The 115343-nt window shown below is 70.9% G+C and carries 93 protein-coding genes, 1 tRNA gene and 1 pseudogene (2 of these 95 only partly in view); 36 read left to right on the top strand and 59 right to left on the bottom strand.

Annotated features, from left to right (window positions below):
• Window positions 1–1456, bottom strand: the 5' portion of a protein-coding gene (gene betT, locus G011_RS0106790; RefSeq protein ID WP_019607820.1) for a choline BCCT transporter BetT. The gene continues 707 nt to the left of window position 1, outside the view; the window shows 1456 of its 2163 coding nt (coding positions 1–1456); its start codon is at window positions 1454–1456; the stop codon falls past the left edge of the window.
• Window positions 1457–2227: 771 nt separating this feature from the next.
• On the opposite strand from betT, the gene G011_RS0106785 reads away from it, so the two are divergent.
• The gene (locus tag G011_RS0106785) at window positions 2228–2779 is read left to right on the top strand and encodes a lytic polysaccharide monooxygenase auxiliary activity family 9 protein (RefSeq protein ID WP_019607819.1); all 552 of its coding nucleotides are present in this window, start codon (window positions 2228–2230) and stop codon (window positions 2777–2779) included.
• 178 nt (window positions 2780–2957) lie between these two features.
• Here G011_RS0106785 and G011_RS0106780 read toward each other — a convergent pair whose 3' ends face one another.
• From G011_RS0106780 to G011_RS0106770, 3 genes are all read right to left on the bottom strand, one after another.
• Window positions 2958–3872, bottom strand: coding sequence for a MerR family transcriptional regulator (locus G011_RS0106780; protein WP_019607818.1), 915 nt, complete (start codon window positions 3870–3872; stop codon window positions 2958–2960).
• Between the two features lie 209 nt (window positions 3873–4081).
• Complete coding sequence (locus G011_RS0106775; RefSeq protein WP_019607817.1) at window positions 4082–4624, bottom strand: dihydrofolate reductase family protein; 543 nt, start codon at window positions 4622–4624, stop codon at window positions 4082–4084.
• Between the two features lie 232 nt (window positions 4625–4856).
• Complete coding sequence (locus G011_RS0106770) at window positions 4857–5528, bottom strand: TetR/AcrR family transcriptional regulator C-terminal domain-containing protein (RefSeq protein ID WP_019607816.1); 672 nt, start codon at window positions 5526–5528, stop codon at window positions 4857–4859.
• Between the two features lie 51 nt (window positions 5529–5579).
• Between G011_RS0106770 and G011_RS0106765 the strand changes: the two genes are divergently transcribed.
• Window positions 5580–6473, top strand: coding sequence for a CPBP family intramembrane glutamic endopeptidase (locus G011_RS0106765; protein WP_019607815.1), 894 nt, complete (start codon window positions 5580–5582; stop codon window positions 6471–6473).
• A gap of 130 nt (window positions 6474–6603) precedes the next feature.
• Here G011_RS0106765 and G011_RS0106760 read toward each other — a convergent pair whose 3' ends face one another.
• Window positions 6604–7236: an FMN-dependent NADH-azoreductase gene (locus G011_RS0106760; protein ID WP_019607814.1), complete on the bottom strand. Its 633-nt coding sequence runs from the start codon at window positions 7234–7236 to the stop codon at window positions 6604–6606.
• 141 nt (window positions 7237–7377) lie between these two features.
• On the opposite strand from G011_RS0106760, the gene G011_RS0106755 reads away from it, so the two are divergent.
• Window positions 7378–7992, top strand: coding sequence for a TetR/AcrR family transcriptional regulator (locus G011_RS0106755; RefSeq protein ID WP_019607813.1), 615 nt, complete (start codon window positions 7378–7380; stop codon window positions 7990–7992).
• A 107-nt stretch (window positions 7993–8099) separates the two neighbouring features.
• Window positions 8100–8354, top strand: a complete 255-nt coding sequence (locus G011_RS0106750; RefSeq protein ID WP_036552297.1) for a hypothetical protein — start codon at window positions 8100–8102, stop codon at window positions 8352–8354.
• Window positions 8355–8420: 66 nt separating this feature from the next.
• Here the strand turns inward: G011_RS0106750 and G011_RS0106745 are convergent, their stop codons facing one another.
• Window positions 8421–9524: an alkene reductase gene (locus tag G011_RS0106745; protein ID WP_019607811.1), complete on the bottom strand. Its 1104-nt coding sequence runs from the start codon at window positions 9522–9524 to the stop codon at window positions 8421–8423.
• A 61-nt stretch (window positions 9525–9585) separates the two neighbouring features.
• Between G011_RS0106745 and G011_RS0106740 the strand changes: the two genes are divergently transcribed.
• On the top strand, window positions 9586–9978 hold the full coding sequence (locus tag G011_RS0106740; RefSeq protein WP_019607810.1) for a MerR family transcriptional regulator: 393 nt from the start codon (window positions 9586–9588) through the stop codon (window positions 9976–9978).
• A 106-nt stretch (window positions 9979–10084) separates the two neighbouring features.
• Here G011_RS0106740 and G011_RS0106735 read toward each other — a convergent pair whose 3' ends face one another.
• On the bottom strand, window positions 10085–10972 hold the full coding sequence (locus G011_RS0106735) for a LysR family transcriptional regulator (protein WP_019607809.1): 888 nt from the start codon (window positions 10970–10972) through the stop codon (window positions 10085–10087).
• A 97-nt stretch (window positions 10973–11069) separates the two neighbouring features.
• On the opposite strand from G011_RS0106735, the gene G011_RS0106730 reads away from it, so the two are divergent.
• Window positions 11070–11534 carry a PACE efflux transporter gene (locus tag G011_RS0106730; protein ID WP_013155288.1) on the top strand — a complete coding sequence of 155 codons (465 nt, stop codon included), beginning with the start codon at window positions 11070–11072 and terminating at the stop codon, window positions 11532–11534.
• 215 nt (window positions 11535–11749) lie between these two features.
• Here the strand turns inward: G011_RS0106730 and G011_RS0106725 are convergent, their stop codons facing one another.
• Entirely contained in the window at window positions 11750–12346 is a 597-nt protein-coding gene (locus G011_RS0106725) for a TetR/AcrR family transcriptional regulator (RefSeq protein WP_231391398.1), read from the bottom strand.
• Window positions 12347–12591: 245 nt separating this feature from the next.
• Here G011_RS0106725 and G011_RS0106720 point away from each other — a divergent pair, with 245 nt between their 5' ends.
• Window positions 12592–13185, top strand: coding sequence for a hypothetical protein (locus tag G011_RS0106720; protein ID WP_019607806.1), 594 nt, complete (start codon window positions 12592–12594; stop codon window positions 13183–13185).
• Between the two features lie 91 nt (window positions 13186–13276).
• Here the strand turns inward: G011_RS0106720 and G011_RS0106715 are convergent, their stop codons facing one another.
• The gene (locus G011_RS0106715) at window positions 13277–14449 is read right to left on the bottom strand and encodes a DUF418 domain-containing protein (protein WP_019607805.1); all 1173 of its coding nucleotides are present in this window, start codon (window positions 14447–14449) and stop codon (window positions 13277–13279) included.
• 288 nt (window positions 14450–14737) lie between these two features.
• Here G011_RS0106715 and G011_RS0106710 point away from each other — a divergent pair, with 288 nt between their 5' ends.
• Window positions 14738–15769 carry a GntR family transcriptional regulator gene (locus G011_RS0106710; protein WP_019607804.1) on the top strand — a complete coding sequence of 344 codons (1032 nt, stop codon included), beginning with the start codon at window positions 14738–14740 and terminating at the stop codon, window positions 15767–15769.
• Between the two features lie 324 nt (window positions 15770–16093).
• A complete protein-coding gene (locus G011_RS0106705; protein ID WP_019607803.1) occupies window positions 16094–16798 on the top strand; it encodes an AAA family ATPase in 705 nt (234 codons plus the stop codon).
• Between the two features lie 104 nt (window positions 16799–16902).
• Here G011_RS0106705 and G011_RS0106700 read toward each other — a convergent pair whose 3' ends face one another.
• Complete coding sequence (locus tag G011_RS0106700) at window positions 16903–19185, bottom strand: DPP IV N-terminal domain-containing protein (RefSeq protein ID WP_019607802.1); 2283 nt, start codon at window positions 19183–19185, stop codon at window positions 16903–16905.
• 521 nt (window positions 19186–19706) lie between these two features.
• On the opposite strand from G011_RS0106700, the gene G011_RS30540 reads away from it, so the two are divergent.
• From G011_RS30540 to G011_RS0106690, 3 genes are all read left to right on the top strand, one after another.
• Window positions 19707–20516: a VanZ family protein gene (locus G011_RS30540; RefSeq protein WP_019607801.1), complete on the top strand. Its 810-nt coding sequence runs from the start codon at window positions 19707–19709 to the stop codon at window positions 20514–20516.
• A 358-nt stretch (window positions 20517–20874) separates the two neighbouring features.
• The gene (locus G011_RS31655) at window positions 20875–21030 is read left to right on the top strand and encodes a hypothetical protein (protein WP_155979732.1); all 156 of its coding nucleotides are present in this window, start codon (window positions 20875–20877) and stop codon (window positions 21028–21030) included.
• Window positions 21027–21446 (top strand): hypothetical protein, encoded by a 420-nt coding sequence (locus tag G011_RS0106690; RefSeq protein ID WP_019607800.1) that lies wholly within the window; start codon window positions 21027–21029, stop codon window positions 21444–21446. Before G011_RS31655 ends, G011_RS0106690 begins: the two co-directional genes overlap by 4 nt.
• 176 nt (window positions 21447–21622) lie before the next feature.
• Here the strand turns inward: G011_RS0106690 and G011_RS32345 are convergent, their stop codons facing one another.
• The 17 genes from G011_RS32345 to G011_RS0106605 all read right to left on the bottom strand — a co-directional run bounded on the left by G011_RS32345 (window position 21623) and on the right by G011_RS0106605 (window position 35273).
• Window positions 21623–22321, bottom strand: a complete 699-nt coding sequence (locus G011_RS32345; protein ID WP_019607799.1) for a hypothetical protein — start codon at window positions 22319–22321, stop codon at window positions 21623–21625.
• A 566-nt stretch (window positions 22322–22887) separates the two neighbouring features.
• Window positions 22888–25452, bottom strand: coding sequence for an OmpA family protein (locus G011_RS0106680; RefSeq protein WP_019607798.1), 2565 nt, complete (start codon window positions 25450–25452; stop codon window positions 22888–22890).
• 34 nt (window positions 25453–25486) lie between these two features.
• On the bottom strand, window positions 25487–25912 hold the full coding sequence (locus G011_RS0106675; RefSeq protein WP_019607797.1) for a pilus assembly protein TadG-related protein: 426 nt from the start codon (window positions 25910–25912) through the stop codon (window positions 25487–25489).
• Window positions 25912–26394 carry a TadE/TadG family type IV pilus assembly protein gene (locus G011_RS29600; RefSeq protein ID WP_231391397.1) on the bottom strand — a complete coding sequence of 161 codons (483 nt, stop codon included), beginning with the start codon at window positions 26392–26394 and terminating at the stop codon, window positions 25912–25914. The genes G011_RS0106675 and G011_RS29600 overlap by 1 nt, the downstream gene beginning before the upstream one ends.
• Window positions 26391–26732: a TadE family protein gene (locus G011_RS0106665; RefSeq protein WP_255342113.1), complete on the bottom strand. Its 342-nt coding sequence runs from the start codon at window positions 26730–26732 to the stop codon at window positions 26391–26393. Before G011_RS0106665 ends, G011_RS29600 begins: the two co-directional genes overlap by 4 nt.
• A 149-nt stretch (window positions 26733–26881) precedes the next feature.
• Window positions 26882–27085 (bottom strand): hypothetical protein, encoded by a 204-nt coding sequence (locus G011_RS0106660; RefSeq protein ID WP_019607794.1) that lies wholly within the window; start codon window positions 27083–27085, stop codon window positions 26882–26884.
• Between the two features lie 178 nt (window positions 27086–27263).
• Complete coding sequence (locus tag G011_RS0106655) at window positions 27264–28205, bottom strand: type II secretion system F family protein (RefSeq protein ID WP_019607793.1); 942 nt, start codon at window positions 28203–28205, stop codon at window positions 27264–27266.
• Window positions 28202–29047, bottom strand: coding sequence for a type II secretion system F family protein (locus tag G011_RS0106650; protein WP_019607792.1), 846 nt, complete (start codon window positions 29045–29047; stop codon window positions 28202–28204). Before G011_RS0106650 ends, G011_RS0106655 begins: the two co-directional genes overlap by 4 nt.
• Entirely contained in the window at window positions 29044–30369 is a 1326-nt protein-coding gene (locus G011_RS0106645; RefSeq protein ID WP_019607791.1) for a CpaF family protein, read from the bottom strand. Before G011_RS0106645 ends, G011_RS0106650 begins: the two co-directional genes overlap by 4 nt.
• Entirely contained in the window at window positions 30366–31193 is an 828-nt protein-coding gene (locus G011_RS29595) for a hypothetical protein (protein ID WP_051104330.1), read from the bottom strand. The genes G011_RS0106645 and G011_RS29595 overlap by 4 nt, the downstream gene beginning before the upstream one ends.
• Window positions 31194–31223: 30 nt before the next feature.
• A complete protein-coding gene (locus tag G011_RS0106635; RefSeq protein WP_019607790.1) occupies window positions 31224–31841 on the bottom strand; it encodes an SAF domain-containing protein in 618 nt (205 codons plus the stop codon).
• A gap of 47 nt (window positions 31842–31888) precedes the next feature.
• The gene (locus tag G011_RS0106630) at window positions 31889–32443 is read right to left on the bottom strand and encodes a hypothetical protein (RefSeq protein ID WP_231391402.1); all 555 of its coding nucleotides are present in this window, start codon (window positions 32441–32443) and stop codon (window positions 31889–31891) included.
• 224 nt (window positions 32444–32667) lie between these two features.
• Window positions 32668–33156, bottom strand: coding sequence for a hypothetical protein (locus G011_RS0106625; protein WP_231391396.1), 489 nt, complete (start codon window positions 33154–33156; stop codon window positions 32668–32670).
• A gap of 295 nt (window positions 33157–33451) precedes the next feature.
• On the bottom strand, window positions 33452–33976 hold the full coding sequence (locus G011_RS0106620; protein WP_155979731.1) for an ATP-binding protein: 525 nt from the start codon (window positions 33974–33976) through the stop codon (window positions 33452–33454).
• Window positions 33977–33981: 5 nt separating this feature from the next.
• Window positions 33982–34521, bottom strand: coding sequence for a hypothetical protein (locus tag G011_RS31645; RefSeq protein WP_036552294.1), 540 nt, complete (start codon window positions 34519–34521; stop codon window positions 33982–33984).
• A 127-nt stretch (window positions 34522–34648) separates the two neighbouring features.
• A complete protein-coding gene (locus G011_RS0106610; protein WP_019607785.1) occupies window positions 34649–34870 on the bottom strand; it encodes a hypothetical protein in 222 nt (73 codons plus the stop codon).
• A gap of 10 nt (window positions 34871–34880) precedes the next feature.
• Window positions 34881–35273 (bottom strand): ATP-binding protein, encoded by a 393-nt coding sequence (locus G011_RS0106605; RefSeq protein WP_255342110.1) that lies wholly within the window; start codon window positions 35271–35273, stop codon window positions 34881–34883.
• Between the two features lie 471 nt (window positions 35274–35744).
• Between G011_RS0106605 and G011_RS0106600 the strand changes: the two genes are divergently transcribed.
• The 3 genes from G011_RS0106600 (at window position 35745) to gltX (ending at window position 38478) form a co-directional block, all read left to right on the top strand.
• Window positions 35745–36599, top strand: a complete 855-nt coding sequence (locus G011_RS0106600; RefSeq protein WP_019607783.1) for a helix-turn-helix transcriptional regulator — start codon at window positions 35745–35747, stop codon at window positions 36597–36599.
• Complete coding sequence (locus G011_RS29585; protein WP_231391394.1) at window positions 36596–36985, top strand: DUF397 domain-containing protein; 390 nt, start codon at window positions 36596–36598, stop codon at window positions 36983–36985. Before G011_RS0106600 ends, G011_RS29585 begins: the two co-directional genes overlap by 4 nt.
• Window positions 36986–37062: 77 nt before the next feature.
• Window positions 37063–38478 (top strand): glutamate--tRNA ligase, encoded by a 1416-nt coding sequence (gene gltX, locus G011_RS0106590; protein ID WP_081642932.1) that lies wholly within the window; start codon window positions 37063–37065, stop codon window positions 38476–38478.
• A 1271-nt stretch (window positions 38479–39749) separates the two neighbouring features.
• Here gltX and G011_RS0106580 read toward each other — a convergent pair.
• On the bottom strand, window positions 39750–40649 hold the full coding sequence (locus tag G011_RS0106580; RefSeq protein ID WP_019607780.1) for a sulfatase-like hydrolase/transferase: 900 nt from the start codon (window positions 40647–40649) through the stop codon (window positions 39750–39752).
• A gap of 4 nt (window positions 40650–40653) precedes the next feature.
• Window positions 40654–41901, bottom strand: coding sequence for a methionine adenosyltransferase (locus G011_RS0106575; protein ID WP_019607779.1), 1248 nt, complete (start codon window positions 41899–41901; stop codon window positions 40654–40656).
• A 163-nt stretch (window positions 41902–42064) separates the two neighbouring features.
• On the opposite strand from G011_RS0106575, the gene G011_RS0106570 reads away from it, so the two are divergent.
• Together G011_RS0106570 and G011_RS0106565 are read left to right on the top strand one after the other, a co-directional pair.
• Entirely contained in the window at window positions 42065–43294 is a 1230-nt protein-coding gene (locus G011_RS0106570) for a helix-turn-helix domain-containing protein (protein ID WP_026338084.1), read from the top strand.
• A gap of 24 nt (window positions 43295–43318) precedes the next feature.
• Window positions 43319–43789 (top strand): NUDIX hydrolase, encoded by a 471-nt coding sequence (locus tag G011_RS0106565; RefSeq protein WP_026338083.1) that lies wholly within the window; start codon window positions 43319–43321, stop codon window positions 43787–43789.
• A gap of 85 nt (window positions 43790–43874) precedes the next feature.
• On the opposite strand, the gene G011_RS30995 is transcribed toward G011_RS0106565, so the two are convergent.
• Both G011_RS30995 and G011_RS32340 read right to left on the bottom strand, forming a co-directional pair.
• Complete coding sequence (locus G011_RS30995) at window positions 43875–43970, bottom strand: DUF397 domain-containing protein (RefSeq protein ID WP_019607776.1); 96 nt, start codon at window positions 43968–43970, stop codon at window positions 43875–43877.
• Window positions 43963–44202, bottom strand: coding sequence for a Scr1 family TA system antitoxin-like transcriptional regulator (locus G011_RS32340; protein ID WP_019607775.1), 240 nt, complete (start codon window positions 44200–44202; stop codon window positions 43963–43965). Before G011_RS32340 ends, G011_RS30995 begins: the two co-directional genes overlap by 8 nt.
• A 335-nt stretch (window positions 44203–44537) precedes the next feature.
• On the opposite strand from G011_RS32340, the pseudogene G011_RS32335 reads away from it, so the two are divergent.
• Window positions 44538–45994 (top strand): annotated as a pseudogene (locus tag G011_RS32335) (DNA phosphorothioation-associated putative methyltransferase).
• 57 nt (window positions 45995–46051) lie between these two features.
• Here G011_RS32335 and G011_RS29575 read toward each other — a convergent pair.
• From G011_RS29575 to dndB, 6 genes are all read right to left on the bottom strand, one after another.
• Window positions 46052–48232, bottom strand: a complete 2181-nt coding sequence (locus G011_RS29575) for a DNA sulfur modification protein DndB (protein ID WP_231391392.1) — start codon at window positions 48230–48232, stop codon at window positions 46052–46054.
• Window positions 48233–48315: 83 nt separating this feature from the next.
• Window positions 48316–49029, bottom strand: coding sequence for a hypothetical protein (locus tag G011_RS31640; protein WP_155979730.1), 714 nt, complete (start codon window positions 49027–49029; stop codon window positions 48316–48318).
• Window positions 49030–49324: 295 nt separating this feature from the next.
• On the bottom strand, window positions 49325–49702 hold the full coding sequence (gene dndE, locus G011_RS30525; RefSeq protein WP_051104329.1) for a DNA sulfur modification protein DndE: 378 nt from the start codon (window positions 49700–49702) through the stop codon (window positions 49325–49327).
• Window positions 49692–51683 carry a DNA sulfur modification protein DndD gene (gene dndD / locus G011_RS29570; RefSeq protein WP_036552292.1) on the bottom strand — a complete coding sequence of 664 codons (1992 nt, stop codon included), beginning with the start codon at window positions 51681–51683 and terminating at the stop codon, window positions 49692–49694. Before dndD ends, dndE begins: the two co-directional genes overlap by 11 nt.
• A complete protein-coding gene (gene dndC, locus G011_RS0106540) occupies window positions 51670–53151 on the bottom strand; it encodes a DNA phosphorothioation system sulfurtransferase DndC (RefSeq protein ID WP_019607772.1) in 1482 nt (493 codons plus the stop codon). Before dndC ends, dndD begins: the two co-directional genes overlap by 14 nt.
• The gene (gene dndB / locus G011_RS0106535; RefSeq protein ID WP_026338082.1) at window positions 53148–54290 is read right to left on the bottom strand and encodes a DNA sulfur modification protein DndB; all 1143 of its coding nucleotides are present in this window, start codon (window positions 54288–54290) and stop codon (window positions 53148–53150) included. The genes dndC and dndB overlap by 4 nt, the downstream gene beginning before the upstream one ends.
• Window positions 54291–54374: 84 nt before the next feature.
• Between dndB and dndA the strand changes: the two genes are divergently transcribed.
• Window positions 54375–55508 carry a cysteine desulfurase DndA gene (dndA, locus tag G011_RS0106530; RefSeq protein WP_019607770.1) on the top strand — a complete coding sequence of 378 codons (1134 nt, stop codon included), beginning with the start codon at window positions 54375–54377 and terminating at the stop codon, window positions 55506–55508.
• A 260-nt stretch (window positions 55509–55768) separates the two neighbouring features.
• On the opposite strand, the gene G011_RS0106525 is transcribed toward dndA, so the two are convergent.
• From G011_RS0106525 to G011_RS0106490, 8 genes are all read right to left on the bottom strand, one after another.
• Window positions 55769–56845, bottom strand: coding sequence for a bifunctional lytic transglycosylase/C40 family peptidase (locus G011_RS0106525; protein ID WP_036552323.1), 1077 nt, complete (start codon window positions 56843–56845; stop codon window positions 55769–55771).
• Window positions 56846–56861: 16 nt separating this feature from the next.
• Entirely contained in the window at window positions 56862–57647 is a 786-nt protein-coding gene (locus G011_RS0106520) for a replication-relaxation family protein (protein ID WP_019607768.1), read from the bottom strand.
• Window positions 57647–59932 carry a type IV secretory system conjugative DNA transfer family protein gene (locus G011_RS0106515; protein WP_019607767.1) on the bottom strand — a complete coding sequence of 762 codons (2286 nt, stop codon included), beginning with the start codon at window positions 59930–59932 and terminating at the stop codon, window positions 57647–57649. The genes G011_RS0106520 and G011_RS0106515 overlap by 1 nt, the downstream gene beginning before the upstream one ends.
• The gene (locus G011_RS0106510) at window positions 59929–61680 is read right to left on the bottom strand and encodes a VirB4 family type IV secretion system protein (protein ID WP_019607766.1); all 1752 of its coding nucleotides are present in this window, start codon (window positions 61678–61680) and stop codon (window positions 59929–59931) included. Before G011_RS0106510 ends, G011_RS0106515 begins: the two co-directional genes overlap by 4 nt.
• Window positions 61677–62582, bottom strand: coding sequence for a PrgI family protein (locus G011_RS0106505; protein ID WP_019607765.1), 906 nt, complete (start codon window positions 62580–62582; stop codon window positions 61677–61679). The genes G011_RS0106510 and G011_RS0106505 overlap by 4 nt, the downstream gene beginning before the upstream one ends.
• Window positions 62583–62610: 28 nt before the next feature.
• Complete coding sequence (locus tag G011_RS0106500) at window positions 62611–64260, bottom strand: hypothetical protein (RefSeq protein ID WP_026338081.1); 1650 nt, start codon at window positions 64258–64260, stop codon at window positions 62611–62613.
• On the bottom strand, window positions 64260–64616 hold the full coding sequence (locus G011_RS0106495; protein ID WP_231391391.1) for a pilin: 357 nt from the start codon (window positions 64614–64616) through the stop codon (window positions 64260–64262). The genes G011_RS0106500 and G011_RS0106495 overlap by 1 nt, the downstream gene beginning before the upstream one ends.
• Before the next feature lie 153 nt (window positions 64617–64769).
• Window positions 64770–65492, bottom strand: coding sequence for a hypothetical protein (locus tag G011_RS0106490; RefSeq protein ID WP_019607763.1), 723 nt, complete (start codon window positions 65490–65492; stop codon window positions 64770–64772).
• Between the two features lie 1579 nt (window positions 65493–67071).
• On the opposite strand from G011_RS0106490, the gene G011_RS0106485 reads away from it, so the two are divergent.
• From G011_RS0106485 to G011_RS0106475, 3 genes are read left to right on the top strand one after another with little or no spacing between them, the layout of a single operon-like run.
• A complete protein-coding gene (locus G011_RS0106485; protein ID WP_019607762.1) occupies window positions 67072–67815 on the top strand; it encodes an ATP-binding cassette domain-containing protein in 744 nt (247 codons plus the stop codon).
• Window positions 67812–69101, top strand: coding sequence for a hypothetical protein (locus tag G011_RS0106480; protein WP_019607761.1), 1290 nt, complete (start codon window positions 67812–67814; stop codon window positions 69099–69101). Before G011_RS0106485 ends, G011_RS0106480 begins: the two co-directional genes overlap by 4 nt.
• On the top strand, window positions 69098–69685 hold the full coding sequence (locus tag G011_RS0106475) for a hypothetical protein (protein ID WP_019607760.1): 588 nt from the start codon (window positions 69098–69100) through the stop codon (window positions 69683–69685). Before G011_RS0106480 ends, G011_RS0106475 begins: the two co-directional genes overlap by 4 nt.
• Before the next feature lie 783 nt (window positions 69686–70468).
• On the opposite strand, the gene G011_RS0106470 is transcribed toward G011_RS0106475, so the two are convergent.
• Window positions 70469–70541, bottom strand: a tRNA-Thr gene (locus tag G011_RS0106470).
• A 266-nt stretch (window positions 70542–70807) separates the two neighbouring features.
• Between G011_RS0106470 and fdhA the strand changes: the two genes are divergently transcribed.
• A complete protein-coding gene (gene fdhA, locus G011_RS0106465; protein WP_019607759.1) occupies window positions 70808–72028 on the top strand; it encodes a formaldehyde dehydrogenase, glutathione-independent in 1221 nt (406 codons plus the stop codon).
• 76 nt (window positions 72029–72104) lie between these two features.
• On the opposite strand, the gene G011_RS0106460 is transcribed toward fdhA, so the two are convergent.
• Window positions 72105–73469, bottom strand: coding sequence for an MFS transporter (locus G011_RS0106460; protein ID WP_019607758.1), 1365 nt, complete (start codon window positions 73467–73469; stop codon window positions 72105–72107).
• 138 nt (window positions 73470–73607) lie between these two features.
• On the opposite strand from G011_RS0106460, the gene G011_RS0106455 reads away from it, so the two are divergent.
• From G011_RS0106455 to G011_RS0106445, 3 genes are all read left to right on the top strand, one after another.
• Window positions 73608–74171, top strand: a complete 564-nt coding sequence (locus G011_RS0106455; protein WP_013155300.1) for a TetR/AcrR family transcriptional regulator — start codon at window positions 73608–73610, stop codon at window positions 74169–74171.
• A 140-nt stretch (window positions 74172–74311) separates the two neighbouring features.
• A complete protein-coding gene (locus tag G011_RS0106450) occupies window positions 74312–74920 on the top strand; it encodes a DUF3887 domain-containing protein (RefSeq protein WP_049800322.1) in 609 nt (202 codons plus the stop codon).
• A 53-nt stretch (window positions 74921–74973) separates the two neighbouring features.
• The gene (locus G011_RS0106445) at window positions 74974–75888 is read left to right on the top strand and encodes a CPBP family intramembrane glutamic endopeptidase (protein WP_019607756.1); all 915 of its coding nucleotides are present in this window, start codon (window positions 74974–74976) and stop codon (window positions 75886–75888) included.
• A gap of 82 nt (window positions 75889–75970) precedes the next feature.
• Here the strand turns inward: G011_RS0106445 and G011_RS0106440 are convergent, their stop codons facing one another.
• Window positions 75971–85759: a non-ribosomal peptide synthetase gene (locus G011_RS0106440; RefSeq protein ID WP_019607755.1), complete on the bottom strand. Its 9789-nt coding sequence runs from the start codon at window positions 85757–85759 to the stop codon at window positions 75971–75973.
• A 1155-nt stretch (window positions 85760–86914) separates the two neighbouring features.
• On the opposite strand from G011_RS0106440, the gene G011_RS0106435 reads away from it, so the two are divergent.
• The 3 genes from G011_RS0106435 to G011_RS0106425 are packed head-to-tail and all read left to right on the top strand — an operon-like array spanning window position 86915 to window position 96328.
• Window positions 86915–88294, top strand: a complete 1380-nt coding sequence (locus G011_RS0106435; protein ID WP_019607754.1) for a serine hydrolase — start codon at window positions 86915–86917, stop codon at window positions 88292–88294.
• A 37-nt stretch (window positions 88295–88331) separates the two neighbouring features.
• Complete coding sequence (locus tag G011_RS0106430) at window positions 88332–96065, top strand: non-ribosomal peptide synthetase (RefSeq protein ID WP_019607753.1); 7734 nt, start codon at window positions 88332–88334, stop codon at window positions 96063–96065.
• Window positions 96066–96118: 53 nt separating this feature from the next.
• Window positions 96119–96328: an MbtH family protein gene (locus G011_RS0106425; RefSeq protein WP_013155306.1), complete on the top strand. Its 210-nt coding sequence runs from the start codon at window positions 96119–96121 to the stop codon at window positions 96326–96328.
• A 39-nt stretch (window positions 96329–96367) separates the two neighbouring features.
• Here G011_RS0106425 and G011_RS0106420 read toward each other — a convergent pair whose 3' ends face one another.
• The 4 genes from G011_RS0106420 to cysS all read right to left on the bottom strand — a co-directional run bounded on the left by G011_RS0106420 (window position 96368) and on the right by cysS (window position 100366).
• Complete coding sequence (locus tag G011_RS0106420; RefSeq protein ID WP_019607752.1) at window positions 96368–97390, bottom strand: DNA topoisomerase IB; 1023 nt, start codon at window positions 97388–97390, stop codon at window positions 96368–96370.
• Window positions 97391–97442: 52 nt separating this feature from the next.
• Complete coding sequence (locus tag G011_RS0106415) at window positions 97443–97733, bottom strand: hypothetical protein (RefSeq protein ID WP_036552318.1); 291 nt, start codon at window positions 97731–97733, stop codon at window positions 97443–97445.
• A gap of 133 nt (window positions 97734–97866) precedes the next feature.
• Window positions 97867–98829 (bottom strand): 23S rRNA (guanosine(2251)-2'-O)-methyltransferase RlmB, encoded by a 963-nt coding sequence (gene rlmB, locus G011_RS0106410; RefSeq protein ID WP_019607750.1) that lies wholly within the window; start codon window positions 98827–98829, stop codon window positions 97867–97869.
• Window positions 98830–98962: 133 nt separating this feature from the next.
• A complete protein-coding gene (gene cysS, locus G011_RS0106405; protein WP_019607749.1) occupies window positions 98963–100366 on the bottom strand; it encodes a cysteine--tRNA ligase in 1404 nt (467 codons plus the stop codon).
• Window positions 100367–100658: 292 nt separating this feature from the next.
• Here cysS and G011_RS0106400 point away from each other — a divergent pair, with 292 nt between their 5' ends.
• A complete protein-coding gene (locus G011_RS0106400) occupies window positions 100659–102914 on the top strand; it encodes a DUF2637 domain-containing protein (protein ID WP_020722858.1) in 2256 nt (751 codons plus the stop codon).
• Between the two features lie 277 nt (window positions 102915–103191).
• On the opposite strand, the gene G011_RS0106395 is transcribed toward G011_RS0106400, so the two are convergent.
• Window positions 103192–103995, bottom strand: a complete 804-nt coding sequence (locus G011_RS0106395) for an SDR family oxidoreductase (RefSeq protein ID WP_026338080.1) — start codon at window positions 103993–103995, stop codon at window positions 103192–103194.
• An 86-nt stretch (window positions 103996–104081) separates the two neighbouring features.
• On the opposite strand from G011_RS0106395, the gene G011_RS0106390 reads away from it, so the two are divergent.
• Window positions 104082–104855 (top strand): helix-turn-helix transcriptional regulator, encoded by a 774-nt coding sequence (locus G011_RS0106390; protein WP_013155313.1) that lies wholly within the window; start codon window positions 104082–104084, stop codon window positions 104853–104855.
• Between the two features lie 16 nt (window positions 104856–104871).
• On the opposite strand, the gene ispF is transcribed toward G011_RS0106390, so the two are convergent.
• The 3 genes from ispF to phoU all read right to left on the bottom strand — a co-directional run bounded on the left by ispF (window position 104872) and on the right by phoU (window position 107111).
• Complete coding sequence (gene ispF / locus G011_RS0106385) at window positions 104872–105342, bottom strand: 2-C-methyl-D-erythritol 2,4-cyclodiphosphate synthase (RefSeq protein ID WP_013155314.1); 471 nt, start codon at window positions 105340–105342, stop codon at window positions 104872–104874.
• A gap of 33 nt (window positions 105343–105375) precedes the next feature.
• Window positions 105376–105858, bottom strand: coding sequence for a CarD family transcriptional regulator (locus G011_RS0106380; RefSeq protein ID WP_013155315.1), 483 nt, complete (start codon window positions 105856–105858; stop codon window positions 105376–105378).
• Window positions 105859–106448: 590 nt separating this feature from the next.
• The gene (gene phoU / locus G011_RS0106375; protein ID WP_013155316.1) at window positions 106449–107111 is read right to left on the bottom strand and encodes a phosphate signaling complex protein PhoU; all 663 of its coding nucleotides are present in this window, start codon (window positions 107109–107111) and stop codon (window positions 106449–106451) included.
• A 124-nt stretch (window positions 107112–107235) separates the two neighbouring features.
• Here phoU and G011_RS0106370 point away from each other — a divergent pair, with 124 nt between their 5' ends.
• Window positions 107236–108435, top strand: coding sequence for a cell wall metabolism sensor histidine kinase WalK (locus G011_RS0106370; RefSeq protein WP_026338078.1), 1200 nt, complete (start codon window positions 107236–107238; stop codon window positions 108433–108435).
• Window positions 108432–109127, top strand: coding sequence for a response regulator transcription factor (locus tag G011_RS0106365; RefSeq protein WP_013155318.1), 696 nt, complete (start codon window positions 108432–108434; stop codon window positions 109125–109127). Before G011_RS0106370 ends, G011_RS0106365 begins: the two co-directional genes overlap by 4 nt.
• A gap of 84 nt (window positions 109128–109211) precedes the next feature.
• Here the strand turns inward: G011_RS0106365 and dtd are convergent, their stop codons facing one another.
• Both dtd and G011_RS0106355 read right to left on the bottom strand, forming a co-directional pair.
• Window positions 109212–109637, bottom strand: a complete 426-nt coding sequence (gene dtd / locus G011_RS0106360; protein ID WP_019607743.1) for a D-aminoacyl-tRNA deacylase — start codon at window positions 109635–109637, stop codon at window positions 109212–109214.
• Window positions 109638–109666: 29 nt separating this feature from the next.
• The gene (locus G011_RS0106355) at window positions 109667–111508 is read right to left on the bottom strand and encodes a DUF2207 domain-containing protein (RefSeq protein WP_026338077.1); all 1842 of its coding nucleotides are present in this window, start codon (window positions 111506–111508) and stop codon (window positions 109667–109669) included.
• 153 nt (window positions 111509–111661) lie between these two features.
• Between G011_RS0106355 and G011_RS0106350 the strand changes: the two genes are divergently transcribed.
• Window positions 111662–112546, top strand: coding sequence for a neutral zinc metallopeptidase (locus G011_RS0106350; RefSeq protein ID WP_019607741.1), 885 nt, complete (start codon window positions 111662–111664; stop codon window positions 112544–112546).
• 75 nt (window positions 112547–112621) lie between these two features.
• Complete coding sequence (locus G011_RS0106345; protein ID WP_026338075.1) at window positions 112622–113617, top strand: neutral zinc metallopeptidase; 996 nt, start codon at window positions 112622–112624, stop codon at window positions 113615–113617.
• A gap of 215 nt (window positions 113618–113832) precedes the next feature.
• Here G011_RS0106345 and G011_RS0106340 read toward each other — a convergent pair whose 3' ends face one another.
• The gene (locus G011_RS0106340) at window positions 113833–114792 is read right to left on the bottom strand and encodes a hypothetical protein (protein WP_019607739.1); all 960 of its coding nucleotides are present in this window, start codon (window positions 114790–114792) and stop codon (window positions 113833–113835) included.
• A gap of 165 nt (window positions 114793–114957) precedes the next feature.
• Between G011_RS0106340 and G011_RS0106335 the strand changes: the two genes are divergently transcribed.
• Window positions 114958–115343: the 5' portion of a TetR/AcrR family transcriptional regulator gene (locus G011_RS0106335; protein ID WP_019607738.1), read on the top strand. The gene runs 205 nt beyond the window's last position; only the first 386 of its 591 coding nucleotides appear in the window; the start codon lies at window positions 114958–114960; its stop codon lies off the right edge, out of view.

Raw genomic sequence — 115343 nt, 5'->3', positions numbered from 1 at the left:
GGCCGGTCGCCGCCGACCAGAAGACGCGCAGCCACGGGGAGGCGTCGGTGAGCGGCGTCGGCAGGTGGGAGCTGAGGTTGCCCATCACCAGCGCGCCGGAGTCGGCGGAGGTGACGTAGAAGAGCAGTCCGACGACCGTGGCCAGCCCGGCGCTGAATAGGACGCCCGGGTACTGCGCGAGCAGCGCGTAGAAGCCCTGTTCGGGGTGGTTCATGGTGGTCTGGCCGAACGCGGCGCCGCCCTCGCGCACGACGCTCAGCGCGCTGTTGCCGAAGAAGGACAGGAAGGTCAGCGTGAACAGGAGCGGGACCACCAGCGTCGCCGCCACGAACTGCCGGATGGTGCGGCCGCGCGAGATCCGGGCGAGGAACATCCCCACGAACGGAGCCCAGGCGATCCACCAGGCCCAGAAGAACAGCGTCCAGGCGTTGAGCCAGTCGGTCGGCGGGTCGTAGGCGAAGGTGTTCAGCGTCATGGAGGGGAATCGGCTGAGGTAGTCGCCGATGTTGAGGACCAGGGCGTTGAGCAGGTAGAGGGGGTCCTCGAAGACCAGCACGTAGAGCATCAGGACGACGGCGAGCACGACGTTGATCTCGGACAGCCGCCGGATGCCCCGGTCCACGCCCGCCACCGCCGACATCGTGGCCACGAGCACGGCGACGATGATCAGGCCGAGCTGGGCCGCGACGCCCTCGGGGACGCCGAAGAGGAAGTTGAGCCCGTAGTTGAGCTGCACGACGCCGATGCCGAGCGACACGGAGATGCCGAAGATCGTGCCGATGACGGCCGCCAGGTCGACCGCGTCGCCGACCGGGCCGTGGATGCGCCTGCCGATCAGCGGGTACAGGGCCGAGCGGATGGCCAGGGGCAGGTGGTAGCGGAAGGAGAAGTAGCCCAGGGCCATGCCCATCAGCGCGTACATCGCCCACCCGGTCACGCCGTAGTGGAAGAGGGTCCATACCACGGCCTGGCGGGCCGCCTCGACGGTCTGCGCGTCGCCCTCGGGCGGCGCCAGGTAGTGGCTGACCGGCCCGGAGACGGAGAAGAACAGCAGGTCGATGCCGATGCCCGCCGCGAACAGCATGGCCGCCCACGCGAATACCCCGTAGTCCGGCTTGGAGTGCTGGGGGCCGAGCTTGACCCTGCCGTAGCGGGAGAGCGCGATGACCACCACGAACCCGAGGTAGAGGGTGGTGGCGAGGAAGTAGTACCAGCCGAACACCTCGGTGATCCACGTCACGACGGCGCCGATGGTGTTCCCGGCGTGCGTGGGCGCGACGATCGCCCAGACCGAGAGCGCGACGATCAGCGCGGACGAGCCGTAGAACACGACCGGTTTGAGGCGGCTCGGACCGCGCTCCGCCTCCTCGGGGGTCTCCGGTCCGGTTTCCGGTTCCGGCTCGACTTCCGGCTCCGGTTCGCGGTCCGGACGGTGCTGCCCTCCGTCGGTGGCCACCGTTTCACCTCTCGTTCGTGCGGTACCGGAAGCGGCTCCCCGGGGGCGGTGCCGACGGGACGCGGATCACCGGGTTACGGGATTCGGACATTCCACGGCGCCATCTTCACGGATCGCCCGTCCGTGGTCGGGCACCCCACCAACGGCGGCGTGGCGCGGCGGTGTGCGCGGGCGCAGCGGCGGGCGGACGGTTGCCCGGGGGCGTCGGCGGCGGTCGGAGCGCAGGCCGGGTGCGGCGGGCGGGCCCGGGGCCCGGGCCGAACGCGGTTCCGAAAACCGTGGGAGGACTCGGTTCCAGGAAGGGAAAAGGAAGGAGAGGGAAGGAAACAGTGTCCTCCGGGTGAGGTCTAATGCCGACTCCCCTCCGCGCCGGGATTGGTCCACCTCCGGCAGGTGCGGACCACAGGAGCGGCGGAGCCGGGTCCTTCCAGCTCCCGTCCGCACGTGTCCGGGGGTCCCTCCCGTACCGCCCGGCGAGCGGCCCCGACCGGTCCTGCGGCCGGTCCGGTCGGCCCCCGCACCCGGCCACAGCCGGGGGACCCGACTCCTCGTCACGGCCCGCTTACCGGCCTCCCCGAGCGGGAAACCCCTGTTCCAGAGGGACTCCGGGCGCCGCGTCCTCAGGGACTCGACGCCCGTGGCCCTCCCCCCGCAGTCACGAGCGCTCGCCTTCGCCCCGGGCAGGTACCGGCCCGGGTCTCCCCCGACGGATTCCCGCTACCGTCCCGGCCCTGCGCGCCGGGGCGCGATCCATGACCGAAGGACCCGCACATGCTGAACCGCAAGTCCGACACCCCCCGCCCCCGCAACCGGCACCGTTTCCGCACCGCGGCGGCGCTGGCCGCCGCCACCACCCTGTTCCTCGGCCTCATGCCCGCGGGCACGGCCAACGCCCACGGCTACATCTCCAACCCGATGAGCCGCCAGGCCCAGTGCGCCGCGGGCATCGTCCAGTGCGGCGGCATCCAGTGGGAGCCGCAGAGCGTGGAGGGCCCCAAGGGGCTCATGCAGTGCAACGGCGGCGTCGGCCGCTTCGCCGAGCTGAACGACAACAGCCGGGGCTGGCGGGTGACCGACGTCGGCCGCGTCCAGACGTTCGAGTGGACCATCACGGCCGCGCACTCCACCTCCACCTGGGAGTACTTCATCGGCAACCACCGGGTGGCCGTGTTCAACGACCACGGCGCCCGTCCGCCGTGGTCGTTCAGCCACACCGTGGACCTGTCGGGGTACAGCGGACGGCACACGCTGCTGGCCAGGTGGAACGTCGCCGACACCGGTAACGCCTTCTACGCCTGCGTGGACGTCAACATCCGCGCCTAGTCGCGCGGAGGCCGGTGGGCCCGCCCGGCCCGGCGGATCGCACGGCGTCCGCGACGCCGCCGCCGGGCCCGGGCGGGCCGCGTTCCCCCGGTCCCGGCGGGTGGTCCAGAACCGATGGTGGTCCCGTTCCGGGCCCGCTGGCGGGCTCTCCACCCCAAATCGGCGTCCGGGCCGTGTCTCAGGTGGCGGTCCAGTCCCGGACGGACAGCTCCTCGGCCAGTTCCATACAGCGCTGCCGGGCCGGGGAGAAGTCGTAGGGCATCTTGCCGAAGGCTTCGAACGCGCTCATGGAGCCCGGTTCCCGCTTGCAGGAGCCGGGACCGGCCTCGTCATCGGCGGGAGCAGGGTGCAGAGCGTCCCAGGCGTCGAAGAGGGCGTCGTCCTCCTCCCCCAGGCCCGACTCCTCGATGACGGCGTGCAGGGCGCTTTCGAAGGCGTGCCGTTCGGCGGCCACCCGAGCCACCCGTGGATCATCGACGGCGACGCTGTCGTCGAGTGCCTCCTCTGCGCCGTTGAGGCGGTCGGACTCCTCCCGCAGAGCGGGGTGCGTGGCCAGGGCGATGAAGCGGCCGGCCCGGACGGCCGCGCCGAGCGGGCCGAAGACCCGCTCGGTGACCAGCAGGTCATCCAGGTCCGCCTGGCGCAGGGAGCCCTCGGGCAGGTTCTTGAGGCGTTCGGTGACGAAGTCGGAGAGCAGGCCCATCCGGCTGCCTTCGGTGCGCATCCGCCGCACGGCGGTCCGCTGCCGCCGCAGTTCCGCCTCCTGCTCGGCGAGGTTCTCCTCCAACCGCTCCAGGATGCCCGCGATACCGTCTGCGCCGCCAGCGTCGGCGTCGGCGTCGGCGGAAGCCGTGCCGGTGGTGAAGGAGTCGCGGATGTCCTCCAGGGCGATCCCGGCGTCGGCCATCCTGCGGATCCACAGCAGGCGGATCATGTCCTCGTACCCGTAGCGGCGGCGGCCGTCGACGCCCCGCTCGGGCTCGGGGAGCAGGCCGATCTCGTGGTAGTGGCGGATCGCCCGCGGCGTGCTGCCGACGAAGGCCGCCGCGTCACCGATCTTGACCTGGCGGGGCGGCGTGAAGGACAGGTGCATGAGCAGGGTGGCTTTCCTCAGGGGACCGGGACGTGGGTCCACCAGACCACATGCCGCTACGGAAGGTGCAACCCCGCGCACCGCCCCGCGCCGGTGCCGGGAGACACGCCCCTCCTCCGTGACGAGCGCGGGGCCGTTCGGTCACCACCGTGCGGGGCGCGCACGGGAACCCGAACCCGGAACAGGGCCCAGCTGTCGGAGGGCCGCGCCTACTTCCGCACGCGGAAGCGCAGCGTCGTGACGGCGCCGGACTGGGTGTTGCCGAAGGGCTCCAGGTCGATCCTGTCGAGGCCCGGGGGCGTGAAGCGGACGCCGTCGCCGAGCAGCACCGGCAGGACGTACACCAGGATCTCGTCGACGAGCCCGCGCCGCAGGCACTGGGCGGCCACGTCCGCGCCGAGGATCTCCAGGTTCCTGTCGCCCGCGGCGCCGCGTGCCGTGGCGACGGCCTCTTCGAGTCCGCAGGTGAGGAAGGTGACGGTGGGGTCCGGCTCTTCGGGAGGCTCGTGGGTGAGGACGAACTGCGGTCCCCCGTCGTAGGCGGTGCCCTGGTCGGGCATGCGCTTGGCGACCTCGTAGGTGCCGCGGCCGACGAGCATGGCGCCCGTGGCCGCCATGACCTCCGGGACCGCGTCCGCGGTCAGGTACTCCGAGATCCAGTCCATCGCGTGGCCGGGCCCGGCGATGAAGCCGTCCAGTGACATCGCCCTGTTCACGACCACTCTGCCGGTGCCGATGCCCACGTCACTCATCCGTCTTCTCCAAGGATTCCGGCGGCCCGGAGCCGCATCATAGCCCGGGCGGCGGGAGGGGCGAGGGCGGAAATCGCACGTGTCCGCGGCGGCCCGACGCGAACGGCCGGCGTCCGGACGCTCCGGCCGCGCGGCGTCGGGGACGTGCCCGGGTACGGAGTGAACAGCACGTCGGGGGCGCCCCCGGTCCCGGGCCGCGTGACCGGCCCGGCGGCCGTCCGCGGCCACCGCGCTAGGACCCGCGCCGCGCCCTGATGCCCGCCAGGATCAGGTCCAGCGTCTGGTCGAAGTAGGTGTTCTCCACGGCCAGGGCGTCCGCCTCCGACACCGCGGCGGCGACGGCCTCCTCGTGCTCCTGTTCGCGGTCGGACTTCATCGCGCGCATGGCGACGGCGGAGGTGGCCGCGCCGAGGATCTGGTTCGACACCGCCCGGATGGCGACCGCCTGCGTCTCCCCGTCCCCTCCGTACTCCCCCAGCGCCTCGATGATGCGCCTCGACAGGGCGACGGCGTTCGGGCCGATCAGCGGCCGGGATCCCGCGAACTCGGCGGCCCAGGTGTGCGCGGTCAGGGCCGCGTAGAACCGCAGGGCGGTCTCCTTGAGCGCCTCGTCCCAGGGGGCGTCCGGGGGCGGCGGCACGGAGGCGGCCCCGGCCAGGATCTCGTCCACGGCCAGGTCCACCAGGTCCTCCCGGCGTTCCACGTACCAGTACAGGCTGGTGGCGTGCACCCCGAGTTCGGCGGCGACCTTGCGCATGGTCAGCGCGGACGCCCCCTCGCGGTCGAGCAGGTCGATGGTCGCGGCGACGATGCGTTCGCGGCTGAGGGCGGGCTGGGACCGGCGTCGGCGCTGCGGGCGGTGGAAGACGCTGTCGAACTGCTGGTCGGATCCTGAGGTTGCCATGTCCAACAGGATACTGGGAATCCTACGTTGTAGGTTTCTATCCAACAGTGTATGTTTCTCGGCATGGCTACCGACAGCTCCCTCACGAGCCCCCAGACCTCCGTCCCCTCCGAGTTCCACGCCGAGGCCCCCGACCAGTCCCGCACGACGGTCGCCGACCCCCGCGGCCTCACCGCCTTCCTCGTGATCGCCTTCGCCTTCTCCTGGACCGCCTGGTGGCTCGGCACGCGCCTGCTCGGCGGCGCCGACCCGATGCCCGCCGTGATCGTCGGAAGTTTCGGGCCGATGGTGGCCGCGGCCGTCGTCACCGCGGCCACCCAGGGCCGCAAGGGCGTGGGCGCGCTCTTCCGGCGGCACTCGCTCCGGCGCAGGGGCGGCGTCATGCCCTACCTGATCACCGTGCTGGTGGTCCTGGCCCTCGCGGGCTCCGCCGCGATCCAGGTGTACCTGGGCCAGTCGACCCTGGACGAGGCCCAACTGTGGGCGGCGCTGCCGACCCTGCCCGTCCAGTTCCTGGTCATCGCGCTGGTCGGCGGCGGCAACGAGGAGCTGGGATGGCGGGGCTTCGCGCTGCCCCGCCTCCAGGGCGTCCTCTCCCCGCTGGCCTCGAACGTGCTGCTCGGCGCGGTCTGGGCGATGTGGCACGCCCCCCTGTTCGCCATGCCCGGCACGCTCCAGTCGCAGATGTACTTCCCCGCCTACGCCCTGCTCTGCGTCGGGTTCACGGTGGTCCTCGGCCACGTCTTCAACTCCGCCCGCGGCGGCGTGGTCGCCGCGATCATCACCCACGCCGCGATCAACGTCGTCTCGGGCGTCAAGGCCGTGGCCGTGGGCGACCCGGCGAGCGCGCCCGAGGTCGCCATGGTCGCCCTGCTCGCGGTGCTCCTCGCGGTCTGCACCCGCGGCCGCCTGGGACTGCGCCGCTCCGACGGCACCCGGGGTTAGCGCCGGGGGGAGCCCCAGCACACCTCAGGAACCCGGACGAACGCCGCCCGGGGCCGCCGAGAACACGGATCACGTGGTCGGCGGCCCCGGGCGGGCTCGGTGTTGGGGCGGTCGGTGGCGACCGGGGCCCTCAGCGCGCGGCGAGGGCCCGGCCGGCCTCGCTGGCGCTGGCCAGGGCCCGGTCGTGCTCCTGCTGGGCGAGGTCCTTGAGGGACTCCATGCCCGGCGTGGTCGCGGCCAGGGTGAGTTCGCGCTTGATGAGGGTCAGGTCGGCCTGCCAGATGTCGCCGACGACGCGCTCCAGGTAGGGGGTGGAGTGGTCCCAGCCCTCGCGGGGGGTGCCGGGGCCGTAGCCGCCGCCCAGGGTGGTGGCCAGCACGGTGGGGGTGTCCTTCAGCAGCGGGGTGGTGGCGCCCGCGCTCGCGATGACCAGGTCGGCCCAGGCCTTGAAGTGCTGGGAGACGCCGAAGTTGTACAGCGGCACGGCCAGGACCACCGCGTCGGCCTCCTGGAGTTCGGCGGCCAGTTCGGCCGCCAGGGCCAGAGCCCGGACCTGTTCGGGCGTGCGGTCGGCCTCGTCCGTTCCGGCGCCGATGGTGGCCAGGGCCCAGGCGTCGGCGGGCAGAGGGTCGGTGCCCAGGTGGCGGCGGTTGACGGCGCCCTGCGGGTGGGCGGCGGCCCATTCGGCCTCGACCCGGTCGGCGATCTCGGCGCTGCAGGAGACGGTCGGCAGGATGCTGGCGTCCAGACGGAACAGGTTCATCGGGCTCTTCCCCCAAGGGTGTTCGGGTTCGCGGTATGCGGAGCACGGCCACACGGCCGGACGGTCCAGCTGTCCGGGTGACCCTCGCACAACTATAAACGGACTTTACCCCGCTTAGTGTTCCCGGGGTAGATTGTCCGTGTGACTTCGCCCCTGGTGCCCTTCGGGAAGGAGCGCGGCGAACGCGCGGACGCCGCGCGCAACCGCGAACGCCTGCTGGAGACAGCCCGCGCGATGATCGCCGAACACGGAACACGGCAGGTGACCATGGACGGCCTCGCCGAACGCGCGGGGCTGGGCAAGGGCACCGTCTTCCGCCGCTTCGGCAGTCGCGCGGGCATCTTCGTGGCCCTGCTCGAAGACGCCGAGCACCGCTTCCAGGAACAGGTGCTGTCCGGACCGCCGCCGCTGGGACCGGGCGCCGACCCCGCCGAGCGCCTGGTCGCCTACGGGTGCGCCCGCATCCCCTTCCTGCTGGAGCACCACGCGATCGCCCGGGCCGCCGTGGACCGCTCCCTGCCGGTACCGGCGGGCGCTGTCGGTATGACGCAGCCCCACATCCGCATGCTCCTGGGCCTGGCCGGTCTGCCCGCGGACCGGTTGTACGGCCTCTCCGTGCAGCTGACCGCCGCGCTGGAGGGTCCTCTCGTGCTGTACATGTCGACGGACGAGGTCGCCGTCCCTCCGGAGCCGGACGCCCCCAATCCCTTGATCGACGGCTGGCGGTTCCTCGTCGAACGCCTCCTCGGGGACTGACCGGCCACTCCTCACCTCACGGTTGGGACCCACCCGGACCGCGCGTCCGGCTGAGCCCGGGCGGACGATTCCATGCGATACCGGATACCGGTCGGACGATGGTCCCCATGAACGATGACCAGCGGCGACACACGACCCCGGCCTCCTCCGGCTCCGGCCGTACCGGCGGCTCACTGGAGGCGATCCGCGCGGCCCTGACCCACTCCGGCCCGGCCGGTGCCGCGCACTGGCTGGACACTCGGGCGAAGCCGTGGCCGCAACCGGGCGACGCCCCGGACCCGGTCGGCGCGGAGCCCGTTCGGGAGGGGGCGGCCCAGCGGTGGCCCCTGCCGAGGCGACGGCCCGGGGGCACCGACCGGTAGGCGCGGGGAACGCGGGCCGCCGCCGGGGACGGGGGCAGTCGAGAGCGGGGCCAGCCGGGCACGAGGTCAGCCGCCCAGTGCCGGGTAGTCGGTGTAGCCGGTGGCCCCACCCACGTACATCAGGTACCTGTCGCGCACCGGGTTGACCGGCGCCCCGGTGCGGATGCGCTCGACCAGGTCGGGGTTGGCCAGGAAGGGCCTGCCCAGGGCGACCAGGTCGGCCCCGGCCCGGAGCATGCGCTCGGCGGCGTCCCGTCCGCCGTCCGCGGGAATCTGGCCGCCGGGCAGCACCGGGTTGCCGATCAGGGTGCGCGACCAGCGTGAGCGGATCCGCTTCCACACGGAACTGTCGGGGTCGGCGAAGGCCACGTGCAGGTACACGGGCCCCAACGCGTCCAGGCGGGTGGTCAGTTCCGGGTAGAGGGCGGCGATGTCCTCGTCGGTCTCCGCGATGCCGTTGGCGGTGTTGCCCGGGGAGACGCGCACGCCGACGCGGTCGGAACCGACCTCCGCGACGACGGCTTGGACCACCTCCAGGACGAAGCGCATCCGGTTCTCGGGGGTGCCGCCGTAGGCGTCCCGGCGCCGGTTGGTACCGGGGGTCAGGAACTGGTGGAGGAGGTAGCCGTTGGCGGCGTGCACCTCCACGCCCAGGAACCCGGCCTCCACGGCCCGGCGGGCGGCGGAGGCGAAGTCGGCGACGGTGGCGGCGATGTCGTCCCCGTCCATCTGCCGGGGTGTCACGGCGGGCTGGCGTCCGCCGGGGGTGTGGATGGTCCCGGGCAGCGCGATCGGTGAGGGAGCCAGCGGGGTCAGGCCGCTGGTGTCGGGGTGGCCGACGCGACCGCCGTGCTGGATCTGGGCGAACATGCGCCCGCCCGCCTCGGCCACGCGGCGGTTGACCCGACGCCAGCCCTCGGTGTGCTCGGGACGGTACAGGGCGGCGATGTCGGGGTAGGTGCGCCCGACCCTGCTGGGTGTGGAGGCCTCGGCGATGATCAGACCGGCCGAGGCCCGCTGGGCGTAGTACTCGGCCATGAGCTCGCTCGGGGTACCCGAGGGCTCGGCGCGGTTGCGGGTCATGGGGGCGATCACGAGCCGGTTGGGCAGGTCGGTGCCGGCGAGGCGCGCGGGGCTGAGAAGCGGGGACTCTGTCTCCTTGGCGTTCATGCGGATACCGTAGGAGTTGACACCAATGTCAGATTCAAGCGCGAGGAACGTGAGGTGCGTCATGCGCATCGGTGAGCTGGCCCGGCGCAGCGGGGTGAGCCCGCGTTCGCTGCGCTACTACGAGCAGCAGGGCCTGCTGGCCTCCGAGCGCACCCCGGGCGGGCACCGCGAGTACGCCGAGGCCGCGGTGGACCGGGTGGCGCGGATCCAGGAGCTGTACGCGGCGGGGCTGTGCAGCGCCAAGATCGTGACGCTGCTGCCGTGCATGCGCGACGCCGACGGCGGACCCGCCGCCACGGCCGACGCCCACCTGGTCCGCGAGCTGAGGACCGAGCGAGAGCGCATCGACCGGATGATCGCCGACCTGCGGCGTTCCCGGGAGCTGCTCGACGACGTCATCGCCTCCGCCGAGGGCGCCGGAGCCGAGGAGAGCCCCCTCACCGGCCGCCGCTGACTGAACCTCCCGCCCGCGGACGCCGGAAGCTCGGCGGGGATCGGCGGGGAAGCCCGGCCCGTCGCGGTCACGGCCCGTCTGCGTCGGACCCGCCCGCTCCGGCCGGTCAGCGGTGGTCGCGGCTCATCAGCGCGACGACCTCCCCGGCGGCCCGGCGCAGCGGCCTCCTGCGCAGCCACACCAGGTGCACCGGCATCGCCAGCCCGTTCTTGAGGTTGACGAACTCCAGCACCCTCACCCTCCCGTCCGCGACCGCCTCCCGCACCTCCCCCAGGGGCAGGTTGGCCCATCCCGCGCCGCGTTCCACGAGCCCCAGCGCGGCCTCCACCGAGTCCACGTGCCACCGGGCGTCGGAGACCAGGAGCCGACGATCGGCGACCGCGTCTTCGGGACCGGCGACCACGATCTGGCGGCTGGCGCCGAGGTCCTCCAGGCGCCGCAGGTCGGCGGGCAGGCCGGGGGTGTCCGCGGTGGCCGAGACCACCGCCACGAAGACCTCGTCGGTCACGTTGGTGAAGACCTCCTCCCGGTCCACGTCCGGAGCCGCGGCCAGCAGCGCCAGGTCGGCCCGCTCCCGGTGCAGCATCTCCCGGACCCCGTCCTGGGGCGCCCGGAGCAGGTTCACGCGCAGCAGGGGGTAGCGTCCGCCGACCCGGGCCAGGGCGTCCAGCAGGTCCCGGTCCGGCACCCCGGCGGCCATAGCGACGGTGAGCGTGCTCTCCAGGTCCCGTGACAGCTCCACGGCGTGGACCTGCAGCAGCCGCAGCCTGCTGGCGACGGCCCGTGCGTGGGGCACCAGGGCCAGCGCACGCGGGGTGGGCACCGCCTCGCGGCGCGACCGGTCGAACAGGGGGTAACCGAGTTCGGCCTCGATGTTGGCGATGCCCATGCTCACGGCGGAGGGCACCCGGCGCAGCGCGCGGGCCGCGCCGGAGAAGGAGCCGTGGTCGACCACGGCCAGGAACAGCTCGATGCCGTCACTGGAGAGAGCCATACAACTGTCAGATTTTCTGAAGGGACCTGACTTTTCTGTTCATTAGCCCTGAATATAACGTCTTCCCCCGTTGGCCGACGGAACGGGAGTGTGTGCTGTGCAAGGTGTGAAGCGCAAGCTGGTCTACGTGGGCGGATACGAGATCCTGGGGCTCGCGGTGGGCACCGCGGTGATGTCCCTGCTGACGGGCGAGTCACCGGCCACCACCGGACCCCTGGCGCTCATGATCACCTGCGTGGCGACGGTGTGGAACCTGGCCTTCAACTACCTGTTCGAGGCGTGGGAGCGGCGCCAGCGCGACCGCACGCGCACCGTGCGCCGGCGCGTCCTGCACGCGGTGGGCTTTCAGCTGACCCTGGTGTGCTTCCTGATCCCGCTCATCGCGTGGTGGCTGGAGATCACGCTGTTGCAGGCGTTCGTGCTGGACCTGGTGTTCATCGTCTACATCCCGTTCTACACCTTCGCCTACAACTGGGCCTTCGACAGGATCTTCGGCGTCCCCAGCTCGGCGGTGAACGAGGTCGGGCAGGAGGAGCCGGTCGGTTCCGGGCGTTCCGCCTGAGGCGCGCCGTCGCACGCGCGCCCGCGGAACCCGTACCGGTGGCCTCCGCCCGGCGGGCCGCCCGGGACGGTGCGGCTCCCGGCCGTGCGGCGCCGTTCGGAGTCTGAACGACCGGACCGGAGCGGGCGGCTCCTCGGCGGGGCGGGCGGCCACGCGCACGCTCGACGGCTCCGCCCGCTGCCGTTCGACGTCACGGCCCGACCGCGGACCGCTGCCTAGCCGACCGGCCCCGCGGAACCGGACGCGCCGCCGGGTGCGGCGACACCGGTGACCGCACGGCCGCTGCGCAGGAACGAGTCGGCGACGGCCGCCGGTTCACCGAGGTATCCGGCGACCATCGCGCCGTCGCGGAGCAGCATCAGGTCGTCGGCGACGTCGCCCGCCTCCCTGTGGCCCAGCGGTGCGGCGAGCCGTTCGAAGGCCCCCCTGCACCAGCGGCGGTGCGCGTCGACCGTCCGCCGCACGGGGCTGTCCGGGTCCGGGTACTCGGCGGCGGCGTTGATGAACGGGCAGCCGCGGAACCCGGGCGCGCAGGCCATGATCCCGACCTGCTCCGCGATGAGCCCCAACGTCGTGTCCACGTCGCCTTCGCCGCGTGCGATGGCCGCGTCGACCCCCTCGCGTTCGAGCGCGGCGCGGCGTTCGAGGTAGGCGACGATGAGGTCGTCCTTGCTCTTGAAGTGGCGGTAGAACGTCACCTTCGTCGTGGCGGCGCCGTCGATGACCTTGTCGACGCTCACCGCACGCAGGCCGTGTGCGTAGAACAGCTCGGTCGCCGCCTCCAACAGGCGTTCACGCATGGGATTGGCCATGGGCGGAATCATATGAGCTCCTCCGCGGGCTTGTGGACCGGCGCCCCCGCGCCTACACTCGCCACCAAGTAGAGTTACTAGTCATTCTACCTAGGGAGCCGTTCCCGTATCCGACCGCCTGCCCCGTCCGAGACCGGCCGCTCCATGGCCGGACCCCGCGACCGCGCACGGTGGGGACACGAGCGACGCACCCGGACCGGACATCGGCCCCGGACCACCGGGCCCACTCAGCGAAAGAGCACCCTATGACCACCGCGACCACCGCGACCAGCGCCAACACCGACAGCACCGACAGCACCGACAGGATCGGCATCGCCCGCGGGCTGCGGAACCTGTACTACGTCCGCTTCGGGTTCGCCGTCGTCTGGGCGGCCCTGCTCGCCCTGACCGCCTCCTCGCTCACGCCCGTCAGCATCGCCCTGCTGGTGCTCTACCCGCTGTTCGACCTCGCCGCCGCCGTGGTCGACTTCCGCAGGTCCGCGGCGGCGCGGCCGACCGCGGGGCTGTACGCCAACATGGCGCTGAGCCTGCTCACCGCCGTCGGCCTGGGCCTCGCCGTCACCTCGGGTTCCTCGGCCGTGCTGGCCGTGTGGGGCGTGTGGGCGATCACCGCCGGGGCCGTGCAGCTCACCGTCGCCCTCATCCGCTACGGGCTCGGCGGCCAGTGGGCGATGATCCTCAGCGGCGGCATCTCCACGTTCGCCGGTGCGGGGTTCCTCATGCAGAGCGGCACCCCGGACGCCCCACTGACGGGCCTCGCCGGTTACGCCACCCTGGGCGGGATCTTCTTCCTGGTCTCCGCGATCCGCCTGCACCGCGTCGCCAAGAAGGCCGTCTGACATGACGGCTGCCTCCGGAGTCGCCAGCACCGCTGGGGGCCGGTCGGAGGAGGAATCCGCCGACCGGCCCCGCCCGGGAGGACCGGACGGTTCAGCGCGACGGCCCGTAGGTGAGGCGGCGCAGCACCACCTCGGCGGGTCCGCGCACGCCCCGGCGGCGCATGAGGTCGGCGAGCAGCACCGTGGCCAGCCACACGGCCACCGCGACGCCCGCGCCGACGGCGGGCGACGTCATGTGCAGGTCGAGCGTGTAGGAGGAGAACAGCACGGCCCAGGCCACGGACTGGGCCAGGTAGAAGGTCATGGAGCGCTGTCCGAGCGCGGCCAGGGCGTCGGTCACCGGCCCCTCTCGGCCCGTGAGGCGGACCGCGACCAGGGCGATGAGCGCGGCGTAGCCCAGCGCGCCCGCGTAGCCGCTCACCTGGTGCAGTGCCGTGGCGGCGACGAGGTCCCCGGTCGTGGCTCCGGTCCACACCTCCGCCTTGTCCAGGGCCAGGGGGAGGCCGCCCAACGCCGCCAGGGGGATGCCCGCGAACGCGGTGGCGCGCAGCAGCCGCAGGTGCTCGTGGGGCCGCTCCAGGATCCGGTGCCGGGCCGCCAGGACACCGATCAGGAACGGGACGAGCGTGCTGGCGAACATCACCACGGCCAGGACCGAGAACAGGGTCACCCGGAAGAGGAGTTCGTCCGCGAACCCGTCCGGCATCAGCGGCATGCCCTGCCCCGTCACGGCGTCCTCGGCGGCGATCAGGGCGTGCACGGCCGCGGCCACGGGCAGCCAGGCCGCCGCCAGGACCACCAGGGTCCGGTCGCGCAACCGCAGGACGCCCACCAGGGCCAGCGTCACCAGGCCGTAGACGGCCAGGATGTCTGCGGGGAAGAGCAGCACCGTGTGCGCCAGACCGAAGGCGACCATCCACAGGCCGCGTCGGCGCAGCAGGCCGCGAGTCCGGGGCCAGCCCTGCCCCTGTTCGCCTCGGCGGCGGTGGATCTGGGCCAGGCCGTACCCGAACAGGGCCGCGAACATGGGGTAGCTGCGCAGGTCGACGAACATGACCGTGGCCGCGGTGGTGAGCTGGTCGGCGGGGTCGGGAGCGCCCTGCGGGCCGCCGATGAACACGGTGAACAGGTGCGTGTGGGCGAGCGCGATGAACAGCAGCATGACGCCGCGGGCCAGGTCCGGGGCCAGGGAGCGGCGGCCGAGCGGGAGCGGTTGGTCGGGGACCGGAGCCGTGCGGGGCTCTGGGGTGGACGTATGGGACATGGTGGCCTCCGAAAGGGCCGTGGGCTCCGATGGACGGCGTACGCGCCGAGGCGCGCACCGGGGCGCACGTCGGAGCGACGCACTGCGCGTACAACGTATACACAGCACACCCCCTGTCGCAAACCCTTCAAAGTGCGACTTCAAGACCAACAGCACTAGTGCACATGCCTAGTGCACCAGGGGCAGAAAGGGGCTCCCCCGGGTCACCCCAGCGCCTTCGACGAGGTAACCCGAACCCCGACGTGCACTAGTACACTCGGAGTAGCGCGACAGGAGCGGAAGGGGTCAGTGGTGTCCACGACCGGAAAAAAGGAACTGCCGCCCTACGCGCGGGTCGTCACCGACATCCGCGCGCGCATCGGCTCCGGGGAGTTGCGACCGGGCGAACGGGTGCCCTCCACCCGGGAGATCATGCGCGAGTGGGGGGTGGCCATGGCCACCGCCACCAAGGCGCTGGCCGCCCTGCGCCAGGAGGGCCTGGTCGAGGCGGTGCGCGGAGTGGGCACCCTCGTGCGCGGCGCACCCGCCGCCGCACCGGAGCCGCGGGGACCACAGCGCCAGCGGGAACGCCCGCGTCCGGCGCGGACGGAAGACCCGGGAAGCCACCGCCAAGCCGCCGAGACCGGCGGCCTCGCCCGGGAGGCCATAGTCCGGACCGCGATCACCATCGCCGACGCCGAGGGGATCGACGGCCTGTCCATGCGCAGGGTCGCCACCCAGCTGGGGGTGAGCACCATGGCCCTGTACCGCCACGTCGCGAACAAGGACGCGCTGGTGACGGCGATGATCGACCAGGTCTACACCGAGCACGCCCTGCCCGACCCGCCGCCCGCCGACTGGCGCGAGGCGCTCGAACTGGCCCTGCTGACGGAGTGGGGCATCTACCGGGCGCACCCCTGGGCCGTCCAGCTCACTCCGCTCGCCGGAGCGGTTCAGTCGCCCGGGCTGGTGCAGAACGCCGAGTGGATGATGCGGGTGATCACCGGCCAGGGGCGCTCGCCGGACGAGGCCATGGCGATCCTCACCTTCGTGTCCGCCTACACCTCCGGCATGGCCCTCCAGGGCACGCGCGCGGTGGTGGAGGGGTACGAGGCCGGGATGGACGCCGAGCACTGGTGGAGGTCCCGGGGCGAGGAGTTCCTGCGGATCGCCGAGCAGGGCAGGTTCCCCCTGACGTTCAGCGTCTCGGGGCCGACCGACGTGCACGCGATCTTCGGCCTCGGCATGAAACACCTGCTGGACGGGCTCGCGCCGCTGATCGAACCGGGAGGCCGACCCGTGGACGGGGGCCTCGCGGGCCCCACGGACACAACCCGGTGAGCCCGCGAAGGGGTCCCGGCGGGCGTCCCGCGCGCGCCACGGGGTACACCTGAACACGGGGGGTTCCTACCTGTGCGACACCGTGGACGACCGCTTCCGCCCGGCCTGCGGCGGGAACCCGGCCGACGAGGGGAACCGGAGGCGTTCCGAGGTGGCGGCATCACTACAATCACCACCGGTTCCACAACGCGATCGGCGGTCCTCCCGCCCTCCGCGGCACCCACCTCTCAAGTAAGTGCACAGCAGCGCCATGACGTCGGTGACGCGGCCGCTGTGGAGCCGCACCCCACCGGCGCCCAGGTCGGCTTTGAGGAGCTACCGAAGATGTCCCAGGGTCTGGTGCGGTACGCGCCCTCGGTGAACGACGCGAGGGTGCGCGGGGCGGTCTACCCCCGACGCTCCCTGGTGGTGGTCACCGGGGTGCCCGGCGCCGGCAAGAGCACCCTGCTGCGGCGGCTGTTCGGTCTGCGCGGGGACGAGGACCGGACCGTAATCGCCGCGGACGGTGTGCGGGTGATCGACTCGCTGCAGTCGCGCTACCGGCTCCGGGCGCTGCTCGGCCGCGTCCCCTACCCGCTGTGGCGCTGGGTGGTGCACGTACTGCACCTGGCCCGGGTGGCCGCGGCGCTGCGCGGCGGCCCCGTGGTGGTGCACGAGTGCGGCACCCGGCGCTCGGTCCGCGTGCTGCTCGCCCTGCTCTGCCGACTGCGCCGGTACGAGGTCCACGTGCTGATGATCGACGCCACCCCGCAGGAGGCCCGGAGCGGGCAGGCCGCCCGGGGACGGCGGGTGACCGCGCGCAGCCACCGGACGCACTCGCGGCGCTGGCGGCGGCTGCGCGCGGCCACCCGGAGCGGGCCGAAGGCGTTCGCGCCGGGCGCGCGCAGCCTGCTCGCGCTCGACCGGCGCCGGGCGCGGGAGCTGGCCTGGATCCGCTTCGGTTCAGGCCCGGACGCCCTCGGCGCCCTGCGCACCGCGGAGGAACCACCACCCGCCCGGATCGAACGCGTGATGTCCGGTACCCCGTGACACCGGCCGGTCGGCGCCGCCGACCGGCCCGCCTCCGGGCAGCGGTCCGTTGCTCGGGAGCGGTTCTGAACCCGCTGTGACTCGGGGCCCCTACCGGCGCGTCCTCAGGACGGGACGACTGCCCACTCCGGCATCGGCGGGAGCGGAGCGATGCGGTAGCGCGGGGGCTCGGTGCCGTGCAGGTGGCGCACCAGGTAGTCCCAGGTCCGCCGCGTGATGTAGTGGTAGCGGCCGATGAGGCTGTGGTCGACGCCGGGCACGAGGAGCATGTCGACGTCGGCGTCGGCCTCGATGAGCGCGTCGACGAGGCGCAGGCTCTGGTAGTGCAGCACGTTGTCGTCGAGCTCGCCGTCGATCAGCAGGAGCTTGCCGCGCAGGTTGTCGGCCAGGTGCGTGTTGACCATGGCCCGGCGGTTCTCCGCGCTGGGCTCGCCGCAGAACTGTTCGGTCCAGAAGGGCAGGTAGACCGAGAAGTCGTGGGCGCCGGTCCGCGCGACGCCCACGGTGTAGAACTCCGGATGGGTGAGCAGGGCACGGGCCGTGGCGAAACCGCCCCCCGAATCGCCGGTCATGGCCACACGGCCGGTGTCCAACCAGGAGTGGCGGCGCCCCAGCTCGCGGATGGCGGCGACGTGGTCGGCCAGCGCAGCCGACATGCCCAGGTCCCCCGTGTAGGAGTGGTCCAGGAACGCCTTGCCGCGCAGCGGGGTGCCCCGGCCGTCGATCGCGACCACGGCGAACCCGAGCGCGGCCAGCGCCTCGGGCTCCCCGGTGAACAGGTTCCCGAACGCCGGCGACGCCCGGTGCGTGTTGGGTCCGGGGTAGCAGTGGTCGACGACGGGGTAGCGCCTGGCCGGGTCGAAGCCGTGCGGGCGCCACAGCACGCCGTGGACCGGAGTGCGCCCGTCGGCGGCGAGGACGCGGAACCGCTCGGGCGGGCTCCAGCCCGCCGCTCGGAGCGGAGCGGTGTCCGGGGCTTCGAGTTCGACCAGGGTCAGCCCGTCGCCGTCGAGCACCCGGGCCCGCGGCGGCGTGGCCACGTCCGAGGCCCGGTCGAGGAGGTAGCCGCCCTGCGCAGGGCTGACCGCGTCGTGGTCGAGGTCGTCGTCGGTGAGCCGCTCGAACCCACTGCCGTCGAGGCCCACGCGGCAGATCTGTCGCACATAGGGGTCGTCGGCGTGGAGTCCGCAGGCAACGAACCACACCTGGCGGCGGTCCTCGTCGACCCACAGCACCCGGTGGACCAGCCACGGCCCCTCGGTGACCCGCTCGACCCGGCCGCCGTCGGCGGAGTAGAGGTAGAGGTGGCCCCAACCGTCGCGCTGGGACCACCACAGGATCTCCCCGGAGTCCAGCACACGCGTCACCGGAGGGAGGTGGAGGTAGGGCGAGGGGTCGACCCGGGTGCGGTCGGTCTCGGTGACCAGCGTCGTCCGCGCCCCCGTGAGCGGGTCGATACGGCGCAGTTCCAGGGTGCGTCCGTCCCTCGACTGGTGCAGGACGTGGATCGCGCTGCCCCGCTGCCCCGTCCACCACCGTCGCGTCAGGTTGTGGACCGAGAGGACCTCCGGGTCGCCCTGTTCACCGACGACCTGCCGGGTACCGACGTCGAGCACGCACCACGACACCGTCGCCTGGGCCTCGTCGTCGGGCATGGGGTAGCGGATGCGGTGTGCCACCGGCCGCCCGCCCCCGGGCGGGGACGACTCCACCAGCACCTGTTCGGGCAGCCCCCGCTGGTCGATCCGGTGGGTGAGCAGCCGGGTGGAGTCCGGCGACCACTCGGCCACGAGCGGCGCATCCAGGCCCTGCAGGGGCAGCGACACCTTCGTGGCGGCGTCGGGCAGGCCGCCGTAGTCCCAGTCCGGCTCCGCGTCCTCGGTGAGCGCGAACTCCTGCCTGCCGTCGCGGCTGCGCACCCACACGTCGCCCCCGCGGCGGAACGCCACCCACGCCCCGTCCGGTGAGGCGACCTCACCCGGCCCCGCGGGGTGGTCGTCGTCGATCCGGGTGCAGGACGAGGCGCGGTCCGACCACTCCCACCGGGTGCCGAACGCCGAGAAGCGGATCGCGTCGGCTCCACCGCCCGGGGGCTCGAAGTCGAGGGACGCCAGCGGCAGGGCGTCGGCCTCGACCGCGTGTCCGGAGCCCTGTGACAGCGCCGCCGCCAGGCGTTCGTGGTCGAACGAGTCGCGTCTGGTGCCCGCCGCCGGCTCGACCACGATGTGCCGTGTCCCCGAGCGGTACCAGAACCGGGTGCCGTCGCTCGACCACTGCGGTGCGACGGCGGCCTGCGGTATGAGGCGGGCTCTGTGCGGCGCGAGCATCTGCTCGGCGCGGGCGTAGTCGGCGGCGTCGAGGCGTGTTCGTTCAGCCGGGCCGTTCACGGGGAGGCCTTCCGCTCGTGGTGCTTGGCGCCGCCCACTCAACAGTGTGACGTCGCGTCGGACTCAAGGGACAGGTGACCGACACCTCGTCGAGGCCCGCTTCTCCCGGAGCCGCTGCGAGGGGCTAGGTGATCCGGGAGTAGCTTCGTAGGCGGTCCGGGGTCACTGACGCCGTCACCGACCCCGCGTTGACGCGCACCAGCCCACCGAGGACGAGTACGAACCGGACCACCCCTCCTGGACACCGGTCGTCGTCCCGGGCGGGGGTTCCTAGGGGGCGGACCGAGTACACCGGCAAAGGGCGACGGAGGTCCTCCGGCGCTGTCCGAGGTCGTCCGGCAGGCCCCGGGAGTCGTCCGACACGGCCGGTGACCACCCGGCGGAGGTCGCCGACACGGCGGGGCGAGGCATCGACCGGGTCTGCGAGGAGGACCGGCGCTCATGGTCCTTCCTGGCCCGCACCGGGTTTGAGCTTCACTCGCTGCCCCCACACAACCGACGAAAGACTCGGCAGGAAAGAAATGTGGACCGTTCTCCTCCATGTCAATCCGACCACCGTCGCGGTTTTAGTCTTTCTCATCGCGATCTGCTCGTTCCTCATCTCCCTCTCCCTTGCTCGGGGGAAAGGAGATGCGCGCTCGAAGGTGCGCGCCCTGACCGCAGTGGCGACCTGCTTGTATCTGTTCGTCCTCGCGGCGCCGCTCCTGCACTGGACCCAGATAAACACCGCCGACCGCAGCGTCGAATGGGATCCTCTTTCTTCTTTTCATGAGATTCAGCAGCAGTCCATTCCGGAGGAGACGTATGCTTCGATCCTGAGCAACGGGCAAAGCGCCTTCTACAGTCCGCATGAGCTCACAGAAGAGGAAAGGCAAGCAGAACTTCGGTTCCAGCCTCACGATTTTTTCCTTCACGAGGAAAGTGACGGAACTATCACCGTGACAGACCAAGCAGGCAGAGAGGTCTCGGGAAAGGATGAGGCCCTTGCCCTCCGGGAGATGGCGGACGGCATCGCCACCACTGGCCAGCCCCTGGAGTATGCAGGGCTGATCGTCGAGGAAAAGGTCATGAACCTCCTCCTCTTCATTCCCATCGGGGTTCTGGCCTTCCACGCTTTCAGGTCCTGGGCAGCTCGGGCGTTCTTCGGCCCCGGGCTTTCCGTGACCATCGAGTGCATCCAGTGGGCCTTGGCCGCGGGAAGAAGCGCCGACGTCGCGGACGTCCTGGTCAACACCACGGGTGCTTTTGTCGGCGTGCTGCTTGCCACTCTCACAATGGCTGCGGCACGGAAGTGGGCAGGAGCCGGGCCACGCAAGCTCACCAGCAGCTAGGACGGTGTCGGTACCCTTGCGTCCGGCGCGAGCCGTCCGGGACCAGCCGATGAGATGGTGTCGATCGCGGCGTCCGGGCAGCCGAAGGCCGGGACGGTAGGTGCACCGTATTCGGTCGGCTCCGCCGTCAGCCCCCGGTAGACCCTGCCCGTGGTCCGCTCGGAGCCCCCGAGCCCCGGGTTTTCGCCAACGGGACCATGCGGTCAACGTCCAGGCCGCACGCTTCAACGCGGAAACGCTGGGCTGTTTCCCCTTTTCCGGCTTGTCTTGTCCATCCCCCGTCTTCGGACCTTGAGGCAGGGCACCTTAGGGTTTCAGAGCGTGGCAAACCATCATGCCCTCAGCGGAAAGGCTCCGCGTGTCCGACGACCAGAGTTCTGCGCCCCTCGCATCAAAGAGAGCGCTGCTCCTCATCAGTGCCGTCGGCCTGACCGAACTCACGGCAGGTAGCGCCTTCGGTGTCATCGTTGCTTCCGACTATGCCGTTTTCTCTTCCGTCGAGGAGCGGGGATGACCCAGCAGCCCGTGTACGCGTCCATCGAATATCCGGCCGTGTGCCAGGGTTGCGGCGGACGACTGGAGTGCCAGGGCGTCCAGGTCCTGGTGGGCGGATCCCTGCGGTGGGACGTCGAATGCGCGTGCCGGGCCTGTGGTTCCTCGTTCACGGCCTGCGGCGGTGCTCTCCCCGACGAACTGCGGGATCGGATTCTCGACGAGCACGGCCCGGTGAAGCTTCTCGTGGACCCGTCAGCTGGAAACGTCGCGATCATGCGTGTGCTGCGGGCCGAGCTCGGCATCGGCCTCACCGATGCCAGAGCCGTGCTCGACCGGGTACTGGCTGGTGACTACTCGGGAACCCTTCCGGAGGTGGAGCTCCTGGCCCGGAGGCTGCATGCGGCGGGGGTCGAGGCCGCGTCCGCCCGGTGTTAGGGACGTCGCCTGCGCGGAGTCCGGAGCGGGACGGCTAGCGATCAGCAGGTGTCCGGCGGGGGAACCGGCGCACGGCCTCGGCGTACGACTCCGCCACCGGTTCCACGCACCCTGTGGACGATCCCCCGGACACGACGAACGGCCCCTTCGCTTCCGGCCCGGACGCCCGCGGTCCCCTACGCACTGCGGAAGAACCACCACCCGCCCAGATCGAACGCGTGATGTCCCGTACCCCGTGCCCCCGGCCGGTCAGCTTCGCCTCCGCGCGTGCGGAGCACGAAGAGGGCCGGATGGCGGTCAACAGGTGTCCGGTGGGAAACCGGCGCACGGCCTCGGCGTACGACTCCGCCACCGGTTCCGCGCATCCTGTGGACGATTCCCCGGACACGACGAACGGCCCCGGAACGCGCCAGGGCCGACCTGAGACCGAGCCAGCTCGTGCCCCGCCCGGAACCTCCCAACGGGACCACCGCAGCCAGCTCGCCCTTCCTCGCACGCTCGGGGATGGACACCACGCGGTATCCGGCCTGCCCGAACCACTTGCCGCACGAGAAGTGCTCCCCCTCCCACCGCGACCGCGTCCCGAGCGCCTCGGCCAGGCGCACGACCTGGTCCTGCTGGTGTCCGTCGCACCCCTCGGGGAAGTAGGTGATCTCCACGCGGGTCATCTCCCCCACCGGCAGCTGCGGGTGGGCTTCCAGGTAGGCCACCAGCGCCCGCAGGTCGGTCAGCAACATCTGACGCTCCCGCTGGCCCGCCACCGGCACCACGGGCTCCTTCACCCGACGGCACCGGCCCTGGCCGTGACCCGCCTTCGCGGAGCACCAGCGCTCGCCGCCCAGGCACCAGCCGTTGTCCTCGTCCCACGCCCACATGGGTACGCCCCTTCCTCGGATGAAGTCCCCTTCACCCTCCAAAGAAGCCACCCGCACCCACCGGGTTGGACACCCGAGCGGTGAGAACCTCTCGCCCCCAGCCCTCCCCCACCCCGGTGAAGAAGTAGCAAGACGCTATAAGTCGGGGCGTCAGAACGAACACCCTGCACCCACTCTGACCTGCCCTGTCAGTGCCATCCACCCTGTTCGCACGCTTAGACGAACACCCTGGCGAACAGGCTCGACCAAGAAAGCAGGCGAATTCCGTACCGCCATTTGACCTCCGCATGGCGGGGCTCACAACACCTGAAGGTCGCTCCGGCGACTGGGCAGCGGTCCATCCCCGCGTGCGCGGGGCTCACACGTACAGGCGGGACGGGCACGATCCGACGTGCGGTCCATCCCCGCGTGCGCGGGGCTCACCGCTTAACGACCTGCGAAAACGCGGGCCGTTATCTCCTCGCAATCTATGCGGAGAGCTTACTTAAAGCCTCTTCGACGCCCGTTCCACGTCCATACTCACACAGCCAGCTCCCAGCTCCACCAGCATCCCAGCTAACGCAACCTCAACGACCGAGAAGCTCCTGGAAGAGCTTGCTCGTGTTGGCGCTGGGACGAGCACGCATGGCCTTGAGCCGCTCGCTGAGCTCCTGGTAGGTACGCTCGACCGCGTCCAACCGCCCCAAAGCCGCCTGGGTCCGCATGACCTCCTGGTAGACGGCCTCATTCAGGCCGTCAGACTCCCTCGCCCGTTCCAACCAGACCAGCCCCTGCTCCGGCCCCTCACTGGCCTTGGCGAGGCTGACGAAGCAGTCGGCAGCAGCTCGACGGTAGGCCTGGCGCTTCTCCTCGATCCACGGCAACTCCACCTCGGACAGCAGCTCGTGCGTGTACTCCGCCGCCGCGATCCGCAGATACGCCAGACGCTGGTCCGCGTCCCGGGTCGCGCTCGCGGCCTTGAGCGCGGCGTCGAAGCACCACACGTCCACGTCAACGGCTTCGCGGAGAATCCGGTACCGGCCCGAGGTGACCTCCAGGATCTCGGCCTCGCCGTCCCCCAACGCCTCGCGGATCGCGCGGCGCGCGTCGCTGGACGCGGTGTTGCGAAGGCCTCGGGCCTTGCTCTCAGAGGAGTGGGAGAACAGGGCTTCGGTGAGCGCCTCGGTACCCATCCCGCACGGATGGAGCGCCAGGAGGGCGAGCATACGGCGTGTGGCACCGCGCATGCGTGCCCCGACATCGGCGTCGTCCAGCACGATCCTGGGTTGAGGTCCGAACAGGCACAGCCGCAGCTGCGGCTTCACCGGCTCCTCCACTTCCTCCCCCTCCTCGGAAAGTTCGGGTTCCTCCACGGCCGGGGAGCAGGAAGCGTCCTCCTCTTCTTCCTCAGCCTCCTCAGCTACCGGCAGCCCCTCCGTGTCAGTGCCGAGACACACCGAGAAAGCAGCCGCGTCCACGTGCAACAGGCGAAGGCCGTCGTACACGGTGGTCACGCCCCCGTCCGCGTCGGTGACCTCCACCGTGTCGAGGGCGTCGCAGCGGACCGTGGGCGAGGACCATCCCTCCCCCAGAACCAGGACAACGGTGCCGCTGTCGGTCGAACCCCTGGTCACCATGTCCAGCCGGTCACTGACCCACCCCTCCTCGGGAGGCTTCACCACGAGCAGCGTCCACGAGGGAGCGTCAGCGGCTTCCTCCTCGTCCTCCAGGCGCACGGCGCTGATGTAGGCCAGTTCGGTCTCGGTGATCGCCGACGCGGTGTCGGGGCACACCACCAGACCGGGGGCGTCCACGTCCTCCGGCGCTCCCGCCCGTGCCAGAACGTTCTGGGTGGTGATGACCGTGGTGTGCTCATCCGCCAGGGCGCGGCCGATAACGGAGGCGCACACTTCCGCCCCGTGGGTTCCGGCCACGCTGAGCCCGTCGCGTGCGCTGACAGCCAGGTCGTCGGCGACCCTCAGATATCCCCCTGCCGAGACCAGCTCCGTTCCGGCGCTCCGGAGGACCTCGACGCCGGAAACCCCCTCGGGCTCAGGCTCAGGTACGTCCGACTCCCCACCCGCCAGCGGATCGGCCTCGCCCCGACGGACCCCACGGCGTCGAGGTGCGGTGAGCCGTCCACCGACCGCTCCGGCGACCGCGCCCGCCGCGGCTCCGACGAGCATGCTCGTACCGGAGAACCCTGCGTCCTCCCCTTCGCCGGACGTGAGCGCGCTGTCAGCCAGGTCGTCCACCGCTTCGCTCTCGCGGCCCCTGCTCTCGGAGTCCCCACTCTCGCGCTCCCTGCTCTCGCGGCCCCTCTCCTGTTCCTGCTCCGAGGGCGGGCTCGGCTCCCGTTCGCCCTGCTCCGCCGAGCTGTCAGCAGACGCGCGGGGCTGGGTGGTCAGCGTGTACGCGATCTCCGCGCGCCGGTCGGCGGCCTGACCCAGATCGGGATGGTTGCGCGGCTGCCCGGAGCCCACGCCTTCGGTCGTGATGGTCCACCCCTCCCCCAGCTGTTCGGCCAGGAAGGCGGCGACGGACTCGGCCCGGCGTTCGGACAGCGCGCGGTTGTACGCGTCGGGGCCGTTCGTGTCGGTGTGCCCGGTGACGGTGACCGGTTTCCCCGGGTCTCCGAAGAGCTGGAGGAGTTCGACGGTGGGCAGCAGTTCCTCCGTCATGGTGGGTGTGAGCTGGGCGGAGTCGGTCCCGAAGCCCGCCAGCATCCGGGTGCGTCCCAGCGTGTGCGCCGGTTCCTCTCCGCGCGCTTCCTGTTCGCCGGTTGTCAGCGCACTGTCAGCGGGTGCTACCGAGGCGACGGCGGGCGTGGACACGGCGATCGAGGTTCCAGCGACCCCTGTCACCGCCAGGCGCAGCAGTCCGATCCTGGGCACCTGCCCGCGCAGGAGGGCCGCCGTGTCCAGGAGCACCAGCCCGGCGAAGGTGCCCCACAGCGCCCAGAGCAGCACGAGTGTCAGTGCCTGGAGGAGCACGGTGGGCGGCGTCGCGCTGATCAGTGTCAGCCACAGGTGGCCCCAGGACATCCCGTCGAGCTGCGCGGGCCACTGCCAGCGCTGGAGCAGGACGGGCGGTGCGATCAGCAGAGTGAGTGTGATCGCGCAGGCCAGAGTCTTGCGAACCGGGTGGTGCATGTCGTCCCCTCTTCCAGCGTTTTCCCTCGGCGTCTCAGGGGGTCGGGGTGTGCGCGGTCGCGGTGGCGCGGGAGGCGATCTCGACCTCTCCGAGCACCGCGAGCACGGTCGGGCGGTAGGTGGTCGTGACGGTGACCGTGACTTCGGCGGCGCTGACAACCACGTCCACGTCCGCGGCCGCGTTCGTGCCAGCCTGCGCGTTCGCCCCCGCACCCGTGCCCGCGAGCCGGGCGTGGTCCCGGGCCGCGCTGCGCGCCTCGTCGCGGTCGAGGGCGAGGGTGCCGGTGCGCAACAGGTCGGCGTCCAGGTGCTGGGCTCCGGCCCGGGCGGCCTCGTGGGCGAGGGTGGTGGTCCGGGTCTTGGCGCGGAGCATCTGGGCGCCGTCGTGGACCAGGCCGAGGCAGGCCAGGAGGGTCGCGGCGATGGCGACGACGAACGCGCTCGGGCTGCCTCCGCCCATCAGGGCTCCTGCTCTCGGTGGACGTCCAGGACGGAGACGGCGGTTCCGGTGACGGTGCGCCGCTCGCTGACCTCAAGGACCCGCAGGTCGTCGCGGTGCACGGTGCACTCGACCTCGGCTCGCATCGCGCGCAGGTTCCCTTCGGTGGTCGGCCGCAACCGCACGGCGGGTTCCTGGCAGGCGCGTCCCCAGCCGCCCACGCTCGCGGCGACGGCCTGCTCAGCGGCGTTTCGGGCCTCGTTCCGGTCGGTGTGCAGAGAGGCGGAGCGGGCGGCGGCGTGGGCGAGGGCGTCGGCTGCCAGCGCCGCGGTGTAGTTGCGGCCGGTCAGGGCGAGCAAGAGCAGGAAGGCCAATACGACGGGGACGATGAGGACCAGTTCGACCGACGCGCTCCCCCGGTCCCGCTCCCGCTTCAGGTCTCGATCCCGGCCCGGCTCCCGCCCCGAATCCCGGTTCCGAACCCGCTCACGAGACGCTGTCACCGGGCCGCTCCGTCGACGCGTTCCGTGGGTCCGGACAGGGTCGTGCTGACGGACGGGTTCCAGCCGGGGACCAGGCTGATCGCGGTGCCGTCCACGCTGGTGCTGGTGGTGGCGTCACCCCGTTCCACCCGGACGCGGACATCCCGCAGGATGGTGCCGCCCAGGTCCTCGGCGAGGGCGTGTCCCCGCGCTCGTCCCTCTCCGGCGCTGCTGCCGAAGGCCCGTGCCGCGGCGAGCGCCTCGGTGGCCACGGCCTGGGCCCGGTGGTGGGCGTGCGCCCAGAGGCCGTACTGCAGGATGCCCAGCAGCATCAGGAACATCAGCGGGATGACGAACAGGGTGTCCGCGCCGCCTCTGTCGTCCCGGCCTCCCCTTGCGCCGCTGCGGTTCCTGAACTCCCGATGGTCCCGGCCGCTCCGAACGCCCCAGGGCTTCCAGGCGTCCGAGCAGTCCCGTCCGCCACTGCCGTCCCGCCTCGGCCGGTTCCTCACGGTGTGACGCCCAGGTCGACGGACTGGGCGCTCTCGATGATCCTCGGGGTGAGGATGCCGCCGACCGCCGTGGCGATGCCGATGGCGACGACGAGCATGAGCACGTACTCGGTGGTGGTCGATCCCCGGTCCGCTGCGCGACCGTGGCGGCGCGTGCCGAGGACGAGTGCGGTGAGGGCGCGGCGCAGGGCCTGGCGCATGTGGTTGCCCCTTTTCTCGGTGGCCGGTGCCTGCGGGCCGGTGTCTGTGTGCCGGTGGTGGCCGCTGGCGGGTGGCTGGCGTTCGGTGGTCGGTGACTGGACGCCCGCTGAAAGCGGACGGCGGACGGCGGGCGGTGGACAGCGAATGGCTGACGCGTCTGGGATGTCGGATCTCGGCTCAGAACCCGCTGGTCACGTGCGTGACGGCGGGGTAGCCCATGAGCAGCAGGAAGCCGAGCACCAGCAGCATGACCGGCAGAGTCATCCGCTCGGTGGCCTCGTGTGCCTGCGCTTCCAGGGCGGCGAGGCGGTGGGTGCGCAGGGCGGCGGCCTTGGCGCGGACCGAGGCGCGCACCCGGGCGCCGTCGGTTCCGGCGATGCGGATGGAGGAGGCGAGTTCGTCCAGTTCTCGCACACCGGTCCGCTCCGCGAGGTCGGACAGGGCGTCCCAGGGCGGGCGGGTGCGCAGATTGGCCTCGTGCAGGCAGCGCCGGATCAGGTCGAAGGCCGGTCCGTTCCCGCGCCGGGTGGCGGAAGTGAGCGCTCCGGTGACCCCCGACCCCCCGGCCAGGGCGACCCCGACGAGGTCGGCGATGACCGAGGTGACCGCGCCCAGCCGGGCGCGGCTCCGGGCCGCCCTGTGGCGGAGCACGAGCGCGGGTGCGACCAGGCACAACCCCAAGAAGGACGTGCCGAGTCCCAGTGCGGCGGTGAGCGGCATCGGTGACGCGGGCGGCACGGCGGTGGCCAGCAGGGCAAGGAACAGGGTGGCTCCGGCGAACGCGGACACGGTCGTCTCGGCTCCGTGGCGGTCGGTGTCGATGCCGCACACGGCCAGGTCGCGCCGGGTTCGGGGGCCGGGCCAGCCGAGCCGGGCCAGCACTCCCCCTCCGGCCCGCGCCGCGTTCGCGGCGGCGCCCACGATCCCGGTGGCCCCTGTTCCCCTCCTCTGCCCCGCCCGCCCCCACGTGTGTTCCCGCTCCCGCCTCTGCACCCCTTCCTGTTCCAGGTCCGGCGGCGGGAGGAGGTCGGCGAGGTCGGGGCGGCTCAGCACCCGCGCCGCCCACCACAGTCCGGCTCCCACGGCGGCCCCGCCCAGGGCCGCCGCGAACACGCTCATATGCGTTCCTCCTGCTCGTGGGCCGACAACACGCGTTCGGTGCGCGGCGGGGCGGACAGGCGGGTCAGCCACCACAGCGCCGCCGCCCACACGGTTCCGACCAGTGCGAGCACGAGTTGGCCGGTGGTCGAGCCGAGCGGGGCGAAGTAGGGGCCGTTGAGGGCGGCCATGCCGATGACCATGGCGAGGGAGGCGGCGATGATGATGCGGACGGAGGTGCGGGTGCGTGCCCGGGAGGTGGAGGTGCGCACGAGCATGGACGCGCGGTCGCGCGCTGCTTCGGCCAGGCTGCCCAGGAGGGTGCCCAGGTCGGCGGCGTGCCGGTGGGCGGCCATGGACAGCGCGGCGGCCACCAGGTCGGCGGTCTCGTTGTCGACGCGGTGGGCGAAGGCGGTGAGGGCGTCCTCCAGGTCGTTGCCCGCGGTCAGGTCCGCGGCCAGGCCCTGCACGTCGCCGCGCACGGCCTCGGGTGCGATGGCACAGGAGGTCCAGATGGCCTGGCAAAGCCCGGAGGATGCGGTGATGAGGTCGCGCAGCTGTTCGGTCCAGCCCGCGACGGCCTCGATGCGGGCGATCTCGGCGGCGGTGGCCCGGTCGGGTCCCAGGACGGCGGGCAGCCACCAGGCGGCAGCGGCGGCCAGGGCCGCGGCGACGGGCCAGCCGGTGACGCCCCAGACGAGCGTGCCCGAGCCGAGTGCGGCGGCCGCCCGGAACACGGTGTCGCGGCGCACGCTGACCCGCGAGCGCAGGCTCCCGGGGGCGGCGGTGAGCACGGGCCAGAGCAGCACCAGGCCCAGGCCGACCGCGGCGCCGCCCAGGCTCGCGGCCAGGACGGTGGTCACCGCGCGTCCTCGAACAGGCTGGCCGGGTCGAAACCGACGCGGGTGAGCTTGCGGGTGTACTGCGGGCTCAGCGGGGTGGTGAACCCGCCGTGTTCGCGGGCGTAGACCTCGTTGGTGACCACCTGCGGCCCGTCGACGCCGACGACCTCGCGGATGCTGCTGACGCGACCGCCGCCGTGCTCGTCGGTGTCGATGTGCACGGCCAGGTGGACGGCGGAGGAGATGAGGACTCCGCTCTCCTCCAGGGTCAGGCGTTCGCTGGCCTGGTTGGCGTAGGTGGCGAGCTTGGTGAGGATCTGCGCCGAGGAGGAGGCGTGCACGGTGGCCATGGAACCGTCGGTGCCCATGGTCATGGCGTGCAGGAGGGCGACGGTCTCCTGTCCGCGGGTCTCGCCGACGATGACCCGGTCCGGGGACATGCGCAGCGCGTGGCGGACAAGGTCGGCCAGGGTGATCTCCCCGGCGCCCTCGGTGTTGGGCGGCCTGCCCTGGAGGGCGAGGCAGTTGAGGTCCTCGTCGGCGTCCAGCCTGAGCTCGAAGGCGTCCTCGACGGTGATGACGCGTTCAAAGGGCGGGATGTGGCGGGCCAGGGCGCGCAGCAGCGTGGTCTTTCCCGAGCCGGTGGCGCCGCCGATGACGAGGTTGAGCCGGGCGCGCACGGCCGCGGTGAGCAGGGAGCGCACGGGGCGGGTGAGCATGCCCGAGGCGGTGAGGTCGGACAGGGTGAGTTCGCGTTCGGGGTGGCGGCGGATGGTGACGGCCGGGCGCCGGGAGACGCCCATGACGGCGGAGAGGCGCGCGCCGCCGGTGAGTTCCATGCTCAGCAGGGGCGCGGAGGCGTCGAAGCGCCGTTCTCCGCCGGGGGCCTGTCCGGCCAGGCGCCGGACGAGGGCGACGAGTTCCTCGTCGGTGGAGGTGACGGGCGCGCGCTCCTCGCGGCGGCCGTCGCCGAGGTCGACCCAGACGCGGGTGCCGTTGATGTGGATGTCGCGCACGCCGGGTTCGCCGAGCAGGAGTTCGAGGGGGCCGAGCCCGCAGACCTGGGCCAGGGCGCGGGCGCGGACCCACTCCTCCTCGGGGCCGGTCAGGGCGCGGGCGGCTCCGGTGAGGGCGCGGCAGGCGTACTCCTCCAGCAGGGCGGCGAGCAGCGCGTCCGCGCGTTCGCGACGGGTGCGGTGGCCTTCGCGCGCCGGGGTGTCGGTTTCCTGGCGGACCAGGGTGTCGGTGACGCGGTCGGCCAGCTGTGCGGCGGTCTCGGCCAGGTGCGGTGTGACGCGTTGGCCGCTCGGGGTGGCCACACGGGAGGTGTCGGAGGTGCTCACGCGGCGAACGCCTCCTCGAAGCGGCGCAGGGTCGCGGCGGCGTCCACCATGTCGTCGACCCGTTCGGCCAGGCCGCGGGCTGCGGCCAGCAGCGGCATCCACTCGACGCCGTCGGGGTTGTGGCGGGCGTGCGACCAGGCGGCCACGCGTTCGCGCAGATTCCGCGGGCGGGAGTCCTCTCCGCGCAGGAACGCCGCGCCGGTCGGGTCGTGCGGCAGTTGGGCCCACACCCGGCAGCCGGTCTGGGCGGTGATCTCACTGGTGGAGAAACGGGAGCCGTGCACCGCCAGGCCGACCGCGGCGCCTTTGCCGGCCAAGGACTCCAGGACGTCACGGCAGCGCGAGACGCGGTGGATCTGCGCGGCGTCGTCGCCCGCGACGGTCAGCACGACGGCGTCGGACAGGGTGAGCAGGTGCGCGCCCGCGCTCCCCGGGGCCACCCGGCCCAGGTCCAGGACGGTCAACCCGCCCCGCAGGACGCGGGCGCGGTGGGCGAGCGCGGTCACCACGGCGGAGGCCTCGTGCGCCGTGGTCGGCGCGGCCAGGGCCCGCAGCCCTCCGGGGAGTTCGGCGGCGTGCGCCAGCAGGGCGCGCCGCGCCCCCTGCTCCCCGTCCGGTTCGGATGCGGCCCGGACCGACGCCGCGAGCGAGACCAGCCCGGGTCGGCCGACGAGCCGGTGCCACACGGCCAGGTCACCGCCGCTGGCGTCGGCCTCCACCAGTACCGGAACGGTGAGCGGGCCCGTGGGCCACACCGCCGCCAAGGCGGTCGCCAGGGTTGTGACCCCCGGAGCTCCCGAGAACGAACACACCGCGATGATCATGGTCTCCCCCTTGCGTCTTGCTCTGTCGTCCTACGGCTCGGCCATGAGCACCAGGCGCGTGCCCGGCTCGTCCACGGCCCGGGCCACCCCGGCCGCGTCCTCGTCCACCACCAGCAGCTCCACGACCCGCGCGTCCGCGGGCGCCTCCTCGTCCCCCGACGAGTGCAGGCGGGCGTGGAAGGGGTCGCCCTCCTCGGCGATCACCAGCAGCAGCGCGCCCTTGCCCGCGGACTCCGGCAGCATCCCCGGCGTGGTCTGCACCGCGACCACCGCCTGTCCCGGCGCGGGCCAGGAGGAGGTGTCGGCGATCATCGGGCCGGTGAGCACGGTTCCGGCCGGGATCGGTGCCGCCGCCCGGCCGCGCAGGGCCTCGGGGACCGTGACCAGATCCAGCTCCTCCACACCGAACGCGGACACGACCCGCAGGTCGGCGATGTCGAGGCCGTCACCGGCCTCCACGTCGTTGACCGCGACCAGGACCGTCGCGGGCTCCTCCTCGCGGGTGGCGGCCCAGGCGGCGACGACGCCGCCCAGAACCATGGCGGCGATCCCGGCGAAGGGCCGCTTCCAGCCGCGGCGGCGGACGGCGGACAGCCGGGGTTTCCCGGTCTTCCGGTCGCCTGAGTGGGGTTTGGTCAACGTCGTCACGCCCTGTGCTCCCGTCCCTGCCTGGTGCGTCGAGGTCCCTGCCGTGCTCAGCCGTCGGTGACCAGCGCGCGGACCTCGCGCACGCGGACGCTGTCGGAGGCGCTGGTCGTCAACGGGTCGAGGGTGCCTCCGCCACCCGCGCTGGTGGTCCACTCCACCGTCCAGGACACCGTGGCGGCGACCGGGAAGCGGCTGTCGGGCTGGTTACGCGACGTGCGGGTGTAGGCGTGGCCGCAGTCGGGCGAGGGCTTCTGGGAGTCGTGGCGCGCGGGGTCGAACACGGTCCCGGGCCCGTCGCAGTAGAGCACCGTTCCGTCGCCCATGTCCCAGCGGAGCTGCTGCGGCACGGCGGTCACGGTGACCGACCCTGCGGAGACGGAGGCGGTCGCACTGACCGGTTCCCAGTCGGCGCCGTCCACCCACAGCCATACCGGGAAGTGCACGACCGTGTCCTCGGCGGGCGAGGAGGCCAGGGCGGGCGCGGGCAGGCTCATGGATGCCCGTGCCTGTTCGGCGGCCTCGCGCGGGCTGACGGTTCCCCCGCCGCCCGGGCCGGACCTGGTCGAGGCGACGCAGGTCCAGCCCGGTTCCGCCTGGTCCATCTCCACGCACGGGTCCTCGGCGGAGAGCACGGCGGTTGCGCCGCTGTCGGGTCGGGGTGCGCTGTCCGACGAGCCACCGCTGTGCTGCCCGGATTCGGCGAAGGCGGAGCAACCACCCTCTCCGCAGATCGCAGTGCCCCGGAAATCCGGATCGCCCTGCGGCAGAACCGTTGGAGACATAACTGCCATGCCGAGAACGATGACGCCGAAAGCGGACTTCGCGATCAGCACGAGTCATCCCCCCACAGCTGCATCTCGACGACCCGCCAGGCGAAGACGTCCCGGTTCACCCTGGCGTCCACACGCACGTCGTCAAACCTCGGTTCGGGTTCCCCGACGACCTTCCAGTCACCGGCTCCCTGGCAGTCCCTGATCACGATCGACCTCGGTTCACCGTCAGGCTCCGCGGAGACCACTTCAGGAGTCGGAACCGGCTCGCCTTCCATGCCTTCACCAGCGTCAGCGACCCCCTGAACACCTCGCTGTGCAAGTTCGAGCGCCTGGTCGGCGGCGTACTTCTCCAGGTCCGGATGGTCCGGGTCCATTTCCGCCGAAGCGAGAACGATCGCGTCCCAGAACCGCAGGTAGGTGTCGACGGCCTCTTCTTCCGGTGACTTCTCCGGAGCTTCCGTTCCAGACGGAATGGCTGAGGATTGAACGACCGGTTCGGCTGCCTCGTCCGCTTCCGCGGTACACCCTGTCAGGAGCAGCACGCCTGACAGGGACAACAGGAATCCACGCACCACAGAGGGCTCCCTGGAGTAATTTTCTTGTCACTCTCCGTGACAGAGATGAAGTTAGCCCCTCATCTGGCCTGCGCACAAGTGGTTACGGACGACCCTTCGGAGAAAAACTGTCGGTAAGCTCACGCCTCTTCGATGTCCAACTCGCCTACCTGCGGAAACACTCTCCAGTCGGCCAGCATCACCAGTAATACGGCTTCCAGACATGACGGTGGGCGGCGCCCGTGACAGACGCCGCCCACTGCGACTCAGGTTCAGAGCCTGGTCAGCTGTTCATCACGAACCCCGGAAGCCCGAGGGGGCGTTCGTCGGGTGACACCGGGAAGGTCGCCCAGACTCCGAGACCCAGACGGGCGCTGCCAGGTCCCACCGGGTAGTGGCCCCATGCCTGGGCGAGGGAGTTGACGAGCATCAGGCCGCGCCGCCCCTCGGCCCACGACCACTCGTCCTCCGACCGGTCGTGCGGGATGCGGGGAAGGCCAGTGCCGCCCCCTTCGTCCACCACGGCCAGCCACAGCGTGCGTTCGTCCAGGAGGGCGAGGGCACGCAGGAACTCCCGGCCCTCGGGTGCGTACTTGACGGCGTTGGCGGCCAGTTCAGCCGCGCACAGCAGCACGCTGTCCACCAGGTCGGGATCGAACCCCGCCAGATCGGCGCGCAGGTCGGCGCGGACCTGTCGGGCCTGGGCCAGGTCCGAGCGGTAGACGCGGTGCTCCCACCAGGTCGACGCCCGCCGGGGCGGGGACGGCATCGGTTCCGGAGCCGGGACAGGAGTGAGGGTCGTCGTCATGGCGCTCACCCGACCCTGTCGAGGTAGACGCGGATGACGGCAGCCAGATCCGCGAAGTCGTCGGACTGCTCCTTCACGGGTTCGGCCAGCAGATCACCGACCGGAACGCGCGGAGCCGGAACACCAGATTCGCGAAGGTCAGGGGCCAGTGAGAGCAGGTAGGGCCGGACCAGAGTTCCTCCGACCGCGTCGAGACCGGGGTGGGGAGCGAGCACCTCACCGCCCGTCTCGGTACGTAGTGCTCGCGCTCGGTGAGCACTCTCTCCAGGTGAGGAAGTTCGAGTGACGTTCGCTCGCCGCATCTGCTCGCCGAGGAAACCCGTCAGCTCCTGGACAGGGCGTCGCTCAGCGGGTACGAGCGCGGGCGGCAGTTCTCGGCGGCGGGGCGACGGCGTGATCGCGGTCCGCTCCGGCCCGGGGCGTCGGTGGTGTTGGGGGACGAACACGTAGGCCAGGGCGATGGCCAACATGGCGGCGGTCAGCGACCACACACGCCCGGCCAGACTCTGGCGAGGCCTGCGGTGCCTGCCGATAGGGTGTTCCACGGTCTTCCTCCTGCTTGCTCAGGTGGTTGATCGCGCCCCGGTCCGGTGTTAGAGCACCGGTCGGGGCACCTTGTTTTCTGTTCTGTGCGCGGGTGTCATTGGCCCCGGGTAGGGCTGCGCTTCCCGCTCACGGTCGAAGGGATCGAAGTTCGCGCTCGGTGGCGCGGATGGCCGCGTCCAGCAGCTGCGGTGTGGCTGCGCTCAGCGGCGGAACACGATGCGGGCCGAGGTGGAAGGCGAAGAAGCGGCGCGAAGCCGGTCCCCACAGCACCCACCAGTGTTCGTGGAGTTGTTCCAGCAGGCGGGCGGCCTCGTACTGGGTGGCGTCCTGGCTTCGGTCCCACGCCATTCCGGGCTGCTCAGGCCGCGACGGCGTCGTCGGGGTCGGGGACGGGCGCGTAGGGGTCGATGTGCGCCCACACCGTCAGGGGCGTACCGGGTTCGCCGTTCCAGCCCCACTCCATGGACAGACGGTCTACGAGGCGAAGCCCTCGTCCGCACGCCGTCAGAGCGTCGACCTCCGATGACAGGCGCGGCAGGCAGACGGTGTGCCCCGGGCGCGGTCCGTCATCGGTGACCGCGATACGGACGAGTCGGCCGGGCAGCGACTCCATCTCCACCCGAATGTGCCCGCACGCCTGGCCTGACGCCGAGTGAGTCAGCGCGTTGGTCGCCAGCTCGCTGGCCACCAACTCGATGCGCAGAGCGCGAAGCGGGTCCACGGATACGCCGTTACGACACCAAGCGCGCATCTGCCGCACCTGTGAGGGCAACGGGCCGAAGATCGCCACCCTCACGCCTCGTTTGCCACCGGACACCCGTCGGGGTAGACCACTTCCTCCCATAGCTGGGCCGCTGTCCTCGTCTTGCGTCCTCCGCTGCCGCGGTATGTCAAAGCTGCTCATCGTGACCTTCCAAGAGAAGGGATGGACTGGCACCCGGCGCGGAAGGTACTGATCTCGCTCCGGCGTGAACCTGCATGCCGGGCGGCGTCTTACACACCTGGTTTCCCAGGCAACGTCCATCACCGGCGGCGAGCTTCCACCCGACACCCATCACTGAGGGCGATCAACCGAACGCTCACTGATCTCATAATGCATTCCAGGAACTTTCCTGGCAAGTGCTCGGAAGGATCTGGGCATATCTGAGGGGGCCCAAGACTTATGGTGAGTGGGCGTGCCCACCGGTCATCGGAGCCGCGAGAACGGGATGAGAGGAACGACGTGGAAGCTCAGCGCAGCCCGGCTGCAGCGCGCCGCAAGCTTGGCGCCCACCTGCGCAAACTGCGTTCGGACGGGAAGCTGACCGGCGCTCGCGTCGCCTCGGACATCGGATGCGCGCCTTCTACGATCAGCAAGTTCGAGGGCGGAAGCCTCGTCCCTGACGCCGAGCAGCTCGACAAGCTCCTGGACCTGTTCAGGGTGGAAGAGAGCGGTGAGAGGGAGTCACTGCACCGACTCTTGGACGACGCTTCCGAAGCCGGTTGGTGGGAGGCCTACGACGAGGTCCTACCTCCCCGATTCGACACCTATATCGGTCTTGAGCTCGACGCTGTGTCCGTGCACGCCTACGAGACCACGCTCGTCCATGGCCTGCTGGAAACCCGGGCGTACGCCAGCGCGGTCCTTCATGGAGCCACCTTCGGCAAGCCTCCGGAGGACATCGACCTCCTGGTCGACGTCCGGATGCGCCGCAAGGAGCTCTTCGACCGCGAACCGCCTCTGCGCCTGTCGGTAGTGATGGAGGAAGCGGCCCTCATGAGGCCGATCGGTGGCACCGAGGTGATGCGCGAGCAGATCCAGCACCTGATCGAGGAACAGGCGAAGCCCCACATCAGCATCCAGGTGCTCCCCTTCTCGTTGGGGGCACACGTCGGCTTGAACGGGAACGTCGCCCTCCTGGAGTTCCAGGACCAGCCCCCGGTCGCCCACGCGGAGGGCAGCACGGGCAACAGCTTCCTGCTCAAACCACGCGAAGTACGCCGCTGTAAGCTCCTGCTGAAGCGACTGGAAGAGATCGCGCTGAGTCCCGAGGACACCACGGACTACCTCGCCAAAACCCTCAAGGAGCTGAAGTGAGTCGCCCCTCCCAGGAAGACCAGGTTCTGCCTACGGCATGGGTGAAGTCGAGTCTCAGCACCAACCCTCAAGGGTGTGTCCAGATCAGGGTCCCGTATGTGGGCGCGATCGAGGTCGGTGACACCAAGAACCCCGCCGGGCCCACGCTCACCGTTCCTCACGCCGACTGGGAGTACTTCCTCGACCAGGTCGTGAGTGGCAGAACCGTCTTCAGACGCCTGCACGCCACATTCCTCCCCGACGGCGGCTTCACCCTCACCGACACCGGAATGCCCAACTCCCCCACCCTGACCTACACCAAGGCCGAATGGGACGCCTTCCACGCGGGCGCTCTGGCCGGTGAGCTGAGAGGCGAGCACCCGCGCGGCGCTCTCGTCTCCGCGTAGACAACTCTGCCTTGGCCAACGGGGCGAATACGTGCTTCAGCCCTGTTGCGCCAAGGCTTCGCGCTAGGCTCTGGGCCGTGACTGACACCTCGATCCGCACCAGGTTCGCTCCCTCCCCGACCGGCATGTTCCACGTGGGCAACGCCCGGTCCCTGCTGCTGAACTGGGTGGTCGCACGACAATCCGGCGGCACCATGGTGCTGCGGATCGAGGACACCGACGCCGCCCGCTCCCGCCCCGAATGGACCGAGGGCATCCTGGCCGCGATGGCCTGGCTGGGTGTGGACGCCACCCAGTACGAGGGCCCCTACTCCCAGACCGACTACGCCGACCAGCACACCGAGGCCGCCCAGCGCCTGCGCAAGGAAGGTCTGGCCTACTACTGCGACTGCACCCGCGAACAGGTCCAGGCCCGACGCGACAACCCCAACCTGGGCTATGACGGGTTCTGCCGGAACCGCGGTCTGGAGGCCGGGCCCGGAAGGGCTCTGCGCTTCCGGATTCCTGAGGGCGGCCCGACCGTGGTCGAAGACCAGATCCGGGGTCGGGTGGAGTTCCCGCACGAGGCCCTGGAGGACTTCGTCATCGCCCGCGCTGACGGCACCGCCCTGTTCGTGCTGGCCAACGTGGTCGATGACGTCGAGATGGGCATCACCCACGTCATCCGCGGTGAGGAGCACCTGTCCAACGCCCCCAAGCAGCAGCTGCTGTGGGAGGCACTCGGGCACACGCCGCCGGTGTGGGCGCACGCCCCGGTGCTGGTCAACGAGAAGCGCCAGAAGCTGTCCAAGCGCCGGGACAAGGTCGCCATGGAGTCCTATCAGGCCGAGGGCTTCCTGCCCGAGGCCATGGTCAACTACCTGATGCTGCTGGGGTGGGCTCCCGGGGACGACCGCGAGATCATGCCCATCGAGGAGATGATTCCGCTCTTCGCGCTGTCGGATGTGAACTCCTCGCCCGCCTTCTTCGATGAGAAGAAGCTGCGCGCCTTCAACGGCGATTACATCCGCGCCCTGGAGGTGGATGATTTCGTCAAGCGCTGCGCCCCCTACTTGGAGGGTGAGGACGTGCCGTGGCGGCGTGAGGACTTCGACCCGGGCGTCTTCGCCACAATCGCCCCGTTGGCGCAGAGCCGGGTGGCGGTGCTCAGCGAGATCGTGCCGAACGTGGACTTCCTCTTCCTGGACATGCCCGTCTTCGATGACAAGAGCTGGGCCAAGGCCATGAAGCCCGGGATCGGCGCGGAGATGCTTACCGCCTCGATCGCCGCCTTCTCCGACGAGTCCCTGAGCTGGGACGCCGAGTCCTTGAAGGGAGCCCTTGAGCAGGCTGGGGCCGCCCAAGGGCTCAAGCTCGGCAAGGCTCAGGCGCCGGTGCGGGTCGCGGTCACCGGCCGCACGGTTGGCCTGCCTCTGTTCGAGTCACTGGAACTGCTGGGTCGCGAGCGCACACTGGAGCGGCTGCGCGCGGCGCTGGAGCGGCTCAACGCCTGACGGGCCGAGGCCAGCCGCAGGGGCACCAGATGCGGAGGGAAGACCTCCAGCAGTTTTGACGCCCGGGGCCCGTCCCGCTGTCCGGTGAGCACCCAGCGCACCGGATGCGGGGGCGGGCCCTTGGCCATGTCGCGTAGCCAGGAGTCCAGCCACCACCACGCCTCCTCCGCTTGGTCGGGAGGTGGTTCATGGTTGATCTCGATGTCGGTGAGTGCCCGGCACAGCCGGGCCTGTTGAGATAGCGGACGCGGGTAACACCGGCTAATCCATGTGGTGACGCGCGGGGGCGCCCCCGGACAGCGATCACCCAGTTCCTGTTTGGCCACCTCTGGAGCGAGGGTGACGGACACCTTCCGGTCCAGAGACCGTAGACGTCGTTCGTCCAGAAGGCTGTCCCCGTGCCGAGGAAGAACCGTACGGACCTGGTCCACCAGGTCGGAGAAGCTGACCGGCAGAGCAGCTGGTTGCAGTTGGCTCAGGTACGGCTCAGCGAGGAAGCACCGCAGCGTCGAGGGCCTGACGCCCTGTTCGAGCAGGTCTGAGATACGAGGTACTACAGACCCCGGCTCCAGCAGTTTGGGCAGGAACAGGTGCGCCGGAGGGCGCATTCCCTCGTTCAGGGCCCAGTACAGGCGGACCTGGACGGGTGTGGCGTCGCGTTTGTCGGTGCCCCGGACGATCAGGGTCGTGCGCTGTTCGATGTCATCCACGACCGTGGCCAGATGCCACAGGGCCCGCCCGTCACCGCGCATGAGCGGAACCGTCGCCTGCGCCGGAGTGAGGGCTGTGGTGGCGTTCACCGCCACCGAGGCGGTCAGAGCTTTGGAACAGATGCCCTGTTCGGTCATGAGCCGGTCCGTGGCGGCCACATCGAGGCAAACGAGTCCTCGCCTCGTCACCAGGAGACCTTGGATATCCAGCCGCTGTAAGGCCTGCTGGTACCGGTAACCTCGCTGGCTCTGGCGGAAGACCCGCTGTTCGTCCTTGACCGGTATCTGAGCCACCTGCGTGAGCTCTCGGAGAAGCCGTGATCGGTGTTCGTCGCGGCTGCGCAGGCTGTCGCTGTCGTCCCACCGAACCGCCACCTGCGTACAGACACCGAGATGCTGTGCGGCCCTGTGGGCCAGAAGCGCGGTGAGCAGATGGGTTCGAAGGACGCCGGCGCGGAAGGACGCGTGGTTGGGGGAGATGCCCAGCCGTGTCCGGACTCCCTCGGAGGAAGCCGCGGTGATCGCGGGATGCATGAACCAGGGTTGAAGATCGGCCATGGATCATCCCCCACCCAACACGCCGCACCACAGGGGCACCGTGGCGACCGTCGGATGCGGGTGCGCGTGGCCGAACCTGCCGCCTTCTCCGAACTCCTCGCCGTGGTCGGCGCAGACCACCACCAAGGGGCACCGTGCCTCCAGCCGTGAGAACAGGTCGCCCAAACGGGTATCGGCCCATTCCAGGGCGCGCCTCTGCATGTCCAGGAGTACTTCGATGTCTTCAGCGGTCAGCAGGTCATCGTCGGAGGCGTTCTGCTGGGAGTCGTGCAGTTGGTAGAGGCGTTGGAGGAGCTCCTTGTTCCGCTTGGTGAGGGGGCTGAAGGGGGTCGTGTAGGGGATGTGCGTGCTGGAGCAGTTGACGAACAGGAAGAACCGTTCGGCCTCCAGACACAGGTCCGCGAGCATCCGAGTGTGGGCCAACGGCAGGTCTTCACCGCGATCGGCGACACGAGCCCTTGGAGTGGCTGAGGGGCGGCAGGGCCGACCGAAGTAGTGAAACTCCGGGAACAGTCTCGGCAGGCCGTTGGCCGGCTCCGAGGAGTCGAAGAAGGTCACGCCGCCCGCGCCCACCACTCGGTAGCCCTTACCGCTGTAGTGCGCCATCAGCGTGGGCCCGTCGAAGGGGACGGCGTGGCGCTTCGAGGGCCGGGCCGCGGCTGAACGCCAGATGGTGTCCACGCTGTTTCCGCCGAGTGGGAAAGGCCCTGAGACCGGCCGGGGCAGGAAGCCGTTGAACAACGCGGCGTGGGCGGGGAGCGTGTAGGTTCCCGGGCTCTCGGCCTTCAGCAGCGGGCCGAGTTTCGCCAGGTTCGGGGTGTGTGCGCTCGCCGCGACGTCGTAGCGGCACGAGTCCAGGGTGACCAGGACGACGCTGCGTTCGGCCAGGTCGATGTCCGCCATCGGCTCACACCTCCAGGACCAGCGACGGGTCGCGGAAGCGGTCGATCGGGGACAGCGTGAGCAGTCGCTCGGAGAGCAGCGGAAGCTCGGCCAGCGTCGCGGCGGTCAACTCCTGCACGGCATCGCGGTCGAGACGGCTGCCGCGCCGTGCCAGTCGAACGCCCACGAACGACGGGTCCTCCAAGCGATCGCCGTTGCGCGACACGAGCACGACCTCGTTGGGCACACCGAGATTGGCGTGGATGCGGTCAGCCAGGCGCGCGGCGGCAAGCGTGTACAGCTTCCCGGTGTGGTGCACGGGGTTCTTCCCGGCCAGGGCCTCCACCCCCGCGCCGCCGCTGGCGGAGATGACGCCGTTGGCCTTGTTGCCCCGGCCGACGAGCCCGCAGTCGCCCTTGCCCAGCGATGTCCCGAAGGGCGCCAGGTAGGCACCGCTGCCGTGGTCCTTGGTGTTGACGCTCAACCGCGTCAGCCACGGTTTCCGCCGGACGATCGGGTGCTCGTTGATGAAGTCGTCGAGGCGGCCATACGCCTCGGATACCAGGGCCGTGTACTCACGGTGTGAGCCGACCGCCTCAGGGTGCACCGGAAGGCAGACCGTCACCTCCAGCACGCTCCCCGACCGGACCAGCATGACCTTGACGTCGGAACCGAGGCCGTCAAGCCCGTCCTTGAAGGAGGGACCGTTGACGTGGTTCTCCACGTCGATCGCCAAGACGTCCAAGAGATCAGCAGGGGCGTAAGCGCTGCAGAAGGCCGTGTCGTTGGCCAGCGCGCCGCCACCCGGTACACGGCACTCCTCGCCAGCGGAGGGGCGGTAGAACGAGGCGGGGTGGTCCGCTCCGATACCCGCGGTGTTCTCCACGAGGCTGCGCACGGAACGGACGATGTCCTTACTACCGGTCGCCTCGGCCAGGACGTCCTCGACCGCCGCCCGGAACATGTCCTCGATCGGGATGGGCCGGTCGCCCACCGAGCGCGTCACCTTGCCGAACAGGTAAGCGCTGATGGGCTTGTGAACCGTGTAGCGGCCGAAGACGACCTCAGCCTCGGCGCCGACCAGGGCGACCTTGTCCACCCAGTGGTTCGGGACTGCTCCGAACCGGTCGAGTCCGTGGAGTGAGTAGCGGCGGGAGAACTCCTCCGCGATGAGGTCGGCGAGCGAGTCGGGGTGACCGATGCCCTTGCGTTCGACCACGTTGAACCCGGAGTCCGTGCTGGGAACGAGGTCTTCGTGGCAGGTTATGCGCATTGACTGTCTCCTCTTTGGTCAGGTCCGTTAACGAGCTTCGAGGGAATGTCAGATGAGAGGGATGACCGGGCCTTCTCTGCGGGTGGACGGGGTGTTAGGAAGTTAAGGCCACATTCTCCGCGTGACCCGGAAAGAAATTCCGGGGTGTTTGGGAAGGGCTCTGATGCCTCCGAGTTCCCCTCAGCTCAGCCCCGGCCAGCGGGTCGCCTGGCACCGGCTCCGACGCGGCCTTTCTCAAGAGGTACTGGCTGGTCTGGTCGGGAGAACGGCCGACTGGCTGGGCAAGGTCGAGAACGACCGGGCGCCCTTGGACCGACTCTCGGTGATCAGCTCACTGGCCGAGGCCCTCGGCGTTCCCGTCATCGCTCTGATCGGAGACCACGCGCACCATGGGCACCATGAGGAAACGGACGTGCATGTCGCACAGATCCGGTCAGTCTTGATGGACTACCGACAGATCAGCCCGGTTTTCCCGTTCGCCGACAACAACGGTGAGCAACCGGACCTGCGCTTTCTTCGAAACGAGGCGGAAACGGTCATGGGCGCCTATCAAGCATCCGACTACAGCCGGGTGTTTCGTGGGCTCCCCGATCTCCTCGCTCGGGCGCAGAACGCGGTGCGTGTCTACGAGGGTGAGCAGAGGCGACGGGCCGGAGCTCTGCTCGCCCTGGCTTGTCAGGCGTGCGCGATGATCCTCACCAAGGTCGGAGAATCAGATCTGGCTTGGATCGCGACGGAGCGAGGGATGAAGGCGGCCTTCGACTACGGCGATCTGCCCCTGCAGGGTTCCCTGATGCGTTCGGGGGTGCACTCACTCCACTCACGCGGGCAACATGAGACGGCTGTCGCACTGACAGAGGAAGCCGCTTCGTATCTGCGGCGGGAGCAGGGCAGTCGTCCCACCAACGCGCAGCTGTTGTCCGTCTACGGCACCCTGTTGTTGCCGGGAGCCGTGGCCGCAGCGCGCAACGGGGATCGTGCCAGCGCGATGGAGTACCTGAAGGAAGCCGAACGCGTCGCTTCCCGGCTCGGGCGGGACGCCAACCATCTGTGGACGGCGTTCGGGCCGACCAACGTGGTCCTGCACAGAGTGACCGTTGCCGCCAGTCTCGGAGATCCGCGTGCTGTCCTCGAACTGGGAGTTGGTGTCGATACCGCGGCCCTGCCACGGGAGAGGCGGGTACGTCACCTCTTCGACGTGGCCGGAGCGTTCGCGAACGTCAACGAGATCCCGTCAGCCGTTGAGCGCATGCTGGAGGCGGAGAGGTTGGCAGCCTCTCATGTCCACCGGCACGTGATGAGTCATCAGATCATGGGGCGCATGATGCGGACCAAGGCAGGTAGGCGGGAGCGAAGGCTGGCGGATCTGGCGCACCGGATGGGGATGTTCTGACGCGAAGGCCGTTAGTGTCGGGGCATGGCCTCTGATCCCACAGAATCCTTCTCCCGCCCCCGGGTCGCCGCAGGTGCCCTGTTCTTCAATCACCTCGGTCAGGTGATGATGGTGGTTCCCTCCTACAAGGACTACCTGGACATCCCCGGCGGCTACATCGAGCACGGGGAGACACCGACCCAGGCCGTGGTGCGCGAGGTGAAGGAGGAGCTGGGGATCGCTCCGCCCATCGGGCGCCTCCTGGTCGTGGACTGGGCGCCCAACCCCTCCGAGGGAGACAAGCAGCTGTTCGTCTTCGACGGGGGAGTGCTAGGCCAGGAGCGGCTGGACCAGATCACCCTCGATCCGACCGAGCTGACCGGATACGAGTTCCACGACGTAGCCACGATCGAGGCGGCAACGATCCCTCGGCTCGCGCGCAGGATCGCCCATGGCGCACGCGCACGCCAGGAGGGCACAATGGTCTACCTGGAGAACGGCGAGACCATCTCGTAGGCGTTCACTCGCTGGTCAGGTGAAGGGTGCTGACGAAGGCCTTCCACTCGTCCGAGGCGAAGGCGAGTTAGCCGTGTGAACGGTTCTACGTGTCGCGCACGTCCGCTCCGGCGCTGTGCTCCTGGACCTCGATGCACTCGTTCGACCCGCCGCTGCAACTGCTCTTGTGCCAGTCACTCATTGTCGATCTTCCTCATCTCATCGCGGACGGCCTGCAAGCTCTCCTGCGGGCGCCGAGAGGCTCCTTCCAGAGCAGTGAGCACCATACGGATCCGGCAAATATCGACCGATGCGGAGATGATGCGGCCCTCCTCCACGGATTCCATGTACACCGCATCGGGCTCGTCCGCGGTGGTGATGATGCACCTGGGCCCTAACGTTCCCGCATGCTGTAGAGCTAGGACAGAGAGCATTTGGACGGATGGCTTACCACATCGGCGAAGCTGTGTCCAGCGTGGACCAAGCCCAAGACCTTACAACGGAACTCAGCGAGGTATCCACGAAGCCCCACAATGCCCTCCTTGAGGCCATGTGGACCCAGGATGAAACCCGACTTCGAAAACGCAGGACACGTCAGCTTTAAAAGTAGCCCGTACATCGCCTGTCGAGCAGGGAAAGCTGGAAAACTTAAACTCTGATGGTCAGGCATGTCGTTCCTGCACCAGCCCCCAGGGGGAACATACCTTAACCCCTTCGAAAAACCTGGCGCGTGTACGTTCTCACGAACCGAGACTTAAAAGGTAGGAATATGGTGGCCAGCGTTACGTCCGAATGGGAAAGTGAGCGGCGATTGACGGCAATCGCTCGGCGAGGACTTTCCGTTCCTGCTCGAACAGCGTTGGCAGAGAGACAGATCGCAGCAAACACCACTGTCCTTGACTACGGATGCGGGCGAGGGGGCGATGTTGAGGCACTCCGTAAGCTCGGGGTGCCAGCTCAAGGATGGGATCCAGTCTTCTCACCCCGGATCAAGCCGCAGCTCTCCCACACAGTCCTGCTCACCTACGTGCTCAACGTGATCGAGGACCCCAAAGAACGTGCCCAAACCCTAAGGCGAGCGTGGGAACTCACCGAGCATGTGCTCGTCGTATCCACTCGCTTGACCTGGGAACGCCGACGTGTCACAGGCCAGGAGTTCAGTGACGGCGTTCTCACTTCACGCAGGACGTTCCAGCACCTCTTTGACGCCAACGAACTACGCCGCTATGTCCAAGACACCACGAAGGTACGGTGTGTCTCTGCGGCCCCGGGTGTCATCTACGCCTTCAAGCACGACAACGACCGACTGGCCTACCTAGCTCAACGCATCATTCCCGAAGAGCAGTGGGGGAGGCGAACAATGCCACGTCCGCTGTTGCAGCCATGGTTTCCTTCACCGAGCACCGCGGACGTTCTCCCCGCCTGGACGAGATGCCCGAGTCTGTCCTTGGCTCTCTGGGGCACCTGAAGTCCAAGGAACTGCAGCGGCTAGTGCGCACAGCTGTGGACACAGAGAAGGTTCAAGAGAATGCAAAGCGGTCGACCCTAAACACCTTGTTGTTCCTGGCATTAGAGGTTTTCAACGGACGCGGGAGGTTCAGCAGCCTCCCACTGGCCGTCCAGTTCGATATCAGAGCCTTCTTCACCTCCTACACCGAGGCCTGCCGAAGGGCGGACCGCCTGCTGCTGAAGCTGCGAGACGATGCCTACGTGCGAGCGGCAATGCGAAGCTCCAAAGCCGGCAAGCTGACACCGACAGCCCTCTACGTTCACCGCCGCGCCCTTGAGCAAATACCGATAGTTCTCAGGCTCTACGAGCACTGTGCGGCAATTGCGGCAGGCCGACCGCCGGCATGGAACCTCGCCAAGCTCCAGCACGAAGGTCGGGGTGTCGGCTGGTTCGACTACCCCGACTTCGACACCGACCCTCACCCGCGGCTTAACAGTTCCTACACTGTCGACCTTGCTACGTTCACAACTTTTTTCCAGTCTTATGGGGAATCTGAAGACCGCCCGCTGCTGCACAGAAAACATGAGTTTCTGCTTCCCGAAGACCCAGATGCGCCCAAGTACCAGCGGTTGTCCCAGATGGAAACCAAGGCGGGCCTCTATCAGAACCCCAGCCTGATCGGGACAGAACAAGGCTGGGAAGCTGAACTACACAGATGCGGGCGAGAGTTGCGTGGCCACCGGCTAGTGCGCAGGATTGACAACAGCCGTTCCTGAGGTTGAAGGACTTCATCACCGTGACGAACGGCTGAAGACAGCCAAGAGAAGCCAGCCCTAATCTGCATCTGGAGTCAGAAAATCGTCGAGACTTTGAGGGGAACGGCGGCTTGGCTCGTCAATCTCATCTGGTGTTTCAGCCCTCTCATCATCTGGGTCTGCATCTAGCGTTGGCTGAATTGTTATGGTCCCTTGATGCCAGGATTCATACTCTTCAGATGAGACTGCGAACCAGTCCTTAAGCGCCGACTTCAAGATCTTCGATGCCTGTTCTTTTGCAAGGGATTCTCGCTTCTCCTTGCCCATGTTCGGGTTACTGGTTCTGATTGCTTTCTCTTGCTGATTTTCAAGGAGGTTCAGATAGAGGCGCCGAGCCTTTGAAAGGTGGACATCGAAGCTCTCGCGGCTTTCAAACCAAGGGGCGATGTGACTCCAGGCTTCTGGTGTGGCCAGCGTCTGCATCCAAAAGTATCGGAAATACACAGCCTGAGCTGACTCCATATTTCCGACCTGGTTGATAGCGTTCTTTGATTCACGACTGAAGGAAAGCCTTCGGTCTTTTGCCTTTCCATGTTCCAGATCGAAATATGCGTTGATTCCGTCGGCCATGGCAGCAGCAAAGTCTGGGAGCTTGGCTATAGAGGCATTCTGTCCCTGTTGGCTCGATCGGATGGCCCACAATGATCCAAGCGTGAGGATGAGGCCAAGCTGGCATGCGTGTGTGTTGAACGTTTCGTAGGAGGACTTGCTTTTCTTAAGGCTTTCCTTCGATCCTGAACCCAGATATTCGTGCGCTCGGATGGACTCGAAGTCTCCTGCCTTCGTAGTGAGTGTCGTCCAGGCACGAACGACATCGGGTTTGACCTGAGTCCTGGATTCCTTGTTGTGGCTTTCCAGGAAGTGCTCATACCCTTCTTTGAGGGTCCAGAAGACACCGACTCCGGTGAAGAGCGCATCGTGTGCGAGCTGTGCGTAGTTGTCTGCTACAGACCATTGGTCCTTTAGGCGGTTCAGGCTCTCCGCATGAGCTGCATAGGGCCTAGTTTGCGACAATACAGTGAGGATCGCCTTTCCCCACGTCTTAGAGAACTGCTCGCTGATCTTCTCGACCTGGCCGAGGGGGAACTCTCTGTCTCCGAGGCTTTCACGCTCGAAAGACAGCCCTCCGTCATTGAAATGTGCCGGAAAGATGCTGCTCAGCTCGAGTTGCGTGCGCATGCACGAATCGCGATCCGATTCCTTGGGGCGGCCTCGATATGTGAGACCAACGTTTTCGATGTATTTCATCGGACCGAAGATGCATCGATCGACGGCAGCCTTGAACAGGTTGATGTTGGTTACAACCGACCAACGCGTAGGCCGGAAGCTTTTGGCGTCGGGGTTGTCGTATTCGACCGCATAGAGAGGAAGAAATGAGTTGTCGGTTTGGTTTCGGAGGTCGCTGAGCATGCTCCTAGCCAGAACATTGGAGAGGAGGGAGTCGGAAAGAAGAATAATCCGCGACTCGCTCGGCGGTCGTGCTTCCTTGTTGACATCCACAAAGAGCTTCCTGGCTGCTTCATGGGGTCGCCCTTGTTCGCCATTCTGGCCAGGAAACCAGCATACCGTGACCGGAACTTCAACTTTCGACAGGTCGAATTCTGCTCTACCGTCCTTCTTGGCCTGGCTTTGTGCGTCTGCGAGGCACTGCTTCACTTGGTTCTCGTAGAAAGAACGGAACCGAGCTCCTGGACTTCCTTGCCAAGAATTTGACATGGTTCGTTCAATCGCGAGAAGGGCCATGGCTCGGTGCTGCCCGTCGAGTACGACCAGGCTTGCTTCCGACGGGTTCCACCAAAGACGCCCTATGTTTCCACCGTGAAGTCGCCCATTACCACCGAGCAGTCGCTGCACCCGGAAGGAATCGGAGGCCCGGAGTTCTTCCCACTTAGAATCTTCCTCTTTTATGGTTTCGGGATCCGTAAAATCCGGAAAAGAGGAAGGCCTCTTGTTTTTGAAGGGGAGAAGAACAGCGACAATGGGGGGAAAGAACGCTGGCCCTGTCGGCTGAGGGGTCAAGAGGTAAGGGATCAGCTTTACTGCGACACGGTGGTCATCGAGATCCCTCTGCAACAGCTGATTGAAGTCGAGGTCGTCGGGGTTCATTACTTCACGGACCGGAGCGAGGCTTTTGGTGAGAAGGCGCTCAGGGTCCCCTGAATCCTCACCGAGCCGTGCCTTGGTCATGATGTAGTCCACCCGGCCTGCTGGTGTGTGGAAACCTCCCCAGGTGCCCTGGACGAACTCACGGAAAGTTAGTTTTGTGACTGATCCGAACAACCTCAACGCCTCCCAAGGGTGGGGCCAAACATCCTATGCATTAGCCATTCTGCCGACTCTGCAGCTTCGCGGATATTCTCGGTGCTACAGTACTCTTGAAGTTGTTCACCGAGTTCCATAACCCGCACTTCTAGACGTTCGAGCGCAATGAGTCGGCCAGCGGCTCGATAGCCGAAATTTTTCCCATGATGCTTCATTGAATTGACTGCACTGGGATGGGTTCGGAGATAGTCTCGAGCGTCGGTGAAATCCTCGTAGTGCTGATTGAGTCGTTGCCGAAGGTTGCCTGCTACGCCGATATACACAGGACTCGAGAAAACTGGAACTGCCACAGAAAGAATGTGCGACATAACTCGGCGTCGCGGCTCTGATTCGACAGCACCCTTGAGCCGCTCACGAACCTGGGGATCTACTCCTGGAGAATCGGGTGAGTCGGCTTCAACTTCAGGTTCTGGAGGTCTGAGGGGGAAATCCAACTCAAGAGAGCCACTCCATTTAGAACCATAAGATCCGCGTCCCTGCAACGTGACTGGGAGTGGCTCGAAGTACCCCGCGTACTTCATGAGAAGTTTAGTGAAGCCATCGATGGAAGCGTCTCCATCGGCGGTAGGTGTCAGTTCCCAGTCGGGACGATCAGCATGAAACTTCACATACCACGCATACAGTCCTGGGGACTCAGGTGCCTGATCGACCTGATCCATCCTGTAGCGGGCCATGGTCACTTCGTCTGGCACTGTGCCCGTAGCCATCCCTTCGGCCCTGTAGGGGGTTGGTGACGCAGCCGCTGGTTCGAGGCTTTCGCGGCTTACCATCCTAAGAGGTCTCAGAGTGCCCTGGGACACGCTACCGGTACTTCGTACTTCCAGCTTCTCTTACCAGTTGCCAGCAGGCATGCGTAGTGGGCCCAACCGCGAAGGATCTGGCGGCAGGACCCACATGGCAGCGATGTCTGCGTGCACGAGGACAGGGAACGTTACGGGAGAAGCCACAGGCCTTCCCCAAGGAAGCCCTTTATGCCATTTTTGTGTTCACGAGGTCAGTGATACTCTTAAGATCGCGCCGTCCAGCAAGATATCCAATCCCGCGATGTATGTGAACGGTGAGCGTATGGCCGAGATTTTCTTCCGTTGGCTCTTTACCGTCCTGTATGCACCTGAGCTTGAGTACCGCCAGATAGATATCTGCATACTGGCCGGAGAAAGTTTTCCATGTCATCTCGACATTGGAATCTGTGGTCACTTCTCTGACCAGCGGAGGAGACTCGTCGTCCAGAGAGGTAGCTAGAGCCCACCTGCACAGAATATTCCAGTGCTTGATTCCTGTTGCGCGCTTCAACCTGGAGAGTTGTTCCTTGGCAGTTTGGGAAAGGCGGACCGTTTCAAGAGACATGCGCAGCTCCCATCATCCACCAATATCCAGGTTCCACGGTTGTCGTCAGACTGGAGTCGTCGTGTGTAAGCGTGTATGCATGGGCAATATAGGGTTTCAGCATGCCAAGCAAGCGCTCATCGATCTCTTCATCAGTCGACAACAGCAATACCTGATGACTGGCATTAGGAAAATAGCGTTCGACCAGATGCTCTCTATGCTGACTGTCCAGGCGCCCGAGCGGGGTATCGATAACACTGGGGAGGCGGTTTCCGGCAACACGTGCGATACCCCAGAGGAGTGATACGGCAAGCAGCTGACGTTCGCCGGCACTGAGGCGATTGGGCTCCAGGGGTTCGCCATCTTCACCAACTAGAACAATATTGTACTTGGCGGTGTCAATTCGCAGATCCTTAACGAGCCCATTCTTTCTCATGAGCTTGCTGAAACTATCTAGGACTGCGACCTCGAGGCCGTTGATCCTACGCTCAAGAAGAGCTTTCCCGAACTGATCCAATGTGGTTCGGATCTTACTGGAATACTCGATGATACGAGCCGCATCCTCTGTTTTTTCAAGCAAGTCAATGCTGGCTCGATGCTCGCGCTCCAAAGCAGCCTGTGTCTGTTCGCGCTGGCGTACACATTGCTCATACTCCGCGTTGACAGTAGCTAGAACTCCCTCAAGTTCAGCTACCCGGCGAATTGCTGCGTCACGATCTTTCAGCTTCTTTTCAATGACATCCTCAGCCGGGACTCCCGCGAGTTGGCGATCAAGGCTCTCTATCTTTTCATTTAGCCTTTTCATATCGCCAGTCAGGTCACTGGCCTGCCTCTGCTCTAAGGACAAAATTTGAGGGAGCGCACGAAGTTGGTCATAGGACTCTTCAGTCAACCCGTACACATATTCGGTCGATGATTTTTGCTCGCGAAGTCGGCGATCCTCTGCCAGCCTCTCCGCCAATACGCCAAGATCAGACGCTTTTCCTTCGTTTTCGAAGCTCTTTAGGAGCCATTGATCTCGCTCGCGAAGGACTTCAAGGAGCTGGGCGTTCGTGACTGCTTCCCGCTCCTGCTCGACCTGATCCAGTACCATCCACGTCTGCTTCGACAGAAGCGAGAGCGGAAGAGCCCCGCTGGCAAGCATAATCAAGGACTGGCGCACAGAGTCCCGCTGCTTGGCGATGGCGACTCGCTCGGCTTCCAAGGATACGCGACGTTCGTAGTAAGAGCCGCCTTCTTTTTCAAAAGAGCGTTCCGCATCAGCAAGATTTTTCCTGGCCTGGTCAACTTTGCTCTGAATGCTTGCGCGCTTTTGTAGCGATTCTTCTACTGCCGCCTCACGCAACCTCAGTTCATCGTGCATTGACTCAAGCTTTGCCGCAGTCTCCTTGTCCGCCTTGGAAGAAGCGTTCCTCTTTTCCAAAGCAACCAAGTCGGTTCGCAGTTGTCGAATGGTGTTGATGCCAAGGAGAGATTGAACAGCCGATTCAATCACTGTTGCTGCTTGGCGGGTGTCCGCCAGGGATTCGATCTTTTCTCCATCGAAAAAGAAAAGAGAGGCGATTTCAAGCGGAAGTAGATCCTCAATGTGATCTGCCCATCCACTGCTAATCACCGGATCATAAGATCCATCGATTTCGATTCCTACCGCTTCCCGAATTTTATTTCCTTCGAGGAACCAGCGGCGGGTCACCCTGTAATGACGTTCGCTTCCCTCGACTGCAAGGCTGAATTCGAGGCGGATCCAAGTCCCCTCGCGGGGGTCGACTTGGCGATTTATGCTTTCGCGAAGATAGGCATCATAAGGGCGATTTCCTCGCCCACTGCACCGGGCCCTCGGCCCGTATAGGGCGAGTTGGATGGCATCGAGCAGCGTAGTCTTCCCGCATCCGTTAAGGCCACCGATCAATACAATCGGCTTGTTAGGTTCGGTTGCCAGTTCTAGGGTTTGCTCCCCGAGGTAAGCTCCGAAGTTTTTTAGGGTTATTTTACGCAGTAGCATCTGAAGTATTTCCGGTTTCGATCAGGGGAAGCTGACGCCGCTTGTAACGCTCTTGCGTATAAGCCAAAGCTTCGTCTTTTCCGCTCCAGGCGCCTTTCTTGACAGCTGTCTCGAGTTTTTCGAACAGGCCTGATCGGCGGTTCATGGTGCGGAATTTTCGTTCCACTGCCAGAAGTTCCCGGACTGTACTGAAGTGGAGAGCGTCTTCGCAGATCTCTCGAAGCATCTGCATCTCGTCTGCTCCGAGTGTCAGCTGATCGTCCAAGGGCTTTCCTGGAAAAGCTTTCCCAGTGCACTCTTCATAGATACGGGGGAGCTTGTCCTCGACCTCATGCTTGTCGAAGACCCACAGCCGTCGGATCTCGTGGAGTTCATCCATCGTGATCAGTTCGATCCCGCGGACATGTTCAGGGGCGTTTTCTCGGACCCAAGCTTGTGCTTCCAGGAGCTTGCGTAGCCACTGTTCGCGTGCTTCCTGCTTGTATGGTCCATGAACGATGCGGTCTCCGAAGAGCTGGATACGGCCGTCCATCTTGCGGAAATCCCGCAAGGGGGTGTCGTCAGCCACGTCCAGCTCATCACGCAGATCTAGGAGCGGCTGCATCCACGCTTTCTCTTCGTCGTTGTGGATCATGGCCGTCATCGACTTGTCCTGGTCGACGAGTGTGCACGTCCAGCAACCGAAGCGGCTGTCACCACAGGAGGGTGTGGTGCTGTCCACGACAAGAGGGCACTCGCTATCAGCGGATGCGCCTTGGTACATGGTCAGCAGGTCCTTGTTGGGGTGCCCCCAGGGGTTGGCCTGCTGCATGAGGAACATCCACACCTCGTCAGTGCTCCAGGCCTCGATCGGGCTGTAGACGAGGGAATTGGGAAGGTTCCCGTTAGGAGAGAGTCGATCACGGACACGACGCTTCTCGTGCTTCGCCATGGTCCGTGCGCGGATCTGGCTCTCGGCCTTGCGAGTGCCCAGCACGAGGATGGCCTCACCGTATTCGTCGACGACGCTACGGATGAAGCTGTTGGAGGGCTTGATCTTAAGGCGCTCAGTGCACCATCGGAACTTGGGTCGTGGCGCAGGGTAGCCCTTGCCGATCAGACCGACCCAGAAGGTGTCCTTGACCTCGGGGGTGAGGCGATGGGGGCTGACCGGGAGCCCTTGTTCTTCAGCAGCTTGTCCCATGGTGTCGAGTGACTGCGAGACCCAGCTTGCGACGATCGGGTTCTCCACCAGGGTGTCAGTGGAGATGACGTGGACCGGCTTGGTCCGCTTTTCCGCGGGGAGTCCTTGAAGCGCCAACCAGACCAGCTGCAGGACCGCGGTGGAGTCCTTACCTCCGCTGTAGCCGACGACCCAGGGCACCTCGTCTGCGGTGTATAGCTCCCGGATCTCCGCAGTCAGCTCCGCCACCACGGCATTGAGCGTGCTGCCTTCGAACGGCTTCTTCGTCTTCGTGGGGGTGCTCATACCTCTACTTCTCCTCGCAGGTAGGCGTCTTCCAGCTGCTGCTCTTCGTCGCTCAAGGGCAGCCCGAGGTGTTGGCGGAGGTAGTTGGTGGTCAGGACGGTGTTCTGGTGGCTCTTGGACACACGCCCGCCGACGATGGCCCGGCCTTCCCAGTCCGTATTCGTACGTGACCAATCCACCTTGCCCACCGGGGCAAGACGCTGTTTCCAGGAAACCTCGTCAGTGGATTCGCGAAGAAGAGTGTTCCCCACCCTGCCCAGGGCATGCAAAGCCAGGCCGTGGCTGTGGATGAAGTCCTTGCGAACCTCACGGGCGAGCAGGTCCCTACGGCGCACCATCCCCCACTCCGGGATCAGACCGTCGATGGCCTCCCAGTAGCGCTGGGCGAGATTGCATGCCTCGTCCGTGTCCGGGGACAAGTTGAGGTCACGCAGGAGAGCGTGGGTGGCGTTGTAGACCGAGCTCAAGGTGAAGAGCTTGCTGGACTTGGCGGACAGGGTGCTGCGTTCCATGTCGACGTGGCCCTTGAACACCGGACAACGCAGGGCCAGCAAGCGCGCTAGCACGGCTTGGGGGTCACGGTGGTCGTAAAGAACCCCAATAGAGCGGGCTGGGCGCACTGCGTGCCTGTTGAGGTCGGCGAACATCTGTTGGCAGCGTTCCAGCCCGGCATCGTGGAAGAAGACCACGGCGATCGTCTCGTCGGCTAGTTCTGGTCGCTCGTTCAGAGCGAGCTCGATCGCGGCGCGGCGATGCTGACCGTCGTTGATCACGAACCGGGCGTCCATCGGGATCCGGATCTGCCCGACGCGCATGCCGGGTCCTTGGTCGGCCATCGCGTCGAACTGGATGTCACCGTCGATCGAGGCGGTCAGCGCACTGAAGACGTAGTCGTTGGGGTTGTCCAAGAGGTAGCGCGTCAGTGTGGGGAGCCGTCCCTTGTTGAGCACACGTTGAGCTCGGACCTCGGGTGCGAGCTCCTCGTCGTCGAAGAGGAAAATTCTGGGGATGAGGCGCAGGGGGCACATGGACGTGTAGAACTCACGCCCTGCCTGGACTCCGCGGATCGCGGGGAAGGTGTATTCGAAGCCGGCAGAGGTAGTCCCGTGTGCGGCGCGCGCTGCAGTACGTGAACTCACCAGTGTCACAGTAGTGCAAGTACGTCTAGCCTTTGACGTTCTGGCCGTTAAATTTGGTGGGTCTCACAACCACAGGGAGTCGGCATGGTGGCTTATCTGGACGTAGCGGCGACTACACGCGTGGACCCACGCGTAGCGGACGTCGTGGTGCACTGGATGACCGAGGAGTTCGGCAACGCGGGCAGCCGTACGCATGAGTTCGGCACCCATGCCAAGCGCGCTGTGCAGCAGGCGCGCACCTATCTCGCGGGCACGGTCGGGGCCAAACCCGACGAGTTGATCTTCACAAGTGGAGCTACCGAGAGTAACAACCTGGCTCTTCTGGGTCTTGCCCCCCATGGTGAAGAGACCGGGCGCCGCCACATCATCTCCTCAGCGATCGAGCACAAAGCTGTCATCGAACCCCTGGAGCACCTCCAAGCACAGGGATTCGAAGTCGACTTCCTCAAGCCCGGGCCGTCTGGCCGCATCGAGCTGGAAGCCGTCCAGGAACGGTTGCGGCCAGACACCCTGATGGTGTCCCTCATGCACGTCAACAACGAGACCGGGGTCGTACAGCCGGTCGCTGAACTAGCGCACATCCTCAGTCAAACGCCCACTTACCTCCATGTCGACGCCGCGCAGGGCTTCGGCAAGCGACAGGAGGACCTGGCCGCCCCTATCGACATGATCAGCATCAGCGGTCACAAGGTCGGAGCTCCCAAGGGCATCGGCGCACTGGTGATCCGACGTCGAGGATGGAACAAGATTCCCCTACAGCCGCTGATGTACGGCGGTGGGCAAGAACGAAAGCTCCGTCCGGGTACGCTCCCCGTCCCGTTGATCATGGGCCTGGCTAAGGCCACCGAGATCTTCCTCAAGGAACGAGAGGAGTGGGCGGATCAGGCTCTGCTCTTCCGCAAGAGCCTCCTGGCCGCACTCACCGACACCCGTCACCAAGTCAATGGTGACCCCGAGCACATGATTCCGCACATCTTGAATGTGTCCTTCGAGGGGGTGGATGCCGAAGCTCTGATCGTGAGACTCAAAGACCTTGCAGCAGTGGCCACAGGATCTGCATGCACCAGCGCCTCGTACACGCCGAGTCATGTGCTCACCGCCATGGGTCTGGCAGAGGATACAGCAGCCAACGGGCTGAGGTTTTCATGGTTTCCTTCAGATCTCGAAGGGTTCGACCCCCTCCAGATCGCAGAGGTGGTTCAGGAGCTTCAACCCTAGGGATCTTGACCCATGAACCCTTTTGATCCTGTCGATCCATCCCCGCGTGCGCGAGGCTCACTAGAGCGAAGCCCGGCCGTTTGCGTCCGGGCTTGATCCATCCCCGCGTGCGCGGGGCTCACGCTTAACGACCTGCGAAGACGCGAGCCGTTATCTCCCCGCAATCTTCTCTGGGACATGCCGACCACCATCGTGGCCCGCATGCGTCCATCCTCACACAACAGGAGCCAAGGATCCGCTCCAGCATCCGATCAAGCCCTTCAGGCGGGACGCACAGCGGACATGAAGCGAGCCGAGTAGTACGGCCCGTCAACCGGTTCCACCCGGATGGTCGTACCCGTACGAGGAGCGTTGACCATCTGGCCGTCGCCGACGTACATGGTCACGTGTGAGGGCGCGGGCCCGCTCCCGGTGTCGTAGAAGAGCAGGTCTCCCGGTACAAGAGTGTCCAGCGAAACCCGGGTCCCGATGTTGACCTGGTCGGTGGTCACCCGCGGGATCGACACCCCAGCGGCTCTCCAGGCCATCATGGTCAGCCCCGAGCAGTCGAAGCCGTCGGGCCCCACACCGCCCCACACATACGGCTTGCCGACCTGCCCGAGCGCCCACTCCGCGGACGCCCTCCCCCGCTCGCTTCCCTCCCCCGGAACCGTGTGCCCGCTGTCGGAGGCGGCGGCTGCCGCGGCGATCTCCTCGTACTCGGCGATGTGCTCCATGACGCTCTCGACGTAGTCGTCCCAGGCGTTGTAGCGAAACAGCGCCGCGCGGAGCTGCTCCGGGTCGGTGAAGTCGACCGTGTCCTCGGCATGACTGGTGCACAGCTCCACCGCGGTGGCCAGGGCGGCGTCGTAGACGTTGTGCGGGTCCGCCCGGCCATCACCGTTGCCGTCCACACCGAACTCCGCCCACCAGGCGGGCAGGAGCTGAGTGACGCCGACGGCCGCGTCGAACTCGGTGTCGCCGTCCCAGCGGCCGCCGTCGGTGTCCGGGTGCGGGGTCCAGTTGTCGCCCGCCCCGGTTCCGTCCAGGCGGGGGCCGATGACGGGCGGGTCGGTGTCGCCGTTCTCGTCGATGTCGTGCCCGGCCGCGTGGTGGGACTCCTCGTGGCCGATCCCCGCCAGGATCGGCCAGCTCATGCCCGTGCAGCCCGGGTGCAGGTGGGCGAGGCGCTCGGCGGCCCTGCGGTAGGCGTCCAGGAGGACAGCGGAGACCCCCGGCACCCGGAGCGTCCGGGCGTCGGCCTCGCGCTCGCGTTCCTCTCCGCCGATGGCCACGGCCCCGATCAGGGGCACCAGCAGGAGCAGGCCGACGGCCGCTCCGAGGGCCGCTTTGAGCATCGCCACCGCCGCCGGTTCAGGCGAGCGCGACGAGCGGGCGGACCGCGCAGGTCGCGTCGCCCGCTCGGCGCCAGACGGGGCGGGTGGGACCGAAGCGGTCGAGCTGTTCCAGGGTGGTGACGTGGACCGGCACCTCCTCCCCGCCCGCGCCGAGGGCGTGGCACAGCGAGGTGAGGCGCCCGGACGAGGTGACCACGAACAGGACCGGGGAGCGCAGGCCGGTCTCCTCGGCCAGGTCGCGGTAGCGGCTGACTTTGGCCGCGACGCGCAGGAGCGGCTCGCTTCCGGTGTCGAACTCCACGAAGGCGTCCAGGGTGGTGCCGTCCTGGCGCCAGCGCAGGTAGCCGTCGGGGCGCACGTGGTGTCCCCAGATCTCGCGGCACCGGGCCTCGGACCACCAGCGCTGGAGGGCCGCCCCCCGGGTGAGGCGCGCGCCGACCGCGAAGCACACGTAGGTCTGGGCCAGGCCGGTCACGTGGCCGAGCTGGCGTGAGATCACCAGGTTGCGGTGGAACTCGGGTCGGTAGCCGATGCCGTCCACGGTGGTGTGCCAGCGGTCGGCGAGCACGCGGGCGCCCTCCCTGCCGAGGGTCCAGTGGTAGGGGACGCGGGCGTGCGTGTGCGGCGGCAGGAAGCGGTCGGTGAACCCGTCCGCGGCCAGCTTGAGCAGGCGGCGCTGCACGGCGCGGGGGCTGGTGCCGCGGAAGAACAGCGCTCCGACGTGCGGGGTGGTCAGGACGCGGTGGGCGTGCAGGGCCTGGAGGATGTGGACGTCGCGGTCGGTCAGGTCGGTGGTGCCCATCAGCGTGTTTCCCCTCGCTGTCGCGGATCGGTTCCCTCGGTGCGGGTCGGAGTGGGGCTGAAGCGGCGGGCGGCCCGGCGGACCTGGCGGGCGCGGCCCCGGACCGGGTCGGGCAGCGCGAGCGTGCGCATGGTGGCGGCGGGCAGTTCGGCGGCGCCGTGGAGGGTGCGCACCACGGCCTGGTAGGGGCCCAGGTGGGACAGGTCGTAGGCGTTCAGGTGCGGGAGCGTGTGGCGTTCGAGCTTGGCCGCGTCGTCCGGGGAGGCGTTGAAGAACACCTTCGTGCGGCAGTTCGCCGCCACGGCGGCGCGGGTCTGGGCGGACAGCTGTCCCAGCTCCTGGTGGGCGATGACCAGCCCGGCGCGGTAACCGCGGGCCTCGGCGAGCATGTCGGCCAGTGATCCCGGCAGGCGCAGGAAGTTCGCGGCCTCGTCGAGGTAGACGGTGGTGTCGGGGCGTTCGCGTTCGGGGACGTCGGCGCGGGCGGTGACGGCGTTCCAGGCGGCGGCCAGGGCGATGGTACCGACGAGGGAGGCGGTGTCCTCGCCCAGGCGCCCCTTGGGCAGGCGCATGAGGACCAGGCCGCCGTGGTCGAGCAGGGCGGGCAGGTCCAGGGTGGAGGCGCCCGAGGCCAGGACGGCCGCCGCCCAGGGGCGCAGCAGGATCGTGCGCAGCTTGTTCAGGACCGGGTCGGTGGCGGCGGCGCGCATCTGCGGGCTCTGGCGTTCGTACCAGCGCCAGAACTCGCCGAGCGCTCCCGTGGCCCGGGCGGAGAGCAGCAGCCGGGCGCGCCAGGCGTCGTCGCCCAGCAGGCGCGGGATGTGTCCGAGGGTCAGGCCGGGGTCCTGGGCGCGGGCGAGGGTGAGCGTGCCGGCGCGCAGGATGTCCTCGGTGCGCGGGCCCCAGGAGTCGGCGTAGACCCGGCGGAAGATGCCGGTGACGGTGTCGGCGGCGTGCTCGGGGGTGCCGAGTTGGAGGATGTTGAGCCGGGGCGGCGGCGCGGGGTCGGCCGGGTCGAACACGACCGTGCGCCCGACCGCGCGCTTGGGCAGGCGGTCCAGGACGTCCAGGACCAGGTCGCCGCGCGGTTCGATGACCAGGGCGCTGCGTCCGGCCTCGGCGTCCTGGCAGATCATGCTGGCCAGCAGGGTGGACTTTCCCGATCCGGTCTTGCCCATGACGTGGGTGTGCTGGCGGGCCTCCTCGATTCCGCAGGCGACGGGTCGGCGCGGTCCGGCGTCGGCCTCGCCCAGAACGCGGACGCGGCCCGCGCGGGGCAGGTCGGGGCCGGGCGCGACGCGGCGGGCGCTGGCGCGGGTGAGGCCGGGGACGGCGGCGTCGGTGGGCAGGTGAGCGATCGCGGCGAGTTCGTCGGTGGTGAGCAGGTAGCCGCGGGCGAGGTGGCGGCGGCCCGTCCACAGAACAGGGAAGGGCATCCACCGGCGGCTGAGCGCGTTGAGCCCGGAGGTGTAGGCGGCCAGGGTGGCGGCGATGGCGCGGGTGCGGGCGCACAGGCGTCGGCGGGCCTGCTCTCCGGCGTGCTCGGTGGTGGTCAGGCAGCTGATCTGGCAGGCCAGGCGGGGTGCGGCGGACTTGTTGAGGATGGCGCGGACGTCGTCGGTGACGCCCGGGTAAGCGGGTGTGCGCACCGCCGCCCCGGACAGGGGCGAGGCGTGTAGGCCGCGCAGGCGGGCGGCGGCGGAGCGGGCTCGGGCGGCCCTGGTGGCGGTGGCGGGGCGGGCGCACACGCGCAGGACCGCGTGCTGGCCGGGCGCGAGGTCGGCGAGCTCCCCGAAGAGGCCGCGCAACGGGTCGTCGGCGAACTTGGCGCGCAGCGGGTAATGGTCGCCGCGCGCCATGGCGATCCAGTGGCCGAAGACGTGTTCTCCGCGCGGAACGGAGGCGGTGGCGGGCCGCAGGCTGGTGGTGGCGCCGGGCCAGGCGGCGGCCACGGCCCGCTCCAGCGCGCGGGCGTTGACGGTGCCCGGAATCCAGAGCTGGACACACACCCCCGCCGCGGAGGCGACGTACTCCCAGGCCAGGTGCGGCGGCAGGAGCCGGTGGGTCCAGCGCGGGCGCAGCAGGCCCAGGGTGTGGGACCAGAACGCGCGGGCGTGGTCGACGGTGGCCTCCGGCGGTGCGTGCACCTCCAGGACCTTCGCGCCGCGCGACAGATAAGCGGTGCGGGCCAGGCGCCAGGCCAGCACCCAGGCCGCCCACGCGCACAGGGCGGACGCGGCCGCCGCGGCAGCAGCGGCCAAGAACGCGGGGTCGACGGTGATCATTCGCGGCCTTCCCTTTCCATGCGGGCGAGTTCGGCGGGGTCGGTGGTGATCAACCGGTGTTCCTCGGGTGAGGCCAGGGCGCGGAACACCGCCCGGTGGTGCCCGGAGGTGAGCAGCGCGCTGCCGCGTTCGGCGGTGGCGACGATCTGCCGTTCGCCGTGCGAGAGGTGGAAGGACTCGCACACGGCGTCGAGGTTCTGCGGGGCCTGGTGGAGCAGGATCTGGGTGGCGGCGTTGGCGGCCACCGCGCGCCCGAGGTCGGTGGCGAGCAGGTCGGCCACGTCCTGGGTGACCAGGGTCAGTCCGGCCCAGTGGCGGCGGGCGTTCTTGGCGAGGTTGAACAGGTATTTGGCGCCGACGGGGTCGCGCAGCAGCGACCAGACCTCGTCGATGGTGATCAGCCGTGGCTGGCGGTGGGCGGAGTCGCGGACCTGGGACCACAGGGCGTCCAGGACCAGCAGGAGGCCGCTGGTGCGCAGCTCGTCGGGCAGGTGGCGCAGCGAGACGACCGTGAGGTGGCCGGTGAGCTTGGCGGTGCTGGGGCCGTCGAACAGTCCCCGGTGGGAGCCGTCGGTGAAGGGCGCCAGCTTGTCGGCCAGCAGGTGCGCGGTCCGGGCGCGGTCGCTCCCGTGGTCGGCACCGTCTCCGGTGCCGCGCAGGACGGCGACGAGGTCGGCCAGGATCGGCGGCGTGCGGTTCCAGGTGGCGGGATCGCGCGTGATGCCGCGTTCGGCGTAGGCGGCCAGCACCGCCCGGTCCAGGGCGGCGCTCTCGGCCGCGTCCAGGGCTCCGACCATGACCGAGACCAGGGTGTGCAGGAACAGGACCCTGGTGGTGAAGGCCTCCTCCCCGGTCCCGGCCAGGTCGAAGGGGTTGAGGCGCCCGTCCGGCCGCCCCAGCCGCACATGCCGGCCGCCCACCGCGTCGGCCATGGCGGCGTACTCGTCGGTGGGGTCGATGACGCTGGCCCGCACCCCCGCGTACAGGGCGCGCAGGAGTTCGAGCTTGGCGAGGTAGGACTTGCCGCTGCCGCTGCGGGCCAGGATGACCGCGTTGCCGTTGTCCAGGCCGCCGTTGAACCGGTCCCAGGCGACCAGTCCGCCGGAGTGGACGTTCTCCCCGTAGACGACCGCGGTCTCCCCCAACTCGGCGGCCAGATCGGGCGAGGACAGCGGCATGAGCGCGGCGACCGCGTCGGTGTCCATGGTCCGCGCCGCGCCCACCGGGTCGGTGCCCAGCGGCAGGGTGGCGATCCACCCGGCCAGGGGCCGGTAGGTGGCCGGGGCCAGGTCGACCAGGATCGAACCGGCCAGCGCGGACAGGCGGCCCACCTCGGCGTCCAGCTCCTCCGGGGTGGCGGCGTGCACCGTCAGGTACACCGCGAGCCGGAACAGCCGCGCCTCCCCGCCCGCCACGCGTTCGGCCAGCAGGGCGGCGTCCTGCGCCGCGGCCGCCCGCTGGGGGTCCTCCAGCCCTCCCCGGGCGGCGTCGGTCCGCCAGGCCGATTCCAGGCGGGCCCGGCGTCGGCGCAACCGGTGCGCGGCGACCTGTCCGGGGACCGGAACGACGTGGACGGCGATGTCGACGTGGCCGGGGTAGGTGAGCAGCGGGTCGGCCCACCCGGCGTGGACGTCGTGCGGGTAGCCGGTGACGATCATGGTCTGGGTCAGGCGCCCGTCCAGGTCCAGGCGGCGCGGGTACAGGCGGACGGCGGGTCCGCCCGGGGTCCGTCGATCGTGCACGGTCATCGCTCCTCCTGCGTGGTGGTCAGCGGGCGGGTCCCCGAATCCGGGTTCAGGGAGGAGCGCAGCACGCGCTCGGCGGCGGGGCCGTCGCACAGGCGGGCGCGCACGCCGAGGGCGGCGAGCTGGGACACCGCGTCCTCCGCCCGCCACAGCAGTCCCTCGCCCACCTCGCGGACGGGGCCGTCGGCGGTCAGGACCAGCAGCACCCGGTGGTGGACGAGCTGGTGGCGGCGCTGGAGGTCGTCGAGGAAGGCCCCGTGCGCCAGGGCCGCGCGCCTGAGCCTGGGGTGCGGGAGCGTCCGGGCCCGGTCGCGGGCGCCGCGTACGTGCGCGTCCAGGTCCGTCCGGCGGCGCTGGACGACGAACTGGGCGGGCTCGGTCAGGGAGTCCAGGAAGGCGGCGAAACCGGCCAGGATCTGGTCCTGTTCCTGCCCGGAGGCCAGGTGGAAGGGCACGGTGGAGCAGGTCAGGACCACCGCGCACCGCTGCCCCAGGTCGACGGTTCCGTCGTCGTGCACCGCCGCGGCGGGCAGGTTCAGCGGTGCCAGGCGCGGTCCACGGGCGGTCCTGGGCGCCCACCGGGGCAGGCGGACCCGCGGCGTCGCGGGCGCGCGGTGCTTGGCGTGCAGCAGCCAGAGCACGGACAGCGCGGCGAGTCGGTCCAGGCCGATCCCGTCGCGTCGGCCGAGCGCGAGCACCCAGGACAGGGCGAGCACCGCCGCGCTGACGGCGACCGAGGCCCACAGCGGCAGGGAACCCGCCAGCGGTGAGAACAGCGCCCAGGTGGTGAGCGCGGCGGGCGTGAGCAGGAGCAGTTGGCGGGCGGTGAGGTTCCACAGGACGGGTTCGGGCCGGTCGATGTCGGCCGGGATGCGGGCGTGCCAGACGGAGTCCTCGTGGTCCACGGTCGGTTTCCCCTTCTGCTGTTGGTGGTCAGGTGCGCCACGGGTTCCAGCGCCATCGCCAGCGCGGCCCGTCTCGGTGGGCCCCGGCGCTACGGCTGCGCGGCGGCCACCGCCGGGGTTCGGGGCGTGCGCGTGCGCGCTCGTGCGGGACGCTGCCGCCTGCCCGGGGCGGTGCCGGACGCGGGCGGTGGCGCGGTGTGTCCGCGTGCGGCGCGGTCCGCGGCGGGGTTCGGCCGACGGGACGGGTGTGGTCGGTCCACGGCGGGTTCGTCCCGGGGCCGGGCGCGGGTGCGCGGTGCGGGTGGTGCGGTGGGTTCGGGCCGCGCGGTCCGGTCCGTGGCGGTGTGCGGTTCCGCGACCGGCCCTGGTCGGCCCCCTCGGTCCACGGCGCCTTCGCTCCCGCTCGCGGTGTCGGCCTTCCGTCCGGGCGGTGGATCGGCGGTCGCGGCCCCGAGGTCCGGGGCCCGGGCCCTGCGGGCGGTGTGCGTACCGGACCGCCCTGCTCCCCCGCGCTCGAAGGCGCGGACCGCGAGACGGCGGGGCCGTGCCGGGCGGGCGGCGTCGAGGCGTTCGGGGTGCCGAACCTCCAGTTCCGCACGCGGCGCGGCATCGCGCTGGACTGGTGGACGGCCCCGGCCCGACGGACGGTCCTGGCGTTGTGGGCCGTCCGCAGCAGCGAGCCCAGGCGTCCCCGCACCGCCCCGGTCGCCGCCGTGCCCGCCGCCGCGGTACCGCCGGTCGCGAACGCCGCGGTGGTGAGCACGGCCGCCCAGGTCAGGGACTTGGCCGCGGACACCACCGGCGACCTGCCCCGGTGCCCCGACAGCACTGCCTTGTAGGTCCAGAACGGGATGCGGATCTGGACGTAGACCAGGACCAGGAGCAGGAACAGGTCGAAGAGGTTCGCGTCCCCGCTCAGGATCTGCGCGGCCCCGAACAGCACCTGGGTGTCCCCCTCGAAGAACACCCGCATCAGCGCCACGAAGGCCAGCGCCTGCGCGATCGGGACCACGCACACGGCCGTCATCGCCCGCCACCACAGTTCGGCGATCCGGTTGGTCTGCGGCAGCGCGTGGAACATCAGCATCAGCGGCGCGCCCACCGTCAGCAGGATCACGATGACGATCCGGACGATCTCGACCAGGGACCACACCACCAGCAGCACCACGAGCACCAGCAGGAGCAGCACGACGAACGCCGTCGCCTCCAGCAGGAAGGGCCCCACCCGCTCGGTCAGGGCCCGCGCCGCCCTCTCCGCGCTGACCCCGTCGGCGGCGAACGCCCGGGCGAACTCCGTCGACCAGTCCGACATCAGCCGCACCACGACCAACGACAGGTTCGAGGCGACGAACCCCACCACCAGGCGGGGCAGGACCTCCCGCGCCCCGTACTGGGCCTGGAGGCTGTGGTGGGCCATGACGACCAGCCCCGCCGCCAGGATCAGCAGCGCGTAGGCCGTGTTGACCGCCGCCGACACGCCCTCCCACACACCGGTCACCCCGGGCGTGGGTTCGGGGGTGTGGAACGCCTTGTCCGCCATCCACCCGAAGAGCGGGTTGACCACGTCCGAGACCAGGCCGTGGAACCACGAGGTGATGTGGCAGGAGACCTCCAGGACCCCGCAGTCGAAGACCTCGGCGGGGTCCTGCTCGGCCCCGTCCGGTTCGGCCGGGGACATCAGACGCCCTGCTCGTACTTGACGACGTAGTCCAGGGCCAGCAGCAGCACCTCGCCCACCAAGGCGACGAGGTAGCCAATGCAGGCCCCGTAGATGCCGCGCTTGGCCTTGTCGATCTCCCCGGGCTCGCCGCCCGCCACCATCCAGCGCACTCCGGAGACCGCGATGAAGAGCGTGGCCAGGGAGACGGCGAGCAGCTGCACCAGCCGGGTGATCCTCCTGACCACCTCCACCGCGTGCACCGCGTACAGGTAGGGGTCCTCGCCCTGGGCGGCGTGCAGCCCGGGCAGGACCAGTTCCGTCGGCGAGGCGGACAGCAGGAGCGGCCCCGCCCCGGCCAGAACACACCACGACATGCTCATCCCGCACCTTCCGAGAGCGCTCCCCCGCGACGCGTGCGCGAGGAAGGAAACGAGTCGATGGGACGCGTGGCGGCCCGCCCGTGACGCGGGCGGAGCCGCCGCAACGCTCGGACCACGACGGGTCGGGCCCACGAGTCGGGCCACGGGTCAGGCCACGAGCAGCAGGTCGTCCCGGTCGGTGAGCTGGCGGGAGCGGATCGCCTCGGCCAGGCGCTCCTCGGCGCGGGCGCGGCGCTTGGCCAGGCGCCAGTACGGCACTCCCCGCTCCCGGGCGACCGTGGCCAGGGAGACGCCCTCCAGGCGGGTGCGGCCGATGATCTCGGCCTCGTCCGGGGTGATCACGTCGTGGCGAGCGGCCCGGCAGAGAACCGTGTCCGGCGTTCCGGTGGGGACGACGGCGGTGACGGGCGGTTCGGCCATGAGGAGCGGCTGACGCAGCGCGGCGGTCCGGGCCCGAAGGCCCGCACGCTGGGCGCGGCAGCGCAGCGCCCAGTGCAGGCGGTGCCAGGCGGTGTCGGCCTCACGGACGGCGTGGACGAAACCCGCGAGGAGCTCCTCCTCCACCTCCTCGACGGTGCGCGGGTCCAGGCCCCGGCACAGGCCGCGGGCACAGGTGCGCAGCGCGGGCATGGCGAAGCCGATCGCGGCGACCATCCACTCCTCGCGGTCCTGTGCGCGCACGACCAGGCTCCGCCAGACGTCGTCACGCGAGCGGCGGTCGGTGGTGCGGTCCAGGAGTGCGGCGCGCAGCTCGACCAGGGTGGTGGGAGGGGTGCCGGTGGCGGGGACGAGCTGCGCCGCGAGGTCGGCGACATCGAGGTCGAGGAGCTGGAACTCCCTCTCGGCGCGGTTGAGCGGTTCGGTCGTCATGGATCTGTTCCCTTCGCGGGCCGTGTCGGTGATGACGCGGACCACGAAAGGGAGCCCGGCTGACGGCGGGCGCACGGAGGGCTCACGGACGGCGAGCGGAAGGCGGGCGGAGTGCCGGCGGGGAGCTGACACGAGGCGCCCGGGCGCGGGGGTGGGGCGGGCGGACTCTTCTCAGCGGCTGTCCGCTGACAGCACCGGAAACAGGCTCCAGCCAGGGATGACAGCGTTGACGGGAGTGCTATCAGCGGGAGCGGAAGGTGCTGTCAGCGTCCGCCTTGGCCGAACCATGACCGAATTTCTGAGAGCGGCGAATGGGCGATGCGCTGACAAGAGCGCCCTGTTCTCGCCCTGGCTGGCGCTGCGTAGCCGCATCTAACCGACCTCAGCCAGTGCACTTCCGCATGCGCAGGGCTCAGTCCCAGCGGGGTGACACCCACTCGATGGTCCGCTTTGGAGCCCTACTGGAAGCAACGGGCCGGTCGAAGGAAGCCGAAGCGCAGAGGCAGCAGGCCCGGGATTCGGAGGGTGCTGGGTGAGCGCTGCCATGTCGTCGGGGGCACGTTCGACTGCTGCTGGTTTCCTCCCGGCTCCCGGAGCTCGATAAGTGAACCTTATCGGCAGTTAGAACAGTCCGTGGCACAAAAACCGGCCCCCGTGCAACGTCGCGTTGCGCGAAGGCCGCCGTGATCTATCCGTGATCATCGATCCTTGCGAAGGTCGCGCACATGACGGAGCATGCCGTGCTCGAACTCGCGACTGCTCTTGCCCTGGGGGACGGTCCAGCAGATCACACTGGTATCCATGCAGCACCGGACCCGCGCGCTTCAAAGCCAACACCCTCAAAGTGACTTGTAACACATTAGTACAAAGAGGGCACCAGTGATCATGGGCTGAGCTGCGGAATGGCAGCCCCTCGGGAGAAACTATTCACTCGCGACCCTTCGGTAGGGCCTTTGGCCCTTGATGATGAACATGATAGATGCTCTACTACTCCAGCGACGCGGAGACAAAAAAGCGGAGCAATCGAAATCAATTTACCCCCTACTCATTTCGGATAAAATTAAAAAGTTCAGCTCGATTCTTGCATCGATGGTGTTCTCCATCGGAATCCTCTCCTTTTCCATGTCGCCCGCCTCCGCTGCAGAGGCTTCGCCTACTGGCGACCCCGAAGCGGCCATCCTGTTGAGTGGCAGCTTCAGCTCCTACATCAGCGGCTGGGCGCCTTCGAGTTCCCCGCAGTCCCGGACCTGGACCGATAACACTGCTGGCACGACCTCGGTTCGGCTCAGCGGTTGCAGCACCAATGGTCCGCAGGGGTTCCGGAACGTCACTCTGCGCCTGACCAGAACAACGGGGATCAATAGTCACATCGGATCCCGATCGAACTCCTGTGGGACCTCCAGTTGGAGCATCGCCTCCAACCGGACCGGAAACTTCCAGTTCGGCAGCACACACATCAACGGCGCCAACTACTACAATGGAACCTGGTCTGCGAACAGCGTGGTAGTGAGCTACTAAGGTTCCACCTCTCGTGGTGGGGAGACATATTCTCCCCACCACGTTCCGGGAAAGAGAAAACGTGAAGATCAGAGTCGACGAAGTCACCCACGCCCATGGGTGGTTCGGTGCTCCCGTGTTCGAGCGCTTCAGCTTGGATATCCCCGAAGGCCGCACGGTCCTCCTCGGCCCGAACGGGGCCGGCAAGAGCACGCTCATGGCGTTGCTCGCTTCGGCCGCCCTCCCCCGCCGAGGCCGGATCCACATCGGAGACCATCGCACCGACCGTCGACGCGACCTCACCCCCTTGCGCCGTGCCGTGGGCTGGATGCCGCAGACCATCGTCACGGTGACCGGACTGACCGTGCGCGAGCAGGTCGCCTACCACGCCTGGGCCAAGGGTGAGAACCGCGCCGACGCCTGGGAATCGGCGCTGCGCGCCCTGCGTGCGGTGAACATGACCGAGCTCGCCGACAGGTCCGTCAGGAAGCTCTCCGGCGGACAGCTGCGCCGGGTGGGGCTGGCCCAGAGTATCGTGCACCGACCGAGCGTGCTGCTTTTGGACGAGCCCACCGCGGGGCTCGACCCGGCCCAGCGCAACGCCTTCCGTCGTCTCCTCGCCGGCCTGGACACCGGCGGGACCGTCCTGGTCTCGACCCACCAGACCGGGGATCTGTCCGACCTGTTCGCGTCGGTGATCGTTCTCGCCGACGGCCGGACCGGTTACCACGGGTCCACCAGCGATTTCCTGGCCATGGCACCGCAGGAGGACAATCCGGAGCGCCGAGCCGAAGCCGCCTACAGCACCGTTCTGGAGCAGCGATGAGGAAGCGCAAGCTGTGGCTCACCAGCCCCGCGACCTGGCTGGCCCTCCCGCTGCTGGTGATGGTCGCGGTCCTCAACCTCGAGGACGGCCTGACCTTCGCGACCCGTGGTTACTGGGAGACCGCCACCGCCAAGGCTTCCGAGGCGGTCGCCTACGTCGGCATCGTCGTCGCGCTCTCGGCCACCTGGGAGGCCTCACGCCTGCGTTCGGGTGGGCTGCTCGCCGTGGCCGCTCGACGTCCCTTCCCTGTCATCGCCTCCAGCCTGGCGCCCACCCTGGTCGTCGGGCTCGCGGCCACGCTGCTCTCCCACGGGATGCTCGCCACCTTGGCCGTGGGAGCTCCAGGAGGTCCTTCCTGGCACATCATCGCCGTGAATCTCCTCGCGCTCCTGGGCATCCTCGGTTGGGGCCTCTTCCTCGGGTTCGTGCTCCCACCCCGGTTCTCCCTGGCGGTGTGTCTGGCGAGCACCTACTTCTGGTACCTGCTCATCCCCGCCCACTGGGTCTTCCCGTTGTGGCTGCGCTACCTGTCGGGTGGGATGCTGGGGGCTCCGTCGGTCTGGGAGGTCAGTGATCCCCGCGCCCATCTGGCCGCTACTCTCACCGCGGTCGGCCTGTTCACCGTCGGAGCCGTCGCGGCCCTGGCGCGCGACCGGCGCAGAGTCCTGGTGGCCGCCGCACTGGTCCTGCCGCTCACACTGGCGGGGGCGAGCATGACCGTGCGCTCCCTGGACGCCTTCCCCATGGTCGCCCGCCAGGGCATCACCTGCGATGACGAACCCGTGGACGGGCTCACCCTGTGTCTGTGGCCGGAGCTGGAGGAGGACCGTGCCGAACTCGTGCCCGTCATCGTGGACACGCACCAGACCTTCACCGAGGCCGGACTCGACCTGCCCGACACCGTCTCGGCCGGGCACGGGACCCCCGAACATGCCCTCTGGTTGCCTCTGGAGCCGCGCGCCGAGGCGCAGGAGACCGTCCCCCAGGCGTTCGTGACCACGCTCATGCCCTCCGCGCTGCCGGAGTCCTGCCCACCCAGACATTCACCCGACCTGACCCTGGACACCGTCCACGCCTGGCTGCTGGTCACCAGTGGACTCGCCGACGCCCACGAACTGCGCCCCTCGCTGAACACCGAGGTCGCCGCCCACCTGGACCGGCTTCTGGAACTGCCTGCGCCCGCGCAAGGAGAGTGGTACAAGGCCAACCGACCGGTCCTGGAGACGTGTTCGGCCGACCCCGACACCCTCGATCCCACCGGCTTCACCCCGCAGGAACAGCGGTGACCTGGTGGTGCCGGGCCCGGTGGCTTCCGGCCGCTTTGACTCTGATCGTGGTGGCCTGGATCGCGGCCCTGCTCTCCGCGGAGCAGATCGTGCCCTTCCCCACCCTGGTGGGTCCCCGTGCCCCCGTCCCGGCCCCTTACCTGATCTGCGCCATGGGGCTGGTCGGGCTCGTGTACGGACTCGACCGTTCCCGTTCCGCGCTGGAGAGCACGGCAGCGCGCTCGATCGCTCTGCGCGACGCGGCCCTGGTGGGATCGGTGGCACTCGCGTGCACGGTGACCGGGGGTGCCGCGGCCGCTCTGGGGGTGCCGGTCGCGGCCGGTTCCGCCCGGGTGATGGTCGCCGCGCTCGGCGCCTACCTGGTGGTGCGTGTGGTGGTGCGCCCGGATCTGGCCGCCTTGGCTCCCCTGGGCCTGCTCACCTGCACCATCGTGGTGTGGGACTCCTCGACCGGACCGGGCCCCTGGCTGATGGCCGCTCCTGAGGATGTCAGCGCGTGGGTGCTCAGCGCGGTGCTCTTCGTGGCGGGGGTGTTCCTGGTGTTGCGCCCCCCGCGCAGGCGCTTCGTCCGGCTCGGGCATTGAGGGGGCGAACCAAGTACGCCGGAAAGGGGCAATGGGGTTCTCCAGCGAAGCTCGAAGGCGACCTGACCGCACTGATAAGAGCAGTTATCGGTGGTCAGAAACGATCGAAACGGACACAAACCACGCGGCACGGGTAGACCATTCCGATCAGCCGGATTGGTCTACCTTCTGACCTGCACCAACGTCACCACGGAGGCATGTTGGGGCCTTAGCTGCCCCTGTCGCGACCGACCAGATGCGCGGCCACGGTGTGTGTGCTTACTTTCCGAATGAGGTGGGCCCCGACACACCACTCTCTGGATAGCTACAGGGAGCCCGTCGCTCCCCAAGAGGCCTCCCCAGATCGGAGGTAAATCCGCGTTGCTCATCGAGGGCCTGACCCGTTTGCAGGCAGTAGAACAGCTGTCTCAGCATCCGGTTGAGTAGGTGCTGCCGAGCCTAGACGTGCAGTCTCCTTGGTCCCGGCGCCTCCGTCGTACCGGTCCACCTTCGCGTGCGCGGAACCCAGAGCACCTCACTCCCCAAGAGCTTCAATGAACGCTGACGGAAGCACTGACAGCAGCACCAACCACGAAGAGGTGCCCGCGCAGTCCGTTCCCAGCCGCGTACGGGCTCGGAGCGCAGCATGTCAGCGCTCTGTCAGCATCGGTGTACGACACGGGGGCGCCGTCGCGTCCGTCCTCGGGCGGACAGAGGTCCGCGTGTAGGCGATTGCTCTCGGGGCGGAGCGGCCGCCCCGGCGACGCGACTGACCGGGCGTCTTCCCAGGTCAGACCATGTGAGAGCCAGCGAGGGGACTTGAACCCCTAACCTATCGCTTACAAGGCGATTGCTCTGCCAATTGAGCTACGCTGGCGGGCTGCCGCGACCGTGGTCCCGGCTGCGTCCCTGGGAAATGGTACCGGTTCAGATACCGCCCGGCCTACTCGGATACGCCGGTGCGTACGAATCGCCGCCCCGGCCGCCGCTCCGTCGGCCGACGACCCCCTCCCGGTTACCTCCTCCGCGCACCCCGATCCGGCAAAGAATCCGGATAGACACGCCGTGTCCGGTTGCTCCTCGCCCCGACCGGAAACCAGAGGGGAAAGTGCCCCCTCCCGGGGGCGGAGAGGCGGGAAGGACATGACCGGCAACAGGGGTGTGGTGTACAGGGGCGCGGGCCGGGTCGAGGTCGAGGACGTCGACTACCCCGAGTTCGTCATCAAGGACGGCCCCGGGGTCAACCCGGCGAACGTCGGACGCAAGGTGCCGCACGGGGCGATCCTGAAGGTCGTCGCCACCAACATCTGCGGCAGCGACCAGCACATGGTGCGGGGGCGCACCACCGCGCCGGAAGGGCTGGTCCTGGGCCACGAGATCACCGGCGAGGTGGTCGAGACCGGGCCCGACGTGGAGTTCGTCAAGGTGGGCGACCTCGTCTCGGTCCCGTTCAACATCTCCTGCGGGCGCTGCCGCAACTGCAAGGCGCGGCGCACGGAGATCTGCCTGAACGTGAACCCGGACCGGCCGGGCTCGGCCTACGGCTACGTCGACATGGGCGGCTGGGTCGGCGGGCAGGCCAGGTACGCGCTCGTGCCCTACGCGGACTGGAACCTCCTCGTGTTCCCCGACCGCGACCAGGCGATGGAGAAGATCCTGGACCTGACGATGCTCTCGGACATCTTCCCGACCGGCTACCACGGCTGCGTCACCGCGGGCGTGGGCGTGGGGTCGAGCGTCTACGTCGCGGGAGCCGGACCCGTGGGGCTGGCCGCCGCCGCGTCGGCCCGGCTGCTCGGCGCGGGGGTGGTGATCGTCGCGGACATGAAGGAGGAGCGGCTGGCGCAGGCCCGCAGCTTCGGGTGCGAGACGGTGAACGTGGCCGAGGGGGACCTGGCCGGGCAGATCGAGCGGATCCTGGGCGTTCCCGAGGTGGACTGCGCGGTGGACGCGGTCGGCTTCGAGGCGCACGGGACGGGAGAGGGAGCCTCGAAGGAGGCGCCCGCCAGCGTGCTCAACACCGCGATGGACGTGACGAGGGCCGGAGGGTCCATCGGGATCCCGGGCCTGTACGTGACCGGCGACCCCGGCGCGTCCGACGAGGCCGCCAAGGAGGGCTCCCTATCGGTCCGGATCGGGTTGGGCTGGTCGAAGTCGCACGCCTTCTTCACCGGCCAGTGCCCGGTCATGAAGTACCACCGGGAGCTGATGGAGGCGATCCTCCACGACCGGGTGCGCATCGCCGAGGCCGTCAACGCCGTGGCGATCCCGCTGGAGGAGGCCCCCGAGGGGTACCGGGCCTTCGACAAGGGCGCGGCCAGCAAGTACGTGCTCGACCCGAACAACTACCTCGGCACGCGCTGACGCGCCGGGAGGTTCAGGGCCCGCGGGCGACGAGCGGGGTGAGGCCGCGCGGGCGGCGAGCGGGGCGGGAACGGGCTCAGGCCCGTTCTGCCTCCGCACTGCCCTGCCCGGCCTCCGCACCGCCCTGCCCGGTCCCCGCGCCGTCCCGATCGGCTCCCGTACCGCTCCCTGCGGTCTCCGCACTGCCCCGATCGGTCCCCGCACCACTCCCCTCGGCTTCCGTACCGCCCCCTCCGGCTCCAGCACTGTCCTCTTCGGCCCGCGCGCCCGCCGCCCGGCGCGGACGGGCCGCCGGGCTGAGGAACCCGGCGAACGCGACGAGGAGCAGGGGCACGACCAGGGCCGTACGCAACCCGTACGCCTCTCCCAGCAGGCCGAGCACGGGCGGCCCGACCAGGAACGCGACGTAGCCGAGCGTCGCCACCAGGGAGACCCGGGCCGCGGAGTCGGGCCCGGAGTCCCCGGCCGCCGACAGTGCCACGGGGAAGCCCAGCGAGGCGCCCAGTCCCCACAGGACCACGGCCGCCGCCGCAAGGGCCGGGCTGTCCGCACCGGCCACCAGCCCCATGCCCGCCACCCCGGCCAGCGCGCTCGCCCCGAGCACGCGGGCCCTGCCGAAGCGCGCCAGGAAGTAGCCCCCGGCGAAGCGCCCGACCGTCATCGACGCGGCGAAGACGGCGTAGACCATCGACCCCAGGGCCGGGTCGAAGCCGTGGCCGTCGACCATGATCAGCGGAAGCCAGTCGTTGGCGGTGCCCTCGGCCAGGGCCATCGCGAGCACGATGAGGCCGATCAGCACCAGGCGCGCGTCCTTCCACAGCGCGCGTCCGCCGCCCGCGCTCCCCTGGCCGGAGGCACGCGGGAGCGCCCTGCCGGTGCCGGGGGGCAGGGAGCCGAAGAGCGTCGCCGCCACCGCCAGGGTCAGGACGCCCATCGCCGCCAGGTGCCACGCCACGGGGAACCCGACCGCGGTGAGCGCCATGCCGACGAGGGCGCCGATCACGGTTCCCAGGCTGAAGAAGCCGTGCATGCGCGGCAGCAGCGGCTCGGACATGACCCGCTCGACGTCGGCTCCCTCGATGTTCATGGCGATCTCCCCGGCGCCCATGCCCAGCCCGAAGAGGAACAGGCCGAACGCGACGACGAGGGCGGTCGACAGACCCGCGCCCAGACCGATGACGGGCAGACTCCCCAGCATCGCGGCGGTCCCGGCCACGATGACCGGCCGTGCGCCCAGGCGGGCGACGACGGCTCCCGACCCGAGGACGCCGATCATGGAACCGATCGAGAGGCCGAACAGGACGAACCCCATCTCGGCGGTGGAGGCGCCCAGCGCGTCGCGGATGGCGGGCGTACGGGTGACCCAGGACGAGATCCCCAGCCCGGGCAGGAGGAACAGGACGCACAGCGCGAGGCGCCGACGGCCCACGGCGGTTCCCATGAAGGGCTCCCAGTGGAGTGGCGGTCAGTAGTGTGTACAAAAGTACACACTTGTGGACGCGGACGCCACGGGCGCGGACGGGGGCGGCCGCGTACCAGAATGGCCGTGGACGCAGGGCTCCGAGGCCGGAAGGGGAACATGGCCGGAACCAGGCGGGTGGCCAACGACCCGCGACGCAAGGAGCGCATCCTCGCCGCGGCGCTGGAGGTGATCGCCGAGCGCGGTGTGCACAGGACCACGCACCGGGCGATCGCCGAGCGCGCCTCGGTGCCCCTGGGCTCGCTCACCTACCACTTCGACGGCCTGTCCGCGATCCTGGAGCAGGCGTTCACGCACCTGGCGGGGACCATGTCGGAGTACTACGCGCACCGGCTCGCGGCGGCGCGCGACCGCGCCGAGGCGTGCGAGGCCGTGGCCGACCTCATCTGCGGGCCCGAGTACGCCACGCCCCACCAGTTCGCGCTGCTCTTCGAGATGTACTCCTACGCCAACCACGACGAGGCGGTCCGCAGGGCCGCGCGCGCGTGGATGGACGTCAGCCGCGCCTCCCTGTCCGCGCACTTTCCCCCCGAGGCGTGCCGCGCGCTGGACGCCCTGGTCGAGGGGTGGTCGCTGCACCGCCACTTCGAGCGCGACGAGGGCGGCCCGGACCGCGCGGTGGTCCTGGCGGCGGTGACCGCCGTCGCCGACCGGCTCGGCTGACCGGCGCCCCGGTCCTTCGGGCCGGGCGGGTGAAGGCGATGGCCTCCTCACCCGCGCGGTGGGAGCGCGGCGGTCCGCGGTTACGGAACAGGCGGGACAGCGGCTGGCGCATGCCCCACTTGTAAAGCTATAGTTTACGAATGCAAGCTAGCTTGACAGAGGCGTTGCGGGTGTTGAAAGCGCGCACGGAGGCCTTCCTCGCGTCACGCGTCCTGACGAGGGACGACGACTGGACCGACTCGATCAGGCGCGCCGTGAGCATGCAGACGGCCGCCGATGACGTCGTGCGTGCCGTCGTACAACAGGCCCGGCAGAACGGTGCCACGTGGCAGGTCGTCGGTGACGCGCTCGGCGTGAGCCGACAGGCAGCGTTCCAGCGCTACGGCAAACCGATCGATCCAAGGACAGGAGAACCGATGAACACCACGCCGCTACCCGGCGTCGCCGAACTGGCCGCCTCGGTGATCGAGGACCTCGCGTCCGGGCGATGGTCGCGTGTCACCGAGCGGTTCGATCCGACCATGCGCGATGGCCTGTCAGAGGACGCGCTCGCCGCCGCGTGGGCGCAGATCGTCGGCCTGGCGGGAGCTTTCGAGGGGCATGGGGAGCCGGAGGTCACCCGGGCCGGCGACGTGACGATAACGAACACGCCGCTCTCGTTGGAGGCGGGCGACTACACGGCGCGGATCGCGTTCCGCGACGACCGGACCATCGCCGGTCTGCACATCCTCGAAGGGCGGACGCCGTGACCGCCGCGTCCCCGCGCGGACCGAACACGCCCACGACCCGGGGCGGAACCCGGATGAGCGGCCGCGACCTGCGGTCCATCGGGGTGTTCACCGCCCTGGCGTTCGCACTCGCCTGGCTCTTCGCGCTCCCGCTCTGGTTCGGTGACGGGCTCGCCGAACCCTGGTTCCCGCTCGTGGCCACCGCCACGATGACGACCCCCGCGATCGCCGCCCTCGTCGTCGTGTTCTTCGTGGAGCGGCCCCGGCGGAAGGCGTGGACGCTCGGGCTGTGGCCGTTGACGCCGGTCCGCAGACTGCTCGGCTACGCGGCGCTGGGGATCGTCGTGCCCATCGCTCTCGTCCTGGCGGCGCTCCCTGTCGGCGCGCTGCTCGGGGTCTATCCGGCCGACTTCGCGCACTTCTCGGCGTTCCGGCAGGTCCTCGACGAGCAGGCCGGAACGGCCGGAACCCCGATACCGGTCGGCGCGCTCATCGCCATCCAGCTCGCCGCACTCCCCATGGCCGCGTTCATCAACCTCATCCCGGCGCTCGGGGAGGAACTCGGATGGCGCGGATGGCTGCTCCCGAAACTGATGCCGCTCGGTACGCTCCCCGCCCTCCTGGTCATGGGTGTCATCTGGGGCCTCTGGCACGCTCCGCTCATCCTCCTGGGATACAACTACCCGGACGCGCCGGGCTGGGTCGGCGTGGCCGCGATGGTCGCCATGTGCGTCCTGGTCGGCGCGGTCTTCGGCTGGCTGCGGCTGCGATCGGGATCGGTGTGGCCCGCGGCCCTCGCCCACGCCGCGTTCAACGAGGCGGGCGGGACCTACCTCCTCTTCGCCGAGGCGGGCGAGCACGTCGACACCACGCAGGCCACGATCCTGGGCTGGAGCGGGTGGATCGTGCCGCTCGTACTCGTCGCGGTCCTGATCGCCACGGGACAGTTCTCCTCCGCGAAGCACCCGTCCGCCCCGCCGCCGAGGTAGCGGGACCGAGCCGCGCACCGGGCGACCCCGTCAGCCGAGGGGCCGCGCGGGCGCCGCCGACCGGCGGCGCCCGGGCCCCGCGTCACATCTGTTCCAGCAGCACGTCCTCCACCGCCTCGGCGTAGGCGCGCACCGTCTGGTGGTCGAACAGCAGCCGGGTGGGCACCGTGACGTCCAGCAGGCGTTCGACCTCGCGCACCACCTGGAGGCTGCGCACCGAGTCACCGCCGATGTCGAAGAAGTTGTCGTCGCGCCCGATGCGCTCCAGCCCCAGGGTGCGCCCCCACACCTCGGCCACGGCCTCCTCGGTGGGGGTGCTCGGCTCGACGTGGACGGGCGCGGTGGCGCGCGCCCAGGCGGGTTCGGGCAGGCGGGCCCGGTCCACCTTGCCGTTGGCGTTGAGCGGCAGCGCCTCCAGCACGGTGACGGCCGCGGGCACCATGTAGGCGGGCAGCTCGCGGGCCAGGCGCTCGCGCACCGGCTCCGCGTCCACCTCCCCTCCGGTGACGTAGGCGACGAGCTGGCGTCCGCCGGTGGGTGCCTCGGCCACGAGCACCACGGCCTGGGCGACCCCGGGCCCACGGAGCAGGGCGGCCTCCACCTCGCCCGTCTCGATGCGGAACCCGCGCAGCTTCACCTGGCCGTCCGCGCGGCCCACGAAGACCAGACGTCCCTCGGCGGACCACCGCACCAGGTCGCCGGTGCGGTAGAGCCGCCCTCCGTCGCCGAAGGGGTCGGCCACGAAGCGCTCGGCGGTCAGGCCGGGCTGGCCGTCGTAGCCGCGCGCCGTCCCCGGCCCGGACAGGTACAGCTCGCCCACCGCGCCGGGCGGGACCGGGCGCAGGGCCCCGTCCAGGACGTGGGCGCCGGTGGCGTCCATGGGACGGCCGATCGGGCAGTGCCCGGCGTCGGCCTCCTCCGCGCTCAGCGGGGTGCACGTGGCGAAGGTGGTGGCCTCGGTGGGCCCGTACACGTGCACCAGCTCGGTGTCGGGGCATGTCCGGCGCACGCGGGCGAGGGAGGCCGGGTCGGCGGCCTCCCCGCCGGTCCACAGCTCGCGCAGCCCCGCGAAGCACTCCGGGTCCTGCTGGGCGAAGAGGTTGAACAGGGCGGTGGTGAGGAAGACCGCGCTGACCCCGTGCCGGGCGGTGTGCTCGCGCAGGGCGTCGGCGGAGACCGGCCCGTCCGCCACCACCGCGGTTCCGCCGTTGAGCAGCGGCACCCAGACCTCGTAGGTGGCGGCGTCGAAGGCGTGCGGGGAGTGGAACAGCACCCTGTCGTGGCCCTCGCGCCAGCGGGAGTCCGCGCTGAGGGCGACCACGGCCCGGTGGTCGACCACCACGCCCTTGGGCGTGCCCGTGGAGCCCGAGGTGAACATGACGTAGGCGGCGGTGTGCCCGTGCACCGGGCCCCGGCGGACACCGGCCTCGCCCTCGGCCCCACCCCCGGTTCCGGCGGTCGTACTCGCACCGGCTCCGGTTCCGACGTCAACACCAGGACCCGCGTCCCCGCCGACATCAACGGTCGCACCGACCCCGACTCCCGCACCGGTGGTCACACCCGGACCGCCGTCCGCACCACCGACAGCATCAGCCCCGGCACCAGCACCAGCACCAGCACCAGACAGCGTGCCGTCGGCGGCGTAACCCACCACCATCTCCACGTCCGCGCAGCGTTCGGCCATGCCGGGATCGGCCACGGCCACGCGCGCGCCCAGCGCGCTGGCCAGGGAGGCGACCCGCTCCGCCGGAACGGTCTCGTGCAGCGGCGCGTAGGCCGCCCCAGTGCGCAGGACGCCGAGCATGGCGGCCACCACCCGCGGCGAACGCGGCATGAGCAGCAGCACCCGGGACTCCGCGCCCACGCCCAGCGCGGCCAGGCGGTCGGCGACCCGGTCGGCCTCGGCGTCCAGCTCGGCGTAGGTCCACTCGCCGTCCGCGCCGACCAGGGCGGTCGCCTCGGGGTGGCGGGCGGCCCGCTCGGCGAACAGCGCGGTGACGGTGGCGGCGGGCGGCTCCTCACCGCCCCCGTCGGCCAGGGCCAGGGAGCGGGCCGGGTCGGCCCCGGCCACCCGGCCCAGGGGGCGTTCGGGATCCTCGGTGAGCGAGACCAGGATGCGCTCCAGGTCGCCCAGCAGGCGGTCCGCGGTCCCGGCGTCGAAGCACGCCGGGTCGTGCCCCAAGACCAGGCGCAGCCCGTCGGAGGCGTAGGCGCTCAGCGCGAGCGGGTAGTTGGTGGCCTCCACCGCGTTGACGAACCGGACCCGCAGCCCGTGTTCGGCGGCGGCGGCCTCGTCCACGGGGTAGTTCTCGAACACCACGACGCTGTCGAAGAGCGGGGTGTCCCCGGGAAGGCCCGCCTCGGCCTGCACCCGCGCCAGCGACAGGTGGTCCTGGGCCCGTGAGCGCGCCTGGTCCTCCTGGAGGCGGCGCAGCCACCGCGCCACGGGCTCGGCGGGGTCCACGGCCACGCGCACGGGCAGGGTGTTGATGAACAGGCCCACCGCGGCCTCCACCCCGGGCATGTCGTCGGGGCGTCCCGAGGTGGTGGCGCCGAAGACCACGTCGGCCCGCCCCGAGTACGCGGACAGCAGCAGGGCCCACGCGCCCTGGACCACGGCGTTGACGGTCAGGCCGTGGGCGCGGGCGAAGGCGTGCACGGCCCCGGCCCGCTCCGGCGCGAGGACGGCCTGGCTCCGGGCGCTGGAGCGGGCGGCGCGCAGTGCGGCGGGCGGCCGGTCGTAGGGCAGCGGCGTGGGCTCCGTGACGCCCTCCAGCACGCCCCGCCAGAAGGCGTGCCCCTCCTCCGCGTCGCGTCCGGCCAGGCGGCGCAGGTACTCCCGGAAGTCGGGGCGCGCGGCCGGGACGCCGCCCCGGTAGGCGGCCAGGACGTCCTCCATGACCAGGGGCAGGCTCCACCCGTCCAGGACGAGGTGGTGGAAGGTCCACACCAGGCGCACGGAGGCGTCGCCGGTGCGCAGCAGGGCCACCCGCAGGAGCGGGTCGCGGACGGGGTCCACGCCCCGGGCGGCGTCCTCGGCCAGGTGGTCGGCCAGGGCACGCTCGCGCTCCTCCTCCGCCGCGCCGCGCAGGTCCAGGTGTGCCACCTCGACGGGGACGGCGCGGTGCACGAGCAGGACCGGTTCGGACAGCCCCTCCCAGGCCACGCGGGCGCGCAGGACGGGGGTGGCCGCGACCACCCGCCGCCAGGCGCGGCCCAGGGCCCCGGGGTCGTCCACGCCGTCCAGGTCCACGACGACCTGCTCCAGGTAGGAGCCGGAGTCGGGCTCCAGGGCGGAGTGGAAGAACATGCCCTGCTGCATGGGGGTGAGCGGCCACACGTCCTGGACGTCGCGGCCGTCGCCGACGAGGCGGTCGACCTCGTCCTGCTCCAGGCGCACGAGCGGGAAGTCGGAGGGGGTGGCACCGCCGTGGGCGGGGTCCAGGCAGTGCTCGACCAGCGCGGCGAGTTCGGCGGCCATGGCCTCGGCGAGGCGGCGCACGGTGGCCGTGTCGTGGACGGTGGTGGCGTGGTACCAGTCGAAGACCAGGCGTTCGCCCTCGAAGCGGCCCACCACCTCGACCAGGTGGGCGCGCTCCTCGTCCGGGGAGTGCTCGCCGCCGGGGTTGAGCCGCATCGCGGTGTGCAGGGCGCCCCGGCCGGGGTCGGTGTCGAAGCGGCCCAGGTAGTTGAAGCTCACGCCGGGCGCGGGGTCGCGCTCCAGGCGGGCCCGCTGCTCCGGCGTGCCCAGGTGGCGCAGGGCGCCGTAGCCCAGACCGTTGCCGGGGACCGCGCGCAGCATCTCCTTGGTGGTGCGGATCCGCTGGGTCCGGTCGGGCCGGCCGGTGAGCACGACGGGGAACACGGTGGTGAACCAGCCCACGGTGCGCGAGGTGTCCAGGTCCTCGAACAGGTCCTCGCGGCCGTGCCCCTCCAGGTCCACGGGCACGCGCGCGGAGCCGGTCCACTCGCACAGCACCCGGCCCAGGGCGGACAGCAGCAGGTCGTTGACGCGGGTGCGGAAGGCCGCGGGCGCCTCGGCCAGCAGGCGGCGGGTGTCCTCCTCGGACAGCCCGGCGGTGACCACCTCCTGGTCGCGCACCAGGCCGTTGCCCCGGCCCGGAAGGTCGCGGGGCAGTGCGGCGCGGACGGCGGCGACCTCGGCCCAGGTGTCGAGTTCGGCGTCGAAGGCCCCCTCGGCGGTGTGCCGGGCCAGGCGGTCGGCCCACACGGAGAAGGGTGTGGTGCGCGGCCCCGGGTCCACGGGCGCACCCTCGGCGGCCTGGCGGTAGGCGGTGGCCAGGTCCTCCAGCAGCACCCTCCAGGACACCCCGTCCACGACGAGGTGGTGGGCGGTCAGCAGCAGCCGGGAGCCCTCGGGGCCGGAGTCGAGCAGGACGGCGGCGAAGACGGGGCCTCGGGCCAGGTCGAGGCCGCTGTGGGCGGCTCGAATGCTCTCCTCGGCCAGGTCGCGGGCCCGCCCGGGTTCGTGCCCGGACAGGTCGACCACGCTCAGCGGCGGGGCGGCCGTGCCGGGTTCGGCCACGCGCGGGCCGTCGCCGTCGCGGCGCAGACGCAGCATGTCGTGGTGGTCGGCGAGGGCGGCCAGGGCGGTGCGCAGGGCGCGCGGTTCCAGGGGCCGGGCGAGGTCGAGCAGCACGGACATGGCGAAGTGGTCGGGGGCCACGGGGTGGGTGCGGTCGAACCAGCCCATGACGGGCGTGGCGGTGAGCGGGCCGCTCACCGGCCCGGCGCCGGACGCGCCGGGCCGCCGCACCCGCGCCACCTCGGCCAGGGCGGCGACGCTGGGGTGGGAGAAGACGTCGCGGCTGCTCAGCTCCACACCGGCCAGGCGGGCCCGGGAGACCATCTGGATGCTGAGGATGGAGTCGCCGCCCAGGGCGAAGAAGTCGTCGTGCACGCCCACGCGCTCCACGGCCAGGACGGAGGCGAACACCTCGGCCAGGACGTGTTCGGTGTCGGTGCGGGGGGCGGTGTGCTCCCCGCCGTGCCCGGGGTCGGGCAGGGCGCGGCGGTCGACCTTGCCGTTGGCGGTCAGGGGCAGCGCGTCCAGGGCCACGACGGCGGCGGGGACCATGTAGCCGGGCAAGGTGCGGGCCAGGGCGCGGCGCCACTCCTCGGCGGCCTCCTCGTCCGCCTCCCCGGTCGAGGGCACGGCGTAGGCGAGGAGTCTGCGCCCGCCGCCGGGTGCGGCGCGCACGAGGGCGACGGCCTCGGCGACGCCCTCCAGGGCGAGCAGGGCGGCCTCGACCTCGCCGGGTTCGATCCGAAAGCCCCGGATCTTGACCTGGGAGTCGGCGCGGCCGACGTACTCCAGCTCCCCGGAGTTGTTCCAGCGCACCAGGTCGCCGGTGCGGTAGAGCCGTTCGCCGTCTCCCGCGGGGTCGGCCACGAAGCGCTCGGCGGTCAGTCCGGGGCGGCCCAGGTAGCCGCGGGCCACTCCGGCCCCGCCCACGTAGAGCTCCCCGACCGCGCCCGGGGGCACCGGGCGCAGGAGGGTGTCGAGCACCCGCGCGCGCATGCCGTCCAGGGGCGTGCCGATGGGCACGGTGCGCACCGGTTCCGCGGTGCGAGCGGCGGGGTGGTGGGCGGCGAAGGTGGTGGTCTCGGTGGGCCCGTAGCCGTTGGCGACCGCGGTGCCGGGGCAGGTCCGCAGCACCCGGTGCACGCTCGCGGGGCTGGCGGCCTCGCCCCCCGTGATGACCTCGCGCAGCGGGGCGAAGCAGGAGGGGTCCTGTGCGGCGTAGAGGTTGAACAGCGCGGCGGTGACGAAGGTCGAGGTGATCCGGTGGCGACGGGCCAGCGCGCCGAACTCCTCGGCGCTCATGCGTCCGGGCGGCGCGACGACCACGGCCCCGCCGCGCAGCAGCGGCGTCCAGATCTCGTAGGTGGCGGCGTCGAAGGCGTGCGAGGAGTGGAAGAGCACCCGCTCGTCGCGGCTCCCGCCCCACCGGGAGTCGCGCGCCAGGGCCACCACGTCGGCGTGTGTCACCGCCACGCCCTTGGGCTCTCCGGTGGAGCCGGAGGTGTGCATGACGTAGGCCAGCGCGCGCGGGTCGGCCTCGGGCAGGGGGTCCTCGGTCCGCACGGTCGGGTAGGGGCCGTGCCCGTCCAGGACCAGTACGCGCGCGTCGGTGCCCCCGGGCAGGCGGGAGCGCGAGGCGGTGTCGGTGACGATGACGCGCGCGCCGGTGCGGGCGAGCGTCCAGGCCACGCGTTCGGCGGGGTCGTCGGGGTGGACGGGGACGTAGGCTCCCCCGGCGCGCAGCACCGCGAGCATCGCGGTGACCACGTGCGGCCCCCGCTCCAGCAGCAGGGGCACGGCGTCCTCCGTGCCGACCCCCCAGGCCCGCAGCAGGCGGGCCAGGTCGGCGGAGCGGGCGTCGAGCTCGGCGTAGGTCAGCGCGGGGAAGTCGCCGACCAGGGCCGGGGCGCGGGGGGTGCGGGCGGCCTGCTCCGCGAACGCGGCGGTCACGGAGGCGGGCGCGCCCTGGGCGGGGGCGTGCTCCCAGGAGTCCAGGAGGGCGCGTTCGGCCTCGGGCCGCAGGTCCAGGGCGGCCAGGTCCAGGCCGGGGTCGGCGACGACGGCGTCGGCCAGCCGGGACAGGGTGTCGGCCAGGGCCGCCACGCGCCCGGCGTCGTACAGGTCGGTGTTGTACTCCACCGACAGGCGCAGGGCTCCGTCGCGTTCGGCGTACTCGAAGACCAGGTCGGCCAGGGCGGCGGTGCGCGGCAGGTCGACCTCCTCGGCGCGCAGGCCCTCCAGTTCCAGCCCGCCGGTGTGGGCGTTCTGGAGGACCATCAGCGCCTGGAACAGGGGTCCGCGGGCGGGGTCGCGCTCGGTGACCAGGGCGTCGACGACCCGGTCGAAGGGCATCTCGTGGGCGAGGGCGGCGTCGGCCTCGGCGCGCACCTGCCCGACGAACTCGGCAGCGGTGGTGCCCGGCCTCAGGCGCGAGCGGAGCACGACCGGGTTGACGAAGAAGCCGACCACGTCCTCCAACTGGGGGTGGTCGCGTCCGGCGGAGGCCGCGCCCAGGGCGACGTCGGCCGAGCCCGACGCGGCCGAGAGCACGGCCTGGGTCAGGGCGGCCAGGGTCGCGAAGAGCGTGGCGCCGCACGCCCCGCCCAGCGCGCGCAGGCCCCGGAGCTGGTCGGGGGTCAGGCGGGTGCGGTGCACGGCGCCGGCTGTGGTGCGCCGGACGGGCCGGGGGCGGTCGGTGGGCACGGCCAGCGGGGGTACGTCCTCCAGGACGCGCGCCCAGTACTCCAGGCGGCGCCGGGCCTCGGGCCCCTCCCAGCGGCCCTGCTCCCAGACGGCGAAGTCGGCGTAGTCGGTCTCCGCGCGGGTGTCGGGCTCCTCGCCGCGCACGGCGGCCCGGTAGTACGCGGCGAGGTCGCGGTGGAGCAGGTCGACCGACCAGCCGTCGCAGGCGATGTGGTGGGTGCTCAGGACCAGGACGTGGTCCCGCTCGTCCAGGCGCAGCAGCAGGGCGCGGGTGGGCGGCCCCGCCACGAGGTCGAAGGGGGTGTCCACCTCGCGCAGCAGGTGCCGGTGCAGCTCCCGCTCGCGGTCGGCCGGGTCGGCGGAGGGGATCTCGCGCACGGTGAGCAGGTCGGCGCGGGGTTCGCGCACGTACTGGATGGGCTCGCCGTCGACGGTGTCGTAGGTGGTGCGCAGGGCCTCGTGGCGTTGCTGGAGCAGTTCCAGGGCGCGGCCGAGCGCGGACACGTCGAGCGGTCCGCGCAGGCGGAAGGCGCTTCCGGTGTGGTACTCGGCGCTGTCGCCGTCGAGCTGGTGCAGGAACCACAGGCGGCGCTGGGCGGCCGACAGCGGCAGCGGTCGGCCGCGCCCGGCCGGGGCGATGGGCGCCTCGCGGCGCCCGGCGTCCTCGGCCGCGGCGATGCCCTCGGGGGTGGGGTGGCGGAACAGCGCGCGCGGGTCGAGGCCGGTGCCCAGGCGCTCGCCCAGGCGCCAGGCCACGCGGGCGGCGAGGATGGAGTCGCCGCCCAGTGCGAAGAAGTCGTCGCGGGCGCCGACGCGCTCCAGGCCCAGGGCCGCGGCGAACTCCTCGGCGGCGGCGCGCTCGGCGCCCTCGCGCGGCTCGACGTGGTCGGCGGCGGAGCGGACGGCGGGCGCGGGCAGGGCGCGGTGGTCGACCTTGCCGTTGGCGGTCAGGGGCAGCGCGTCCAGGGCCACGACGGCGGTGGGAACCATGTAACCGGGCAGGCGGTCGGCCAGGCGTTCGCGCAGGGCGCCGGTGTCGGCGGTACCGACGACGTAGCCGACCAGGACGCGCGCGCCCGGGGCGTCCTCGCGGACGGTGACCAGGGCCTGGGAGACGCCGTCCTGGGCCAGTAGCGCGGCCTCGATCTCCCCGGGTTCGATCCGAAAGCCCCGGATCTTGACCTGGGAGTCGGCGCGGCCGACGTACTCCAGCAGGCCGTCGGCGTCGCGGCGCACCAGGTCGCCGGTGCGGTAGAGCCGTCCACCGCCGCCGAGGGGGTCGGCCACGAAGCGCTCGGCGGTCAGTCCGGGACGGCCCAGGTAGCCGCGGGCCACCCCGGCCCCGCCCACGTAGAGCTCCCCGACCGCGCCCGGCGCGACCGGAACCAGCCGGTCGTCGAGCACCCGGGCGCACATCCCGTCGAGGGGCGTGCCTATGGGCACCGACAGCAGCGGGGGCCGGTCGCGGTCCACGGCGAAGTGCGTGGCGAAGGTGGTGGTCTCGGTGGGCCCGTAGCCGTTGGCGACCGCCGTGCCGGGGCAGGCGTCCAGCACGGCGCGGACCGCGCCGGGCGGGACGGCCTCTCCCCCGGCGATGACCTCGCGCAGCGGGGCGAAGCAGGAGGGGTCCTGGGCGGCGAACAGGTCGAACAGGGCGGCGGTGACGAAGGTGGAGGTGATCCGGTGGCGGCGCGCCAGCGCGCCGAACTCCCCGGCGGTGAGCCGCTGCGGCGGAGCGACGACCACGGCGCCGCCGCGCAGCAGCGGTACCCAGATCTCGTAGGTGGCGGCGTCGAAGGCGTGCGAGGAGTGCAGCAGCACGCGCCGGTCGCGGCCCCCTCCCCAGCGGGGGTCGTGCGCCAGGGCCACCACGTCGGCGTGCGTGACCGCCACGCCCTTGGGCTCTCCGGTGGAGCCGGACGTGTGCATGACGTAGGCCAGCGCGCGGGGGTGGGGGGCGGGCAGCTCCGGTCCGGTGACCCCGTCGGCGGAGCCGTCCCCGGTGGCACGGTCCCCGGTTGAGCCACCCCCGGCGGAGTCGCCCCTGGTGGCACGGCCCCCGGTTGAGCCGCCCCCGGCGGAGTCGCCCCTGGTGGCACCGTCCACGGCCGTGCCCTCCCCGGCGGCACCGTTCCGGGCCGCGCCGCCCCGTCCGTCCACTCCGGTCTCCGGGCCGCCCTCCGCGTCCAGGTCGATGATCCGGGCCAGGTCGGCCAGGCGGGCGGGCAGGCGGGGGCCGAGCGCGCGGTCGGTGAGCACCAGGCGCGCGCCGGTGCGCTCGGCGGCGGCGAGCACCCGCTCGGCGGGTTCGTCGGGGTGGACGGGCACGTAGGCGCCCCCGGCGCGCAGCACCGCGAGCATCGCGGTGACCACGTGCGGCCCCCGCTCCAGCGCGAGCAGGACGGTGCCCTCGGGTGCGAGCCCGCGGGCCAGCAGCAGGCGCGCCAGGTCGGCGGAGCGGGCGTCGAGCTCGGCGTAGGTCACCGTGGGGAAGCCGCCGAGCAGGGCCGGGGCGTCGGGGGTGCGGGCCGCCTGCGCGGCGAAGGCCTCCGGGACCGAGGAGGGCGGGGCCGTGTCCGCGGGGTCGGGGGCGGGACGGGTGGACTCCTGGGAGGACAGCACGTGACGGCTCCTGGCGCGTGTTCGGGAGGGAGGACGGCGGAGGGTCGGGTGTGGGGGCGGTGTGGGGATCCGGCCGCCCGCCGCCTCGGTGGTGGCGTGGCCGTCCGGCGGCGGGCGGGCGGACGCGAATCGGACCGCCATTCCCAGCGGACCGCCGGACGTCAACAGAGCGTGCCATACCGGCTTATCCAACCGGGCACTTTACCAAAAACACCTTCATCCAGATATTCCCTTCGACGACAGACAACCCCAGACCGATCACCTTGCACCACACGGAATACTCAAGCCCCAAATCAGACAAAATATGGCAAAAGCCATATTCATCAGATCGTGCCAGCACAAAGCCATGCAAAGCGAACAAAAGCCACACATGAGCGGAAGGTTTAGATACCGTACGGAGTGGTTAAATTACTCAAAGTAAAGGATCGGACAATACCTGTCCACATGCGGCCATCAGGGAAATTCCACCTCCGGACGCAGGTCAGCCCGTACGCACGCCCCCGACGTACGACACCGCCGAAACCGCGCCCCCGCCCCGGGCCCCGACGACCGCGCCCCGGCGCCGCCCCACGGGAGCGCACCGACCCGGGCGGGCACATCACCGCTGCTCAGGACCTCAACAAGGCCCATACCACACCCCGGAACCCAGTACACGGGTTACTCCACAAAAGACCGAACCGCGTTCACCCGACGATCCCTTCGGCCCCGCTCCCGCAGAAGAACCGCCGTTTCAGCGATCAAAACAGCGCATACGCGAACAGGAGCACTATTGACCGCAATCCCCCCTTCACCAGCACGAACGGGTGACAAGGAACACAATCACGCGGGTAAACCCAGGCCGTTGTCGACCGACGTCCACAACGCGACACGACCCTCCCATCCAAGCCTTCACCGTCCCGACCGGAAGGCGAACCCCCTGCTAACGGCGGGGATACACCGGGAAAAACACGAAGGCCTCGGTACGGGGCTAATGTCTTCACACCCCGGAAATCTCCTGGAAGGCCAGGACCGTATTCCCCGTCACCTGGTTCCCGACATATCCGAAACCCTTGCCAAGATTCGAAGCGATATGTGAGTATCCGTGGCACGTGCGGTGTACCGCCCCGTCCCCACCGAAGCGACCGGCCGCTCCCGTCCCGAGCGCCGGCCTTTCGGGTGCCCTCCGACTCCCACGAGGAGAACGTCGTGCGCGACGCCCTGTCCGACCTGCTCCGCCGGACCTCTCACCAGGCCGGCGTCCCCGGAGCCCAACTGGCGGTCTACCACCGCGGTGAGCTGCACACCTGCGCCACCGGGGTGGAGAACATCCAGACGGGGCGCCCCGTGGCGCCCGACTCGCTCTTCCCGATGGGGTCGGTGACCAAGACCGTCACCGCCGCCCTGGTCATGCAACTGGTGGAGGACGGAGACGTCGACCTCGACGCCCCGGTCCTGGACCACCTGGGCGGGGCCGCCCCCGACCACCCGCTGCGGGGCGCCACCCCCCGCCACCTGCTCAGCCACACCGCCGGGCTGGTCTCGGAGCGCTCCGAGACCGCGCCCGCGCCCTCCCTGCGCCGCTACGTCTCCTCGCTCGCGCCCGAGGACCGCGTCGCCGAGCCGGGCACGCTGTTCTCCTACTCCAACACCGGCTACGCCGTGGCGGGCCGGCTCGTGGAGACCGTCACCGGACAGAGCTGGTGGGAGACCGTGGAGTCACACCTGTGCGGCTCCACCGGCATGGAACTGGCGCCGGTCCTGACGCCGCGCCCCTTCCCCACCGCCGACCTGGTCACCGGGCACGCCGTCGACGGCGCGGGCCGGGCCCACCCGGTGGGCTTCCACATCGAGCCCGCGCTGGCCCCGGCCGGGGGCCTGGCCGCCAGCGCCACCGCCCTGGCCGCCTTCGGCCGCGCCTTCCTCGACCCCGAGCACGCCGCCCTGGACGGCGAGGTCGCCGCACCGGACGTGCTGCGCGAGATGGGCCGCTCGGTGAGCGTGGCCGACCCCTTCGGCCTGGCCGACGGCTGGGGCGCCGGCTGGTCGCTGCACCTGGCCGGTGACCGCCTGTGGTACGGCCACGACGGCACCCTGGACGGCGCCACCTGCAACCTGCGCGTGGACCCCGAGGGCGGCTCGGTGGTGGCGCTGACCACCAACGCCACCACCGGCGTGACCGCCTGGGAGCACGTGGTCCGCGGCCTGCGCGAGCTGGGGGTGGACGTGGGCCACTACCGCCAGCCCGACGCCGCGGCCGAGGGCACCGCCACCGGGCCCGGCCCGGACCGCGTCACGGGGCGCTACGGCAACGGCGGCCTGGCCGCCGAGGTCGTCCCGGGCCGGGACGGGTACCGGCTGGTCATGTCCAACGGCTTCGAGGGCGCGCTGTCCACCGGCCCGGGCGGCGCCTTCCGCGTCGTCTCCGAGCGCCACGGCGGGATCGCGCTCAGCGGGCGCTTCCTGGCCGACCCCGCCGAGCCCCGGCGCGCCACGGCGCTCCAGTACAACGGGCGCACCCTGCGCCTGAGCGGGCTCGCCGTGGGCCCCAACGCCTGATCCACTCCCTGCGCAGACGAGGACCGGCACAGCCACCATGAGCAGCGAAGCCACCGCCGACCCCACCACCGACGCCGCCCGGGCCAGGGCACGCGAGGAGGTCCTGCGCCGCCTGCGCTCGCGCGGCGGGAGCAGCCAGGACATCCCGCGCGTGCCCCGCGACCGCCCGGCCGCGCTGTCCTTCGCCCAGCAGCGGCTGTGGGTCCTGGAGCAGATGGCTCCCGGCCGCACCGACTACAACTCCGCCCTGGTGCTGCGGCTGACCGGGGACCTGGACGCCGGGGCGCTGCGGCGCTCCCTGACCGCGCTCGTGCACCGGCACGAGTCCCTGCGCACGACCTTCACCGAGGTGGACGGCGAGGGGCACCAGGTCATCGGCGCCCCCCGCGAGGTGGAGCTGCCGGTGACCGCCGCCGGGAGCCGCGAGGAGGCCGCCGAACTTGCGGCCCGCGAGTACGCCCTGCCCTTCGACCTGGAGCGCGGCCCCCTGATGCGGGCCAGGCTGCTGGCCGAGGGGCCCGGCGTCCACGTGCTGGTGCTGTGCCTGCACCACATCGTCACGGACGGCTGGTCCCTGGACCTGCTGCGCACCGAACTGGACACCCTCTACCGCGCCGCCACCGCCGACCCCGGGCGCGCGCCGGACTCCCTGGCCGAGGAGCTGGGCACGCCGCCCCTCCAGTACGCCGACTACGCCGCGTGGCAGCGCACGCGCCTGGACGGCCCCGCCCTGGACCGCTCGCTGGAGTACTGGCGCCGCAGGCTCGCCGACCCGCCCGTGCTCGAACTGCCCGCCGACCGGCCACGCCCGGCCGTGCGCGAGGGGGCGGGCGACACCCTGCCCTTCGCGCTGCCCGCACCTCTGACGGAGCGCCTCGAACGCCTGGCCGCCGACCACGGCACCCACCTGTCCACGGTGCTGCTGGCCGCGGCCCAGGTGACCGCGGCCCGCTGGAGCCGCAACCCCGACGTGGTGCTGGGCACCGTCGCCTCCGGCCGCGAGGACCGGCGGCTGCACGCGACGGCGGGCTTCTTCGTCAACACCCTGGCCGTGCGCCAGCACGTGGACGAGGAGCTGTCCTTCGGCGCGCTGCTCGACCGGACGCGCTCCGGGTTCCTCGCCGACCTCGACCACGGGGAGGTCCCCTTCGACACGGTCGTGGACGCCGTCCTGACCGAACGCGACCCCGCCGTGCCGCCGCTGGTGCAGGCCGCCGTGGTCTTCCAGAGCGCCCAGGGGCCCGAGGCGGGGCTGGGCGGCCTGGAGGCCGAGCCCGTGCCGGTGCGGCGCGGCCAGTCGGTCTTCGACCTGACCCTGGAGTTCCGCCCCGGGCCCGGCGGCGTCGCCGGTTCGGCCGAGTTCGACACCGCGCTGTTCGACCGCGCCACCGTGGAGCGCCTGGTCCAGGACCTGGTGCGGGTGCTGGAGAACGCCGAGGACCCCCGACCGCTGCGCGCCGTGGCGCTGGTCGGCCCCGAGCGGGCCGGGGAGCTGGAGCGCTCCTGGACCGGGGAGCCCGGGCCCCGGCCGCGGAGCCTGCCCGAGCTGTTCGCCGAGCGGGCGCGTCTGCGCCCCGACGACCCCGCCCTGGTCGGCGCGGACCGCACCGTCTCCTTCGCCGAGGCGGACGGGCGGGCCGCGCGCCTGGCCCGGCGGCTGCGCGAACTCGGCGTGGCGCGGGGCGACCGCGTCGGCGTGTGCGTGGAGCGCGGCCCGGCCCTGGCCGAGGCCCTGCTGGGAGTGGTGTACGCGGGGGCGGTCTACGTCCCCCTGGACCCGGAGTACCCGAAGGAGCGGCTGGCCGCGATCCTCGACGACGCCGAGCCGCGCGCGGTGGTCGCCGACGCCGCGGGCGCCCGTCGCCTCCCCGGGGGCGGTCCGCTGGTGGACGCGGCCGACCCCGACGTGGACCGCGCGGAGCCGCTGCGCGAGCGCGTCCTACCCGAGGACCCCGCCTACCTCATCTACACCTCCGGCTCCACCGGAAGGCCCAAGGGCGTCCTGGTGGCGCACCGCGGCCTGGCCGCCCTGGCCGCCTTCCAGGGCGAGCGCATGCGCGTGGGCCCCGGTTCGCGGTTGCTCCAGTTCGCCTCCCCCAGCTTCGACGCGGCCATCGCCGAGCTGGTGGTGGCGCTGCTCAACGGCGCGGCCGCCGTGCTGCTGCCGCGGCCCTCCCTGGCGGGCGAGGGCCTGCCCCGCGCCCTGCGCGAGCACCGCGTCACCCACGTGACCCTGCCGCCCGCGCTGCTGCCCGGCCTGTCCCCCGACGAGCTGGGCCCGGTGGAGCACCTGCTCGTCGCGGGCGAGGCCTGCCCCGGCGAGCAGGTCGCCCGCTTCTGCGGCGACCGGGCCGTGTACAACGGCTACGGCCCCACCGAGTCCACCGTGTGCACCACCCTCAGCGCGCCGCTGACGGACGGCGGCATCCCTCCCCTGGGCGACCCCGCGACGGGCACCCGCGTACGGGTCCTGGACCGCTGGCTGCGCCCGGTGCCCGACGGCGTCCCCGGCGAGCTCTACATCAGCGGCGACGGGCTGGCGCACGGCTACCTCAACCTGCCCGGCACCACCGCCGCCCGCTTCGTCGCCGACCCGGACGCCGAGGGCGGGCGCATGTACCGCTCCGGCGACCTGGTCCGCCGCGTCGGCGGGCGGCTGGAGTTCCTCGGCCGCACCGACGACCAGGTCAAGATCCGCGGCCACCGGGTGGAGCCGGGCGAGGTCGAGCACGCCCTCACCCGCCTGCCCGGGGTCGAACGGGCCGTGGTCGTGGTCGACGGCACCGGAGCCTCGCGCCGCCTGGTCGCCTACGCCGTCCCCTCCCCCGGGCACGCGCCGACCCCCGCCGACCTGGAGCGGGCCGCCCGCGTGCTCCCCGCCTACATGGTCCCGGCGGCCTTCGTCGTGCTGGAGAGCGTCCCGGTCACCGCCAACGGCAAGACCGACCGGCGCGCCCTGCCCGCCGTGGACTGGGCCGCGCGCTCCGGTACAGGGCACACGGCCCCGCGCAACCGCGTGGAGCGGGAGCTGGCCCGGGTGTGGTGCTCCCTGCTGGGCCTGGAACGCGTCGGCGTGCACGACGACTTCTTCCGCGTGGGCGGCGACTCCGTCACCGGCGTGCGCGTGCTCGCCCGCGCCGCCGAGCGGCTGGGCTCCCGGCCCCCGCTGCGCGCGCTGTTCGAGCGGCCCACCATCGCGGCGCTGGCCGAGCTCTACGACGGCTCCGGCGACCGCCGCGACGCGCCCGCGCGGACGGAGCGCCAGGGCCCCGCGCCCCTGTCCGCCGCCCAGCGCCGGATGTGGTTCCTGGACCAGTACTCGCCCGGAGGGTCCGGGTACAACTCCGGCGGCGCGCTGCGCCTGACCGGTGAACTGGACACCGCGGCGCTGGAGCGGGCCCTGCACGCCCTGTCCGCGCGCCACGAGGCGCTGCGCACGGTCTTCCCGTCCCGGGACGGCACGCCGCACCAGGTCGTGCTCCCCGATTCCGGTCTGACCGTGGAGAGGGTCGGGCTGGACGGCCCGCCCGGCGCCGGACGCGAGGAGCGGCTGGACGCTCTGCTGGAGGAGTTCGCCGCGCGGCCCTTCGACCTGGCCCGTGGACCCCTGACCCGGGTCCTGCTGGTGCGCGTGGACGAGGGCGACCACGTCCTCTCCGTCGCCATGCACCACATCGTCACCGACGCCTGGTCGATGTCGGTGCTCTTCGGGGACCTGGGCGCGCTCTACGAGGCCGCCCGCGAGCGGCCCGGCATCCCGGCCGACGCGCTGCCCGGCGCCGCGGGCCTGGAGCCGGTGGGCCTGCGCGCCACCGACGTGGCCGTGTGGCAGGAGGAGCGGGCCCGCTCGGGCGCCTTCGAGGAACACCTGCGGTACTGGCGCGAGCAGCTCGCCGGGGTGGAGCCCCTGGCGCTGCCGACCGACCGGCCCCGGCCCGCCCGGCGGCGCGGCCTCGGCGCCGCGCGCGCCTTCGAGGTCCCCGCGCGGGTGCGCGAGGGCGTCCGCGCGCTGGAGTCCGAGCACGGCCTGACGCTGTTCATGGTGCTGGCCGCCGCCACCGCGGTGACCCTCGCCCGCCACAGCGGCCAGCGCGACCTCGTGCTGGGCACGGTGACCTCCGGACGCGACGACGCGGCCCTGGAGAACACGGTCGGGTTCTTCGTCGACACCGTGGCCCTGCGCCTGCGGGTGGACCCCGACGCGAGCGCGGCCTCGCTGCTCGCCGACGTGCGCGAGACCGTCCTGGCCGCGTTCGAGCACGGCGAGGTGCCCTTCGACGGCGTCGTGGACGCGACCGGGCAGGAGCGCGACCCCTCCCGCCCCACCCTGGTCCAGGCGCTGGTCACCCTGCGCAACACACCGGGCGCCCCCTGGCGGGTCGGCGGACTCCGCGCGCGCCCGCACGACGTCGCCCACCGGCACACCCAGTTCGACCTGACGGTGGAGTTCGCGGAGGAGGACGGGCGGCTGCTGGGCGCGGTGGAGTACGACACCGACCTGTTCGACGCCCGCACCGCCGACCGGATCGCCCACCACCTGACCGCCGTCCTGGACCTGCTCTCCCGTGCGCCCGGGGCGCCCGTGCGCTCCCTGGCCCCCGCGCCCGCCCCGGAGGAGGCCGAGGCCCTGCGGTCCTGGGGCACCGGCGCGCCCGGCCACCCCCCGGCCTCGGTGCCCGGCGTGTTCGGCGAGCGGGCGCGCGAGAACCCCGACCACCCGGCCCTGGCGGGCCCCGGCACGGCGGTGACCTACGCCGAACTGGACCGCGCCTCGGCGGCCCTGGCGGCGCGGCTGCGCTCGCTGGGGGTGGGGGCCGAGACGCCCGTGCCCCTGCTGCTGGAGCGGGGGCCGCACGTGGTCACCGCGATGCTCGCGGTGCTGCGCGCCGGGGGCGCCTACGTCCCGGTGCACGCCGACGACCCCGCCGAACGCGTCCGCCTGCTGGTCGCCGAGACGGGGGCGCCCTGCGTGATCACCGACGCCGCCTCCGCCGACCGGGTGCCGCCGACCTGCACGGCGGTGCTGGTCGACGCCGCCGACGCCGCACCGGCCACGGACGTCGGGGCGCGTGGACTGGACGGCGCCCGCCCCGACCAGCTCGCCTACGTCATGTACACCTCCGGTTCCAGCGGCGCGCCCAAGGGCGTGGCGGTGACCCACGCCGACGTGGTGCGCCTGGCCGCGGACCGGCGCTGGTCCGGCGGGCACGCCCGGCGCACGCTCTTCCACTCCTCACACGCCTTCGACGCCGCCACCTACGAGATCTGGGCGGCGCTGCTGACCGGCGGCACCGTCGTGGTGGCCCCGCCGGGGCGCCTGGACGCGGACGGCTTCGCCGCCCTGGTGTCGGAGCACCGGGTCAGCGCCACCTTCGTCACCGCGGCGCTGTTCAACCTCTACGCCGCGCAGGACCCCTCCTGCTTCACCGGGATGGAGCAGGTCATCACCGGGGGCGAGGCGGCCAGCCCGCACGCGGTGGAGCGGGTGCGCCGAGCCTGCCCGGACACGATCGTGGCCAACGGCTACGGGCCCACCGAGACCACCACCTTCGCCGCCCACCACGCGCTGCCCCGGGAGGGAGCCACGCCCGAACCGGTGCCGATCGGCCGCCCCCTGGACGGCACCCGGCTGCACGTGCTGGACGAGCGGCTGCGGCCGGTCCCGGTGGGCGCGGTCGGCGAGCTGTACGTGGGCGGCCGGGTCACCCGCGGCTACCACGGCCGCCCCGGGCTGACCGCCGAGCGCTTCGTGGCCGACCCCTTCGGCGTCGGCGGGCGGCTCTACCGCACCGGCGACCTGGTGCGCTGGAACAACTCCGGCGAGCTGGAGTACACCGGCCGCGCCGACGCCCAGGTCAAGCTGCGGGGCTTTCGCATCGAACCCGGGGAGGTGGAGGCGGCCCTGCTGCGCCTGCCCGACGTGGCGCAGGCCACCGTCCAGGTGCACCGCTCCGCCTCCGGAGCGCGCGGCCTGGTCGCCTACGCGGTCCGCGCTCCGGGAGCGGACGCGGACCTGCCGGACCTGCGCGAGCGGCTGCGCCGGACCCTGCCCGACTACATGGTCCCGGGCGCCGTGGTGTTCCTGGACGCCATCCCCCTCAACGCCAACGGCAAGGTGGACCGGGCCGCCCTGCCCGAGCCCGCCGAGCCCGGGGAGCGCGCCGCCCCGGACGCGGCCCCGCGCGGCGCCGTCGAGGAGGCGCTCGCGGGCATCTGGGCGGAGCTGCTGCGGGTCGCGGAGGTGGGCCGCCACGACAACTTCTTCTCGCTGGGCGGCGACTCGATCCTGAGCATCCAGATGGTCTCGCGGGTGCGCGAGGCCGGATGGAACATCACCACGCGCGACGCCTTCCTGCACCAGACGGTCGCCGACCTGGCCGCCGCGGCCGAGCGGGGCGGGGCGGCGGACGGCGCGGCCGTGCGGATCCCGGTCACCGGGACCGTCCCGCCCACGCCGGTGGAGCGCTGGTTCCTGCGCACCCGCACGCGCCGCCCCGAGCACTTCGACATGTCGCTGCTGTTCGAGGCCGCCGAGGGCACCGACCCGCGGCTGTGGGCTCGGGCCGCCGACAGCCTGCCCGCGCACCACGACATGCTGCGGCTGCGGGTCACCGACACCGCGGACGGCCCGCGCGGACACCTGGACGCCGACGCGGCGCCCGGCGCCAGGGTGGTGCGCGTGGACGGCGGCGACGGGGAGCTGGAGCGGGCGGTGGAGCGCGAGGCCCTGCGCGAGCGCCCCGCCAAGCGGCTCGCGGAGGGGCCCCTGTTCGAGGCGGTGGTGTTCGACCCGGGCGGGCGCCGGGCTCCGCGCGTGCTGCTGTCGGCGCACCACCTGGTGGTCGACGCCGTGTCCTGGCGGGTGCTGCTGGAGGACCTGGCCACCGCCTACGGGCAGCTGGAGCGCGGGGAGGCGGTGGACCTGGGAGCGCCCACCACCCCCTTCCCCGAATGGGCGCGCCGCCTCGGGGACCACACCGCCCGGGGCGCCTTCGACGGGGACGCCGGTTACTGGGCCGACCTCGCGACCCGGGCCGCGGACGCCCGCCTGCCGGTGGAGCTGGACTCGGGCCCCAACGACGTGGCCTCCCAGCGGATCGTCACGGCCTCCCTGTCGACGGAGGAGACCGAGGCGCTGCTGCGCCGGGTGCCCGGCACACTGCGCAGCAGCATCGACGACGTGCTGCTCGGCGCGCTGGGCCGGGTGCTGACCGACTGGAGCGGCGACCCCCGCCTGCTGGTGGCCAAGGAGGGCCACGGCCGCGAGGACCTGTTCGACGACGTGGACCTGTCCCGCACGGTGGGCTGGTTCACCGCCATCCACCCGGTGCTGCTGGAGGTCCCCCCGGGCACCGGCACGGCCGAGGCGGTGGCCGCCGCCCGGGCCCAGCGGCGGGCGGCGCCGGAGGCGATCGGGTTCGGGGCGCTGCGCGAGCTGGGCGGCGACGGGGTTCCGGCTCCGCTGGCCGCGATGCCCGAACCCCGGGTGGCCTTCAACTACCTGGGGCGGTTCGGCGACCAGGACGGCGGCCCCGTGGGGCGTCTGCTGCCCCTGCCGCCGTGCGACCACGCCCCCCAGGAGGAGCGCACCGGCCTGTTCGACGTGACCGGCGGCGTCACCGGCGGGCGGTTGGAGTTCTCCTGGACCTACTCGGCCAACCGGCACCGGCCCGAGACGGTGCGGGCCCTGGCCGACGAGTACACCGAACGGCTGCGCGGCCTCGTGCGCGAGGCCGGGCGGGGGCGCGCGCGGAACCGCCGGGCGCGCTGACCGTGCCGCGCGAACGGCGCGCGGCACCCACGACGACAAGGAGACGGAACGACGTGAGCAACCCCTTCGACGACGAGGACGCCCGCTTCCTCGTGCTGGTCAACGACGAGGGCCAGCACTCCCTGTGGCCCGCGTTCGCCGAGGTGCCCCGGGGCTGGCGGGTGGCGCAGGGCGAGACCTCCCGGGCCGAGGCACTGGAGTACGTGGAGCGCGAGTGGACCGACCTGCGCCCGGCGAGCCTGATCGCCGCGCAGGAGGGCTGAACCCGCCGGGGGCGCGCGGGTCCGGTGCGCCCCCGGCCCTCAGGCGTCGCCGTTGTCGCGCAGCATGCGCAGCACCGCCTCCTCCACCCCGCCCTGGGTGGCGAGTTCGCCCGAGGACGCCTCACCGCCCAGTTCGGGCAGCGCCCCGGCGATCGTCACACCCCGCTCGTGCAGCCGGAAGACGCGGGGGTCGATGTAGGAGTCCCGGGCCACCGCCTCGGTGTTGCCCAGGTAGTCGGCCACCTCGCGGACCACGTGGGTCCTCAGCCGGGCCAGGGCCCTGTCGTCCTCGGGCGGCACGGCCACCGCCACCCCGACCGCGGCCAGGACCGTCGCGTGCCAGGTGCGGAACTCCTTGACCGTGTGCTCCTCCCCGGCTACCTCGCGCAGGTAGGAGTTGAGGTCGTCGGTGTTCACGTCGTGCCAGTCGTCGCCGACGCGGTAGGCGAACAGGTCCTGCCCCGGTGAGCGGACGCGCTGGAGGCCGGAGACCACCCGGCAGATCTCGGGTTCGGCGCACTCGACGCGCTGGTCCTGGCCGGACTTGCCGGGGAACTCGAACACCACCGTGCCGCGTCTGCGGTGGACGTGCTCGCGCAGCAGGCTCGCCACCCCGTAGGAGTCGTTGCGGGCGGCGTAGGCGTCGCCCCCCGCCCGCAGGAAGCCGAGGTCGATCAGGCGGACGGCCGCGGCCAGAACGCGCTCGCGCCGCAATCCGCGGCGGCCCAGGTGCTCGGCCAGCGTGCCGCGGATCCTGGGGAGCAGTTCGGCGAAGTCGAGCATCCGGTCGTACTTGGCCTCCTCGCTCCGGCGCCGCCACTCGGCGTGGTAGAGGTACTGGCGGCGGCCCGCGTCGTCGGTGCCGCACGCCTGGATGTGCCCCTCGGGCGAGGGGCAGATCCACACGTCGTGCCAGCCCGGGGGCACGACGAGTTCCTTGATGCGCCGGATCTGGTCGGGGTCGGTGACCGGCTTGCCGTCCGGGCCGTGGTAGCTGTGGCCGCGGCCGCGGCGACGCCTGGTGATCCCCGGCTCGGCCGGGTCGCTGCGCCGCAGGCTCATACCGGGGCCTCCTCACGGACGACCATGCGCGTTCCCCGAACCGTTCGCCCGCTCAGGACGGGCCCCGGCCGGGCGGGCGCTCCGGGCTCTCGGGCACCGCCCGCGCGTCGGCGGCGTCGGCGGTGTCCTCGCCGCCCTCGGGCCCGGGGTCCCGGTGCGCCTCATCGCCTCCCTCGGCCGAGTGCAGGCGGTCCTTCAACAGCTCCAGCACCCGCATCCGGCCGGAGTGGCTCTCCTCGTAGGCGATCAGCTCGCGCACCCGCTCCGCGGGGAGGGAGCGGACGCGTTCGTCCAGGTCCCGGAGTGAGAGGTCCTCGTAGCCGGGGACAGGAGGAGTCGCCATGCCGCCCACCCGCTTCCTCTGCGATGGTCAGGTGCAGCAGCACAGCTACCCGCGGGGCCGGAGCGGAAAACGAGAGCGCGGACCCGCCCCGCTCCGCGTGCGCGGAGCCGGACGGGTCCGGCGCGGGGCGCTGCTACCCCTTCGCTGCGGAGCGGCGGCGGGCCACCTCGTAGAGGGACACCCCGGCGGCCACGGAGGCGTTCAGCGACTCCGCGTTGCCGATCGGGATGCTCGCGACCACGTCGCAGGCCTCGCGCACCAGGCGGGACAGGCCCTTGCCCTCGGAGCCGATCACGATGACCAGCGGGCCGGTGGCCAGCTCCAAGTCCGGGATGGGGGTGTCGCCGCCGGCGTCGAGGCCGACGACGAACACGCCCTCCTTCTTGTAGCCCTCCAGCGCGCGGGTCAGGTTGGTGGCCTGGGCCACGGGCAGCCGGGCGAGGGTGCCCGCGGAGGTCTTCCAGGCGGTGAGGTTGACCCCGGCCGAGCGGCGCTCGGGGATGAGCAGGCCGTGCGCGTTGAACGCGGCGGCCGAACGCGCGATGGCGCCGAGGTTGTGCGGGTCGGTCACCCCGTCCAGGGCCACGATCAGCGCCGGGGTGTCGGACTCCAGCGCCGTGTCCAGCAGGGCCTCGGGCGCGCGGTACTGGTAGGGGCGCACCTGGAGCGCGAGCCCCTGGTGGGCCGCGCCGGGCTGGCCGTTGCTCTCGCAGCGGCGGTCGAGCTCGGTCTTGGTGACCTCCAACACGTCCAGGCCGCGCTCACCGGCGATCCGGGCCGCCTCGTTGACGCGCTCGTCCGGGTCGAGGCTGTTGGCCAGGAACAGGCGGGTGGCGGGCATGCCGACGCGCAGCGCCTCCACCACCGGGTTGCGCCCCACCAGCAGGTCGGAGGCGTCCGCACGGCGGCGCTCCCCCTGCTGCGGGCCCCGGGCCTGGCCTCCGGAGTCGGGGCGGCGGGCGGCCCTGGCCCGCTGCTTGCCCTCGTACCAGTGCCGCTGCTCGGCGGGCAGGGTGCCGCTCTTGCCCTCCAGCGAGCGGCGGCCCTTGCCTCCGCTGCCCTTGGTCGGGCCCTTCTTGCTCTTCTTCGCCGGCATGGTCGCCGCCTCCCCGTCAGTGTCGCGGGCATGCCGGAGGCGCGTGGCATCCGGCTGGTGGAATATGGCCTGCCAACGTGAACGCGGCGGCAAACTCCCAGACTAACGCCGCCGCGCCACCGCCCGGGCCGCCTCAGTCGCGGCGCAGGTCCCAGCGCGGGCCCTCGGGGGTGTCCTCGACCACGACGCCCGCCCCAGCGAGCTGGTCGCGGATCGCGTCGGCCGCCGCGTAGTCCTTGCGGCCGCGGGCGGCCTGGCGCTGCTCCAGGGCGACCGCCACCAGGGCGTCCACGACCTCGCGCAGCCCCTGGTCCCCGCCGGTGGCCCACTGCTCCCCGAGCGGGTCCAGGCCCAGGACGCCGAGCATGGTGCGCAGCTCACCGGCGATCTCGGCGGCCTGCTCCTTGCCGCCCGCCGCCAGCGCCGTGTTGCCCTCGCGGACGTGGCCGTGCACGACGGCGAGCGCCTGGGAGACCCCGAGGTCGTCGTTGAGCGCGGACGCGAACTCCGCGGGGACGTCCGCGGCCGGGACGACCTCGCCCAGCACCTCGACGGCGCGGGTGAGGAAGCCCTCGATGCGCTGGTAGGCGGTGGCCGCCTCCTGGAGGGCGGCGTCGGAGTAGTCGATGACCGAGCGGTAGTGCACCTGGCCCAGGTAGTACCGCAGCTCGACCGGGCGCACCTTGCGCACCATCTGCGGGATGAGCAGGGAGTTGCCCAGCGACTTGCTCATCTTCTCGCCGCCGACGACGAGGAGCCCGTTGTGCAGCCAGTACTGGGCGAAGCCGTCCCCGGCCGCGCGGGACTGGGCGAGCTCGTTCTCGTGGTGCGGGAAGACCAGGTCCAGGCCGCCGCCGTGGATGTCGAAGCTGGGGCCCAGGTACTTGGTGGCCATGGCCGAGCACTCCAGGTGCCAGCCGGGGCGTCCGCGCCCCCACGGGGTGTGCCAGCTGGGCTCGCCCGGCTTGGCGCCCTTCCACAGGGCGAAGTCGCGGGGGTCGCGCTTGTCGCGGTCCGCGTCGCAGTCGGCCGACTCCACGACCTGGTCCAGGCGCTGGTTGGACAGGCCCCCGTAGGGCGGGTAGGAGCGCACGTCGAAGTAGACGTCGCCGGAGCCGTCGGAGGCGGCGTAGGCGTGGCCCGCGTCGATGAGGCGGTGCATGAGGTCGATCATCTCGGGCACGTGCCCGGTGGCCCGCGGCTCGACGGTGGGCGGCAGGCAGCCCAGGATCTCGTACGCGTGCGTGAAGGCGCGCTGGTTGCGCTCGCTGACCTGCCACCACGGCACGCCCTCGTCCGACGCGACCCGGATGATCTTGTCGTCGATGTCGGTGACGTTGCGGCAGAAGGTGACGTCGTACCCCAGGTGCGTCAACCAGCGGCGCAGGATGTCGAAGTTCACCCCGGAGCGGATGTGCCCGATGTGCGGGGGTGCCTGCACCGTGGCACCACACAGGTACAGGGAGGCGGCCCCCTCGCGCAGCGGGACGAACTCGCGGACCTGTCGGGCACTGGTGTCGTAGAAGCGCAGACTCACGTTGTCAAGCGTATCCCCTTTCCCTTCGCAACGACGTCACAAACCAGGGACTCCCAGGTGGGAGAAGTCCTCCCGGACATCCCCAAGTGCGTATATGTGATTGGCCGTATTCGGACGCACGAGGTGTGAGATAACCCTGACCGGAAGTCCGTTCCCAGGGTTCTCCCGAGCGCCACTCCCTGCATATTCCGACAGAACGACACAGAACACCCGGGGACGGCCCGTCTGGTAGCGACCATAATCGGCCGGAATCTCGTGTTCGCGGCACCGCCTGGACTACGCTGCGAAGGCGATGGCCCCTTACAACAACGCCCCCGAGTCAGGGACACGGAACGGTAGGCCCGCAGCAGGTCGCGGCGCGGGAGCCGGTGCTCTCGTCGGTGGCGGCCTGTTCGTCGGCCTCATCGCCCTGTGCGCCCTCGTCATCTCCTACAACGGCATCTTCCAGTTCGCCGAGTACGGCGGCCACGAGGGCAGCCCCCTCGCCCACGTGTTCCCGGTGACCTACACCCTGCTGCTGATGATGGCGTGCTGGGTGAGCTACCTGCTGCGCGGAGCGCCTCCGCGCGAGCGGCTCTGGGTCGACCTGGTGCTGATCCCGGTGCTGGTCCTGTTCGCCGCGACGGCGATGCTGATGAGCAGCCTGGAACTCGTCGAGCGGGTGCACCAGGGGGTCGCCAACGTGATCGTGGCGGTGGCGCCGCTCGCGGCGCTGCTGGTGGCCTTCCTGCTGTGGATGACCCTGCGCGCGCACATGCGCAGGCGTCGCCGCTCTCGGATGGCGAGGCCGCGTCCGGCGGACGACCCCACGACCGTGCTGCACGCCCGCACCGCGGTCCCCCCGCGCGGGGACACCGCTCCCCTGTCCGCCCCGGAGGGCGGCACGCTCCAGACGCGGCTGCTGCGCCTGGGCGCCGACGACCGGGACGAGGACGAGGAGGAGACCGAGGCGTTCGCGCCGGTCGGCCGTCCCGGCCGGGACGAGGACAGCTGGGACCAGGACCGCCGGGACGAGGGCCGCAGGGCAGGGGACGGCCGGGACGAGGACGGTTGGGACCAGGACCGCCGGGACGACGAGGACCCGGGGTCCGCCGGGGTCCCGGAGACCTCGGGAGGCTCCGGGGCGTTCGCGCGGTCGGAGGATTCCGAGGAGCGGCAGGAGCGGCGGGAGCACGGGAGGGTCCCCGAACCCGACGCCGCCTGGGACCGGGACGAGCCGGGCCGGGACGGGGACGGCTGGGACGACGAGGAGTTCGCCGCCGAGCCGCTGCCCGTGGCCGGGACCGACGCACCGCGTTCCTGCACCGGGAACGAGCGGGACAGCCGGGACGACTGGGACGACGGGGACGGGGTCGAGGCGTCCGTGGCGACGGTGCGCCTGCCCCGGCGCTCGCGGGACGGGCACAACCCGATCAAGCGGGCCGCCGAGGAGACCCCGGTGGTGCCCGGCGCGGCCGCACCCGCCGACGACGGACCGGAGCCGGAAACGGCGCCGGAGCCGGTCGCGGTGGTCCCCGACCACCTGGCCGACGAGGGTTTCGAGCACGAGCCGCCCTTCGGCGACCCGGTGTCGGACGAGGCCGACGCCCCGCCGGTGGCCGCGGAGCCCGAGCCGGAGCCGGAGCCGCACGTGGAACCCGAGCGCCGCGTGCGGCCGGAGCCGGAGACCGGGACCGTCACGGCCTTCGAGCCGGAGCCCGAACCGGCGGAGGAGCCCGCGGAACCCCGGCGGGAACCCGCTCCCGCCGTGGCGCCCGAGCCGGTGGCGGACGCACCGTCCGAGCCGGACCCCGTGGCGGGGACCGAGGACGCGCGGGCCGGGTCCGTACCGGAGTCCACGTCCGTGCCGGACTCGCGGAGTACGCCGTCCGGGCCGGAGCCCGGCACCGAGCCCGCGGCGGAAGCCGAACCCTCGGCGGAGCCCACCCCCGAGGACACAGCGCACTGGGAGCCGCCCGCGGACGACTCGGGCGCCCACGTCCTCGCGGACTACGTGCCGCCGGTGTGGACGCCGCCGGAGGACGACGCCTCCCCCTTCGCGGAGGAGCCCCGGGAGCCGGAGCCGACCCCCGTGCTGGACCACGACACCGGACCCACGGTGCGGGCGGCGTTCCGGATCGGCGAGGCCCCGGTGGAGGCGGCGCCCCCCTCGGACGCACCCGTGGAGCCCGCGCCGAGGCTGGAGGAGGCCTGGGCCTGGTACGAGTCCGACGAGGACCGGTTCCCTGAGAAGCATCCGCTCCCGGAGCCGGAACCACTCGGGGATCCCGAACCCTCCGCGACCGACGCCGACCTCCCGCCCGAGGCGGAGGAGCTTCCCCCGGCGGTCCGGGAGGAGGACGAGGACGGGCGGTTCCCCTCCTCCCCGGAGCCCCCGGCCGGGCCCGCGCCCGGTGCCGGGCGCCCCGCTCCGGAGCGGCGCAGACCCCACACACCGGTGGAGAAGCGCCCCATGGTGCTCAAGCCTCCGCGTCCGCCGCTGCCGGACTTCACGTCGGGTCCGCCCTCGCGGCGCGTGCGCAGCGAACCGCTCCGCCCGGACGAGTAGGAACGGCGGGTAGGCGCGCCCGGCGGACGGGTCGGGCAGACACCCGACGGGGCTGTGCACAGGTTGTGCACAGCCCCGAAGTCGTTCTGGTGCCCCCTGACCGCCACGGCCTAGCCTGAAGACAAGGGGGCCCTCGGAGACCACCGACACCGTGCTGCCCCGGATCACTCCGGCCCCTCCGGGCCCCGGACCCAAGCCCTCGAAGCCCACCAGGGAACGCCCGACGGCGGCACACCCGACCACGGCGCACCTCCCCCGCCACCGAGGGCGCCCGCCCTCAGATGATCTGCTCGGTCGGCAGGATCGTGATCTCGGTCAGGTTGACGTGCCTGGGCACGGACGCCACGAAGGAGACCGTCTCGGCGACGTCCTCGGACCGCAGCACGTCGATCTGCTCGATGAGGTCCGCCATGAGCTTCGAGGCGTCCGGGTCGGTGACGTGGTCGGGCAGCTCGGTGTCCACCATGCCGGGCTCGATGGTGCACACGCGGACCCGCTTGCGCCCCAGCTCCGTGCGCAGCAGCCGCGACAGCTGGGTGACGTAGGCCTTGGTCGCCGAGTAGACCTGGAACTTCTCCAGGACCCGCACCGCGGCGATCGAGGAGGTCGTGATCAGGTCGGCGGGCCGTCCCGCCGCGGCCGCGGCCTCCAACGAGCCGACGAAGGCCTGGATCGTGTTCATGACGCCGACCACGTTGGTGTTGAGCTGGGTGTCCCAGTCGTCCACCGCCAGGTCGGTGATCCCCGAGATGAGCTGGACCCCCGCGTTGGCGAAGACCAGGTCGACGGGGCCGAGCCCGTCCTCGATCCGCCGGGCGGCGGCCAGGACGGCCTCGCGGTCCGTGACGTCGGTCGGCAGCGCCAGGGCCGTGCCGCCGTTCGCGCGGATCCGCTCCTGGAGCGCTTCGAGCCGGTCGCCCCGGCGGGCGATCAGCGCGACCTTCGCTCCCAGCTCGGCGAACCGGAGCGCGGTCGCCTCGCCGATGCCGCTGGAGGCACCCGTGACGACGGCGACCCGGCCGGTGAGCGGTGTGCCGGAGACGACCTGTGCGGTGGGCTGAGTGTTCGCTGTGGTGTTCATGTCCACCATGCTCGGACCGCGGCGCCGGATGAGGGAGGCTGCGACGCGGCCCCCCTTCTCCGGCGCCCGGCTCCTAGACTCCACCCATGGCGAAGACGGAATTGGGCGAGTTCCTGCGCACTCGCCGCGCGAAGGTCACGCCGGACGCCCTCGGTCTCCCCTCGGGCGGCCACCGCCGGGTTCCGGGACTGCGGCGTGAGGAGGTCGCCCAGGACGCCGGGCTCAGCGTCGACTACTACCGGCGCCTCGAACAGGGCAGGGAACCCCGTCCCTCGGAGCCGGTGCTGGCGGCGCTGTCGGCGACCCTGCGGCTGAGCCGGGCCGAGGAGGGGCACCTGTACGCGCTCGCGGGTGTGGCGCGGCGGCTGGACGAGGAGGCGACGGTGCGCCCCGTCCCGACCGAGCTGCTCACCCTCCTCGACTCCTGGCAGGAGGCCGGGGCCATCGTGCTCGACCCCGTGCTCGACGTCATCGCCATGAACCACCGGGCGCGGGACCTGTTCCGCGGGTTCGCCGACACCGCGAACCTGCTGGAGATGGTCATGCTCGACCCCGAGGGGCCGCGGTTCTTCGTGGAGTGGGAGGCGGCGGCGGAGGCCACCGTGGCGAACCTGCGCGCCAGCGCCGACTTCAGCCGCACACCGGCGAGGCTCACCGAACTCCTAGAGACGCTCCGCAGCGGCAGCCCCGCGTTTCCCGGCCTCTGGGCCAGGCACGACGTACAGCCCAAGACCCACGAGACCAAACTGCTGCGCCACCCGGAGCGGGGACCGCTGACGGTGGACTTCCACGCCTTCAACGTCGCCAGCGCCCCCGGCTACCAGCTGCTCGTCTACCAGGAGCGCGGACGCGCGTCGTGACGGGGCCGCCCGGGCCTCAGCCCGCGGCCACGCACAGGGCCGTGGCCACGGCCGCGATGCCCTCTCCGCGGCCGGTGAGGCCCAGACCGTCGGTCGTGGTCGCCGAGATGCTCACGGGCGCTCCCACGACCTCCGAGAGCGTCTTTTCGGCCTCCGCGCGGCGCGGCGCGAACTTGGGGCGGTTGCTGATGATCTGGACGGCCACGTTGCCGATCTCGAAACCGGCCGCGCGCACGCGCGCCGCGGTCTCGGTGAGCAGGGCCGCTCCGGAGGCGCCTTTCCAGCGCGGTTCCGAAGTGCCGAAGTTGGATCCCAGATCGCCGAGTCCGCAGGCGGACAACAGCGCGTCACACGCCGCGTGGGCGGCGACATCACCGTCGGAATGGCCGCTGACGCCATCCTCTCCCGGCCATTCCAAACCGGCCAGAAAAAGGGTGCGCCCAGGAGAAAACGGGTGGACGTCCGTTCCGACGCCCACCCGAGGCATATTCGTCATCAATTACGTGATTTCAGAACCGGTTCAGGTAGTGAGAACCTCGTCGAGGAGGGCCTCGGCCTTGTCCTCGTTGGTCTTTTCCGCGAGGGCGAGTTCGCTGACGAGGATCTGCCGCGCCTTGGCCAGCATCCGCTTCTCGCCGGCGGACAGGCCGCGCTCCTTGTCCCGGCGCCAGAGGTCCCGAACCACCTCGGCGACCTTGTTCACGTCACCCGAGGCCAGCTTCTCCAGGTTGGCCTTGTAGCGCCTGGACCAGTTGGTGGGCTCCTCGGTGTGCGGCGCGCGAAGCACCTCGAAGACCTTGTCCAGGCCCTCCTGCCCCACCACGTCGCGAACGCCGACGTCCTCGGCATTCGCGGCGGGCACGCGCACCGTCAGATCGCCCTTGTCGACCCTCAGAACGAGGTAGATTCTGTCCTCGCCCTTAATGTTGCGCGTCTCGATCGCTTCAATACGAGCAGCCCCATGATGGGGGTAGACAACAGTGTCGCCGACCTTGAAAGCCATGTGACAGGTACCCCTTCCGCTACCACAAGGATACCACGAATCTGTGACTTAACGTACCTATTAGGTTTGCGAACACGCAGGTCAAGCCCCACTTTTCAGGGCTTGACAAAGTGTACCCGAGGCCTGCTGCGCACCTGGTCAGACCCTGTACGGAAGGGCTTGCGGACGCCGTGTCCGCCCCTTCACCGGAGCTTGGGAAGGGCGTTACGGACACGCCCGAGAAGCCTTCCGGGAGGGGCCGGAGCGACGGATCTCACGGTGCCGGGTCGACTGGCGCACGTCGCCCGCGAGAGCCCCCGACGACCCGCCGGAACGGCCGCCGCGGGGTCCGCCTCCGGCCGCCGCGCAGCCCGTTCGGGCCGGTCGGCCGCCCGTGTCCCCGGCCCGGCCCGGCACCGCGCGCTCCGGCGCGGCGCCGGGGGCACCCGCGGTTCGGACGCCCGAGGGGGACGCGTCCGCGTGGCGAAGAGACGGGCCCGGCCCGCGAGCGGCGTACGGCCGGCAGGTCCGGGCCCGCGCGACCGCCCTGGGCGTACGGAGTGACCGTCGAGGGGACCGCGGCCGACTTCCCGGAGGGGTCCTCTCCGGGCTCAGCCCTCGGGGTCGTAGTCCTCGCGCTTCTCCCCCGTCACCATGTAGACGAGGTTGTCGGCGACGTGCACCGCGTGGTCGCCGAAGCGCTCGTAGAACCGGCCGACCAGGGTGACGTCCATGGTGGCCTCCACCCCGTACTCCCACCCGGGGGCGAGGATGCGCTGCAGCAGCTTGCGCCGCAGCCGGTCCATCGTGTCGTCGTCCTTGTCCAGCTCCAGGGCGGTGTCGGGGTCGCGGTCCATGATGACCTCGCCCGCCTTGGTGACCAGCAGTTCCGCCTGGTGGCCCATCTCCAGCACGATCGACCGCACCGGCTTGGGGATCGCCGAGTCGGGGTGGCGGCGCCGCGCGATCTTGGCCAGGTGGACGGCGTGGTCGCCCATCCGCTCCAGGTCGCCGCGCATGTACAGGGAGGTGATGATGGTGCGCAGGTCGGAGGCGACCGGCTGCTGCCGGGCCATCAGGCTGAACGCGGTGTCCTCGATCTCCTGGTCGAGCCGGTTGATCTGCTCGTCACCGGAGATGACCTCCTGCGCCGCGTTGATGTCACTGTCCAGCAGCGCCGTGGTCGCACGAGCGACGGCGTGCCGGGCGAGCCGCGTCATCTCGACGAGGCGTTCACTCAGGCTGTCAAGGTCCTCGTGGTAGGTATCGCGCATGGCGTCAATGCTCCCAGTGGTTGATTGAAGAGTCGGCCAAGAGTTGGTGAACGATGCAAGAACCTCGGTTGTGTCGCATGCCCTGGCCGGGTAAAGCCCCAGCCAGCACGTTTACGATCGAATCGTGCAAGGGGAACTTCTCGCCGCGGTGACCGGCATCATCGGACTCGTCACGGGCGTCGTCATCGGCGTCCTGGCCGGTCCTTTCTTCCGTACGGGTACCGCCGCACGGCAGCGGCAGGCTCCGGAGCCCGCGAACCGCGATAGCGGCGTACTGCCCTCCGGCATAGCCGAGGTGCTCTCCGCGATCCCCTCCTCCGCCGTCGTGCTGGACTCCGCCGACAGGGTCCTGCGCGCCTCCTCCGCCGCACGCGCCTTCGGCATCGTGCGGGGCGAGGAACTGGTCATAGGCGAACTCCTCACCCTGGCCCGGCAGGTACGGCGGGACGGCGTCATCCGGGAGACGGACATCGAGGTCGCCGTGCGCAAGTTCGGCCCCGACGCCACGTCCTTCGCCGTGCGGGTGGCCCCCCTGGGAGGGACCGGGCTGGTGCTGGTGCTGGCCGAGGACCAGACCGAGCACCGACGCCTGGAGGCGGTCCGCCGCGACTTCGTCGCGAACATCTCGCACGAGCTGAAGACCCCGGTGGGCGCTTTGTCCCTGTTGGCGGAAACCGTACAGGACGCCAGTGACGACCCGGAAGCGGTGCGTCGCTTCACCGAGCGCATGCAGATCGAGGCCTCCCGGCTGACCGCGGTGATCCAGGACCTCATCACGCTCTCGCGCATCCAGGGCGCCGAGCCGATGGCCGAACCCGCCCGGGTCGACCTCGGCCCCGTCGTCGAGGAGGCGCTGGACTCGGTGCGCATGCCCGCGGACGCCAAGGGGATCGAGCTGGTCGGCAGCGGCGCCGAGGGCGTCGTGGTCATGGGCGACGAGGGGCTGCTGGGCACGGCCCTGCGCAACCTGGTCGCCAACGCCGTGGCCTACAGCCCCAAGAACACCCGGGTCGCCGTGTCCGTGGTGTTGTCCAGGTCCAGCGTGGACGTCAGCGTCGCCGACCAGGGCATAGGGATCCCGCAGCAGGACCTTGAAAGGATCTTCGAGCGGTTCTACCGTGTGGACGCCGCTCGGAGCCGGGCCACCGGAGGTACCGGTCTGGGCCTGGCGATCGTCAAGCACATCATGACCCACCACCGTGGAGAAGTGACCGTGTGGAGCAAGGAGGGGTCGGGGTCGACGTTCACTCTGCGTCTGCCCCGTTCCGAGAGCCGGGGGCCCGAGGCCGCCCGGAACACCGACCGTCAGGAGGCGGCACAGTGACGCGCGTACTCGTTGTCGAGGACGAGGAATCCTACAGCGACGCCCTGTCGTACATGCTGCGCAAGGAGGGCTTCGAGGTCGCCGTGGCGCCCACCGGGACCGTGGCGTTGGAGACCTTCGACCGTACCGGGGCCGACCTGGTGCTGCTGGACCTGATGCTGCCGGGGCTGTCGGGCACCGAGGTGTGCCGGACGCTGCGGCAGAAGTCCAACGTCCCCGTGATCATGCTCACCGCCAAGGACTCCGAGATCGACAAGGTCGTCGGTCTGGAGCTGGGCGCCGACGACTACGTGACCAAGCCCTTCTCCTCCCGCGAGCTCGTGGCCCGCATCCGCGCGGTGCTGCGCCGCCGGGGCGAGGACGAGGTCGTGCTGCCCGCCGCCCTGGAGGCCGGTCCCGTCCGCATGGACGTGGAGCGGCACGTGGTGACGGTGCGCGGCGACAACGTGCAGCTCCCCCTCAAGGAGTTCGAGCTGCTGGAGGTGCTCCTGCGCAACGCCGGGCGGGTGCTCACCAGGATGCAGCTCATCGACCGCGTGTGGGGCGCCGACTACGTCGGTGACACCAAGACCCTCGACGTGCACGTCAAGAGGCTGCGCGCCAAGATCGAGGAGGACCCCGGCAGCCCGCGCTACATCGTGACCGTCCGCGGTCTGGGCTACAAGTTCGAGCCGGTGACCGTCGACGTCTGAGGGGCACGGGATCTCTCCGGGGATTCCCCCTCCTGCGTCCTTCCCGTGTCCCGGGCCGTGGCGGCGTCCACAGCCCGGGCCCCGTCATACCTCCAGGACGACCGTGAACGGCCCCTCGTTGGTGAGGGAGACCGACATCTTCGCGCCGAACACCCCCGTGGCCACCACGGCGCCGAGTGAGCGCAGCTCCTCGACGACCGCGTCCACGAGGGGTTCGGCGACGGGGCCGGGCGCCGCGGCCTGCCAGGTGGGGCGGCGGCCCTTGCGCGCGTCGCCGTAGAGCGTGAACTGGCTGACGACGAGCAGCGGGGCGCCGGTGTCGGAGCACGACCGCTCGTCCTCCAGGATCCGCAGCGTCCACAGCTTCCTGGCGATCCTGGCCGCCTCGGCGGCGGTGTCGGTGTGGGTGACCCCCACCAGCGCCATCAGGCCCGGTTCGGTGACCTGCCCGACCACCTCGCCGTCCACCGTCACCGACGCGTGCGACACGCGCTGCACGACCGCGCGCATGGTGCCTCCCCCTCGTGGTCTGCGGCGGCCTACCGCCGCTGGAACTGGTTGAGCGCCCGCAGACGCCGGGCGTTGGTGATGATGCCGGTCAGCGTCACCACGAACGTGGTGATGGAGTCCGCGAAGTCCTCGATCCGCCACTCCCTCGGCCCCGTGTACCAGGCCAGGCCGTCACCGGTCAGCTCCTCGGGGGTCAGGTCGGTGAGCGCGGCCGAGGCCAGGATGTTGGCCCAGTGGTCGACGTCGTCGAAGATCACCGCGTAGGGCAGGTAGCGCGAGTACAGCTCCACCCGCTGCCCCGGGGGCGCGGTCGCCGAGCGCGGGCTCAGCAGGTAGTCGCGAAAGCCCACCGTGTGCGCGTACACCGAGCTGCCCAGGGCGGTCTTGGCGGGCATGTACTGCGCGCCCGCCGTGACGGCGGCGCCCGCGATGATGACGGCCAGCCCGGTGAACGCCGCGCTGGTGAAGACCGCCAGGACGCCGGTCAGGAGCACGCCCGCGGCCGTCACCGCCATGCCGACGGCGCTCCAGCGGCTGCGCACCTGGCTGGGCGAGCGGGCGAACCACTTCAGCCGCACCATGTCCCGGTACAGCTCCTCGCGCACGCGGTCGATGCGCGCCGGGAAGTCCGGGGAGGTGCGGGGTGAGCCGACCTGGGACAGGCGCACGGTCGGACGCCCGCCGAAGAGCGCGTCCAGCAGAAGCCACTCGTAGGAGCGGAGGGTGTCCTCCGGGGGGCCGTCCAGGCGCACCAGCCGCCAGTCCACGGACGTGAAGTGCTCGTGCGGCAGTTCCTCCAGGCGCACGTAGCCGCGCACCGCGAGGTCGACCACGGCACCGGTGAGGTCGGTGATGTCCACGGTCTCGTTGACGAGCGTGCCGATCTGTCCGGGGTGCACGTCGTCGGGCGGGGCGAACCGCAGGCGCCCGTGCTCGCCCTCGGCCACCGGGGCGTGGTCTCCGGCCGAGGCCTCGTCGCGCAGGGCGCGCTCGTCGCGGCCCCGGACGCGGATCAGCACCACCAGGCCGCCCAGGAGCACCGCCAGCAGCAGTCCGAACACGCTGGCGGTGGCCGGGGTGACCGCGAACGCGGAGGCCAGCGACCAGCGGCGGGTGAGGATGGGTTCGCCCTCGGCGGTGCCGGGCGGGTAGTTGACGACGATGTCGAGCCGGTCGCTGGGCTCCATGTCGGCCTGGAGGAAGTGGGCCACGCCCGCGTCGGCGCCCATGTCGGAGGCCGTGCAGTACATGGCGCTGCGCGGCTCCCCGGCCAGGCAGGACAGCGCCCCGGGCGGCAGGGGCGCGATGACGGTCACGTCGGTGGTCTCCACGGTGTGGCTGTAGGCGCCCACGGCCCGCCACTCCATCTGGACGCCCTGGGAGACCTCGCTCACGGTTCCGCTCACCCGGTAGGAGAGTACGACCCCGGAGGTGGCCTCGGTGGGGATCTCCACGGACAGGGAGCCGTCGTCCCTGCTCACCCGGGCGTCCAGGGCGTTGCCGTCCAGGTCGGTGGCCCGCACACCGGTGACCTCGAACTTCCGGTCGTACTCGGTGTCGTAGAGCATCGTCTCGGTCAGGGAGCGGGTGAAGGTGGCCGGGGCGCCGCCGGAGAAGGAGATGGTCTCCTCGCCGTGGAGGACGCCCGCGTGGTCGAGTTCGAGGCGGACGTCGTTGGTGATGACCGGGGCCGACCGGTCGCTGGCCGCCGCCACGGAGCCCCCCGGTACTGTGGGAGCCGGTGCCGCTGGCGTCGCGGCGTGGGCCTCCCCACCCGGCCACGCGACGACAAGTGCCGTGACCAGTGAGGACAACACGAAGACGGCCGTCGCGACCGCGACGGCCGGGCGCCAGGAGCCAACCCACCACATGTCGCGAGAGCCTATCCGGTCCCCCGGTGCACCGTTCCCCCCGGGCACGGCGGCCGACGTCGTGCCCAGGCGCCGCGGGGAGCCGCCGTGGTGAGCCGCAGACCCGTCCGGGGACCGGATTTCTGGCCCGAGGACCCCGGGTTCCTCCAGCGGATGGGCCTCGGGGTCACGCTCACGCTGGGCACCGGGGCGGCCGCGGTGGGGTTCACCGGTTTCCTGGCGATCTCCGCCGCCCTGCACCCCTCCGAGCCCGCGTGGTCGCACCCGGTGGCGTCCGCGGACCTGACGACGGGCGGGGCCTCGGCGGCCGAGGAGCCGCTGACCGCCTCCGGCCAGGGCGACCCGCTCACCGACAACCCGCTGTACCGGATCGGCGAGCTGGGCGAGATCACCTGCGAGGTGCCCGAGCTGGACGAGAAGGACGCGGAGTCGGTGGAGGCGTTCGTCCACGAGATCGCCGACTGCCTGGACACGGCGTGGGGCTCCTACTTCGCCGAGGCGGGGCTGGAGTTCACCTCCCCCAACCGCGTGTACTGGCACACCGCCGGGAACAGCCCGTGCGGCGCGTTCCCCAGCGAGGGCACCGCGGCCTTCTACTGCCAGGCCAACCAGGGCCTGTACCTGGGCGTGGAGGACATCGTGGCGGCCTCCGGCGGCAGCGACAAGCCCGAGGCGTACACGTTCCTGCTCAGCCACGAGTACGGGCACCACGTGCAGGGGCAGTCGCGCATCCTGGCGCGGTTCCACAGCGAGCGGGCGGGCGCCGACGAGGCGGAGGCCGACGAGCTGACCAGGCGCAACGAGCTCCAGGCCAACTGCCTGGGCGGGGTCTTCCTGGGCGCCTCGCGCGAGGACCTGGGCCTCGGCGGGTCCGAGCGGGAGAATATCCTCGACGACGTCGGGCTGCGCTCCGACTGGGGTGACGAGCACACCCACGGTTCGGCCGCCAACGGCCGCCTGTGGACGGCGCACGGCATGGACCGCAGGGATCCGGCCGCGTGCAACACGTGGAACGCTCCCGAGGAGCTGGTGCGGTGAGGCGCTCCGGGGGGCACGGTCAGGTGCCGGGCGGGTCCGGCCCGGCCACGGTGACGACAGGGCGGGCGGACAGGGGTGTACGCAGGGTTCGGTAGGTCGCCGGCGTCCGCGGCTCGCCGCGCCGACCGCCGGGTGTTCGGTCTGGTGACCGCCCTCATGGTGGTGCTGCTGGCGCTGGCGCTGTTGTCGTGGACCACCGCCGGCGAGGACGGCCCCCCGCCCGGGGCCGCGCCGGACGCGACCGTCCCGCAGACGGGCGCCGACTCCGACGACAAGCCCGGTCAGGCCCCCTCCGGCATGGCGGGCGGGCAGGGGCTGTCGGAGCGGTTCGGCGCCCAGGAGCGCCCGTCGGGGTACCAGGCCCTGGTCGCCAACCCGCTGTACGAGACCGGGCGGCTGAGCCCGCGCCCGTGTCCGGTGCCGGAGCTGGACGTGGAGGACCCCGAGTCGATGGAGGACTTCCTGCACACGGTCGCGGACTGCCTGGACGACGCCTGGCGGACCCAGTTCCTGCGCGCGGGCATCCCCTTCACCCCTCCGGAGCGGGTGTTCTGGGACGAACCCGGGATCAGCCCGTGCCGCGCCTACCCGTCGCGCGCGGGCGCGTTCTACTGCCGGGCGAGCACGAGCGTCTACATCGGCACCGCGGACGTGGTGGACAAGTGGAACGGCGCCACGGACAGCGTGGTGTACGCGTCCCTGCTGGCCCACGAGTACGGCCACCACGTGCAGGGGGAGTCGGGGCTGCTGGAGTACTATCACGGGCAGCGCCAGCTGGAGGACGGCGTGCTGGAGCGCAACGCGTGGACGCGCCGCGGCGAGCTCCAGGCGAACTGCCTGGCGGGCGTGTTCATGGGGTCGGTCCGGGTGAGCTACCCCCTGGACGAGGGGGACGTGGAGACGCTGCTGGACGACGCCGCCGCCACCGCCGACCGCGAGGACGGCGAGGAGGATGAGCGCACGCACGGGTCGGTGGACAACAGCGTGGCGTGGACCCGGACCGGTCTGGAGGAGCAGAGGCCGGGGGCGTGCAACACCTGGGACGTGGCGGACGAGTCGCTGGTGCACTGAGGAGGGTCCGCCCCGACGGCCGCACGAGGCCGTACGCGCCGCGCAGGAACGGGGCCGCGGACTGCGCCCTCCGGGCCCGGGCGGCTACGGCGGCCGGGGCCGCCGGGGCCCCGGCGCGCGTGATCCGCGCCCGGGCGGCCGACCACGCGCGCGTTCGACCCCACCTCGGCACGCACGGGTGCCGGGGCGGGACCCCGGGACGCGACCCGGTCGGCCTACCGGGACTCGACCCTTCCGAGCGGGTCGGGGCCGCCCGTCAGCGCGTCGCACGCCGCAGGCCAGGCGGGGTCCCCGGGGCGGAACCGGTCGCGCAGGTAGGCCCAGGTGAGCCGCTGGACCGCGGACACCCGCTCGGGGTTCTCGTCCGTGGTCTCGGCGACGTCGTACCCGGAGACCCCGCCGAGCCCGTGCTCCGCGCCGAACAGGGTGAACAGGGTCTTGGGGCCGGGGGCGAGGAGGTAGGGGTCGACGTGCCACTCCGGGCCGCGGACGGTCAGGTGGGCGGAGTCGTCCCTGTCCCCGGCGACCACGAGCGCGGGTGTGGTCATCGTGGAGAAGTCCGTGGTCAGGAAGAAGGGCCAGTCCCGGGCCGTGGATTCGGTGAGGGAGTCGCCGCCTCCGCCGGGCGCGGCGAGGAGCACGCCCGCCGTGATCCGGGGCTCGGACAGGTCCACCACCTTTCCGTCGTGCGGGTCGGTGAGCCGGGCGCCCAGCAGCAGGCTCGCGGTGTGCCCGCCCATCGAGTGCCCGGCCACGGCGACCCTGCTCCGGTCCAGGCGTCCGGAGAGCCCGGGGACGGCGGCCTCGATCTCGTCGAGCCGGTCCAGGACGCGCGTCATGTCCTCGGCCCGCGACCTCCAGTACAGCGGCGCCTCGGGGGTGTCGGGGTCCAGGTCCAGCGTCCTTGAACTCAGGTGGGTGGGCTGGATCACCGCGAATCCGTGGGCCGCCCAGAAGTTGGCGAGGGGCGCGTAGCCGTTCAGCGAGGACAGGTGGTGGGAGGGGCCGTGGCCGTGTGAGAGGAGGACGATCGGCAGCTCGCCGCCGGTCACGGGCACGGAGACCCGCACCTCCAGGTCCACTGCGCGGTCGGGGGTCGGCAGCACGACCGGACTGACCGAGAGGACGGGTGCGGCGGGGCTGACGGCGTCGGCCGTGCGCGTCGGTGCGCTCATGGTGCGTTTTCCCTTCGACGGCCCGCGCGGCCGGTCCTCTCGGATCGGCGGCGGGCAGGGCGGGCGGAAGTGTCCCGTCGCAGCTAGACTGCAAGCGGAGCGCTGTTCCTCTTAATATACGGAGCAGTGTTCCGTTTTGCAACGGCCACCGGAAGGAGAGCGTGTATGCCCAGCACAGGGGGGTCGGGAGAGGTACCGGCCCGCGGCAGGCGGGCCGACGCGGTGCGCAACCAGCAGAAGCTGCTCACCGCCGCCGCCGCGGTGTTCGTCACCTCCGGCGTCGACGCGCCGATCCGGGAGATCGCGGCCCGGGCGGGGGTCGGGATGGGGACGATCTACCGCCACTTCCCCACACGGGCGGACCTGGTCGTCGCCGTCTACCGCCACCAGGTCGAGGCCTGCGCCGAGGCCGGCCCGAGGCTGCTGGCCGAAGCCGCCTCCCCGTTCGCCGCGCTCCGCGCGTGGGTGGACCTGTTCGTCGACTTCCTGGTCACCAAGCACGGGCTGGCCGGTGCGATGCGGTCGGACAGCGGCGGTTTCGAGGCCCTGCA

Origin of the sequence: Nocardiopsis sp. CNS-639 (assembly GCF_000381685.1) — a bacterium.
Classification (GTDB): domain Bacteria; phylum Actinomycetota; class Actinomycetes; order Streptosporangiales; family Streptosporangiaceae; genus Nocardiopsis; species Nocardiopsis dassonvillei.
The sequence above is the reverse complement of the archived record's forward strand: the minus strand, read 5'-3'. Positions and strand labels throughout refer to the sequence as shown.

Bases quoted from the DNA above. Each gene is read 5' to 3' on its own strand.
- G011_RS0106785 (WP_019607819.1), top strand. From the start codon at position 2,228: ATGCTGAACCGCAAGTCCGACACCCCCCGCCCCCGCAACCGGCACCGT.
- G011_RS0106780 (WP_019607818.1), bottom strand. From the start codon at position 3,872: ATGCACCTGTCCTTCACGCCGCCCCGCCAGGTCAAGATCGGTGACGCG.
- G011_RS0106775 (WP_019607817.1), bottom strand. From the start codon at position 4,624: ATGAGTGACGTGGGCATCGGCACCGGCAGAGTGGTCGTGAACAGGGCG.
- G011_RS0106770 (WP_019607816.1), bottom strand. From the start codon at position 5,528: ATGGCAACCTCAGGATCCGACCAGCAGTTCGACAGCGTCTTCCACCGC.
- G011_RS0106765 (WP_019607815.1), top strand. From the start codon at position 5,580: ATGTTTCTCGGCATGGCTACCGACAGCTCCCTCACGAGCCCCCAGACC.
- G011_RS0106760 (WP_019607814.1), bottom strand. From the start codon at position 7,236: ATGAACCTGTTCCGTCTGGACGCCAGCATCCTGCCGACCGTCTCCTGC.
- G011_RS0106750 (WP_036552297.1), top strand. From the start codon at position 8,100: ATGAACGATGACCAGCGGCGACACACGACCCCGGCCTCCTCCGGCTCC.
- G011_RS0106745 (WP_019607811.1), bottom strand. From the start codon at position 9,524: ATGAACGCCAAGGAGACAGAGTCCCCGCTTCTCAGCCCCGCGCGCCTC.
- G011_RS0106740 (WP_019607810.1), top strand. From the start codon at position 9,586: ATGCGCATCGGTGAGCTGGCCCGGCGCAGCGGGGTGAGCCCGCGTTCG.
- G011_RS0106735 (WP_019607809.1), bottom strand. From the start codon at position 10,972: ATGGCTCTCTCCAGTGACGGCATCGAGCTGTTCCTGGCCGTGGTCGAC.
- G011_RS0106725 (WP_231391398.1), bottom strand. From the start codon at position 12,346: ATGGCCAATCCCATGCGTGAACGCCTGTTGGAGGCGGCGACCGAGCTG.
- G011_RS0106720 (WP_019607806.1), top strand. From the start codon at position 12,592: ATGACCACCGCGACCACCGCGACCAGCGCCAACACCGACAGCACCGAC.
- G011_RS0106715 (WP_019607805.1), bottom strand. From the start codon at position 14,449: ATGTCCCATACGTCCACCCCAGAGCCCCGCACGGCTCCGGTCCCCGAC.
- G011_RS0106705 (WP_019607803.1), top strand. From the start codon at position 16,094: ATGTCCCAGGGTCTGGTGCGGTACGCGCCCTCGGTGAACGACGCGAGG.
- G011_RS30540 (WP_019607801.1), top strand. From the start codon at position 19,707: ATGTGGACCGTTCTCCTCCATGTCAATCCGACCACCGTCGCGGTTTTA.
- G011_RS0106690 (WP_019607800.1), top strand. From the start codon at position 21,027: ATGACCCAGCAGCCCGTGTACGCGTCCATCGAATATCCGGCCGTGTGC.
- G011_RS32345 (WP_019607799.1), bottom strand. From the start codon at position 22,321: ATGTGGGCGTGGGACGAGGACAACGGCTGGTGCCTGGGCGGCGAGCGC.
- G011_RS0106680 (WP_019607798.1), bottom strand. From the start codon at position 25,452: ATGCACCACCCGGTTCGCAAGACTCTGGCCTGCGCGATCACACTCACT.
- G011_RS0106675 (WP_019607797.1), bottom strand. From the start codon at position 25,912: ATGGGCGGAGGCAGCCCGAGCGCGTTCGTCGTCGCCATCGCCGCGACC.
- G011_RS0106660 (WP_019607794.1), bottom strand. From the start codon at position 27,085: ATGCGCCAGGCCCTGCGCCGCGCCCTCACCGCACTCGTCCTCGGCACG.
- G011_RS0106655 (WP_019607793.1), bottom strand. From the start codon at position 28,205: ATGAGCGTGTTCGCGGCGGCCCTGGGCGGGGCCGCCGTGGGAGCCGGA.
- G011_RS29595 (WP_051104330.1), bottom strand. From the start codon at position 31,193: ATGATCATCGCGGTGTGTTCGTTCTCGGGAGCTCCGGGGGTCACAACC.
- G011_RS0106630 (WP_231391402.1), bottom strand. From the start codon at position 32,443: ATGGACCAGGCGGAACCGGGCTGGACCTGCGTCGCCTCGACCAGGTCC.
- G011_RS0106620 (WP_155979731.1), bottom strand. From the start codon at position 33,976: ATGACGACGACCCTCACTCCTGTCCCGGCTCCGGAACCGATGCCGTCC.
- G011_RS0106610 (WP_019607785.1), bottom strand. From the start codon at position 34,870: ATGGCGTGGGACCGAAGCCAGGACGCCACCCAGTACGAGGCCGCCCGC.
- G011_RS0106605 (WP_255342110.1), bottom strand. From the start codon at position 35,273: ATGCGCGCTTGGTGTCGTAACGGCGTATCCGTGGACCCGCTTCGCGCT.
- G011_RS0106580 (WP_019607780.1), bottom strand. From the start codon at position 40,649: ATGGCGGACATCGACCTGGCCGAACGCAGCGTCGTCCTGGTCACCCTG.
- G011_RS0106575 (WP_019607779.1), bottom strand. From the start codon at position 41,901: ATGCGCATAACCTGCCACGAAGACCTCGTTCCCAGCACGGACTCCGGG.
- G011_RS0106570 (WP_026338084.1), top strand. From the start codon at position 42,065: ATGCCTCCGAGTTCCCCTCAGCTCAGCCCCGGCCAGCGGGTCGCCTGG.
- G011_RS0106565 (WP_026338083.1), top strand. From the start codon at position 43,319: ATGGCCTCTGATCCCACAGAATCCTTCTCCCGCCCCCGGGTCGCCGCA.
- G011_RS30995 (WP_019607776.1), bottom strand. From the start codon at position 43,970: ATGAGTGACTGGCACAAGAGCAGTTGCAGCGGCGGGTCGAACGAGTGC.
- G011_RS32340 (WP_019607775.1), bottom strand. From the start codon at position 44,202: ATGCTCTCTGTCCTAGCTCTACAGCATGCGGGAACGTTAGGGCCCAGG.
- G011_RS31640 (WP_155979730.1), bottom strand. From the start codon at position 49,029: ATGGCCCGCTACAGGATGGATCAGGTCGATCAGGCACCTGAGTCCCCA.
- dndE (WP_051104329.1), bottom strand. From the start codon at position 49,702: ATGTCTCTTGAAACGGTCCGCCTTTCCCAAACTGCCAAGGAACAACTC.
- dndD (WP_036552292.1), bottom strand. From the start codon at position 51,683: ATGCTACTGCGTAAAATAACCCTAAAAAACTTCGGAGCTTACCTCGGG.
- dndC (WP_019607772.1), bottom strand. From the start codon at position 53,151: ATGAGCACCCCCACGAAGACGAAGAAGCCGTTCGAAGGCAGCACGCTC.
- dndA (WP_019607770.1), top strand. From the start codon at position 54,375: ATGGTGGCTTATCTGGACGTAGCGGCGACTACACGCGTGGACCCACGC.
- G011_RS0106525 (WP_036552323.1), bottom strand. From the start codon at position 56,845: ATGCTCAAAGCGGCCCTCGGAGCGGCCGTCGGCCTGCTCCTGCTGGTG.
- G011_RS0106520 (WP_019607768.1), bottom strand. From the start codon at position 57,647: ATGGGCACCACCGACCTGACCGACCGCGACGTCCACATCCTCCAGGCC.
- G011_RS0106515 (WP_019607767.1), bottom strand. From the start codon at position 59,932: ATGATCACCGTCGACCCCGCGTTCTTGGCCGCTGCTGCCGCGGCGGCC.
- G011_RS0106510 (WP_019607766.1), bottom strand. From the start codon at position 61,680: ATGACCGTGCACGATCGACGGACCCCGGGCGGACCCGCCGTCCGCCTG.
- G011_RS0106500 (WP_026338081.1), bottom strand. From the start codon at position 64,260: ATGTCCCCGGCCGAACCGGACGGGGCCGAGCAGGACCCCGCCGAGGTC.
- G011_RS0106495 (WP_231391391.1), bottom strand. From the start codon at position 64,616: ATGTCGTGGTGTGTTCTGGCCGGGGCGGGGCCGCTCCTGCTGTCCGCC.
- G011_RS0106490 (WP_019607763.1), bottom strand. From the start codon at position 65,492: ATGACGACCGAACCGCTCAACCGCGCCGAGAGGGAGTTCCAGCTCCTC.
- G011_RS0106480 (WP_019607761.1), top strand. From the start codon at position 67,812: ATGAGGAAGCGCAAGCTGTGGCTCACCAGCCCCGCGACCTGGCTGGCC.
- fdhA (WP_019607759.1), top strand. From the start codon at position 70,808: ATGACCGGCAACAGGGGTGTGGTGTACAGGGGCGCGGGCCGGGTCGAG.
- G011_RS0106460 (WP_019607758.1), bottom strand. From the start codon at position 73,469: ATGGGAACCGCCGTGGGCCGTCGGCGCCTCGCGCTGTGCGTCCTGTTC.
- G011_RS0106455 (WP_013155300.1), top strand. From the start codon at position 73,608: ATGGCCGGAACCAGGCGGGTGGCCAACGACCCGCGACGCAAGGAGCGC.
- G011_RS0106450 (WP_049800322.1), top strand. From the start codon at position 74,312: ATGCAAGCTAGCTTGACAGAGGCGTTGCGGGTGTTGAAAGCGCGCACG.
- G011_RS0106445 (WP_019607756.1), top strand. From the start codon at position 74,974: ATGAGCGGCCGCGACCTGCGGTCCATCGGGGTGTTCACCGCCCTGGCG.
- G011_RS0106430 (WP_019607753.1), top strand. From the start codon at position 88,332: ATGAGCAGCGAAGCCACCGCCGACCCCACCACCGACGCCGCCCGGGCC.
- G011_RS0106420 (WP_019607752.1), bottom strand. From the start codon at position 97,390: ATGAGCCTGCGGCGCAGCGACCCGGCCGAGCCGGGGATCACCAGGCGT.
- G011_RS0106415 (WP_036552318.1), bottom strand. From the start codon at position 97,733: ATGGCGACTCCTCCTGTCCCCGGCTACGAGGACCTCTCACTCCGGGAC.
- rlmB (WP_019607750.1), bottom strand. From the start codon at position 98,829: ATGCCGGCGAAGAAGAGCAAGAAGGGCCCGACCAAGGGCAGCGGAGGC.
- G011_RS0106400 (WP_020722858.1), top strand. From the start codon at position 100,659: ATGGCCCCTTACAACAACGCCCCCGAGTCAGGGACACGGAACGGTAGG.
- G011_RS0106395 (WP_026338080.1), bottom strand. From the start codon at position 103,995: ATGAACACCACAGCGAACACTCAGCCCACCGCACAGGTCGTCTCCGGC.
- G011_RS0106390 (WP_013155313.1), top strand. From the start codon at position 104,082: ATGGCGAAGACGGAATTGGGCGAGTTCCTGCGCACTCGCCGCGCGAAG.
- ispF (WP_013155314.1), bottom strand. From the start codon at position 105,342: ATGCCTCGGGTGGGCGTCGGAACGGACGTCCACCCGTTTTCTCCTGGG.
- G011_RS0106380 (WP_013155315.1), bottom strand. From the start codon at position 105,858: ATGGCTTTCAAGGTCGGCGACACTGTTGTCTACCCCCATCATGGGGCT.
- phoU (WP_013155316.1), bottom strand. From the start codon at position 107,111: ATGCGCGATACCTACCACGAGGACCTTGACAGCCTGAGTGAACGCCTC.
- dtd (WP_019607743.1), bottom strand. From the start codon at position 109,637: ATGCGCGCGGTCGTGCAGCGCGTGTCGCACGCGTCGGTGACGGTGGAC.
- G011_RS0106355 (WP_026338077.1), bottom strand. From the start codon at position 111,508: ATGTGGTGGGTTGGCTCCTGGCGCCCGGCCGTCGCGGTCGCGACGGCC.
- G011_RS0106350 (WP_019607741.1), top strand. From the start codon at position 111,662: ATGGGCCTCGGGGTCACGCTCACGCTGGGCACCGGGGCGGCCGCGGTG.
- G011_RS0106340 (WP_019607739.1), bottom strand. From the start codon at position 114,792: ATGAGCGCACCGACGCGCACGGCCGACGCCGTCAGCCCCGCCGCACCC.